102 protein-coding genes and 1 tRNA gene (1 of these 103 only partly in view) are annotated in these 112,098 nt (G+C 65.7%); 54 read left to right on the forward strand and 49 right to left on the reverse strand.

What is annotated here, in order from left to right; translation table 11 throughout:
- The first annotated feature begins 116 nt into the window (after positions 1-116).
- A tRNA-Asp gene (locus ACODRZ_RS10320) sits at positions 117-193 on the forward strand.
- Between the two features lie 77 nt (positions 194-270).
- Here the strand turns inward: ACODRZ_RS10320 and ACODRZ_RS10325 are convergent.
- From ACODRZ_RS10325 to ACODRZ_RS10340, 4 genes are all read right to left on the reverse strand, one after another.
- On the reverse strand, positions 271-501 hold the full coding sequence (locus ACODRZ_RS10325) for a DUF2842 domain-containing protein (protein WP_488970389.1): 231 nt from the start codon (positions 499-501) through the stop codon (positions 271-273).
- 12 nt (positions 502-513) lie between these two features.
- The gene (locus tag ACODRZ_RS10330; protein ID WP_488970390.1) at positions 514-1,113 is read right to left on the reverse strand and encodes a 5-formyltetrahydrofolate cyclo-ligase; all 600 of its coding nucleotides are present in this window, start codon (positions 1,111-1,113) and stop codon (positions 514-516) included.
- A gap of 153 nt (positions 1,114-1,266) precedes the next feature.
- A complete protein-coding gene (locus tag ACODRZ_RS10335) occupies positions 1,267-1,599 on the reverse strand; it encodes a cell division protein ZapA (protein WP_488970391.1) in 333 nt (110 codons plus the stop codon).
- On the reverse strand, positions 1,599-1,850 hold the full coding sequence (locus ACODRZ_RS10340) for a hypothetical protein (protein ID WP_488970392.1): 252 nt from the start codon (positions 1,848-1,850) through the stop codon (positions 1,599-1,601). Before ACODRZ_RS10340 ends, ACODRZ_RS10335 begins: the two co-directional genes overlap by 1 nt.
- A gap of 237 nt (positions 1,851-2,087) precedes the next feature.
- Between ACODRZ_RS10340 and tkt the strand changes: the two genes are divergently transcribed.
- From tkt to ACODRZ_RS10370, 6 genes are all read left to right on the forward strand, one after another.
- Positions 2,088-4,076, forward strand: a complete 1,989-nt coding sequence (tkt, locus tag ACODRZ_RS10345; RefSeq protein ID WP_488970393.1) for a transketolase — start codon at positions 2,088-2,090, stop codon at positions 4,074-4,076.
- Positions 4,077-4,104: 28 nt separating this feature from the next.
- Positions 4,105-5,112, forward strand: a complete 1,008-nt coding sequence (gap, locus tag ACODRZ_RS10350) for a type I glyceraldehyde-3-phosphate dehydrogenase (protein ID WP_488970394.1) — start codon at positions 4,105-4,107, stop codon at positions 5,110-5,112.
- 61 nt (positions 5,113-5,173) lie between these two features.
- Positions 5,174-5,599, forward strand: a complete 426-nt coding sequence (locus tag ACODRZ_RS10355) for an MOSC domain-containing protein (RefSeq protein WP_488970395.1) — start codon at positions 5,174-5,176, stop codon at positions 5,597-5,599.
- Complete coding sequence (locus ACODRZ_RS10360) at positions 5,596-6,795, forward strand: phosphoglycerate kinase (RefSeq protein WP_488970396.1); 1,200 nt, start codon at positions 5,596-5,598, stop codon at positions 6,793-6,795. The genes ACODRZ_RS10355 and ACODRZ_RS10360 overlap by 4 nt, the downstream gene beginning before the upstream one ends.
- Positions 6,796-6,955: 160 nt before the next feature.
- Positions 6,956-8,035, forward strand: coding sequence for an acyltransferase family protein (locus ACODRZ_RS10365; protein ID WP_488970397.1), 1,080 nt, complete (start codon positions 6,956-6,958; stop codon positions 8,033-8,035).
- 89 nt (positions 8,036-8,124) lie between these two features.
- On the forward strand, positions 8,125-9,036 hold the full coding sequence (locus tag ACODRZ_RS10370) for a fructose bisphosphate aldolase (protein ID WP_488970398.1): 912 nt from the start codon (positions 8,125-8,127) through the stop codon (positions 9,034-9,036).
- 59 nt (positions 9,037-9,095) lie between these two features.
- Here ACODRZ_RS10370 and ACODRZ_RS10375 read toward each other — a convergent pair whose 3' ends face one another.
- The gene (locus tag ACODRZ_RS10375; RefSeq protein ID WP_488970399.1) at positions 9,096-9,653 is read right to left on the reverse strand and encodes a hypothetical protein; all 558 of its coding nucleotides are present in this window, start codon (positions 9,651-9,653) and stop codon (positions 9,096-9,098) included.
- Positions 9,654-9,747: 94 nt separating this feature from the next.
- On the opposite strand from ACODRZ_RS10375, the gene thiE reads away from it, so the two are divergent.
- Positions 9,748-10,395, forward strand: coding sequence for a thiamine phosphate synthase (thiE, locus tag ACODRZ_RS10380; protein ID WP_488970400.1), 648 nt, complete (start codon positions 9,748-9,750; stop codon positions 10,393-10,395).
- 102 nt (positions 10,396-10,497) lie between these two features.
- On the opposite strand, the gene ACODRZ_RS10385 is transcribed toward thiE, so the two are convergent.
- From ACODRZ_RS10385 to npdG, 4 genes are read right to left on the reverse strand one after another with little or no spacing between them, the layout of a single operon-like run.
- Entirely contained in the window at positions 10,498-11,418 is a 921-nt protein-coding gene (locus tag ACODRZ_RS10385; RefSeq protein ID WP_488970401.1) for a TIGR03619 family F420-dependent LLM class oxidoreductase, read from the reverse strand.
- Positions 11,419-11,437: 19 nt separating this feature from the next.
- Entirely contained in the window at positions 11,438-12,295 is an 858-nt protein-coding gene (locus ACODRZ_RS10390) for an SDR family NAD(P)-dependent oxidoreductase (protein WP_488970402.1), read from the reverse strand.
- A gap of 39 nt (positions 12,296-12,334) precedes the next feature.
- A complete protein-coding gene (cofC, locus tag ACODRZ_RS10395) occupies positions 12,335-12,913 on the reverse strand; it encodes a 2-phospho-L-lactate guanylyltransferase (RefSeq protein WP_488970403.1) in 579 nt (192 codons plus the stop codon).
- Positions 12,910-13,560, reverse strand: a complete 651-nt coding sequence (gene npdG / locus ACODRZ_RS10400) for an NADPH-dependent F420 reductase (RefSeq protein ID WP_488970404.1) — start codon at positions 13,558-13,560, stop codon at positions 12,910-12,912. The genes cofC and npdG overlap by 4 nt, the downstream gene beginning before the upstream one ends.
- A gap of 83 nt (positions 13,561-13,643) precedes the next feature.
- Here npdG and cofE point away from each other — a divergent pair, with 83 nt between their 5' ends.
- Genes cofE through cofH form a run of 3 tightly spaced genes read left to right on the forward strand, consistent with a single transcriptional unit; the run spans position 13,644 to position 17,709 of the window.
- On the forward strand, positions 13,644-14,426 hold the full coding sequence (gene cofE, locus ACODRZ_RS10405) for a coenzyme F420-0:L-glutamate ligase (RefSeq protein ID WP_488970405.1): 783 nt from the start codon (positions 13,644-13,646) through the stop codon (positions 14,424-14,426).
- Complete coding sequence (cofD, locus tag ACODRZ_RS10410) at positions 14,423-15,388, forward strand: 2-phospho-L-lactate transferase (protein ID WP_488970406.1); 966 nt, start codon at positions 14,423-14,425, stop codon at positions 15,386-15,388. The genes cofE and cofD overlap by 4 nt, the downstream gene beginning before the upstream one ends.
- A 2-nt stretch (positions 15,389-15,390) precedes the next feature.
- Entirely contained in the window at positions 15,391-17,709 is a 2,319-nt protein-coding gene (gene cofH, locus ACODRZ_RS10415; protein ID WP_488970407.1) for a 5-amino-6-(D-ribitylamino)uracil--L-tyrosine 4-hydroxyphenyl transferase CofH, read from the forward strand.
- 100 nt (positions 17,710-17,809) lie between these two features.
- Here cofH and ACODRZ_RS10420 read toward each other — a convergent pair whose 3' ends face one another.
- From ACODRZ_RS10420 to ACODRZ_RS10430, 3 genes are all read right to left on the reverse strand, one after another.
- On the reverse strand, positions 17,810-18,286 hold the full coding sequence (locus ACODRZ_RS10420) for a VOC family protein (RefSeq protein ID WP_488970408.1): 477 nt from the start codon (positions 18,284-18,286) through the stop codon (positions 17,810-17,812).
- Position 18,287: 1 nt separating this feature from the next.
- Positions 18,288-19,472 carry a sulfotransferase family protein gene (locus ACODRZ_RS10425; RefSeq protein WP_488970409.1) on the reverse strand — a complete coding sequence of 395 codons (1,185 nt, stop codon included), beginning with the start codon at positions 19,470-19,472 and terminating at the stop codon, positions 18,288-18,290.
- A 124-nt stretch (positions 19,473-19,596) separates the two neighbouring features.
- Positions 19,597-20,478: a helix-turn-helix transcriptional regulator gene (locus tag ACODRZ_RS10430; RefSeq protein WP_488970410.1), complete on the reverse strand. Its 882-nt coding sequence runs from the start codon at positions 20,476-20,478 to the stop codon at positions 19,597-19,599.
- A 172-nt stretch (positions 20,479-20,650) separates the two neighbouring features.
- Here ACODRZ_RS10430 and ACODRZ_RS10435 point away from each other — a divergent pair, with 172 nt between their 5' ends.
- The 3 genes from ACODRZ_RS10435 to ACODRZ_RS10445 are packed head-to-tail and all read left to right on the forward strand — an operon-like array spanning position 20,651 to position 23,704.
- On the forward strand, positions 20,651-21,442 hold the full coding sequence (locus ACODRZ_RS10435; protein ID WP_488970411.1) for an SDR family NAD(P)-dependent oxidoreductase: 792 nt from the start codon (positions 20,651-20,653) through the stop codon (positions 21,440-21,442).
- 11 nt (positions 21,443-21,453) lie between these two features.
- Positions 21,454-22,461, forward strand: coding sequence for a zinc-dependent alcohol dehydrogenase (locus ACODRZ_RS10440; RefSeq protein ID WP_488970412.1), 1,008 nt, complete (start codon positions 21,454-21,456; stop codon positions 22,459-22,461).
- Between the two features lies 1 nt (position 22,462).
- The gene (locus ACODRZ_RS10445; RefSeq protein WP_488970413.1) at positions 22,463-23,704 is read left to right on the forward strand and encodes an MBL fold metallo-hydrolase; all 1,242 of its coding nucleotides are present in this window, start codon (positions 22,463-22,465) and stop codon (positions 23,702-23,704) included.
- A 134-nt stretch (positions 23,705-23,838) separates the two neighbouring features.
- On the opposite strand, the gene ACODRZ_RS10450 is transcribed toward ACODRZ_RS10445, so the two are convergent.
- Complete coding sequence (locus ACODRZ_RS10450) at positions 23,839-24,624, reverse strand: SDR family NAD(P)-dependent oxidoreductase (protein ID WP_488970414.1); 786 nt, start codon at positions 24,622-24,624, stop codon at positions 23,839-23,841.
- A gap of 220 nt (positions 24,625-24,844) precedes the next feature.
- Here ACODRZ_RS10450 and ACODRZ_RS10455 point away from each other — a divergent pair, with 220 nt between their 5' ends.
- Entirely contained in the window at positions 24,845-25,648 is an 804-nt protein-coding gene (locus ACODRZ_RS10455; protein WP_488970415.1) for an SDR family NAD(P)-dependent oxidoreductase, read from the forward strand.
- Positions 25,649-25,687: 39 nt separating this feature from the next.
- Here ACODRZ_RS10455 and glmS read toward each other — a convergent pair whose 3' ends face one another.
- From glmS to ACODRZ_RS10475, 4 genes are all read right to left on the reverse strand, one after another.
- A complete protein-coding gene (glmS, locus tag ACODRZ_RS10460) occupies positions 25,688-27,511 on the reverse strand; it encodes a glutamine--fructose-6-phosphate transaminase (isomerizing) (RefSeq protein WP_488970416.1) in 1,824 nt (607 codons plus the stop codon).
- Positions 27,512-27,529: 18 nt separating this feature from the next.
- Positions 27,530-27,910 (reverse strand): type II toxin-antitoxin system VapC family toxin, encoded by a 381-nt coding sequence (locus ACODRZ_RS10465; RefSeq protein WP_488970417.1) that lies wholly within the window; start codon positions 27,908-27,910, stop codon positions 27,530-27,532.
- On the reverse strand, positions 27,907-28,284 hold the full coding sequence (locus tag ACODRZ_RS10470; RefSeq protein ID WP_488970418.1) for a ribbon-helix-helix protein, CopG family: 378 nt from the start codon (positions 28,282-28,284) through the stop codon (positions 27,907-27,909). Before ACODRZ_RS10470 ends, ACODRZ_RS10465 begins: the two co-directional genes overlap by 4 nt.
- Positions 28,285-28,400: 116 nt before the next feature.
- Positions 28,401-29,231 (reverse strand): AIM24 family protein, encoded by an 831-nt coding sequence (locus ACODRZ_RS10475; RefSeq protein ID WP_488970419.1) that lies wholly within the window; start codon positions 29,229-29,231, stop codon positions 28,401-28,403.
- A gap of 196 nt (positions 29,232-29,427) precedes the next feature.
- Here ACODRZ_RS10475 and ACODRZ_RS10480 point away from each other — a divergent pair, with 196 nt between their 5' ends.
- Positions 29,428-30,141: a tetratricopeptide repeat protein gene (locus ACODRZ_RS10480; RefSeq protein WP_488970420.1), complete on the forward strand. Its 714-nt coding sequence runs from the start codon at positions 29,428-29,430 to the stop codon at positions 30,139-30,141.
- Positions 30,142-30,310: 169 nt separating this feature from the next.
- On the opposite strand, the gene glmU is transcribed toward ACODRZ_RS10480, so the two are convergent.
- A complete protein-coding gene (glmU, locus tag ACODRZ_RS10485; protein WP_488970421.1) occupies positions 30,311-31,678 on the reverse strand; it encodes a bifunctional UDP-N-acetylglucosamine diphosphorylase/glucosamine-1-phosphate N-acetyltransferase GlmU in 1,368 nt (455 codons plus the stop codon).
- Positions 31,679-31,739: 61 nt separating this feature from the next.
- On the opposite strand from glmU, the gene ACODRZ_RS10490 reads away from it, so the two are divergent.
- A complete protein-coding gene (locus ACODRZ_RS10490) occupies positions 31,740-32,438 on the forward strand; it encodes an HAD-IA family hydrolase (protein ID WP_488970422.1) in 699 nt (232 codons plus the stop codon).
- Between the two features lie 60 nt (positions 32,439-32,498).
- A complete protein-coding gene (locus tag ACODRZ_RS10495; protein WP_488970423.1) occupies positions 32,499-33,377 on the forward strand; it encodes an isocitrate lyase/PEP mutase family protein in 879 nt (292 codons plus the stop codon).
- A 135-nt stretch (positions 33,378-33,512) separates the two neighbouring features.
- Here ACODRZ_RS10495 and ACODRZ_RS10500 read toward each other — a convergent pair whose 3' ends face one another.
- Positions 33,513-36,326, reverse strand: coding sequence for a M16 family metallopeptidase (locus ACODRZ_RS10500; RefSeq protein WP_488970424.1), 2,814 nt, complete (start codon positions 36,324-36,326; stop codon positions 33,513-33,515).
- Positions 36,327-36,605: 279 nt separating this feature from the next.
- Positions 36,606-37,388 carry a phosphoribosylaminoimidazolesuccinocarboxamide synthase gene (gene purC / locus ACODRZ_RS10505; protein WP_488970425.1) on the reverse strand — a complete coding sequence of 261 codons (783 nt, stop codon included), beginning with the start codon at positions 37,386-37,388 and terminating at the stop codon, positions 36,606-36,608.
- 189 nt (positions 37,389-37,577) lie between these two features.
- Here purC and ACODRZ_RS10510 point away from each other — a divergent pair, with 189 nt between their 5' ends.
- Entirely contained in the window at positions 37,578-38,168 is a 591-nt protein-coding gene (locus ACODRZ_RS10510; protein WP_488970426.1) for a GNAT family N-acetyltransferase, read from the forward strand.
- Positions 38,169-38,202: 34 nt separating this feature from the next.
- Here the strand turns inward: ACODRZ_RS10510 and ACODRZ_RS10515 are convergent, their stop codons facing one another.
- From ACODRZ_RS10515 to ACODRZ_RS10530, 4 genes are read right to left on the reverse strand one after another with little or no spacing between them, the layout of a single operon-like run.
- A complete protein-coding gene (locus ACODRZ_RS10515) occupies positions 38,203-38,673 on the reverse strand; it encodes a low molecular weight protein-tyrosine-phosphatase (protein ID WP_488970566.1) in 471 nt (156 codons plus the stop codon).
- 32 nt (positions 38,674-38,705) lie between these two features.
- Positions 38,706-40,598 carry a response regulator gene (locus ACODRZ_RS10520; RefSeq protein WP_488970427.1) on the reverse strand — a complete coding sequence of 631 codons (1,893 nt, stop codon included), beginning with the start codon at positions 40,596-40,598 and terminating at the stop codon, positions 38,706-38,708.
- Entirely contained in the window at positions 40,588-41,454 is an 867-nt protein-coding gene (locus tag ACODRZ_RS10525; RefSeq protein ID WP_488970428.1) for a CheR family methyltransferase, read from the reverse strand. The genes ACODRZ_RS10520 and ACODRZ_RS10525 overlap by 11 nt, the downstream gene beginning before the upstream one ends.
- Positions 41,455-41,467: 13 nt before the next feature.
- Entirely contained in the window at positions 41,468-44,572 is a 3,105-nt protein-coding gene (locus ACODRZ_RS10530; RefSeq protein ID WP_488970429.1) for a hybrid sensor histidine kinase/response regulator, read from the reverse strand.
- 257 nt (positions 44,573-44,829) lie between these two features.
- Between ACODRZ_RS10530 and ACODRZ_RS10535 the strand changes: the two genes are divergently transcribed.
- Genes ACODRZ_RS10535 through ACODRZ_RS10545 form a run of 3 tightly spaced genes read left to right on the forward strand, consistent with a single transcriptional unit; the run spans position 44,830 to position 47,854 of the window.
- The gene (locus ACODRZ_RS10535) at positions 44,830-46,617 is read left to right on the forward strand and encodes a Tad domain-containing protein (protein WP_488970430.1); all 1,788 of its coding nucleotides are present in this window, start codon (positions 44,830-44,832) and stop codon (positions 46,615-46,617) included.
- Positions 46,614-47,204 (forward strand): TadE/TadG family type IV pilus assembly protein, encoded by a 591-nt coding sequence (locus ACODRZ_RS10540; RefSeq protein WP_488970431.1) that lies wholly within the window; start codon positions 46,614-46,616, stop codon positions 47,202-47,204. Before ACODRZ_RS10535 ends, ACODRZ_RS10540 begins: the two co-directional genes overlap by 4 nt.
- On the forward strand, positions 47,195-47,854 hold the full coding sequence (locus ACODRZ_RS10545) for a TadE/TadG family type IV pilus assembly protein (protein ID WP_488970432.1): 660 nt from the start codon (positions 47,195-47,197) through the stop codon (positions 47,852-47,854). Before ACODRZ_RS10540 ends, ACODRZ_RS10545 begins: the two co-directional genes overlap by 10 nt.
- A gap of 164 nt (positions 47,855-48,018) precedes the next feature.
- Here ACODRZ_RS10545 and ACODRZ_RS10550 read toward each other — a convergent pair whose 3' ends face one another.
- The 4 genes from ACODRZ_RS10550 to ACODRZ_RS10565 all read right to left on the reverse strand — a co-directional run bounded on the left by ACODRZ_RS10550 (position 48,019) and on the right by ACODRZ_RS10565 (position 56,678).
- Positions 48,019-50,070, reverse strand: coding sequence for a glycoside hydrolase family 97 protein (locus ACODRZ_RS10550; RefSeq protein ID WP_488970433.1), 2,052 nt, complete (start codon positions 50,068-50,070; stop codon positions 48,019-48,021).
- A complete protein-coding gene (locus tag ACODRZ_RS10555) occupies positions 50,067-51,686 on the reverse strand; it encodes an alpha-amylase family glycosyl hydrolase (RefSeq protein ID WP_488970434.1) in 1,620 nt (539 codons plus the stop codon). The genes ACODRZ_RS10550 and ACODRZ_RS10555 overlap by 4 nt, the downstream gene beginning before the upstream one ends.
- 60 nt (positions 51,687-51,746) lie before the next feature.
- Positions 51,747-53,570, reverse strand: a complete 1,824-nt coding sequence (locus tag ACODRZ_RS10560) for an alpha-amylase family glycosyl hydrolase (RefSeq protein WP_488970435.1) — start codon at positions 53,568-53,570, stop codon at positions 51,747-51,749.
- 324 nt (positions 53,571-53,894) lie between these two features.
- Positions 53,895-56,678, reverse strand: a complete 2,784-nt coding sequence (locus ACODRZ_RS10565) for a TonB-dependent receptor (protein WP_488970436.1) — start codon at positions 56,676-56,678, stop codon at positions 53,895-53,897.
- Positions 56,679-56,954: 276 nt separating this feature from the next.
- Here ACODRZ_RS10565 and ACODRZ_RS10570 point away from each other — a divergent pair, with 276 nt between their 5' ends.
- The 3 genes from ACODRZ_RS10570 (at position 56,955) to ACODRZ_RS10580 (ending at position 60,847) form a co-directional block, all read left to right on the forward strand.
- Complete coding sequence (locus ACODRZ_RS10570; protein ID WP_488970437.1) at positions 56,955-57,989, forward strand: LacI family DNA-binding transcriptional regulator; 1,035 nt, start codon at positions 56,955-56,957, stop codon at positions 57,987-57,989.
- 111 nt (positions 57,990-58,100) lie between these two features.
- Positions 58,101-59,597 (forward strand): MFS transporter, encoded by a 1,497-nt coding sequence (locus tag ACODRZ_RS10575; RefSeq protein ID WP_488970567.1) that lies wholly within the window; start codon positions 58,101-58,103, stop codon positions 59,595-59,597.
- A gap of 92 nt (positions 59,598-59,689) precedes the next feature.
- Positions 59,690-60,847: an isovaleryl-CoA dehydrogenase gene (locus ACODRZ_RS10580; RefSeq protein ID WP_488970438.1), complete on the forward strand. Its 1,158-nt coding sequence runs from the start codon at positions 59,690-59,692 to the stop codon at positions 60,845-60,847.
- Between the two features lie 4 nt (positions 60,848-60,851).
- Here ACODRZ_RS10580 and ACODRZ_RS10585 read toward each other — a convergent pair whose 3' ends face one another.
- The 5 genes from ACODRZ_RS10585 to ACODRZ_RS10605 all read right to left on the reverse strand — a co-directional run bounded on the left by ACODRZ_RS10585 (position 60,852) and on the right by ACODRZ_RS10605 (position 64,688).
- On the reverse strand, positions 60,852-62,003 hold the full coding sequence (locus ACODRZ_RS10585; RefSeq protein WP_488970439.1) for an NmrA family NAD(P)-binding protein: 1,152 nt from the start codon (positions 62,001-62,003) through the stop codon (positions 60,852-60,854).
- Positions 62,004-62,102: 99 nt separating this feature from the next.
- Positions 62,103-62,726 (reverse strand): ATP-binding cassette domain-containing protein, encoded by a 624-nt coding sequence (locus tag ACODRZ_RS10590; protein ID WP_488970440.1) that lies wholly within the window; start codon positions 62,724-62,726, stop codon positions 62,103-62,105.
- Entirely contained in the window at positions 62,716-63,417 is a 702-nt protein-coding gene (gene modB, locus ACODRZ_RS10595) for a molybdate ABC transporter permease subunit (RefSeq protein ID WP_488970441.1), read from the reverse strand. The genes ACODRZ_RS10590 and modB overlap by 11 nt, the downstream gene beginning before the upstream one ends.
- Before the next feature lie 8 nt (positions 63,418-63,425).
- On the reverse strand, positions 63,426-64,202 hold the full coding sequence (modA, locus tag ACODRZ_RS10600) for a molybdate ABC transporter substrate-binding protein (protein ID WP_488970442.1): 777 nt from the start codon (positions 64,200-64,202) through the stop codon (positions 63,426-63,428).
- 105 nt (positions 64,203-64,307) lie between these two features.
- A complete protein-coding gene (locus ACODRZ_RS10605; RefSeq protein WP_488970443.1) occupies positions 64,308-64,688 on the reverse strand; it encodes a winged helix-turn-helix domain-containing protein in 381 nt (126 codons plus the stop codon).
- Between the two features lie 548 nt (positions 64,689-65,236).
- On the opposite strand from ACODRZ_RS10605, the gene ACODRZ_RS10610 reads away from it, so the two are divergent.
- Positions 65,237-65,440, forward strand: a complete 204-nt coding sequence (locus tag ACODRZ_RS10610; RefSeq protein ID WP_488970444.1) for a hypothetical protein — start codon at positions 65,237-65,239, stop codon at positions 65,438-65,440.
- Between the two features lie 153 nt (positions 65,441-65,593).
- Positions 65,594-66,361, forward strand: a complete 768-nt coding sequence (locus ACODRZ_RS10615; RefSeq protein ID WP_488970445.1) for a tyrosine-protein phosphatase — start codon at positions 65,594-65,596, stop codon at positions 66,359-66,361.
- 15 nt (positions 66,362-66,376) lie between these two features.
- Here the strand turns inward: ACODRZ_RS10615 and ACODRZ_RS10620 are convergent, their stop codons facing one another.
- The gene (locus ACODRZ_RS10620) at positions 66,377-67,252 is read right to left on the reverse strand and encodes an alpha/beta fold hydrolase (RefSeq protein WP_488970446.1); all 876 of its coding nucleotides are present in this window, start codon (positions 67,250-67,252) and stop codon (positions 66,377-66,379) included.
- A 147-nt stretch (positions 67,253-67,399) separates the two neighbouring features.
- Here ACODRZ_RS10620 and trxB point away from each other — a divergent pair, with 147 nt between their 5' ends.
- Positions 67,400-68,374, forward strand: coding sequence for a thioredoxin-disulfide reductase (trxB, locus tag ACODRZ_RS10625; RefSeq protein WP_488970447.1), 975 nt, complete (start codon positions 67,400-67,402; stop codon positions 68,372-68,374).
- A 193-nt stretch (positions 68,375-68,567) separates the two neighbouring features.
- Here trxB and ACODRZ_RS10630 read toward each other — a convergent pair whose 3' ends face one another.
- Both ACODRZ_RS10630 and ACODRZ_RS10635 read right to left on the reverse strand, forming a co-directional pair.
- On the reverse strand, positions 68,568-69,113 hold the full coding sequence (locus ACODRZ_RS10630; protein ID WP_488970448.1) for a SixA phosphatase family protein: 546 nt from the start codon (positions 69,111-69,113) through the stop codon (positions 68,568-68,570).
- A gap of 21 nt (positions 69,114-69,134) precedes the next feature.
- Complete coding sequence (locus ACODRZ_RS10635; protein WP_488970449.1) at positions 69,135-71,864, reverse strand: ATP-dependent DNA helicase; 2,730 nt, start codon at positions 71,862-71,864, stop codon at positions 69,135-69,137.
- A 222-nt stretch (positions 71,865-72,086) separates the two neighbouring features.
- Between ACODRZ_RS10635 and ACODRZ_RS10640 the strand changes: the two genes are divergently transcribed.
- The 4 genes from ACODRZ_RS10640 to ACODRZ_RS10655 all read left to right on the forward strand — a co-directional run bounded on the left by ACODRZ_RS10640 (position 72,087) and on the right by ACODRZ_RS10655 (position 75,437).
- The gene (locus tag ACODRZ_RS10640) at positions 72,087-72,752 is read left to right on the forward strand and encodes a PadR family transcriptional regulator (protein ID WP_488970568.1); all 666 of its coding nucleotides are present in this window, start codon (positions 72,087-72,089) and stop codon (positions 72,750-72,752) included.
- Complete coding sequence (locus ACODRZ_RS10645) at positions 72,749-73,051, forward strand: DUF2218 domain-containing protein (protein ID WP_488970450.1); 303 nt, start codon at positions 72,749-72,751, stop codon at positions 73,049-73,051. The genes ACODRZ_RS10640 and ACODRZ_RS10645 overlap by 4 nt, the downstream gene beginning before the upstream one ends.
- Positions 73,052-73,294: 243 nt before the next feature.
- Positions 73,295-74,890, forward strand: coding sequence for a lysine--tRNA ligase (locus ACODRZ_RS10650; protein ID WP_488970451.1), 1,596 nt, complete (start codon positions 73,295-73,297; stop codon positions 74,888-74,890).
- A gap of 16 nt (positions 74,891-74,906) precedes the next feature.
- Positions 74,907-75,437 carry a DUF1003 domain-containing protein gene (locus ACODRZ_RS10655; protein WP_488970452.1) on the forward strand — a complete coding sequence of 177 codons (531 nt, stop codon included), beginning with the start codon at positions 74,907-74,909 and terminating at the stop codon, positions 75,435-75,437.
- 659 nt (positions 75,438-76,096) lie between these two features.
- Here the strand turns inward: ACODRZ_RS10655 and ACODRZ_RS10660 are convergent.
- The 4 genes from ACODRZ_RS10660 to ACODRZ_RS10675 form a co-directional block, all read right to left on the reverse strand.
- Positions 76,097-76,777 (reverse strand): 2OG-Fe(II) oxygenase, encoded by a 681-nt coding sequence (locus ACODRZ_RS10660; RefSeq protein WP_488970453.1) that lies wholly within the window; start codon positions 76,775-76,777, stop codon positions 76,097-76,099.
- Between the two features lie 152 nt (positions 76,778-76,929).
- Positions 76,930-77,859 (reverse strand): RcnB family protein, encoded by a 930-nt coding sequence (locus tag ACODRZ_RS10665; RefSeq protein ID WP_488970454.1) that lies wholly within the window; start codon positions 77,857-77,859, stop codon positions 76,930-76,932.
- A 199-nt stretch (positions 77,860-78,058) separates the two neighbouring features.
- The gene (gene ettA / locus ACODRZ_RS10670) at positions 78,059-79,738 is read right to left on the reverse strand and encodes an energy-dependent translational throttle protein EttA (RefSeq protein WP_488970455.1); all 1,680 of its coding nucleotides are present in this window, start codon (positions 79,736-79,738) and stop codon (positions 78,059-78,061) included.
- A 108-nt stretch (positions 79,739-79,846) separates the two neighbouring features.
- Complete coding sequence (locus ACODRZ_RS10675; RefSeq protein ID WP_488970456.1) at positions 79,847-80,953, reverse strand: hypothetical protein; 1,107 nt, start codon at positions 80,951-80,953, stop codon at positions 79,847-79,849.
- A gap of 77 nt (positions 80,954-81,030) precedes the next feature.
- On the opposite strand from ACODRZ_RS10675, the gene ACODRZ_RS10680 reads away from it, so the two are divergent.
- A complete protein-coding gene (locus tag ACODRZ_RS10680) occupies positions 81,031-82,395 on the forward strand; it encodes a M20/M25/M40 family metallo-hydrolase (protein ID WP_488970457.1) in 1,365 nt (454 codons plus the stop codon).
- Positions 82,396-82,470: 75 nt separating this feature from the next.
- On the opposite strand, the gene ACODRZ_RS10685 is transcribed toward ACODRZ_RS10680, so the two are convergent.
- The 4 genes from ACODRZ_RS10685 to ACODRZ_RS10700 form a co-directional block, all read right to left on the reverse strand.
- Positions 82,471-83,355, reverse strand: coding sequence for an HpcH/HpaI aldolase/citrate lyase family protein (locus ACODRZ_RS10685; RefSeq protein ID WP_488970458.1), 885 nt, complete (start codon positions 83,353-83,355; stop codon positions 82,471-82,473).
- Between the two features lie 321 nt (positions 83,356-83,676).
- Entirely contained in the window at positions 83,677-84,567 is an 891-nt protein-coding gene (locus tag ACODRZ_RS10690; protein WP_488970459.1) for an SDR family NAD(P)-dependent oxidoreductase, read from the reverse strand.
- Positions 84,568-84,595: 28 nt separating this feature from the next.
- Entirely contained in the window at positions 84,596-85,834 is a 1,239-nt protein-coding gene (locus ACODRZ_RS10695; protein WP_488970460.1) for an MFS transporter, read from the reverse strand.
- Positions 85,835-85,890: 56 nt separating this feature from the next.
- Entirely contained in the window at positions 85,891-86,538 is a 648-nt protein-coding gene (locus ACODRZ_RS10700) for a TetR/AcrR family transcriptional regulator (protein ID WP_488986197.1), read from the reverse strand.
- 132 nt (positions 86,539-86,670) lie between these two features.
- Between ACODRZ_RS10700 and ACODRZ_RS10705 the strand changes: the two genes are divergently transcribed.
- The 7 genes from ACODRZ_RS10705 to ACODRZ_RS10735 all read left to right on the forward strand — a co-directional run bounded on the left by ACODRZ_RS10705 (position 86,671) and on the right by ACODRZ_RS10735 (position 94,010).
- Positions 86,671-88,020 carry a hypothetical protein gene (locus ACODRZ_RS10705; protein WP_488970462.1) on the forward strand — a complete coding sequence of 450 codons (1,350 nt, stop codon included), beginning with the start codon at positions 86,671-86,673 and terminating at the stop codon, positions 88,018-88,020.
- Positions 88,017-89,432, forward strand: a complete 1,416-nt coding sequence (locus ACODRZ_RS10710; RefSeq protein ID WP_488970463.1) for an acyl-CoA reductase — start codon at positions 88,017-88,019, stop codon at positions 89,430-89,432. Before ACODRZ_RS10705 ends, ACODRZ_RS10710 begins: the two co-directional genes overlap by 4 nt.
- A 208-nt stretch (positions 89,433-89,640) precedes the next feature.
- Complete coding sequence (locus ACODRZ_RS10715) at positions 89,641-89,871, forward strand: biotin/lipoyl-containing protein (RefSeq protein WP_008830979.1); 231 nt, start codon at positions 89,641-89,643, stop codon at positions 89,869-89,871.
- Positions 89,872-89,912: 41 nt separating this feature from the next.
- Positions 89,913-90,464 carry a peroxiredoxin gene (locus ACODRZ_RS10720; RefSeq protein WP_488970464.1) on the forward strand — a complete coding sequence of 184 codons (552 nt, stop codon included), beginning with the start codon at positions 89,913-89,915 and terminating at the stop codon, positions 90,462-90,464.
- A gap of 120 nt (positions 90,465-90,584) precedes the next feature.
- Positions 90,585-91,712 (forward strand): peptide chain release factor 2, encoded by a 1,128-nt coding sequence (gene prfB / locus ACODRZ_RS10725; protein WP_488970465.1) that lies wholly within the window; start codon positions 90,585-90,587, stop codon positions 91,710-91,712.
- 110 nt (positions 91,713-91,822) lie between these two features.
- The gene (locus ACODRZ_RS10730; RefSeq protein WP_488970466.1) at positions 91,823-92,572 is read left to right on the forward strand and encodes a class I SAM-dependent methyltransferase; all 750 of its coding nucleotides are present in this window, start codon (positions 91,823-91,825) and stop codon (positions 92,570-92,572) included.
- A gap of 31 nt (positions 92,573-92,603) precedes the next feature.
- A complete protein-coding gene (locus tag ACODRZ_RS10735) occupies positions 92,604-94,010 on the forward strand; it encodes an NAD(P)H-dependent flavin oxidoreductase (RefSeq protein WP_488970467.1) in 1,407 nt (468 codons plus the stop codon).
- A gap of 21 nt (positions 94,011-94,031) precedes the next feature.
- Here the strand turns inward: ACODRZ_RS10735 and ACODRZ_RS10740 are convergent, their stop codons facing one another.
- From ACODRZ_RS10740 to ACODRZ_RS10750, 3 genes are all read right to left on the reverse strand, one after another.
- Entirely contained in the window at positions 94,032-94,508 is a 477-nt protein-coding gene (locus tag ACODRZ_RS10740; RefSeq protein WP_488970468.1) for a DUF805 domain-containing protein, read from the reverse strand.
- 31 nt (positions 94,509-94,539) lie between these two features.
- Entirely contained in the window at positions 94,540-95,847 is a 1,308-nt protein-coding gene (locus tag ACODRZ_RS10745; RefSeq protein WP_488970469.1) for an ammonium transporter, read from the reverse strand.
- Between the two features lie 149 nt (positions 95,848-95,996).
- Positions 95,997-96,995: a 2-hydroxyacid dehydrogenase gene (locus ACODRZ_RS10750; RefSeq protein ID WP_488970470.1), complete on the reverse strand. Its 999-nt coding sequence runs from the start codon at positions 96,993-96,995 to the stop codon at positions 95,997-95,999.
- 83 nt (positions 96,996-97,078) lie between these two features.
- Here ACODRZ_RS10750 and ACODRZ_RS10755 point away from each other — a divergent pair, with 83 nt between their 5' ends.
- Positions 97,079-97,570, forward strand: a complete 492-nt coding sequence (locus ACODRZ_RS10755) for an SH3 domain-containing protein (RefSeq protein WP_488970471.1) — start codon at positions 97,079-97,081, stop codon at positions 97,568-97,570.
- A 19-nt stretch (positions 97,571-97,589) separates the two neighbouring features.
- Here the strand turns inward: ACODRZ_RS10755 and ACODRZ_RS10760 are convergent, their stop codons facing one another.
- Positions 97,590-100,382: a bifunctional diguanylate cyclase/phosphodiesterase gene (locus tag ACODRZ_RS10760; RefSeq protein WP_488970472.1), complete on the reverse strand. Its 2,793-nt coding sequence runs from the start codon at positions 100,380-100,382 to the stop codon at positions 97,590-97,592.
- A 151-nt stretch (positions 100,383-100,533) separates the two neighbouring features.
- A complete protein-coding gene (locus ACODRZ_RS10765) occupies positions 100,534-101,727 on the reverse strand; it encodes an acetyl-CoA C-acyltransferase (protein WP_488970473.1) in 1,194 nt (397 codons plus the stop codon).
- 420 nt (positions 101,728-102,147) lie between these two features.
- On the opposite strand from ACODRZ_RS10765, the gene ACODRZ_RS10770 reads away from it, so the two are divergent.
- The 13 genes in view from ACODRZ_RS10770 to nuoK are tightly spaced (at most 28 nt apart) and all read left to right on the forward strand, a layout consistent with a single transcriptional unit that may run on beyond the window.
- A complete protein-coding gene (locus tag ACODRZ_RS10770) occupies positions 102,148-102,522 on the forward strand; it encodes an NADH-quinone oxidoreductase subunit A (RefSeq protein WP_103094667.1) in 375 nt (124 codons plus the stop codon).
- Positions 102,519-103,088 carry a NuoB/complex I 20 kDa subunit family protein gene (locus ACODRZ_RS10775; protein ID WP_043975218.1) on the forward strand — a complete coding sequence of 190 codons (570 nt, stop codon included), beginning with the start codon at positions 102,519-102,521 and terminating at the stop codon, positions 103,086-103,088. The genes ACODRZ_RS10770 and ACODRZ_RS10775 overlap by 4 nt, the downstream gene beginning before the upstream one ends.
- A 7-nt stretch (positions 103,089-103,095) precedes the next feature.
- Positions 103,096-103,860, forward strand: a complete 765-nt coding sequence (locus ACODRZ_RS10780; RefSeq protein WP_488970474.1) for an NADH-quinone oxidoreductase subunit C — start codon at positions 103,096-103,098, stop codon at positions 103,858-103,860.
- 2 nt (positions 103,861-103,862) lie between these two features.
- Complete coding sequence (locus ACODRZ_RS10785; protein WP_036522905.1) at positions 103,863-105,068, forward strand: NADH-quinone oxidoreductase subunit D; 1,206 nt, start codon at positions 103,863-103,865, stop codon at positions 105,066-105,068.
- A complete protein-coding gene (locus ACODRZ_RS10790) occupies positions 105,065-105,415 on the forward strand; it encodes a nuclear transport factor 2 family protein (protein WP_488970475.1) in 351 nt (116 codons plus the stop codon). The genes ACODRZ_RS10785 and ACODRZ_RS10790 overlap by 4 nt, the downstream gene beginning before the upstream one ends.
- A 22-nt stretch (positions 105,416-105,437) precedes the next feature.
- A complete protein-coding gene (locus ACODRZ_RS10795; RefSeq protein WP_488970476.1) occupies positions 105,438-105,641 on the forward strand; it encodes a hypothetical protein in 204 nt (67 codons plus the stop codon).
- A complete protein-coding gene (locus ACODRZ_RS10800) occupies positions 105,634-106,302 on the forward strand; it encodes a complex I 24 kDa subunit family protein (protein WP_488970477.1) in 669 nt (222 codons plus the stop codon). Before ACODRZ_RS10795 ends, ACODRZ_RS10800 begins: the two co-directional genes overlap by 8 nt.
- Positions 106,302-107,612, forward strand: a complete 1,311-nt coding sequence (gene nuoF, locus ACODRZ_RS10805; RefSeq protein WP_488970478.1) for an NADH-quinone oxidoreductase subunit NuoF — start codon at positions 106,302-106,304, stop codon at positions 107,610-107,612. The genes ACODRZ_RS10800 and nuoF overlap by 1 nt, the downstream gene beginning before the upstream one ends.
- Positions 107,612-109,630, forward strand: coding sequence for an NADH-quinone oxidoreductase subunit NuoG (gene nuoG / locus ACODRZ_RS10810; RefSeq protein ID WP_488970479.1), 2,019 nt, complete (start codon positions 107,612-107,614; stop codon positions 109,628-109,630). Before nuoF ends, nuoG begins: the two co-directional genes overlap by 1 nt.
- Positions 109,627-110,673, forward strand: a complete 1,047-nt coding sequence (gene nuoH / locus ACODRZ_RS10815) for an NADH-quinone oxidoreductase subunit NuoH (RefSeq protein ID WP_036522919.1) — start codon at positions 109,627-109,629, stop codon at positions 110,671-110,673. The genes nuoG and nuoH overlap by 4 nt, the downstream gene beginning before the upstream one ends.
- Positions 110,670-111,155: an NADH-quinone oxidoreductase subunit NuoI gene (gene nuoI / locus ACODRZ_RS10820; protein ID WP_008833054.1), complete on the forward strand. Its 486-nt coding sequence runs from the start codon at positions 110,670-110,672 to the stop codon at positions 111,153-111,155. The genes nuoH and nuoI overlap by 4 nt, the downstream gene beginning before the upstream one ends.
- Before the next feature lie 28 nt (positions 111,156-111,183).
- Entirely contained in the window at positions 111,184-111,801 is a 618-nt protein-coding gene (locus ACODRZ_RS10825; RefSeq protein ID WP_488970480.1) for an NADH-quinone oxidoreductase subunit J, read from the forward strand.
- Positions 111,798-112,098, forward strand: partial view of an NADH-quinone oxidoreductase subunit NuoK gene (gene nuoK / locus ACODRZ_RS10830; RefSeq protein WP_008833052.1) — the 5' portion only. It continues 5 nt past the right edge of the window; only the first 301 of its 306 coding nucleotides appear in the window; it begins with the start codon at positions 111,798-111,800; its stop codon lies beyond the right edge, outside the window. The genes ACODRZ_RS10825 and nuoK overlap by 4 nt, the downstream gene beginning before the upstream one ends.

Raw genomic sequence — 112,098 nt, forward strand, 5'->3', positions numbered from 1 at the left:
TGCCGGCCTGTCACGCCGGAGGTCGCGGGTTCGAGCCCCGTCACTCGCGCCACTTGGGAAAAATGCTGGTAATCCAGCGACTTGAGGTAGTCTAAAAACCTCACATATATCGCTGCGCGGGTGTAGCTCAGTTGGTTAGAGTGCCGGCCTGTCACGCCGGAGGTCGCGGGTTCGAGCCCCGTCACTCGCGCCACTTCTTATGAAGTGGTTCCAGCAGCGATCGAACGAAGAGGCCGGGCTAACGCTCGGCCTTTTTCGTTTTCGGGGCGTTTATTTCCCGAGAGGCGCGCTCCAGCGACCGGTTTCCATCCAGATCAGGAATCGCTTGAGCGGGAGCAGCCAGACGACGCCCAGCGCGATGTAAACCGGTGTCTGCGCAAGCGCATTCCACCCTCCGATGAGCAGGGGCACGTAGCTGGCGATGAGCATGGCATAGAGGCCCAGTGCGACGACCAGCAGAAGCACCCCGAAAGGGATTCGCCAGGTCGGTGTCTCGCGCATGTCAGGTCCTCTCTATACGTTATATATCCGCGTCGGTGTGACCACGGCGGCGAGCGGCCGGTCGTGGGCTTCGACGGGCAGTTCCTCGGCCAACTGGCAGTCCCATGCAAGCCCGATCGCGGTGACGTCGGGGTGTGCCGCCAGCCAGCGGTCGTAATGGCCGCCGCCCTGGCCAAGACGATGGCCTTCAGCGGTGAACGCCACCAGCGGGACGATCACGACGTCTGGCGCGACGTTTTCGCTCTCATGCGAAGGCTGGAACGTCCGCCATGGTCCCGACACGAGGGCTTCGTCGTCCCACGGATTGTCCCAGATGCGGAACTCCATGGGCGCCTCGCGCGCGGGGAAGAAGGGCAGGGCGATGCGGCGCCCGTTCTCCGACAGCCAGCGCGCCCAGCCCAGCGACGGCGCTTCGGAAGGGCCCGGATGATAGAGGCCGACGGTCGCGCCCTCGGGGATCAGTGCAAGGGCGGGAGCGGGCGGGCGATTGAGAATAAGAGCGCGCAGGCCCTGAGGCAGGGCCTTGACGTGCTCGGCCCGAGCCTGACGAAAGCGCTTGCGCAGCGCAGCCTTTTCGTCGGCGAGAATAATGGGGGGTGACGGGTCCACCATGGGTCGTTTCCTAGAAATCCTCTGACGCCTCGACGTCAGGTGGGAACCATGTGTTCCGGACCAGGATCCGGGCAGGGACAGCCCCCAATGGATTGCTTATAGCCTCAGGGATGTTCGAACGGCACGTGCCGGGCAGATCCCGTCACGCCCTATCTAGGCGTTCGTTGCTTCAGTCTCAAGAAGGTCGGCAAGATTTTCGACGCGCGAGGCGATGCGCGCCAGTCTTTCCGCGAATTGCGCCGGAATTGCCGGAACCTCGATCGGCAGAACCGCCTGCGGTTCGGGGCGCGAGCGCAGTTCGTGCAGTTCGTCCGCCATCATCAGCGCGGCGAACAGCAGCATCCGCGTCTCGGTCTGCCCGACTGCGCCCGAGGCCGTGGCTTTCGAATCGATCAGCCGGGCAAGGCGCAGGATATGCGCTTCCTCGCCGTCCGCGCAGGCGAGCATAAATTCGCGCCCGCCAATCCCGAGAGTGACGTTGCCCATCAGGCGTCCTCCGCCTGAGCGCGCTGGGCGAGAAGTTCGTCGAGGCCGGACAGCGACTGGCTGATGCTCGCCTTCAGGTCCTCGTGACGGCGGCGCAAGTCTGCGCCCTTGGCGATGCAGGCGGGCGCGGCGTTCTCGATCCGCGTCAGCGCGGCCTCGATACGGTCGAGCGCTAGCAGGGAGACGGCGCGCGTGGATGCGCTTTCCTCGGTGGCCGCGCCGATCGCCCGGCCCTTAAGCGGGTTGTCCATGGCCAAGCGCTGCGCCGGTTGTGGCGGCGGGGCAAGCAGTTGGCGCGGGTTGTTCACAATCTTGTCACTTGCCTGCGCTTGAATAGTGCGGAAGATACGATGGGCTGCAGGACAATATCCGATCTGCGCGTGAAGAGGGTGAAATCGGGCGGTGAACTTGACGGGAGGCGACCTCTGCCTAAAGGGGGTCGCGAAATTCGAATCGTCCCGCATTCTGCGCGTACCCGGAGTAATCCCATGACCCTCGCTTCCGACCGTCTTGCGCCGATGGCCAACGCCATCCGGGCGCTTTCGATGGATGCGGTGCAGGCTGCGAATAGCGGCCACCCCGGCATGCCGATGGGCATGGCCGACGTCGCCACGGTTCTGTTCGCCAAGTTCCTGAAGTTCGATCCGGCCAACCCCAAGTGGGCCGACCGCGACCGCTTCGTGCTGTCGGCGGGCCATGGCTCGATGCTGATCTATTCGCTGCTGCACCTGACCGGCTACGCCAGCCCGACGCTGGACGACATCCGCAACTTCCGCCAGCTCGGTTCGGTCTGCGCCGGTCACCCCGAGAACTTCCTGATCGAAGGCATCGAATGCACCACCGGCCCGCTGGGTCAGGGCGTGGCGATGGCCGTCGGCATGGCGATGGCCGAACGTCACCTCGCCGCGACTTTTGGCGACGACCTCGTCGATCACAACACCTGGGTCATCGCCGGTGACGGCTGCCTCATGGAAGGCGTCAACCACGAGGCGATCGGTCTGGCCGGTACGCTGAAGCTGGGCCGCCTCAAGGTCCTGTGGGACGACAACAAGATCACCATCGACGGTGACGCCTCGCTCTCGACCTCGGAAGACATTCCGGCACGCTACCGCGCTTCGGGCTGGGACGTGTTCGAGTGCGACGGCCACGACTTCGCCGACATCGAGCGCGCGCTGGGCCTGGCTGCCGCTTCGGACAAGCCCACGCTGGTCGCTTGCCGCACGCTGATCGGCAAGGGTTCGCCCAACAAGCAGGGCGGCCACGACGTCCACGGCTCGCCGCTGGGCGACGCCGAGATCGCCGCGACGCGCGAGAACATCGGCTGGGCCCACGCTCCGTTCGAGATCCCGGCCGAGATTCTCGCCGACTGGCGCTCGCTGGGCGAAAAGGGCGCGAAGTTGCGCGCCGAGTGGGACGCCCGCCTTGCCGCTTCGGACAAGGGCGCGGAACTGACCCGCCGCATGAACGGCGAACTGCCCTCGGGCGACGAAGCCGCGAAGACTTTCGCCGGCTGGCTGGAGAGCGAAACCACCGTCGCGACCCGCAAGGCGTCCGAGAACGTGCTCAATGTCCTCGCGCCGCTGGTGCCCGAGATGGTTGGCGGTTCGGCCGACCTGACCGGTTCGAACAACACCAAGGCGAAGTGCCAGTCGGCGTTTTCGGCCAAGGACTACGCCGGTCGCTACGTCTACTACGGCATCCGCGAATTCGGCATGTCGGCGGCGATGAACGGCATGGCGCTGCATGGCGGCGTGATCCCCTACGGCGGCACCTTCCTGATCTTCTCGGACTACGCCCGCAACGCGATCCGCATGTCGGCGCTGCAGCAGACCCGCGTGATCTACGTGCTGACGCATGATTCCATCGGCCTCGGCGAGGACGGCCCGACTCACCAGCCGGTCGAGACGGTCATGTCGCTGCGCTTGATCCCGAACCTCTACGTGTTCCGCCCGGCCGACGTGATCGAGACCGCCGAGTGCTGGCAGATCGCGCTGGAAAGCGCCGAGACGCCGTCGGTCCTGGCGCTGACCCGCCAAAACCTGCCGCAGCTGCGCACTTCGGGCACGATGCTCTCGGCGCGCGGCGCCTACACGCTGCGCCGCGCAGAGGGTGACCGCAAGGTGATCCTGATCGCTACCGGTTCGGAAGTCGAACTGGCCGTCAAGGTGCGTGACGCGCTGCAGGGACAGGGCATTGGCGCGGACGTCGTCTCGATGCCGTGCATGGAACTGTTCGAGGCGCAGGACGCGGCCTACAAGCACGAAGTCCTGCCGAGCGACCCGTCGATCCTGCGCGTCTCGATCGAGGCGGGCGTGACGCATGGCTGGGAGCGCTTCACCGCATTCAGCCGCAATGGCGGCCTCAACATCGGTCTCGACCGCTTCGGCGCCTCGGCTCCGGCCAAGGTCCTGTTCGAGCGCTTCGGCTTCACCGTCGACGCGATCGTGCCGCAGGTTCTGGAAAAGCTCAGCAGCTAAGAATACCACCTAAGAGGAGATTAGGATTATGGCGACCAAGGTTGCGATCAACGGTTTCGGACGTATCGGGCGCAATGTCGCCCGCGCCATTCTCGAGCGTACCGACCATGACCTCGAGCTGGTGTCGATCAACGACCTCGCCAGCGCCAAGGCCAATGCCCTCCTCTTCAAGCGCGACAGCGTCCACGGTGCGTTTGCGGGCACCGTCGAAGTGGACGGTGATGACCTGATCATCAACGGCAAGCGCATCAAGGTGACCGCGGAGCGCGATCCCGCTAACCTGCCGCACGCCGCCAACGGCATCGACATCGCGCTGGAATGCACCGGCTTCTTCACCGACAAGGCCTCTGCCTCGAAGCACATCGAAGCCGGCGCCAAGCGCGTGCTGATCTCGGCGCCTGCCAAGAACGTCGATCTCACCGTCGTCTACGGCGTGAACCATGACGCGCTGACCGCCGAGCACACCGTCGTGTCGAACGCATCGTGCACCACCAACTGCCTGGCGCCCTTCGCCAAGGTGCTGCACGAGAAGATCGGTATCGAGCGCGGTCTGATGACCACGATCCACTCGTACACCAACGACCAGAAGATCCTCGACCAGATCCACTCCGACCCGCGCCGCGCCCGCGCCGCTGCGATGAACATGATCCCGACCAGCACCGGCGCCGCCGTTGCCGTCGGTCTCGTGCTCCCGGACCTCAAGGGCAAGCTCGACGGTTCGTCGATCCGCGTGCCGACCCCGAACGTCTCGGTCGTCGACCTGACCTTCGTGCCGAGCCGCGACACCACCACCGAGGAAGTCAACGCGCTGCTCAAGGCCGCTGCGGAAGGCGAACTCAAGGGCGTGCTCGGCTACACCGAGGAACCGCTGGTCTCGATCGACTTCAACCACGATTCGCACTCGTCCACCATCGACAGCCTCGAGACCTCGGTTCTCGAAGGCAAGCTGGTGCGCGTTCTGTCGTGGTACGACAACGAGTGGGGCTTCTCCAACCGCATGGTCGACACAGCCGGCGTGATGGGCGGCCTGCTCTGAGACCTTGATGGGGACGGGCCGCCTCCTGGGTATCGCGCGAAGGCAACGCCCTCGCGCGCGCATGGAGGAACTACGGTCCGTCGCCGTTACTGCCGCCGCGGGAGTCCAGGGGGACTTTCGCGGCGCGGTGCGTCCGGGCCGGAAGCCGCGTCGGCAGGTCTCCCTGATGGAGATCGAAAGCTGGCGCGCCGCCCTCGACGACCTGAACGCCTCGGACTTGTTCGGCGAGCGGCCTGTCTGGCATTCGCGCCGGGCGAACCTGCTGGTCGAAGGGCTGCGTTTCCCACGGGAAACCGGCTATGTCGTGGCGATCGGGCAGTCCTTGCGCATCGCGATTACCATGGAATGCGATCCGTGCAGCCGCATGGAGGAAGTGGTGCCGGGCCTCAAGGGCGCGCTCATGCCGGACTGGCGGGGCGGCGTACTGGGCATGGTGCTGGAGGACGGCGAGATTGCCGTCGGCGACGAGATAAGGATCGAGAGATGAGCGCCTTCAAGACCCTTGATGACCTTGGTGATGTGACCGGCAAGGTCGCGCTGGTGCGCGTGGACCTCAACCTGCCGATGCAGGACGGCGCCGTCACCGACGACACCCGCATCCGTGCCGCCGCGCCCACCGTGCTGGAACTCTCCGAGAAGGGCGCCAAGGTTCTCCTCCTCGCCCACTTCGGCCGCCCCAAGGGCGAGCGCGTGCCGAGCCAGTCGCTGTCGATGGTGGTCGGTGCGGTCGAGAAGACGCTGGGCAAGGAAGTGATGTTCGTACCCGAGATCGCGGGCGACATCGTGAAGCAGGCCGTCGGCATCCTGCGCGCCGGCGACATCGCCATCCTCGAGAACACCCGCTTCTGGAAGGGCGAGGAAAAGAACGACGCTGACCTGGCCGCCGCGATCGCCACGAACGCCGACTTCTACGTCAACGACGCCTTCTCCGCCGCGCACCGCGCCCACGCCACCACCGAGGGGCTGGCCAGAGTGCTGCCCGCCTACGCCGGTCGCTCGATGCAGGCCGAACTGGAAGCGCTGGAAAAGGCGCTCGGTACGCCGGAAAAGCCGGTCGCAGCCGTCGTTGGCGGGGCCAAGGTTTCGTCCAAGCTCGACGTGCTCAAGCACCTTGTCACCCAGGTCGATCACCTCATCATCGGCGGCGGCATGGCCAACACCTTCCTCGCCGCCAAGGGCGTGGACGTGGGCAAGTCGCTTTGCGAGCATGACCTGACCGATACCGCGAACGAAATCCTCGCCACGGCGGATGCCTCGGGCTGCACCGTTCACCTTCCTTACGACGTCGTCGTGTCGAAGGAATTCGCAGCCAACCCGCCCTCGCTGCGCACCGTCAACGTGCACGAAGTCGCGGCCGACGAGATGATCCTCGACGCCGGTCCTAACGCGGCGGAGACGCTGGGCGACGTGCTCAAGAACTGCCGCACGCTGGTGTGGAACGGCCCGCTCGGCGCGTTCGAGATGGAGCCCTTCGACGCCGCCACCGTGGCGCTGGCGAAGACCGCCGCCGCGCTGACGGCAGATGGCTCGCTGGTTTCGGTCGCGGGGGGCGGCGACACCGTCGCGGCGCTCAACCACGCGGGCGTAGCGAAGGACTTCTCGTACATCTCGACGGCGGGCGGCGCTTTCCTCGAGTGGATGGAAGGCAAGGTTCTGCCCGGCGTCGCGGCGTTGGAAGTCTGATTGGAAAAGAGGCGTCATCCCAGCGTAGGCTGGGACCGCTCTCGTCAGTGCGCCCGCCTATCGGTCGGGCGCACTGACGAGAGTTGACCGCCTCAAGATGCGATAGCGGTCCCAGCCTTCGCTGGGATGACGGGGATTGTTTGAGAGAGATGGCCTGCGCATGACCTCCCGTGACCGAACCGCACCGCCATGGCAGGGCCGGTACGTTACGCTGGACGGGATGCGCGGGGTCGCCGCGCTTGCCGTGGCGCTGTTCCACTACAACATCTCGCAGGCCCCGCACGGCTATGTCGCGGTGGACTTCTTCTTCGCGCTCTCCGGCTTCGTGCTGTGCCGAACCTATCTGCCGCGCTGGCAAAACGGGCTGACGACCTGGAGCTTCATGAAGCAGCGCGTGGTGCGGCTCTATCCGCTGTTCCTCGCGGGCCTTGTCGTGACCACGCTGTCGGCGATCTCGAACCACTGGACGGGCAAGGGCGACGTGTACAGCTACGCCAAGATCGCCAAGTCGCTGCCGCCCAACCTGCTGATGCTGCCGTCGCCTTTCACCAACACGCTGTTCCCGATGAACGTGCCCGCGTGGTCGCTGTTCTTCGAACTCGTCGCCAGCCTTGGCCTTGCGCTGGTGCTGTTCCGCCTGCCGCGTATCGGACAGATTGCCGTGGCGATCGTCGCTGCCTGTTTCTTCGTGCCGGAGGTGTTGTCGCGCAATGGCGGGAATCTCGGTCCGTTGTGGAGCCAGATGGGCACCACAACGCTGCGCACCACGATGTCGTTCACCGCAGGCGTTCTGATCGCCGGGCTGCCGGCCAAGGAAGTGCGCCATCCCGGCTGGCTGGGCGTTTTCTGCCTCGTCGCCATCGTCGCGATGCTGGTGGCGGACCCGGCGTTCATCCCGAAGGGCTGGTACGACGTGACCTGCGCCGTCCTCGTCTCGCCGCTGCTGGTCTGGCTGGGATCGCGTGGGGAGCCCTCGCGCGTACTGATGCCGATCGCATGGTTTCTCGGCGAAGTGTCCTACGCAGTTTACGCGGTGCACTGGGCTCTCATGGAGCCGCTGCGCTACTTCAAGGACGACCTCGGCTGGAACGAGGTGCTGATGGGCGCGGTCTACCTCGCAGCCTGCGTGACCCTCGGCTGGCTTTGCGTTCGCTTCGTGGACATTCCGCTGCGCCGCAGGCTCAATGTGATGATGCACGCTCGGGCGCGCCACATACCGCCGCGTGCTATACCAAATTGAACGCCAAAAGAATTATGCCGCAGTTGCGAACGGAGGGGGCGCAGCGTAGGCTTTGTTTCAAGTTGCCGAACAACTCAGGAGGAGAAACCATGCAGTATTCGGAAATGACGGCCAAGATGGCCGACGGTGACGGCTTTATCGCCGCACTCGACCAGAGCGGCGGTTCGACGCCGAAGGCTCTCAAGGGTTACGGTATCGAGGAAGGCACCTGGTCCAACGAGGAGGAGATGTTCGGCCTGATCCACGAAATGCGCGCGCGGATCATTTCGTCGGATGCCTTCACCGGTGAGAAGGTCATCGGCGCTATCCTGTTCGAGCGTACCATGGACGGCACCGTCGATGGCGTGCCGACCCCGCAGGCGCTGCTCGCCAAGGGCGTGGTGCCTTTCATCAAGATCGACAAGGGTCTTGAGGACGAGGTCAACGGCGTCCAGCTGATGAAGCCCAATCCCACGCTCGATACGCTGCTGGCGCGTTCCAAGAAGCTCGGCGTGTTCGGCACCAAGGAGCGCTCGGTGATCAACTCGGCGAATGCCGAGGGCATCGCCGCGGTGGTCAAGCAGCAGTTCGAGGTCGGCCTTCAGGTGCTCTCGCATGAGATGATGCCGATCATCGAGCCCGAGGTGAACATCAAGAGCGAGACGCGCGCCGAGTGCGACACGATCCTGCGCGATGAGATCCTCAAGAACCTCGACGCTCTGCCCGAAGGCAAGCAGGTCATGCTCAAGCTCTCGCTGCCGGTGGTGCCGGGCACGTTCGATGCGCTGGTCGATCACCCCAAGGTGCTGCGCGTCGTGGCGCTGTCGGGCGGCTATGCCCGTCCCGAAGCCTGCGTTGAACTGGCGAAGAACAAGGGCATCATCGCCAGCTTCAGCCGCGCGCTGCTCTCGGACCTGCGTTCGCAGATGAGCGATGCGGAATTCGACGCGGCTCTCGGCGAGGCCATCGACGCGATCTACGCAGGTTCGACCCAAAAGGCCGAGGCTGCCGCAGCAGCCTGATCCTTCGGGACTGGACGGGAACAGGCGGCGCTCGAAAGGGCGCCGCCTTTTTCGTGCGCTCAGTAACCGCCCATGAAGCGGAAGCCGAAGCGATAGGCCGACTGCGCGACAGTGCCGTGGTTGTCACCGCCCGCGACCTTGTCGGGCTGAACCTCGACGAGTTCGAGCGTGCCGTCGGCGACCGTCACCGGTTTGCCCGAGGTCACCTCGACTTCGCCGCCGCGTCCGCTGTCGATGCGCACGCGCAGGCGGACTTGCCCGGCCCAGACGCAGCGGGCATTCATCGGGCAACGGCTGTCCTCCAGCACCGCCAGCGGGGTGATGCGCGGACCGCCCACGGTCACCGTCTGGCCGAGCGCGGCGTAAGTCAGCGAGGGCTGCGGCGCTGCGGGCGGGAGTTCCGATGGCGGCGGATAGCTATGGGCGGGCGTATAGGGCGGCGTGACCGCCGGGCCGGGATAGCTCGTGGCCGGAGGTGCTGACGGCGGCGGCGCTGCGGGAGGCGGAGGAGCACTCGCCTGCGGATAGGATTGCATCCGGGCCGGATCGGCCGGGGGGATCACGGTGCAGCCGGCCAGGGCAGCTCCGGTCAGGGCGAGCGCTATCGGTATCCTCATGGCGCGCCATGCAACACGCGGGCGCCTGAACGGTTCCCGAACGTGCGTGCTCGGAATGCTTGGCGTGGACGCGCGGCGCGGCTAGAGAGCTGCCATGAACGATCAAGCCGACATTCCGCGCGAACCCACAAAGCTCTACCTGATTTCGCCGCTCGACGTCGGCGGGGCCTTCCCCGACCGTCTGGCGCGCGCGCTGGACGCAGGCGAGGTCGCGGCCTTCCAGTTCCGCGTCAAGGACGTGGACCAGCATGAGGCCGCGCGTCTGGCCGAGCCGCTGCAGAAGATTTGCGGGGACCGCGAAGTCGCGTTCATCATCAACGACTCGATCGGCCTTGCCAAGCGCCTCGGCGCGGACGGTGTGCATCTCGGGCAGGAGGACGGCACCGTCGAGGAAGCGCGTCAGGCGCTCGGCCGCGATGCCCAGATCGGCGTGACCTGCAACGCCAGCCGTCATCTCGCCATGGAAGCGGGCGAGAATGGCGCGGACTACGTGGCGTTCGGCGCGTTCTTCCCGACCACCACCAAGGTGACCAAGCATGTCGCCGGGCTGGACGTGCTGGAATGGTGGCAGTCGATCTTCGAGATTCCATGCGTCGCTATCGGCGGGATCACCCCGGAAAACTGCGGTGACCTCGTGCGGGCGGGCGCGGATTTCCTTGCGGTGTCAGGCGCAGTCTGGAACGGGGACGAGGAAGCGGCGGTCCGTGCGTTTCACGAAGCGTTGGCGGCAGTGCAGGGTTGAGGGGGCTTCGACAAGCTCAGCCTGAGCGGGGTTAATGGGCAGCTGCTGTCTCTCCGCTTATCCTGAGTCTGTCGAAGGGCGATTTTAGCGCGACGGCGGGGATCAGAAATCGATCTTCGCGATCACCTCTTCCCCGAACTTCTGCGCCTGTTCGAGATATTCTGCGCGCGTCTCGGTGTAGATCGTCGCGCCGGAACCATCGACGCCAAGCGACTTGAGGTTGGCGAAATGATCCAGCGCTTCCTGGGCGTTCCAGCCCGCCTTCACTGAATAGGTCGATGAGGCGATGACCTTCGGCGGAGTCTCACGGCCGATTTTCTCGCAATGCGCGGCCATGTAGGCGATGGCTTCCAGAATGTCTTCGTCGCCTTCGAGATTGGCGGTGCGGGCGGTGTCGGTGATGGCCTTGGGCACGAAGAACGGATGCCAGGCATCGCCCAGTTCCACCGCCCGGCGAAGCGCGCGCTTGGAGTTGCCACCGACCAGTAGCGGGGGATGCGGCGCCTGCGCAGGGGTCGGCAGCACGCGGTTGCCGAGCGCGGTGAAGCCGTTGCCCTCGAAGGTAAAATCCTCTCCCGTCCAGGCCAGCTTCATGGCTTTCATGTATTCGTCCATGATGTCGTTGCGGCTGTCGAAATCGACGCCCAGTGCCTTGTATTCGGCCTTCATATACCCTGCGCCCAGGCCGAGGATCATGCGCCCGCCGGTGAAATGGTCGAGACTCGATACGGCGCGCGCGGTGATGAACGGGTTGCGATAGGGCAGGACGAGGATGTTCGTCTGCAGCCGCAGCGTGGTCGTGGCCGCGCCCAGCATCGAAAGCATGACGAAAGGATCCTGCGCATAGTGCCCGCCATTGTCGAGCCAGCGCGAAGAGGGCACGGGATGATCGGTGACGGTGCCTGCGTAGAAGCCGGCTGCCTCGACCGCCTTCGCGATCTGGTGCAGCGTTTCCATGGTGCCCCATTCCTGCGGCTTGTCGATGTGGTCGAAGGGCAGGCTGGTGCTGAGGGTAAAGGTCATCGCTCTCTCGTTCTATCGGTTATTCGGAGACTTCGGGCGGCAGGACCCATGTGTCGTTGCGGTCGCGCACCCATCCACCCGAGGCCCACGAGCCCCCGTCCACCGGGATGATGGTGCCGGTGACGTAACTGGCCATCGGCGAGGCAAGGAACACCGCGACCCGTCCGCATTCCTCGTCGATCCCGGCGCGGCCTGCGGGGATGCGCTTGCGGATACCCTCGACCTGCGCGGGGCTGGGCTGGAACCACGCCGCCTCGTCCACGGGGCCGGTGAACTGGCCGCGCGTTCCCGGCGTCACCGTGTAGTCGGGCGCGATGGTATTCACGCGAATGCCATGCTCGGCGAATTCGAGCGCCAGGGTGCGGGTGAGATTGTTGATGCCCGCCTTGCACGCGGCATAGACGGCATAGCCCGGCGCCGCCCGGCTCGCCTCGATGCTGGTGACATTGACGATCGCGCCGCCGCGCCCGCCTGCGATCATGACCGGCACTGCCGCCTGTGTGGCGGCGAGATTACTGACCAGGTTGAGGTCGATGTGCCGTCGCCAGTTCTTCTCGGTGAGGTCGAGGAACCCGCGCCGGGTCACGCCGCCTGCGTTGTTCACCAGCACGTCGAGCCGCCCGAAGGTGTCCGCGGTGCGCGCGATCGCGCCTTGCAGGGCCTCGACATCCATAACGTTGCCGGGGATGCACAGCGCCTTGCGTCCGCGCGCCTCGATCATTGCGGTGACCTGAGCGCAGCGTTCCGGGATCGCCTCGATTATCGCCACGTCGGCGCCCATGTCGGCCATGCACAGCGCGATGGATCGCCCGATGCCGCCACCCCCGCCGGTCACAAAGGCCACTTGCCCGGTCAGGTCGATGTCGTTTGCCTGCACTCGCCTCTCCGCGTTACGGGGCCGTATGCGGCCTTACGGTCAGTTCGCCAAAGCGAACAAGTGTTCAGCATCGGCCAGGTCGACGGGCTCGTCTATATCTTTCGCGAGACCCGGCGTGGTGATCGTCACGGCGTTCAGGCCCAGCGTTTCCGCAGCCGCGCGGTGGAGTTTGGCGCTGCCGGTGCCGTACTGGAAGCGAAACCCTGCCGCCTTGGGCAAGGGTAGCGAAAGCGCATTGGTGCCGGTGCCGTGGCGATCGGTCGCAATGCCGAGGGTACAGGGGGGCAGGTCGGCAAGCTGAAGCAGGTCCTGTGCACCGAGGCACGGCAGGTCGCCGGCGACGACGATCAGCCGATCGGGCGGAGCACCCCGAGACAGGATTTCCAGCGCGTTTACCAGCGCCGCGTTGAGGCCGTCACGATCGTCGAAGATGAAGGGCAGCGCGCCGCGCGGTGGTCCCAGCAGGATCGTGCGGTCTACAGCGCCCGCTGCCGCGTCGATCACGCGGGAAAGCATCGCCTCGACCAGCCTGTCACGCTCATGAGGGGGCAGCGCTGGAGCCAGGCGGGTCTTGCCGCGTCCGCGTGCCTTGACCGGGATGAGCGCCCAGACAGTCATGGGATTGCGGGCGCTTCGGCCAGATTTGTGAAGCGGATGCCCGCGCCGTCGGCCTTGTAGGTCTTGTTCATGTAGATAAGGATCGAGGTCAACGCTTCCGCGGCCGCCGAGTTGGCAAGGGCACCGCCTGACAGCCCGCGCAGGCCCATGCCGGGGCACAAGTCCACCACCGTCTGCCGCGCGGCGACGTCATCGGAGAAGACCAGCACGTCGCAGTCGATCGCATGGTCGGAATCGAGGTGATGGGCGGAGACGTTGTGGAATGCCGTCACCAGCCGCGCATCGGGGCCGAGATGCGCGCGGGCCTGTGCAGCGGCGCTGCCCTCGACGGGTAGTTGCACGCGCATGACTTTGGGCGGCACGAGCGGCACAGTCGTATCCACGACCACGGCGTCGCCCACGCGGTCGCGGATCTGTGCAAGCGTATCGCCCTGCGAGGCATGGGGGACGGTCACGATCACTACGTCCTTGCCTTCCGCCGCATCGACGTTGGCGGCATGCCCTGCGGCGCCCAGTTCCTCGGCGGTTACTTGCGCCTTTTCGGCGGAGCGCGAGCCGATCGTTACGGCATGTCCGGACGCGACGAGCCTGCGTGCGATGCCTTTTCCGAGCGCTCCGGTGCCGCCGATGACTGCGATGCTTGCCATGCCTTTTATCTCTCCCACGAAGTTTCACGCCTGCGCATTGTCGTTGTCGGCAGCGGACCTAAGGTGTCGTTCGGGAGAACAGGATGAACGCTCTTCGGGAACTGACCGTGCGGCCGCTTGCCGGATTGCCCATGTTCGCCGCCGGCGGGTCGATTGCGCAAGCGATTTGCACTGCACTTGGCGCCGAGGGTGACGGCTTACGCGACGGCGATATATGCGTGATGGCGCAGAAGATCGTCTCCAAGGTGGAGGGACGCACGATCGACCTCGCCGGGGTGAAGCCGGGAGAGGAGGCGCGCGCGCTGGCGGTTCGGACGGGCCGCGATCCCGCCATGGCACAGGCGATCCTCGACGAAAGCGCCGAGATCATGCGCCCGCACCCCGCCGCCATTATCGCCCGGCATCGCACCGGCCACGTTCTTGCCAACGCGGGCATCGATGCCAGCAATGTTGCGGGAGGAGATGCGGGTACGGTGCTGCTCTGGCCGCGCGATCCTGACGGCTCGGCGCGGCGCCTGCGTGCGGAACTGGCCGAGGCGAGCGGCGTGCGAGTGGCGGTGGTGATCGCAGACTCCATGGGCCGAGCATGGCGCATCGGAACGGTCGGCACTGCGATCGGCTGTGCGGGGCTTGCGGTGCTGGAGGATCGCCGAGGGCTCGGCGTCGATCTCTATGGACGCACGCTGCAGGCAACGGTGATCGCCGTTGCGGACGCGGTCGCGGCAATGGCGACGCTGGCCATGGGCGAGGGAGACGAAGGCACGCCCGTGGCCATCGTGCGCGGCGCGGCACACTGGACTTGCGAGGAGGATGGGCCGGGCGCGGCAAGCGGGTTGCGGCCGGTGGAACAGGACATGTTTCGATGACGGGAAAGCATGTACTCGCTCTCAGCGGCGGCGTCGGCGGGGCGAAGCTGGCGGCAGGGCTTGCCGCCGTGCTCGCGCCCGATGACCTGACCATCGTGGTCAACACCGGGGACGACTTCGAGCATCTTGGCCTGACGATCTGCCCCGACATCGATTCGGTGACCTATGCCCTCGCCGGGCTCAACGACACGGCGCGGGGCTGGGGAGTAAAGGACGAGACATGGCAGGCGATGGCCATGCTGCGCGCGTTGGGAGAGGCGGATTGGTTCAACCTCGGCGATCGTGACATGGGGATGCACATCGCGCGTTCGTGGCGGCTGCGTGCGGGCGATACCTTGTCGCAAGTGACGGCGCGGCTGACGCGCGAGCTCTGTATCGCGCATGCGATAGTTCCCATGAGCGACGCGCCCATACGCACCCAGGTGGGCACCGCCGCGGGATGGCTGGACTTCCAGCGCTACTTCGTCGCCGAGCAGTGCCGGCCGGTAGCGACGGGCATCCGCTTCGAGGGCGTCCCCGGAGCTGCACCGTCGCCTGCTTTCGCCGCCGCCCTGACGCGCGAGGACCTTGCCGCGATCGTGGTTTGTCCATCGAATCCGTACCTCAGCGTCGACCCCATCCTCAGCATCGATGGTGTGCGCGATGCGCTTGCCCGGCGGCGTGTTCCGGTCGTGGCGGTTTCGCCGCTGGTGGGCGGCGCTTCGCTCAAGGGGCCGCTCGGCAAGCTGCTGGGGGAACTGGGCAGGCCGGTTGCCAACGCTTCGATCGCCGATCACTACTCCGATCACCGGGGCGATCTTATCGACCATCTGATCATCGACGAGGCCGATGCCGCCGATGCCGGGGACTTGCGGGCGCGGGGGCTTTCGGTCACCGTTTGCCCAACAGTCATGTGCCACGCCGGTGACCGGGAGAGGCTTGCGCGCGAAGCACTGATCGCAGCCGGTATCGAGACAGGATGACCATGGCACGCGATGACGACGCACTGATAACCCGACTCCTTTCGGCGCCTCTGGACGCGCTGCTGGCGGAGGCGCGCGCGTTGCGCGATGCGCGGTGCGGGCCGCTCACTCCGGCTCGGATGACGTACTCGCGCAAGGTCTTCATCCCCCTCACGCGGCTCTGCGCCGACGTGTGCCACTACTGCACCTTCGCGACGACGCCCTCCCGGCTGCATGCGCCCTATCTTACCGAAGACGAAGTGCTGGAGATCGCGCGCGCCGGAGCGGCTGCAGGCTGCAAGGAGGCGCTGTTCACGCTCGGCGACGCGCCCGAGCGGCGCTATGCGGCGGCTCGCGAATGGCTGGCGGAACGCGGTTTCACACGCACGATCGACTACGTGCGTCACTGCGCGGGGCGTGTGCTCAAGGAGACGGGCCTGCTGCCCCACGTCAACGCTGGCGTGCTGGACGAGGAAGACTGGCGGACGCTGCGGCCGGTCGCGGCGTCGGTCGGCCTGATGTTGGAGAGCACGTCGGAACGGCTGCTCGACAAGGGCATGTGCCATCATGGATCGCCGGACAAGGCGCCGGGCGTGCGCCTCGCCTCGCTGGCGGCGGCGGGGCGGGCGCAAGTGCCCACCACCAGCGGCGTGCTCATCGGCATCGGCGAGACGTCGGTGGAGCGTATGGAGGCGCTCGTTGCCCTGCGCGACCTGCACCGTTCGCACGGCCACCTGCAGGAAGTCATCGTCCAGAACTTCTGCCCCAAGCCCGGCACCCGGATGTCCGGCGCGATCGAGGCGAGCGAGGCGGACTTCCTGCGGACCGTGGCGGCCGCGCGGATCGTCCTGCCGTCCGAAGTATCGGTGCAGGCGCCGCCGAACCTCAATGACGAGCGCCTGGTCGAACTGATCGATGCGGGGATCGACGACTGGGGCGGCATCTCGCCGGTGACGCTGGACCATGTGAACCCCGAAGCGCCGTGGCCGGAAATCGCTCGGTTGGAGGGGATATGCGCCCGCGCCGGATTGCCGCTGGTCGAACGGCTGACGATCTATCCACGCTTCGTCGAGGCGCAAGGATGGCTCGATCCGGCGATTCGTCCGGCAGTTCTCCGGCTTGCCGACGCGGAAGGGCTGGGGCGCGACAGTCGCTGGAGCCCGGGCGTTGCGGACCGTGCGCCGGGAAGCGTCCACACACCGTTGGGCGCAAGGCACGATGGCCCCGTGGCATCGCGCCTGCACCGGATACTCGACCGCGCCGCGGGCGGCTTTGCGCTTGGCGAGGAAGAGATCGCAGCGCTGTTCGCGACACGCGGAGCGGCTGCGCAGGCGGTGGTTGAAGCCGCCGATGCGCTGCGGGCCGAGGTGCGCGGCGACGTCGTCACTTACGTCGTCAACCGCAACATCAATTATACCAACATCTGCACGCATTCCTGTTCGTTCTGCGCCTTTTCCAAGACCAGCAGCAAGGCGGGCCATCGCGACAAGCCCTATGACCTTGACCTCGACGAGATCGCCACCCGCGCCCGCGAGGCGGTGGCGCGCGGGGCCACGGAAGTATGCCTGCAGGGCGGTATCCATCCGCGCTACACCGGCGAGACCTACCTTTCGATCCTGCGTGCGGTGAAGGATGCGTGTCCCGACCTGCACGTACATGCCTTCTCGCCGCTGGAAGTGAGCCAGGGCGCGCGGACGCTGGGAATGCCGGTGTCGGACTACCTCTCGATGCTGCGCGATGCCGGGCTCGGCTCGCTTCCCGGCACGGCGGCGGAGATCCTGTGCGACGATGTGCGTGCGAAGATCTGTCCGGACAAGCTGACGACGGCAGAATGGCTCGACGTGGTCGGTTCGGCGCATCGGGTGGGGCTGCCGACGACCTCGACGATCATGTTCGGCCATCTGGAAAGTCCGCTCCATTGGGCGCGGCACTTGTTGGCGCTGCGCAACCTGCAACTCGATACCGGCGGGATCACCGAGTTCGTGCCGCTGCCGCTGGTCCACATGGAGGCGCCGTTCTATCGCAAGGGCCAATGCCGCAAGGGACCGACCTGGCGCGAGGCGGTGATGATGCATGCGGTCGCCCGGCTGGCGCTGCACGGGGCGATCGCTTCGATCCAGGTCTCATGGGTGAAGCTGGGCATGGACGGCGCGGCGGCGGTTCTGGCGGCTGGCGCCAACGATCTGGGCGGCGTGCTCATGGACGAGAGCATCAGCCGCGCGGCCGGCGCCTCGCACGGGCAACTGGCCGAAGTCGCCGACATGCGCGCGGCGGCCGAGAGCGTCGGGCGCAGGTTGCGGCAGCGGACGACGCTTTACGGCGAGGTGGGAGTGATGGCCTGACCCTTCGACAAGCTCAGGGTGAGCGGGTTTTGGATAAATCTCCAGTCCCGCTCAGGCTGAGCCTGTCGAAGCCCCCGCGTGACAACGCACGGCGGCTTCCTCACATCGCCCGGATATGCTGCCACATCGGTTCGGGCATCCAGGTATATTCGATGTAATGCCCGAAGACCTTGCGGGCATCGAGATAGAGGAACTTCAGTCCGCCCTCCGGCTCGCCGGTCAAGTCGCGCTCCATGGCGATCGGGAACTCCTGCGCGTCCACCCGCGAACGAAAGTCCGACCAGTCCGGCACCCGGAAACAGATATGGTGGAAGCGCAGCGGGCCGCCATTCGACAGGCAGTTGGCATAGATTCCCACCTCGTCGATCTCGTTCTCGATGAGTTCGTACTGCAAATCGCCGATCCAGATGAAGCAGATGCGCCCCTTCTGCCGCTTCGGGCCGGAGGGCGTCAGCACCGTCTGGTCGACCGGGATCACCGTGGGCTCCTTTACAAGCCCACGGCCCCGGAACAGGTCGATGCCCGCGTCCAGATCGTCACAGATGTAGGCGTTCTGGTAGTGCAGCCCTTCGAGCATCTCAGCCCTCCCGCGCAACGTCGTAGCGGGAGAGGTAGCGCTCGAAGAGGGGCTCCAGTGCGTCTTTGGTGAGGCCGTACTGCGCCAGCTTGTATTCGTGACGGCCGAACTTGTCCTGCGGGTTGTCGTCCACCCACTTTTGAACGCCTGCTTCGGCCTCAGCGGTCCATTCGTCACCCAGCGCCGCGTAGACCTTCCTCGTCGCGGCGACCGGGTCCTCGACGATGTCGGCGTAGTGCACGTCGATGATCTTGTCCTCGCCGTACTTGTCGCGAAAATCCATGATGCGGTTGGCGTGCTCGGCCGCCTGCCAGGGATAGTCCTCGGCCAGCCACTCGGCATCGATCCGGCCCATGTGCGCCTGGTGGCTGAGCGAGATCACCGAGCACAGCGAACCCGTCGCGGTGAAGGGATCGCGGTGGGTCCAGATCACGCGGGCATCGGGATAGACCTTGAAGATCGTCTCCAGCCACAGCGAGTGGCTGGGCTTCTTGACGTTCCAGACCCCGCTGGTGTGCTGCTGCAGGATCTGCAGGAACTTCTTGTGATACTCATAGGCGCTGGTCATATCGCACGAGAAGATGAAGTCCTTGTAGAGCGGCAGCTTGCCCTTGGACTCGATCATCAGCGTCTTGAAATCGTGCGCCATGAAGAACACGCACTCGTTGGGGTAGACCGCCGAGCCGCGATAGTACTTGCCCATGGCCGGATTGGCTTCCAGCGCGGCCTGCTCCTGCGCAAGCCGGGCTGTCGCGCGCGGGTCGGTCGTCAGCAGCGCGTTCGAGGCGACCGGCGGCACCGGATCGTCGATCTCCCAGGTCAGCGGCGAACGGCGCGACGGGTCAGCAGCGAGGAGGTTCGACATCAGCGTGGTGCCGGTGCGCGGCACGCCCATGACGAAGACCGGGCGTTCGACCGGGCGCTGCAGCAGTTCCGGATTCTCGCGCAGGTATTGCGAGACCTTGAGGCGACCACGCAGGTAATGCAGCGTGTCATTCCGGGCGCGGGCGATGCCGTTCTCGCTCATCCAGCCCTTGTCGATGCCTTCGTTGAACGACTTGGTGAAGACGTCGAAGCCCTCGCGCCAGCTGTCGTTGTCGAAGCTGTCGATCCCGGTCTCCTTCATCGCCTGCTCGACGAGGGCATAGCCCAGATGGTGCCCAGTGGTGGTGGCGGTGGTAGCCATGGTGCGGTTGTCCTCTTCCCGGCGGCCGATCGGTCGGCCTTTCATGGGCACGAGATAGCCTGCCGAGGCCCCGCCGTGGCAACGCGGATGACCTGTTAAAACCAGACCTTCTGTCGAATTCAGGTCAAGACCCGACGGGCTCGGTGAGAACGCGCCCCTGCCTCTGGCGGAAGGTACTGGGGCTGGCTCCCACGGCGCGGCGGAAGGCGAAGGTGAAGCTGGAGGGAGAGGAAAACCCCATGGTGAAAGCGATGATCTTGACGCTCTCGCCCTCCATCAGCAGCCGCTTGGCGGCCTCCATGCGGCGCTGCTCGATGTAGTCGCCGATCGAGCAGGCGCGGCTGACCCGGAACCCCCGCGTGAGTTGCCGCACCGAAAGCGCGCACAGCTTCGCCAGTTCCTCCAGCGATGGCGCAGCGAGGTCGTCGGCAAGGCGCTCGTCGATCAGCCGCAGTCGCCAGCCGGAAAGCCCGCCGGTCATCGGGCGCTCGGCCACTTCAAGGCAGTGACGGCCCAGTTCGATCGCCAGTTCGCCGCCGAGAAAGCCCAGCATCCTTTGCGCGGCAAGGCCGGGATGGCGCACCTCAGCGGTGATGCGGAACAGCAGTGCGCGTATTTGCGCACTCCCGATGTCGAGCGCGGCGGCAAGATGCGGGTCGTCCCAGGTCAGGCGATGGCCGACGAGGTCGTGCACCAGTCCCGCGTCGATGGTGCAGGTCAGCGATGCCTGCCGCCCCGTACCGCCCTTGATGTGGAGTTCCTCGCCCGGCGGCAGCACGAATATGTCGCCCAGCCGTTCCAGTCGGTGCGGTCCCCATCGCTTGCGATAGCCGCCGCGCGATTGCAGCGGACGGGGGGTGAGGCACATGTTGACGTGGTAGTCCCGGCCGACCGCATGGACGGTGTCGGTCGGGTCGGGAATATCGAAGCGCACGATCTGCGCGGTCACGCCGCGCGTTTCCAGTTGCGCGTCGATGCACATCTTCGAACGGTGCGTCTCGGGCATCCTTATCTCCATCAGCGTCATCTTCGGCAGGTCGGCCGCAATGTGTCCCGGACGCCACGTTAGGGCTCGAATTCTATGCCTGCCGTGCTTGCCCGGCAATCCTCCCGCGAGGAACATCGCGCCGGTGAACATGCCGCGATGACGGCTCGGTTTGGGACAGAGGAAGACAAGGATGGCGAAAAGCCTGTTCGACTGCGCGGGCAAGGTGACGGTGGTGACCGGCGGCAACGGCGGCATCGGCTTCGGCTTCGCGATGGGCGTGGCGAAGATGGGCGGCGACCTCGCGATCTGGGCGCGCAACGCCGAGAAGAGCGCGAAGGCGAAGGCCGAACTCGAAGCTGCCGGGGCGGGGAAAGTCGTCGCCTATCAGGTCGATGTTTCGGAAGAGGCGAACATCGCCCAGGGCTATGAGGCGGTCATGGCCGACTTCGGGCGCGTGGACTGCGTCTTCGCGAATTCCGGGGCTTCGCCGCGCTACAACTCGGTCTTCGAGATGCCGACCGATCACTGGTACGACTTCCAGAAGACCGCGCTGCACGGCGCCTTCTTCACTCTGCGCGAAGGCGCGAGGCTGATGAAGGAGCGGGTCGAGGCGGGGGACGAGTCGGGCGGCAGCCTGGTCGCCTGCGGTTCGCTCTCGCTGTTCCAGGGACTGCCGGGGAAGATGGAGTACGCCTCGTCCAAGGCGGCGGTGGCGGCGGCGATCCGCTGCCTTGCCATCGAACTGGCCCCGCTGGGCATTCGCGCCAACGTGGTCGCGCCGGGCCTCGTCATCACGCCGATGATGGGCGAGGGCGCCCGCGCCGACGCGGTGGCACAGCACTTCGCCCCGACGATACCGATGAAGCGCACCGGCTTTCCCGCCGACTTCGAGGGCATCGGCGCCTACCTGTGCTCGGACGCCAGCAGCTTCATGACCGGTGAGACGATCACCATCGACGGCGGATACATGGTCCGGCCGTGAGGAGACAGCCAATGGAACTGCTCAAGATTCACGGTGTCGGCGACGTCCGCGTCGATCCCTACGAGCGCCCGCAGGCCGGGCCGCTGGATGTGGTCGTGCGGATGAAGTCGGTGGGCATTTGCGGCTCCGACCTCTCCTACATCAAGATGGGCGGCATCCCGCCCGGCGTCGAGACGGCGCTCGGCCATGAAGGCGCGGGGGACGTGCTGGAAGTCGGCTCGGGCGTCGAAGGTATCGCGGTCGGGGATGCGGTGATCGTCAACCCGATGATGACGCCGAGCAATATCGGCTCCGGCGGCCCCGAAGGCGCTTTTACGCAGGAACTGCTGGTGCGCGAGGCGCGGCTGGGCGAATCGATCCTGCCGATCCCGGAGGGCATCGACTACGACGTCGCCGCCATGTGCGAGCCGCTCGCCGTCGCCATGCACGGAGTCAATCGGGCCGAGGTGAAGCCCGGCGACAAGGTCGTGGTGTTCGGCTGCGGGCCGATCGGGCTCGGCATGCTGCTGTGGCTGATCGATCGCGGGGTGACCGACGTGGTGGCGCTGGACCTCTCGGAAGAGCGGCTGGAACGCGCCCGGGCGCTCGGCGTGCGGGCCGCGCTCAACCCGGCCGAGGTGGACTTGCGCGCGGAACTGGCGCGCCTTCATGGCGAAGTACCGAGCTACGGGCGCGTGGGCGTCGGCACCGATGCTTACATAGACGCGGCCGGGGCGCCGAACATCCTGACGCAAGTGATCATGATGGCGAAGTTCCACGCGCGTCTCGTCATCACCGCTGCCTACATGAAGCCGCTGGAGTTCCCGGTCGGTCGCATGCTGACCAGCGAGATGACCATAACCACCGCCGTCGGTTACCCCACCGAAATGCCCGAGGTGATCGCAGCCATGCCGCGCCTCAAGGACAAGATCGCCGCGATGATCAGCCACAAGCTGCCGTTCCGCGACGTCATGAAGGGCCTGGAGATCGCGGCGAGCCCGCAGTCCGCCAAGGTCATGATCAGCTTCGAGGAGGTCTGAAATGAGCGACGTAAAGGATGCAGGACCCAAGCTGGCCGGGCTGGTGCGCGCAGGCGACGAGCAGGCCGAGGCGATCCGGGTGACCGACTTTATCTTCCAGGCGAACGACATCTCCAACGCCTACCTCGTCACCACCGCCGAGGGTGACGTGATGGTCAACACCGGCTTCATGGACAATGCCGAGCGCACCAAGCGCCTGCTGGCGCCGCATCGGACCGGGCCGCTCGCCTTCGTGATCCTCACGCAGAGCCATGCCGACCACTACGGCGGCTTGCCGGAATTCCTCGAAGAGGGCACGCAAGTGATCGGCGGCCCCGGCTTCAACGAGGCTTTGGCCGATATGAACGGCCTGCAGGCCTTCTTCGGGCCGAGAAGCCGCAAGCTCTGGGGCTCGACGCTCAAGCGTGGTTCCACGCCCAAGCCGCCGCCGCACGTCGTGCCGGACATTCTCGTCGATCGCCGCCTGACGCTGGAACTCGGCGGGCGCACCTTCGAGCTGATCTCCACGCCTGAGGGCGAGACAGTGGACAGCCTCACCGTCTGGCTGCCGAAGGAGAAGATCGCCTTCACCGGCAATGTCTTCGGTCCGGTGTGGCTGTCGATGCCGTTTCTCAACACCCTGCGCGGCGACAAGCCGCGGTTGGTGCGCAATTACCTCAAGTCGCTTGAGGCCATTCGCGATCTTGGCGCGGAGATCGTTGTCACCGGCCACGGCGAGGCGATCGTCGGCAAGGATCGCATCCGCGCCGACCTCGACAAGCTGCACGCAGCGGTGTCCTTCGTGCGCGACTACACGCTCGATGGCATGAAGGCGGGCAAGGACGTCCATACCCTGATGCGCGAATTCGCCTGGCCCGAGGGGCTGGAGATTGGCGAATTTCACGGCAAGGCGAGCTGGGCGGTCAAGTCGATCTGGCGCGAGTATTCGGGCTGGCTGCACTATGAGGACGGTACCACCGCGCTCTACGGCGTGCCGCGCAGCAGCATCGATGCGGACCTTGTCGAACTGGCGGGCGGGGCGGCAAACCTTGCCCGGCGGGCGCAGGAGAAGCTGGATGGCGGCGCGGCGCTGGAAGCCGTGCACCTCACCGACATAGCCCTCGGCGCGGAACCGACCAACGCCGAGGCCATTGCCGTCCGCAAGGCCGCGCATGAAGTCCTGCTGGCCGAGAGCGGCGGACGCAATCTGTCGGAAACGATGTGGCTGCGCTCCGAACTCGCCGAGATGGAAGCGAAGCTCTAGGAATATTCCACTCTCATCTCGTCATTGCGAGCGAAGCGAAGCAATCCAGGGCGGTGTCAGACTGCTCTGGATTGCTTCGCTTCGCTCGCAATGACGAATTATGAGCGGGTGCTAATGGTCAGTGCCCGGACTTCTCAATCGTCGATCCTGACCATTCCGCCCAGAACCGGTCCGCCCGCGACGGCAATGGCCTCGCCCGTGATGTAGCTCGCCGCATCGCTGACCAGGAAGCCGACGAGCTGTGCCACGTCCTCGGGCTGGCCATAGCGGCGCAGCGGAAATACATGCGCGGCGCTGTCCGCGTCGAAGCCGGTCTTCTCCCACCCGGCGCGGGCCTTCTCGGTCGCGGTCATGCCGGGGGCGACGGCGTTGACGCGCACACCTGTTGGCCCCCATTCGGCAGCCGCGACGCGCGTGAACATCTGGGCGCCCGCCTTGGCCGCCGAATAGGCCGCCACGCCCTGCGTTCCGTGCATCCCGGCGACCGAGGACACGTTGACGATGCAGCCCTTCACCTTGCGCAAATGCGGAAACGCCGCCTGCGAGGCATACATCGCCGAATTGAGATTGAGCGCGATGTCGCGGTCCCATTTGGCCGGGTCCATCTTCGCAATGCCGACGTGCCCATGGGCTCCGCCCGCGTTGTTGACGAGGATGTCGAGCCGCCCGAAATGCACCGCTGCCGTCTCGACCATGGCCTGTACGGGCGACAGTTCGCGCACGTCGGCCTCCACCGCCAGACCCTTGCGGCCGAGCGCTTCGATCTCCGCCACCACCGCGTCGAGCGGCGTGCGCTTGCGACCCGCCACTGCAATGTCCGCGCCGCGGCGGGCCAGCAGCAGCGCGATGGCCCGACCAATGCCGGTGCCGCCGCCGGTCACCAGAGCCACGCGGCCGGTCAGGTCGAATTCCTCGAACATCTCTTCTCCTCTCCCTCCGGCAGTGTCACCAGCGTCGCCGCGATATTCGGGACGCTTCGGCCTTCCGGCTCTTGGCAAGCACCGTCGCAACTTATTCACTCGGGTCGGATGGCATGTGGGCATCGCCGGGATGATCGGCGGATGCGGGCAGTGCCAAGGGACTCGCAGATTAAGATAGTAAATACTATCTAATGCGCATGCAACATGGGAGCGGGATGAAATGAGCGAACACGATCTACTCGACCTTGGTGGACAAGTGGCGGTGGTCACCGGCGCCGGGCAGAACGCGGGACGCGGGATCGCGCTGGAACTGGCGCGCCACAATGCGGGTGGCATCGCGGTGAACGATTTCGTGCCCGAACGCGCGGAAGCCGTAGCCGAGGAAATCCGCGCGATGGGCGTGCCCGCGCTGGCGGTGCCGTTCGATGTCGGCGATCTCGATGCGATCCGCGCTGCCGATGCCGCGATCAGGGACAAGCTCGGCGCCGCGACGATCCTGGTCAACAATGCCGGGATGGCCGGGCCGGGAGGCTCGCTGCGTCCGACCCTCAACTTCTGGGAGGAGGAGCCCTCGGCCTGGGACCGCTATCTGCGCACCAACCTCTATGGCGTCTACAATGCCTGCTTTGCGTTCATTCCGAACATGGTGGCGGCGAAGAAGGGCCGCATTGTCACCATAGTTTCGGATTCGGGCCGCGTGGGGGAGCCCAAGCTGGCGGTCTATGCTTCGGCCAAGGCGGGGGCGCAGGGTTTCGTGCGCTCGATCGCCAAGGAACTCGGGCGCTACAACGTGACCAGCAACGCCGTCTCGCTGTCCTCGCTGATGCCGGACATGCCTGCGGAAAAGCTCGCCGAAGTCATGCAGGGCGATCACGCCAAGGCGCAGATGGCCCGCTACACGATCCGCCGCTACGGCAAGTCCGACGATGTCGCCGCGCTCGTGACGTTCCTGTGCTCCGACGCGGCGGAGTGGATCACGGGGCAGACCTATCCGCTCAACGGCGGTTACGCGCCTTCGATGTGAGGCAAGGGCGCGCGGTTCGCCAACCGCGCGCCTTCGCGTTCACTCGACCGTGACACTCTTGGCGAGATTGCGCGGCTGGTCGACGTCGGTGCCCTTCACGCAGGCGACGTGATAGGCGAGAAGCTGGACCGGCACCGCATAGACCAGCGGCGCGATCAACGGGTGGACACGCGGCATCTCGATGGTCGCGATGCAGCCTTCGCCCGCCTCGGCGATGCCTTCCGCGTCGGAGATCAGCACGACCTTGCCGCCGCGTGCGCGCACCTCCTGCATGTTGCTGACGGTTTTCTCGAACAGCGGGCCGGAAGGGGCGAGGACGATCACCGGCACCGCCTCGTCGATGAGCGCAATGGGGCCGTGCTTCATTTCACCCGAAGCATAACCTTCGGCGTGGATATAGCTGATTTCCTTGAGTTTCAGTGCACCTTCGAGAGCCAACGGGTAGTCCGGCCCGCGCCCCAGATAGAGCACGTCGCGCGCCGGGGCGATGAGGTGCGCCATGGCCGCGATTTCCTCGTCGTGGTCGAGCGCGGCGTTGAGGCTCGCGGGTGTGGCGAGCAGGTGCTGGACGACTTCCGCTTCCTCAGCGCGGTCCATGCGCCCGCGCTTGACGGCCAGATGCGCGGCGAGGGCGGCGAGAACGGCAAGCTGGCAGGTGAAGGCCTTGGTCGAGGCGACGCCGATCTCCGGACCGGCGTGGGTCGGCAGTAGCAGGTCCGCCTCGCGCGCCATCGTGCTGGTGGGCACGTTGACGACCACGGCGATAGTCTGCCCGGCCGCCTTGCAGTGCTTGAGCGCGGCGAGGGTGTCGGCCGTCTCGCCCGACTGCGAAATGAACAGGGCGAGGCCGCCGTCTTCCAGAACCGGGTCGCGGTAACGGAACTCGCTGGCCACATCGATATCGACGGGCACTCGGGCGAAAGTCTCGATCCAGTACTTCGCGACCATGCCCGCGTAGAAGCTGGTGCCGCAGGCGACGATGGTGATGCGCTTGACCGAACCGAGGTCGAAATCGATCTGCGGCAGCGCCACCGACTGGTCGACCTGGCGCAGATAGCTGCGCAGGGTCTGGGCGACGACGGTGGGCTGCTCGAAGATTTCCTTCTGCATGAAGTGGCGGAAATTGCCCTTCTCGATCGCCACGGCCGATGCGCCGGAGGTGACGACTTCGCGCTCCACCCGGTTGTTGTCGGCGTCGTAGATCGTCGCGCCCTCGCGAGTGATGACGACCCAGTCACCTTCCTCCAGATACGTGATCTTCTGGGTTAGCGGGGCGAGGGCCAGCGCGTCGGAGCCGAGGTAGGTCTCGCCGTCCCCGTAGCCGACGACCAGCGGCGAGCCGAGGCGGGCGCCGATCAGCATATCGGGGAAGCGGCGGAAGGCGATGGCGAGGGCGAAGGCGCCGCGCAGCTGGGGCAGCACCGCCTTGACGGCGTCTTGCGGGGACGCGCCTGCCTCGACCTGCTCGGACACCAGATGCGCGACGACTTCGGTGTCGGTCTGGCTCTCGAAGGTGCGGCCGCGCGATTCCAGTGCCTCGCGCAGCGGCTTGAAGTTCTCGATGATGCCGTTGTGGACGAGCGCCAGCTCGGCCGTCGCGTGCGGGTGGGCATTGGCGGCGGTCGGCGCACCGTGGGTGGCCCAGCGGGTATGGGCGATGCCGGTCAGGCTCGGCGCCGGATCGCGCGCCAGTTCCTTGACGAGGTTCATCAGCTTGCCCTCGGCGCGGCGGCGCACGAGCTGGCCGCCATGCAGCGTGCAGACGCCCGCGCTGTCGTAACCGCGATATTCCATCCGGCGCAGGCCGTCGACCAGCCGGTCCGCCACGTCTTCCTTGCCGACGATGCCGATGATGCCACACATGAGGAGAAAGCCTTAGATCTAGAGAGAGTAGGGGACGCGGATGCCCGGCATGCTTGCCGGGAAATCCTTGGTATTTCGTGTAACCAGAATGCGCCCGCGCACGATGGCGCTGGCGAGGATGATGGCGTCGGGTGAGCGCAGGCGCGCCCGCTCCCGGCGCAGGGATGCTGCGCGATCGGCGATCTCCGCGTCGATTTCGTCGATCGCGAAGTGCGAGAGATACTCTCGCGCCTTGCGCAGTTCGCGGCCTTCGCCTTTGGACAGCACTTCCAGCCATGCCATCCGGCTGATCCAGACCTGACCGCCCGCTGCGGCGGCGCGCTCCAGTTCGACCAGCGCGGCTTCCCGGCCGATCAGCGCATCGATCACGATATTGGCGTCGAACGCGAAGGAACTCATGGGGTCTTCGGCCTGCGCGGGGCAAAAGCGTCGGAACCCATCATCTTGCGATAGTATTCATGCTCGCGATCATGGTCCTCGTCGAAGAGATCCGGAAATTCTGCACGTACTTCCTCGTAGTCGTAGTCCCACGGACGGGCCGTCGAGGCCCGTTCGCGGCGCTGCCATTCGACCGAGTCGCCGATGTCGGTGCGATCTTTCCAGATGCCGGCGCCGCGCCGGATCCAGTCGTGGCCGCTGACCGGCTCGCTCTGCGCCTTGTAGGTGGCCACAGCCTCGCGCAGGACTGAAGCGCGCGACTTGCCGAGTTCGGCCGCGCGGGCGTCGAGCCAGCGGATGTCCTCGTCGGGGAGGTCTGCGAGAATGCGCGTCATGATATCGCGATATCATATCGTGATATCATCAGCAAGGCGGATGTATCGTGAGCCATGGCAGGACAGTGCCAGATCGGCGATGACCGGGCGCTGTCCTGAACATTACATTCGCGTCATCAATCGCCGTCGATGAGATTGCCGAATGAGCCAAGCAGCGATCCCTCGCCGCGGCTCTGGCCGCCTGTCGATCCAGCGGCCGCCAGCATCCGCCCGGCGAGCCGCGAGAACGGTAGCGACTGGATCCAGACTTTGCCGGGGCCGCGCAGGCGGGCGAAGAACACGCCTTCTCCGCCGAAAATCATGGACTTGACGGAACCTGCTCGCACCACGTCGAACTCCACGCTGGGCTGGAGTGCGGCGACGCAGCCGGTATCGACGTGGAGTTCTTCGCCGGGGCGAAGCTCGCGCTCGATCACGGTGCCGCCCATCTGGACGAAGACCCAGCCGTCGCCTTCCAGCTTCTGCATAATGAAGCCTTCGCCGCCGAACAGGCCGGTCATGATGCGCTGCTGGAAGTGGATGCCGATCGACACGCCGCGCGCGGCGCACAGGAAGGCGTCCTTCTGGCAGATCAGCCGTCCGCCGACTTCGTCCAGCTTGATCGGCAGGATCGCGCCGGGGATGGGTGCGGCGAAGGACACGCGCGCCTTGCCCGAGCCGCGATGGGTGAAGACGGTGGTGAACAGGCTTTCGCCCGTCACGAGGCGCTTGCCTGCGCCCAGCAGCTTGCCCATGAAGCCGCCGCCCTGATCCGCCGAGCCGTCGCCGAACACGGTGGTCATGTCGATGGAGGCGTCCTTCCAGACCATCGCTCCGGCCTCGGCCACCGCGCTTTCGCCGGGATCGAGTTCGATCTCGACGAACTGGAGTTCCTGGCCCTTGATCTCGAAATCGACGTCGTCGGAAAGCGATGAACTGCGCGTATGGCTCCAGGGGCTGTTTGCCATCGAAAATCTCCGTCGTCGGCCCACCAGCGGGCCATGTGCGATGAGACGAGGGTTTGGTTTCGGCAAGATGACTTGTCAAACCGCGCCGGTCGGATATTCTTAGCAGTTCAACGAACACTGTCTGACGATTGGCCCACGTAGAAGGGCTCGGCACAGACCGGCGCGGTATCGGTGTTTTGGGGAGAGGAAAACACCGATGAACGCTCGAATTGCGTCTTCCGTTCTTGTTTCGCTTTTCATTGCGGGAACGGCTCATGCCGAATCTGCGCAGCAACAGCCGCACCTTGTGGCGGCCAATTTCGCACCCGCCGCGCGGGTGACGGATACCCGCTTCGACGCCGCCGCCCATGTTCAGCAGGGCTACGATCTGATCCGCCAGGGCAAGCAGGCGCAGGCGGTCAAGCTGTTCGACAAGGTAATCGCCGATGCCGACCAGCGGCTTTCCGGCGATTTGCGCCCACGCCTCTGCCGTGATGGCGGGGCGGGCGCCGCCGGCAGCGTCGATGTCGATCCCGCGCTGTGCGAGGCGCATTTCGGCAAGGGCTTCGCGCTCATCGATCTCGGTCGCGGAGACCTTGCCGAGGCTGAATTGCGGCAGGCCTCGCAGATGGCGCCGGGCAACGCCCATTTCGCCAACGAGTACGCCGAACTCTTCAAGTCGCGCCGTGACTGGCAGGGAAGCTACGATCTGTTCGCCAAGGCGTGGGGCGTGGTCGACAAGTCCACTACCGGTAAGGACGCCCGGATCGCGGCGCGCGCGCTGCGGGGGATGGGCTTCACCAAGGCGGCGATGGGGCAGTATGACGAGGCGGAGAAGTTCTACGACCAGTCGCTGCAGTATGACCCCAAGAGCGAGATTGCCAAAGTGGAGTTGAGCAATATCGCGCGCAGGAAGGTGATTGGATCGTAAGATAGCAAGGCATTTGAAGATAAAGCCCGTCATCCCAGCGAAAGCTGGGACCGCTGGCAAATCTTTAGGCGCTACGTTGCGTTAGCACTTTCCAGCCGAGGGTTGGGCTCTACGCGGCCAGCGGTCCCAGCCTTCGCTGGGATGACGGGCGCTGTCCTTTGACGTCAGCTCAGCCCTTCAACTCGGCCTTTTTCTTCTTCATCGCATCATGGAAACGGTCGGCCCAGCCGGGCTTGACCAGTTGTTCCCCGCGAACGAGGCGCAGTTCGCCGTCCGCCACGTCGCGGGTGACCGCGCTGCCCGCCGCCACGATCGCATCGGCGCCGATCTTCACAGGCGCCACCAGCGCGCTGTTGGAGCCGATGAAGGCGCGCTCGCCGATCACGGTCTTGTGCTTGAAGTAGCCGTCGTAGTTGCAGGTGATCGTGCCCGCGCCGATGTTGGCGCCCGCACCGACCACCGCGTCGCCGAGGTAGGTGAGGTGGTTGGCCTTGGCGCCTTCGCCCAGCACGGCGTTCTTCATCTCGACGAAGTTGCCGATCTTGGACCCGGCCTTGAGCACCGCGCCGGGCCGCAGGCGAGCGTAAGGTCCGATGGCGACGCCGCTTTCCAGCGTTGCGCCCTCGAGGTGCGAGAAGGCGTGGATGACGACGTTGTCGGCGACGGTCACACCGGGGCCGAACACCACGTTGGGCTCGACGGTGACGTCGCGGCCGAGCTTCGTGTCCCATGCGAAGAACACGGTTTCCGGCGCGATCAGGGTCACGCCGTCGGCCATGGCCTCAACCCGGCGCTTCTTCTGCCAGCGCCCTTCCGCCTCGGCGAGTTCGCCGCGGCTGTTGATGCCGCCGACTTCGTCCGGGTCGTCAGTGACGATCACCGCGCAGGCGCGCCCTTCGAGCGTGGCGATATTGACGATGTCGACGAGGTAGTATTCGCCCTGCGCGTTCTCGTTGCCGACTTTGGCGAGCAGGTCGAACAGGTCGGCCGACTTAACCGCCATCAGGCCCGAGTTGCACAAGCGGCAGGCGCGCTGTTCCTCGGTGGCGTCCTTGTATTCGACCATCATCGCGATGCGCCCGTCGTCATGGGCGAGCACGCGGCCGTACTGCAGCGGGTCTTCGGGCTGGAAGCCGAGCACGACCACCGCCGGGGCATCCTCGGCATGGAGGCGGGCGATCATCGCGCGCATCGTCTCTTCGCGCACGAAAGGCACGTCGCCGTAGAGGATCAGCACGTCGCCGTCGAAGCCCGCCAGTGCGCCCTCGGCCTGCTGGACGGCGTGGCCGGTGCCGAGCTGCGGTTCCTGCACCGCGATCGTCGCGCGGCTTCCCAGCGCCTTTTCCAGCTGCTCGCGCCCATGCCCGGCGACCACGACCTGCCGCTGCGGTTCGAGCTGCGCGGCGCTCGCCAGCAGATGCTCCAGCATCGGTCGACCGGCGATCGGATGGAGCACCTTGTGCAGGTCGCTCTTCATGCGGGTGCCCTTGCCGGCGGCGAGGACGACGATTGCGAGGGGGTTACTGGCCAAAGTCATGGGTGCTCTCCTGCCAGCAAATTGTTGCGGTTTCCATCCCGAGCCTGCACTGCTTGGTGCAATGACCAGCTTTCCTTTTCAGATCGTCGGTTTCGACCTCGACGGAACCCTCCTCGACAGCCTCGGCGACCTTGGCCACGCGGTGAATCACGCGCTCTCGCTGGAGGGCCGCCGCGCCGTCCCGCGCGAGGAAGTGCGCGGGTTCGTGGGCGGCGGCGCGCGCAAGATGCTAGCCAATGCGCTCGTGGCGACGGGCGGCGCGGTGGACGACGTGCGCTTCGAGGAACTGCACGATGCGCTGCTCGCCTTCTACGAGGCCAACATCGCGGTGGAGACCTGCCTGTTCCCCGGCGGCGCGGCGATGCTGGACGAACTGGCAGCGCGCGGCGTGAAGATCGCCGTCGTCACCAACAAGCTGGAGCGGTTCGCGAAGAAGATCTTCGGCGAACTCGGGCTGTCGGAGCGGTTCTACACGGTGATCGGCGGCGACACCCTCGGCCCCGGCCGGGCCAAGCCGCGCCCCGACCTGCTGCAACTGATGCTGGAGCGGGGCGGTGAAGGGCGTGCGGCTTATGTCGGTGACACCACGTATGACACGCGCGCGGCTGCGGCTGCGGGGCTGCCCTGCATCGCCGTCAGTTTCGGCTTCAACGACCTGCCGCCCGGTGAACTCGGCGCGTCGGTGGTGATCGACCATTTCGACCAACTCGTCCCCGCGCTCGAGCGGATCGGCAACAACGCGGGGCCGATACCCGCCTGACCCGCTTGCCCGCCCAGCGGCTTCGTGCGAGCCCTCCGTTCGAGAGAGGGAGAGCCGACGATGCCGACACCGGGTGAAAAGCTGCGCGCGTTGATCGAGAACGGCGAGCATTTCGTCGCCGCCGAGGCCTACAGCGCGCTCACCGGGCGGATCGTCCAGCAGGTCGGGTTCAAGGCGGCGTATCTGGGCGGTCATGCCTGCTCGGCGTTTCACTATGCGGTGCCCGACAACGGCATCTTCAGCCAGATCGAGCAGATCGACCAGGCAGGCCGCATCGCGCAGGCCATGGATATTCCGCTGATCGCCGACGCCGATACGCTGGGCGAGACGGTGGCCGATGTATACCGCTTCACGAAGATGTACGTCGCGGCGGGGATCGCCGGGTATCACGTCGAGGACGAGGTGAATCCCAAGCATTCCAAGCACGTCAACGGGCTCTGCTCGATCGAGGAGATGCAGTGCCGCATCGAGGCGGGCGTGAAGGCGCGGGGCGACTCGGGACTGGTCATCATCGCGCGCTGCGATGAACTCTACACCAGCGTCAACGGTGGCGGCGGTTCGGGCTCGGTGGAAGAGGCGATCCGGCGAGGGCAGGCCTATGCCGAGGCGGGGGCCGACGCGATCGTCTTCGCCAGCGCTCCTCCTGAGCAGCAGGCCGAAGTCATCCCGCATATGCCGATCCCGGTCTGCACGCTCGGGTTCAATCTGCCCGATACGCGGTTCACGCTCTCGACCGGGTGGGGCTGGGTCTCGGCGGCGGTGAACCACCTGAAGATGGCGCGCGAGCTGATGGAGACCGGTTCGGTCGCCAGCGCGATGGATGCGTTCCGGAATTTTCCGGAGAAGTACGACCTGATCGATCAGAACCTGTACGACGATCTCATCGTCGACTGGGCGGAGCGGACCGGTAAGCCGACGCGGGCCAATCACGCGCGGTAATGAAATCCGGGACTGAGGACAGTTTGCATTGCGGGGGCTTCGACAAGCTCAGCCTGAGCGGGATTTAAAGATCCGCTCTCAAACCCGCTCAGACTGAGCTTGTCGAAGCCCCGGCCCATAGCGGGGGGCGACGAGTTACTTCGGCTCCGCCACATCCTTCGGCAATGCCAGCACCTCCAGCCCAGCCTCGGGCGTGAGGTAGCGCTGCGCCATGGCCTGCACGTCCGCAGGGGTGAGCGCCAGCAGCCGCTCGCGGGCCTTCTGGAAACGCTCGATCCGGTCGGGCTGGGTCTGCGCATGGTCCACCAGCTGCATCCACCCGGCATTGCTCTTGAGCGCGTTGGCTAGCCCTTCGACCATCGGTTGACGGGCGCGCAGCAGGATGTCGGCGCTGATCGGGGCGGCGCGCAGTTCGTCGACGACCTGCCGGATCGCCGCGCGCGTAGCGGGCACTTCGGCGACGTCCACAGAGGCGTTGACCGAGAACGTGCCGTAGCCGGTCCACTCATGCGAAAGCTGGCTCGATGCCGAGGGCGAGTAGGCCTTGCCGAGTGCCTCGCGCAGCTGGTCGGTCAGTTCCACGCGCATGACCCGCTCGAGCAGTTCGAGTTCGAGCGTTTCGACCGGATCGGCATCGTCGCGCGTGGGCCATGTGATCCTCAAGAGGGCCTGGTCGGCGGGGCCGGTGTGGCGGACCACCCGGGCCGAACGATCGCCGGTGAAGAGGCGCGGGGGCTGGCCGCTCTCGCCATGGAAGACCGTCTCGCGCGCGGGAAGGGCGCCGAAGGTGCGTGCGACCAGAGCGATTGCGGCGTCCTCGTCGATGTCGCCCACCAGCCCGATCTCGATCGCGCCCCGCGCCAGCCGGTCGCTGACGTCACCCTTGAGCCGGGCGTAGGAAAGATGGCGATAGTCCTCTACGTTGCCGAGGCTGAACCGCGGGTCGTCGTCGCTCAGGATCCCGCCAAGCCGAGCCGCCAGCGCCGAGGCCGGGGTCGCGTCGAGCTGCGCGAAGTAGTTGTTGATCGCCTGCCGGTAGCGCACTTCGCCCTCGGGCCGGTAGCCGGGATCGGTGACCAGCGCGGCGAGCAGCTGCAACTGGATTTCCAGGTCTCGCGGCGTTGTCGTTACCCGCGAATCGAAGCTCGCCGCGCCGCTCGACAGGCCCAGGCCGACGCTGCGCCCGGCGAGAATCGTGTCGAGCGCATCGCGGCTGTGCCTGCCGAGGCCGCCGTCGTCGAGGTTGGGCACCAGCTGGGTCGCGTGCGGGTTCTCGCGCGTGTTCAGCCGGTCGCCGCCGTCGATGGAAAGGCTGACGCGCACGCGATCCTTCTCCAGATCAGTCTTGAGCAAGTTGAGCATGACGCCGTTGGCGAAGCGCACCTCCCGGATGCCGAGGTCTTCGCGCCGGGTGTCCGAGACGACCTGCCCGGCCGGGCCGAAGTCGGTGTAGGCGAACTGCGCGGTGTCGCCGCCCGTTTCCTGCTCGATTTTCGCGCGCATGACGTCGCGCCAGGCATCGCGCAGCGCCGCATCGCCGCCTTCCGGCGCCTTGCGGCCCTGGAAGCGGATGAGCGGTGCATCAAGTGCCAGCGCCTCGCGCTTGAGGGCGGCCAGTACGGCGTCGGGGGTGATCAGCGGGGCGAAGCGCTCGAAGCGTTCCAGCCCCGACTGCGGCGTGGACGGCACCATCTCGTCATCGACGAGCGAGAGCGCCAGCGCGGTCAGCACCGTGTTGCTGCGGGTGGAAGCGGCCCCGGCGGCATTGACGATGCCGGTCCGGACTTGCGCCACCTGCTCGGCGACCTCGGCGCCCGAGAACCCGAAGGCGAGGGCGCGGCGGTATTCTATCCCGGCAGCCTGCAGCCCCTCACGCCACTTGCCGTCCACGCTATCGATGATGATGCGGGTGGAACGTGCCGCCTTGAACACGTCGCCGGTGCCGAACCCGGCACCCCGGAATGGCGGCGCGGCACTGCGTGCGAGACGCTGGAGGCGGCGGTTGACGATGTCGTAGCCGATCGAGCGCAGCAGCGTCTCGCGGCGCTCGGCGATCGAGTCGGGCTCGTCCTGATAGGCGCCGTTTCGCTGCACGGTGACACGCTCGGACAGCGCCGGGTCGAGGTAGACGGTGCTCCGGGCCTTGTCCTTCGCCTTGATCGGGCCGGGAGAAGGCTGTGGCTGCGCGGGTCTAGCCGTCCAGTCGTTGAAATGGCGCACGATGGCGGCCTCGACCGCGTCCACGTCGAAGTCGCCGACCACTACCAGGGTGACATGGGAGGGGACGTATTCGCGCTCGTAGAAGGCGCGCAGGGACGCGGCGTCGGCGGCGTTCAGCGTCTCGACGGTGCCGATGGGAAAACGCTGCGCATAGAGCGACCTGGGGTAGAAGAACCGCGTCGTGTCGATGGCGTTGCGCAAGGCCCAGGAATTGCGGTCGCGCATTTCCGCCAGGACGACGCCGCGCTCGCGATTCACGGCCTCCTGCGAGATCGTGAGGTTGCTCGCGGTTTCGCGCATCAGCATCAGCGCGGTGTCGATCAGCGCCGGGTCATTGCGGGGCAGGTCGAGCTTGTAGAGCGTGCGGTCGAAGCTGGTCGAAGCATTGGTGTCGGCTCCGAAGGCCAGTCCCTCGCGCTCCAGCAGCGGCACCATCTGGCCTTCGGGCACGCGCTGCGAGCCGTTGAAGGCCATGTGTTCGAGGAAATGCGCGAAGCCCTGCTCGGATGGCGATTCGTCGAGCGATCCGGCGTCAACGTCCATGCGCACGATCGCGGTTCCGGCAGGCGTCGCGTTGTGGCGGACGATGTAGCGCATGCCGTTGCGCAGGCGGCCGAAGCGGAAATCGGGATCGACCGGGATGTCGCTGCGGTCGAAGGCCCATACGGTGTCTTGGGCGGGGCTGGGGGCGGGGCTGGGGGCGGGTTTGTCCTTGGCGACCAGTGGCATGGGCGCCAAGGCGAAAAGGAGCGCGATCAGGGAAACTCTCATCGCCTTGAGGAGTGCCAAGGCAAGGGAAGGAAGGCAAGCACGTTCCTCCCTGTCGCGAAGCGATGGGGAGGAGGACCGCCGCCGCAGGCGGTGGTGGAGGGGGTTGGAAGGCCCCCTCCGTCAGTCGCTGGCGCGACTGCCACCTCCCCATCGCTGCGCGACAGGGAGGATTGCAGAATAGAAAAAGGCGGCGCTCCGATCGGAACGCCGCCTTTTCGATTCAGTAGCTTGCGAGGCTTACTTGCCGCGCAGCTTGCGATGCTTCGACAGATCGAGCACTTCGCTGGGGCCGGTGTCGTCCTGCAGCAGGCCGAGGCGGCGGGCGACTTCCTGGTACGCCTCTTCCTCGCCGCCGAGGTCGCGGCGGAAGCGGTCCTTGTCGAGCTTCTCGCCGGTGGTCATGTCCCACAGGCGGCAGCCGTCGGGGCTGATCTCGTCGGCCAGGATCACGCGGCTGTAGTCGCCGTCCCAGATGCGGCCGAATTCGAGCTTGAAGTCGACGAGGCGGATGTTGATCGCGGCGAACATGCCCGCCATGAAGTCGTTCACGCGGATCGCCATGGCGGCGATGTCCTGCATCTCGTCATGGTTGGCCCAGCCGAAGCAGGCGATGTGCTCTTCGGCGACCAGCGGGTCACCCAGCGCGTCGTCCTTGTAGTAGTATTCGATCAGCGTGTGCGGCAGCATCTCGCCCTCGGGGATGCCGAGGCGCTTGGAGATCGAACCGGCGGCCACGTTGCGCACCACGACCTCGATCGGGATGATCTCGACCTGGCGAACCAGCTGCTCGCGCATGTTGAGGCGGCGGATGAAGTGGTTGGGCACGCCGATGTGGTTCAGGCGCGTGAAAACATACTCGCTGATGCGGTTGTTGATGACGCCCTTGCCCTGGATGGTGCCCTTCTTCTGGGCATTGAAGGCGGTCGCATCGTCCTTGAAGTACTGGATCAGCGTGCCCGGCTCGGGGCCTTCGTAGAGGATCTTGGCCTTGCCTTCGTAGATCTGGCGGCGACGGGACATGCGCTTGGTCCTTGGAAAACGTGCGAAAGAGCGAGCCCCGGCCCTTCGGGAAAATCCACTTTGGGGAAGGGGCATTCGAGCGCGCATATAATGAAAGCCGGTGTAAAAGCAAACTGCCCGCGCGGCGGGGGCTTCCAGACCGGGGAAGGGCGAGATGACCGGCAGGGCGACAGGCGAGGGATCGGGCGGATGAACGTGACTGTCGAAGTGCTGACCGGGGCGCAGGTGCCGGGCGCGGTGAGCGATCTCGCCCGGCTGCGGATGGCGGTCTTCGCCGAGTGGCCGTACCTCTACGATGGAGAGGCGGGCTACGAGGAAGGCTACTTGCGCGAATTTGCCGCCGCGCCCGAAGCCACGCTGGTGGTGGCGCGCGACGCAGGGCGTATCGTCGGCGTGGCGACGGCCTCGCCCATGGCCGCGCAGAAGGCGGAGTTCCAATCGCCCTTCGAGGCGCGCGGACTGGACGTGGCGGAGCTGTTCTACTTCGGCGAATCCGTGCTGCTGCCCGCGTATCGGGGGCGGGGGATCGGCCATGCCTTCTTCGACCACCGCGAGGCGCAGGCACGGCGGTGCGGGGCGAGAGCTGCGACGTTTGCCGCAGTGGTGCGACCTGCCGATCATCCGGACCGGCCTGCCGATTATGTGCCGCTCGACGGATTCTGGCGCAAGCGGGGCTATGCGCCGGTGGAGGGTATGGTCACCGAACTGGCGTGGAAGGACCACCGGGATGCGGAGGATCGTCCGAAGCCGATGCAGTACTGGATGCGGGGGCTGGGGTAGCCGGTACGCTTTTTCCCCGTGCCGGAGAGGAACTTCAGCCAGCCTTCAATCGAGCGACCAGTTGCCGGGCTGCTTCGCTGACTTGCTGCCACGTCGCCTCGAACCCTTCCGGACCGCCGTAATAGGGATCGGCCACGTCCTGCCCTTCGAGTCCGGGCACGAGGTCTAGCAACAGAGAGAGGTGCGCGGTGCCGTCGGAAGGGGCGATGCGGCGCAGGTCGGCGAGGTTGGAGGCGTCCAGCGCCACGATGCGGTCGAAGCGGTGGAAGTCCTGCGGCTTGACCTGCCGCGCGCGGTAGGAGCGGATGTCGATTCCCTCGCTTGCGGCCTGGGCGCAGGAGCGCGGATCCGGCTCCTTGCCGACGTGCCACGATCCGGTCCCGGCCGAATCGACGATGAGTTCAAGCCCGGCACGTGCCGCCTCGTGGCGCAGTGCCGCTTCGGCGAGGGGCGAGCGGCAGATGTTGCCAAGGCAGACGAACAGGACAGATGGGACATGCGACATGCCGTCTGCGATAGCGTCCTCGCGCGCCTGCGTCACTCGGCGACGGGAGCCTTCGCGCTCTCGACCACAGTTTCGGCGAGGCGCAGCAGCATAGCCCGTACATCCGAGACGACGAACGGCTTGTTGAGCATCGGGCGGTCGGTGTGGCCTTGCGGCAGATGCTCGCGGTCGTAGCCGCTGACGAAGGCGAAGGGCGTCTCGCGCGCGGCGAGGGCGTCGGCCACGCGGTCGATTTTCTCACCGTTGAGATTGCCGTCGAGGAGTGCGATGTCCGGCGCGGTATCGCGGATCATCGCCAGAGCCTGATCGCATGACGTCGCCGGCCCGATGCCGACGCAGCCGCCTTCCTCGATCTCCATCATCAGTTCCATGGCGACCAGTGGTTCGTCCTCGACCACGAGGATGCGCATCGGCGGCATGGGGGACGGTGTCGGTTCCGGTTCTGGCACCGAAACCGGCGGAGCCGCTGCAGCGGGTTCAGGTTCTGTCTTCGCCACGCCTGCACCGGCCACCAGCGGGAGCACCATCGACCAGCGCACGCCTTCGGGCGCAAAGTCGGAAACGATGCGCGCGCCGTCGGCGGCCATGCTGTGCTCGATCAGGGTAGAGCCGAAACCGCGCCGCTCCGGTGGGGAGACGGGCGGGCCGCCATGCTCGCTCCATTCCATCGCCAGGACGTTCTGCTCGATGGTCCAGAGCAGGCGCACGGTGCCGATCGCGTTGGAGAATGCGCCGTACTTGTGCGCGTTGGTGGCGAGTTCGTGGAAGACCAGCGAGAAGCGCAGCGCCAGTTCGGGCGGCAGATCAATGTCGGGGCCATCCAGATGCAGGCGATCCTCGCTGAGCGCGCCGATGGCGACATGGTCGGCGATCAGCCGGGTGAGGCTCGCGCTCTCCCACGTGGTCGCGCTGAGCATCGAATGGGCGCGCGACAGGGCCTGAAGGCGGCCGGTGAAGGCATCCTGGAAGTCCCGGTGCGAGCGGGCGTGGCGGAATCCCTGCGAGGCGATCGCCTGCACCGTCGCCAGCGTGTTCTTCACCCGATGGTTGAGTTCGCCGATGAGCAGGCGCTGGGTATCCTCGGCGCGGCGACGCTCGGTAATGTCCAGCATCTCGATCATCACGCTGCCGGGGCGCGCGCCATTACTTATGCCCCCGGTATTGACGACCCCTGTCTTTGTCGGCCCCGTCCCCGCGAGCGAGGAACAGTACCATTCGCCCTCGCGCAAGGACCCGTCGGCGCGGCGGTAGCGATGCTTCTGCACGGCGCGGCGGTCGCCGCCTTCGAGCAGTTCACCCATGCCCTTCAGGAACGCTTCGCGCCCGCCGTTCGGCGGCAGGAACGGCGCTTCCGAAAGGGGCACGCCGAGCATGTCGGCGGCGGTGTAGCCCATCGTGCGTTCGGCGCCCTTGTACCAGCCGACGATGCGCAGGCTGGAGTCGATCTCCAGCACCGCCATCGGCGAGTTGTCGCCATGCGCGCGCAGACGGCCCAGCGCGGCGCCGAGTTCGTCGCGCTGGAACGCGATCTCGCGGCGCTGGCGGGCCAGCTCGACGAAGACGGCGACCTTGGAATTGAGCACCGTGATATCGATGGGCTTGAGCAGATAGTCGACCGCGCCGGTCTCGAAACCGCGGAACTTGCGCCGCTCGTCCGTGGCGACGGCGGTGAGGAAGATGATCGGCACGCCGCGCGTGCGCTCGGTCCCGCGCATCAGTTCGGCCAGTTCGAAGCCGTCCATCTCGGGCATCTGCACGTCGAGCAGGGCCAGCGCGAAGTCCTGCTTGAGCAGCAGTTCGAGCGCCTCGAAGCCGGACGACGCGGTGACGAGTTCTACGCCGGGCTGGTCCAGCGCGGCTTCGAGCGCGATCAGGTTCTCGCGGATGTCGTCCACCGCGAGGATGCGCAGGGGCTCATTCGGCAAAGGCGGCCTCCTGTACGTCGTGCGTGGTGCGGCGCCAGATCTTCTCGCCGGGCGCGAAGTCGGCGAAGCATTCGGTCTCGGCCGAGAAGGCGACCGTCTCCTTGGAGCCGAGGCCGAGGAACCCGCCGGGCGGCAGCGACTGCGCGAAGAGGCCCAGCGCGCGGTCCTGCAGGGTGCGGTCGAAGTAGATCAGCACGTTGCGGCTGGACACCAGCTGCACCTCGGAGAACACCGCGTCGCTGGCGAGATTGTGGTCGGCGAAGACGGCGCGGCGGCGCAGCGTCGGGTCGAAGCGGGCGACGTCGTAGTTGGCGGTATAGTAGTCCGACAGCGAACCCTTGCCGCCCGCTTCATGGTAATTGCGCGAGAAGCCGGCGATGCGCTCGATATCGAAGATGCCCGCCTCGGCCTTGGCCAGCGCGGGGCGGCTGATGTCGGTGCAGTAGAACATCGTGCGATCCTCCAGCCCCGCCTCGCGGAACAGGATGGCGAGCGAGTAGAACTCCTCCCCGTTGGCGCAGCCCGCGATCCACACCTTGATGCTGGGCCAGGTGGCGAGGTGGGGGATGACCTGTTCGCGGATCGCGCGGAAGTATTCGGGATCGCGGAACATGTCGCTGACCTGGATGGTCAGGAAGCCGATCAGCACCGGCAGGCTGGCGGGATCGTGGAGGATCACGTCGAGCAGGCCGGAGAGGTGCGCCACGCCGAAATGCGCCTGCGCGCGTTCGAGGCGGCGCAGCAGCGAGGCGCGCGAATAATCGCGGAAATCGTACTGGTAGCGCCGCCAGATGGCCTCGACGATGAGGTCCAGCTCGATGTCGTTCAGGCTGTCGCCGGAGCGGATGACCATCATATCTCTCGTCCGATCATCGCGGCATCCACACGCGCACGAGGCTGAGCAGCTTATCGATGTCGAGCGGCTTGGAGAGGTAGTCGTTGGCGCCCGCATCGATGCATTCGCGGTGGTCGCGCTCCATGGCCTTGGCGGTAAGCGCGATGATCGGCAGGCGCGACCACTGCGGGTCCTTGCGGATCTCCTTCATGCAGGTGAGGCCGTCCATTTCCGGCATCATCACGTCCATCAGCACGAGATCGACCGGCGCGCCGTCGCTGTCGGCGCTGCGGGCCAGTTCGTTCAGCGCCTCGATGCCGTTGCGGGCGATCCGCACCCCGACGCCGTGCGGCTCCAGTACCGAAGTGAGGGCGTAGACGTTGCGGATGTCGTCCTCGACCACGAGGATCTGGCGGCCTTCCAGCGCCTGATCGCGGCCCAGCGAGCGGGCGAGAAGTTGCTGCTTTTCCTGCGGCAGTTCGGAGACGACCTGGTGGAGGAACAGCGTCACTTCGTCGAGCAGGCGCTCGGGGCTCTTGGCGCCCTTGACGATGATCGACTTGGAATAGCGTCGCAGCCGCATCTCCTCCTCGGGCGAGAGGTCGCGGCCGGTGTAGACGATCACCGGCGGGAAGCCGACGCTCTCGTCGTGCGAGAGGCGTTCGAGCAGGTCCAGCCCCGACATGTCGGGCAGGTTGAGGTCGAGCACCATGCAGTCGAACGTCTCGGCGCCGAGGCTGTTCAGGCATTCGGCGGCGGAGTGGACCTCCACCGTCTCGACATCGCGCGAGGCGAGGAGGTGGTGGATCGCATTGGCCTGCTGGGCGTCGTCCTCGACCACCAGCACGCGGCGCAGGCGCTGTGCCATGCGGGCTTCCAGCCCCTCGAGCATGTCGACGAGGGTGTCGCGGGTGACCGGCTTGAACAGATAGCCGACAGCGCCGCTGGCGAGCGCTGCGTGGTCGTCATGGTCGGCCGAGACGATATGGACCGGGATATGGCGGGTGCGCGCGTCGCGCTTGATGCGGTCGAGCACCGAGAGGCCGGTGTGGTCGGGCAGGTGCATGTCGAGGATCACCGCTTGCGGCAGATACTGGCGCGCGAGCAAGGCGCCTTCGTCGGCGGTCCCGGCGATCAGGCATGAGAAGCCGACTTCGTGCGCGAGGTCGGCGAGGATGCGGGCGAAGGCCGGATCGTCCTCGACGATGAGGATCACGCGCGAATCGCCGCTCAGCGTCTCGCGGTCGTCGGCGATGGCGGCGAGGCGGCGGGCCGGGCCGGTGGCTGATTTGGGCGCTGGCGTCGGCGATGTGGCAAGCGGCGTGGGCGAGGGGCGGCGGACCTGCTCGGGCGCGGCTTCGGCGTCGAAGTGCTCGGGCAGGGTGATGGTGAAGGCGCTGCCCTTGCCGGGTTCGCTCTCCAGCGAGATCGTGCCGCCGAGCAGCTGCGACAACTCGCGCGAGATCGAGAGGCCGAGGCCGGTGCCGCCGTACTTGCGGGCGATGCCGCCGTCGGCCTGCCGGAACGCCTCGAAGATCGCGCTCTGCTTGTCGGTCGGGATGCCGGTGCCGGTGTCGCGCACGGTGAAGGCGACGCTGCCGGCGGCGCGGCCGACCTCGATGGCGACGTGGCCGCGCTCGGTGAACTTGAGCGCGTTCGACAGGAAGTTCTTGAGCACCTGCTCCAGCCGCAGCGGGTCGGTCTCGATCTCTCCGGCGACTTCGGGCACGCGCAGTTCGAGCCCGCGCTTGGCGGCGGCGGGGGCGAACGTATCGCGCAGCTTGGCGAGGATCGCCGCGACCGGGACGGTGCGCGGTTCCAGCTCCAGCTTGCCTGCCTCGATCTTGGAAATGTCGAGCACGTCGTTGATCAGCGCCAGCAGATCGTTGCCCGAAGTCTCGATCGTCTCGGCGAAGCGGACCTGCTCGGACGAGAGGTTGCCGCCGCGATTGTCGGCCAGCAGGCGGGCCATGATCAGCAGCGAATTGAGCGGCGTGCGCAGCTCATGGCTCATGTTGGCGAGGAATTCGCTCTTGTAGCGGCTCGCCTGTTCCAGATCCTCGGCCTGGCCGCGCAGCATCGTCTGGGCGCGGGTCAGCTCGTCGCGCTGGGCTTCGAGCGAGGTCGCCTGTTCCTCAAGCTGGGCGTTGGAGCGCTCCAGCTCGGCCTGCTGGGCTTCGAGTTCGGTCTGGGAATTCTGCAGGGCCTTGGCCTGGGCTTCGAGTTCGTCGTTGGTGGCGCGCAGTTCCTCGCTCTGGTTGGCGAGTTCCTCGGCCTGCTGCTGGGTCTCGGAGAGCAGGTGTTCGAGGCGCGCACGGTACTTGGCGGCGCGCAGCGAGAGGCCGACGGCGCTGGAAATCGTCTCGATGAAGCGCGGCGCATCCTCGGGCGAGGCCTCCGGCGTGTCGAGGAAGCCAAGTTCGATCACGGCGTTGACCTTGCCGTCGATCGCGGTGGCGCCCAGCACCAGCCGGTCGAGCGGCGACCGTCCCAGTGCGCTGCCGAACGAGAGGTATCCGGCTGGAGCCCCGGCGATGGTGCGGGTGCGGCCGTCGCGGATCACTTCGGCGAGCAGGCCGTCGTCGGGGGCGAGAAGATCGGGCACGTCCGCGCCCTTGGGCACGCCGTAGCTGGCGATCCGCCGGAAGTTGCCGTCGTCGTTGACGTAGACGATGCCCGCAGTCGCACCGAAACGCTCGACCAGGAAGCTGACCAGTCGATGCGACAGATCGTCGAGGGAAAGGTTCCCCGCCGTCTCGCGCGCCAGTTTCGCCTCGCCTTCGCGCAGGCCCTGCAGGGCGCGGGCCGAGTTGCGATAGCTGATGAAAGCGGCGCCGATGCCGGCCAGCGTGAGGTTGGTGATCGTGCCGAGCGTGCGGTTGATCAGCGCGATCTCCTTCGCAACGCCTTCGGGGGCCAGCTGGTAGCCGATAACGACAAGCACGGTCGCGGCGGCCGCCACCGCCAGCGGCACCAGGCGATGCGGCGCGAGGTAGGAAAGCACCGTCGGCAGCAGGTAGATCACCCATATCGAGGTGCCGAGCGGGAACGACGTATCGGCGATGAAGGTCAGGCCGATAACGATGGGCAGCAGGATGTAGAGAAACTTGGTCGAATCCAGTCCGCGGGCGGTCGCCATTCATTCGTCTCGCGGGGGTGCACACCGTTGTAGGCAGACCGCTCCCCCATCGCGCGCAGTCCTCGGATCGAGGCGCAGAACGTCCGGGAATATCCGGTGGTTCCCGGTGGATCGAATTATTTCTGCGTCCAACCGCATGATCGCATGAGGGCTCATGCTCGAAGACAGACGCCGCCGCGACGCGAAAACTTCCTTAAGACATTGCTGGTATCCGCAGGAGATTATCGGGGCAAATCCAAGAGCGAGCCTGGTTTACGATGCGTCAAGCATGTCATTTTCCTGCCAAGGTCGTTCGCGACGTGCTGCGCGACCGCGCGGGCAATATCCTGCCGATCGCGGCGATCGGAATGCTCGTGGCGGCCATCGTGGTCGGATCGGCCGTCGATCTCAGCCGCGACTACCTCGTGCGTGAGCAGATCCAGTCGGCGTGCGACGCGGCAGTGCTGGCGGGGCGGCGCACGGTGACGACGGCAGGCTTCGATGCCGCGTCGAAGAAGGTGGCGACCGACTACTTCAACACCAACTTCAGCGACGCGCAGCAGGGCACCCGCTTGACCGCGTTCGACGCGACTTCGACCGACGGCGGGCAGACCATAACCGGCACGGCGACGACCGTGCTCGATACCCTGCTGATGCGCATCTTCGGCAAGGACGCCTTCAATATCAGCGTGTCCTGCGCCAGTTCGATGGGCGTGGGCAACTCCGACATCATGATGGTGCTCGATACCACGGGCTCGATGGATTACACGCTGTCGGGCTCCTCGCAGAAGCGCATCGATGCGCTGCGGGCGGCGATGAAGAACTTCTACACGACGATCTACAACGCCACCGCCAACAGCAACGCGCGCGTGCGCTACGGCTTCGTGCCGTTCAGCTCGACCGTGAACGTGGGCAAGCTGGTGACCGCGGTCAGCAGCAACTACATCGTCGACAGCTATTCGTACCAGTCGCGCTGGTATGAACCCGACGATTCAGGGGATAGTGATACCGGTGACAGCTGGAATGCCGTCACCCCGGCGACGAGCTACAACGCCCTGAACGATTGCAACAACGCCAAACCGGCGGATACGGCATTCACCGAACAGGGTTCGGGGCAGTCGAAGTCGCAAATAAAAAAGGAATATTCGTGCCTTCGTGACGATCGCCGCTCACCCTACTACGTCTATTGGCGCTGGCTGACACGTCCTTACAAGATGCGTTACCATCCGGTGACTTACGACACGAGCAGCTTCAAGAAGTTCAATTCCGTGAGCACTCCCACCGGCAATAACGGCGCCGCCGTGTCATCGAACTGGGGAGGCTGCATCCAGGAGCGCGATACGGTCGCGCAATCGACCTTCAGCTATTCTTCGGCCAACGGCATTGTGCCCAAGGCCGCGCTGGACCTCGACCTCGATTCCGCGCCGACTTCGGATGACAAGACCAAGTGGCGTCCGCTCTGGCCGGAGGTGTCTTATCGCCGCTGGACCAGCGGCGGGTCCTACACAACCGCAACCACCAGTTACGGCGGCGATGCCGGCACGTATTGCCCCGTTCAGGCGCGCCTCCTCTCGACGATGACGCAGACCGCGTTCAATTCCTACGCGGACTCGCTGACGGCGGTGGGCGGCACCTACCTCGACATCGGCATGATCTGGGGCGGGCGTCTGATGTCGCAGCAGGGCATGTGGTCGACGCTGAACAGCGATGAGCCCACCAACGGCGGCAAGGTCTCACGCCACCTCATCTTCATGACCGACGGCCAGATGGAGCCCAACCAGTACATCGCGCAGGCGTGGGGCATGGAATACTGGGACCGCCGCGTCACCACCGACGGCTCCACCAACGATACCGCCCGCCACACCCAGCGCTTCCTCGCGACGTGCGAGGCGATCAAGGCCAAGGGCATCCGCGTCTGGGTCGTGGCATTCACCTCCACGCTCAGCACTGACCTGACGACGTGCGCGTCCGACGACAGTTCGTTCACCGCGAACAGTTCGGCCGATCTCAACACCGCGTTCCAGGAGATCGCCAAGCAGGTCGGCGAACTGAGGGTCGTGCAGTGACGGCAGTGTCGCTGGTCCGACGCCTGCGGGCGAGCGAGCGCGGCTCGGCGGTGATCGAGTTCGCCGTCGCCGCGCCGGTGCTCCTGCTGCTCATCGGCATCTACGACATGGCGCACCGGGCCTATCTCACCGCGATTCTCCACGGCGCGGTCGAGGAGGCGTCGCGCCGGGACGGGCTGGAGATCGCCGATACCACCAAGGCCGATGCCTACGTCACCGCGATGGTCCAGCGCGTAGCGCCGGGCGCCGAGGTGAAGTTCAAGCGGTCCAGCTACTACGACTTCGCCGACCTCAAGCGTGCCGAGGCATGGAACGACAAGAACGCCAACGGCAAGTGCGACAACGGCGAAACCTACACCGACGAGAACCGCAACGGCCAGTGGGACGCGGACGTGGGCACCAGCGACAACGGCGGCGGCAACGACGTGGTGCTCTACACCGCGACGGTGACGTATACGCCGGTGTTCATCGTGCCGTTCATGCCGGGCTCGACCAGTCAGCGCACGTTGACCGCCAGCACGGTGCGCAAGAACCAGCCCTACGCACTTCAGGAGAAGTACGGCTCGGACGCGGGTACATGCTCATGATCGCGCGCTTTGCGAAGCGGTTGCGCCGGGATCAGCGCGGCGTTTCCTTCATGGAGTTCGCGCTGATCCTGCCGATCATCGTCACCATGGGATTCTACGGGACCGAACTGGCGTGGATGGCGATGATCAACATGCAGATCGCCCAGATCGCCACCTCGGTGGCCGACAACGCCTCGCGCCTCGGCCAGACCGACAACAGTGCGGTGACGCCCACCGTCACCGAGACGATGGTGGATTCCGTGATGTCCGGTGCACTGGTGCAGGGGTCCTACTTCAACTTCGAGGCGAACGGGCGGATCATTCTGTCGAGCCTCGAACGCGATTCCGCGACCGGGCGCCAGTTCATCCACTGGCAGCGCTGCCGGGGCAACCTGAAGATCAGCTCGCAGTACGGCGCGGCAGGCAAGGGGCTGACCGGATCGACGATCGCGGGAATGGGCAATCCTACGATCGCTGCCGTGGCGGGGTCCGCGGTGATGTATGTCGAGGTGAATTATACCTACCAGCCGCTGTTCGGCACCTGGTTCGTCGGCCAGCCGAACTTCCGCCGGGAAGCGGCCTACATCGTTCGCGACGACCGCAATCTGGGCGCCAGCACCGGCACCGGCGTCACGCCGGGGACGAGCAGCGCGAAGTCGCTTTGCAGTTGAGCAAGACGCCGAGGGCTTCGACCAGCTCAGCCTGACCCTTCGACAAGCTCAGGGTGAGCGGAGGTAGAGTAAACTTCAAAATCCCGCTCAGGCTGAGCTTGTCGAAGCCCCCGGCCGCACAGGACAGCCTGCGGTCCCGAATCAAATCCGGGACCGCGAACGGCTTACTTCGGCTCCAGCCGGATCGCGGTGCCGCCGCCCGGCGCCAGCCACACGTCCAGCGTATCGCCCTTCTTCACGGTGCGCGTGTCGTAGGCGATCCTGTGGCGCGCTTCGGTCTCGTAGGTCGCGCCTTCGCCGTCCTTCCAGACGCTGGCCTTGTAGACCTTGCCCGCGTCGAGGAAGTCGAACTTCAGCGTCACGGTGCGGGCCGTGGCATCGTTCACGCCGCCGACGAACCAGCGCGGCGAAGCGCGGTCCTTGCGCGCGAAGATCGCATAGTCGCCCACTTCGCCCGCGATCAGGCGGCTTTCGGCCCAGTCAGTCGGGACGGATTCGATAAAATTCATCTCGCGCGGGTACTTGTCGAGCTGCTCGATGAAGTCCGCCGCCATCTGGATCGGCGAATAGATCGCGAGGTACAGCCCCAGCTGCTTCGCCAGCGTCGAGGCCAGCGGCCCCTTTGCGCCTTCGAGGCTCAGCACGCCCGGCGTGAAGTCCATCGGGCCGGACAGCATGCGGGTATAGACCAGCGTGGGCTCATGATCCGGGCCGTTCGCGAACGTGCCCCAGGCGTTGTACTCCATGCCGCGCGCACCTTCGCGCGAGACCCAGTTGGGATAGGTACGGCGAAGGCCGGTGTCCTTGACCGGTTCGTGCGCGTCGATGGCGATGTGGTGCTTCGCCGCATCCTCGACGACGGCGAGGTGGTGCTCGACCATGCGCTGTCCGTCATGCCACTCCATCCGCACCGGGCCGACCGGAGCGCCGGGGTGGTCGGTGTTCGCGATCACGCCGCCGTGGTCGGCGACGTAGCCGGTCTTCACCGTATCGACGCCAAGCTTCTGGTAGAGCGCGAAACCGGCGTCCATGTTCGCTTCGTAATTGGCGATGTTGCCGCCGGTCTCGTGGTGACCGATCAGCTTGACGCCCTTCTTCGCGGCGTATTTCGTCACCGCGTCGATGTCGAAATCGGGTGTCGCCTGCGTAAAGCTGAACTCGTCGCCGTGGCCGAACCAGTCGCCGTTCCAGCCCTTGTTCCAGCCCTCGACCAGCACGCCGCGGAACTTGTGCTTCGCGGCATAGTCGATGTACTGCTTGGTTCGCTCGGTGGTGGCGCCGTGCTTCGGGCCTTCCGCCCAGGTCCAGTCGTTGCGGATCATGCCCCACCAGATGCCGATGTAGCGGCCCGGCTTCACCCAGCTGACGTCGCCCAGCTTGTTCGGCTCGTTGAGGTTCAGCTCCAGATCGTTGTCGACCAGACCTTCGGCGTCATCCGCGATGCGCACCGTGCGCCACGGCGTCGCGAAGGGCAGGTCGCGCACGACGCGCGGGCCGCGCGAGGAGGGCGAAAGGGTCGTGCGAAAGGTCTGCCCGGTCGCGCGCTTGAACCAGTAGCCCGCATAGTCGACCAGCGCCGCTTCGTGGAACGACAGGTGCGTGCCGTCCTCCAGCTTCATCGTGATCGGCGTGTGCGCGGTGGAGACGGCGTCGATCGGGGTCTTCTGGTAGACCTGCTCGTAACGGTTCCATTCGCCGCCGGGGATCCACCATGCGGTGCCCTTGGGGACGATGTCGAACTCGGTCGTCTCGTCGGCGATCTTCATCGTCTTGAGACCCGGCTGCTCGGGGATCTCGTAACGGAAGCCCACGCCATTGTCGAAGAGGCGGAAGGTGACGTTCATCATCCGCTCGCCGTAGGTCTTGCCCTGCTTGAAGCGGACGGTGACCTGATTGTACTTGTCCTTGACGAAGCGGCGCTCGCCCCAGGGCTGTTCCCAGGTATCGTTGCCCTTTGCCGTGGCGCTGCTCTCGATGGCGAAGCCGCGCGTCATGTTGAGGCCGTCCGTCAGGATGAAGCCCAGCTTGCTCGGCGCGATCAGCAGCTTGCCCTTGCGGGTGAGCGACCACATCGGGCGGCTGTCGTTGTCGGTGGTGACCGTCAGCACGATCGAGCCGTCGGGCGACTGCGCGGTGACTTGCGGCTTGGTTTCCTGCGCGAATGCAGGTGCGGCGATGACGATGCCGGCACTAGCCAGCAGGGCGAGCGGCTTCATGCCGTTTCTCCTTCGATGATCCAAAGTCCGCCCCATGCGGGCAGCGTACCGGGTTCGGCATTGTTGACGGCGGCGAGAACGCGGCCGCCGGTCGGAATTGCTGCAGGCCATGCTGCAGGCGCATCGCTCATGTTGACGACCACCAGAACACGGTGCCCTCCAAGCTCGCGGCGCAGTACGAGGCGCGTTTCGTCGGCGAGCAGCACTTCGCCGGAGCCCCGGCGCAGCGCCGGATCGGCGGCGCGAAGCTGCAGCAGATGGCGCGTCAGGTTGAGCAGCGAGGCCGGGTCTGCCTCCTGCCGATCGACCGCGCGCGACAGGTTCTGTTCGCTCAGCGGCAGCCATGGTGCGGAGGAGGTAAAGCCGCCGTGCTCGCTCTGCGCCATCCACGGCAGCGGCGTGCGCACGCCATCGCGCGAGAGGGTGAGCGGCCAGTTGGCGATCGCCTCGGGGTCTTGCAGCATTTCGAACGGGATCTCGTCCTGCAGCAGCCCGAGTTCCTCGCCCTGGAACAGGATCGGATTGCCCCGGATCGAGAGCAGCGTGAGCATCTTCATCCGCGCGAAGGCGTCGATCTGGTCGGGCGCGCACCAGCGGGAGAGTGCGCGCGGGGCGTCGTGGTTCTCGAAGGCCCAGCTCGGCCATCCGACGTCAGGCTCGTCTGGCCAGAACTTCAGCACCTCGGCGATGTGCGCAGGACGCAGCGCGTCGGCATAGAGCAGGTCGAAGCCGTAGGCGCTGTCGAGGCGGGCGGGGCCTTGGGTGAAGGTGCGCTTCTCCTCGCTCGCCCGCGCGCCGCCGACTTCGGCGAGCGAATAGGTATCGGGATAGGAGGAGATCAGCGCCTGCAGCCGCTCGATGAACTTGAGGATGTCAGGGTGCGACTGGTTGTAGACCTGCAGCTGGAAATCGTAGGGCCGCGTGCGCACTTTTCCATCATCGGGCGCAGGCGGATTGTTGCGCAGCATCGGGTCGTGCATCGAGTGATTGAGCGCATCGATGCGGAAGCCCGCGACGCCCCGGTCCAGCCAGAACTTCGCCACCGCCAGCAGCGCGTCCTGCACCTCGGGGTTATGGCAGTTGAGCTGCGGCTGCTCGGCGAGGAAGTTGTGCATGTAATACTGCCCGCGCCGCGCATCCCAGCGCCACGCCGGGCCGCCGAACACCGACTGCCAGTTGTTGGGCGGGGTGCCGTCCGCATTCGCATCGGCCCAGACGTACCAGTCCGACCGCGAATTGCTGCGGCTGGACCGGCTCTCGGCAAACCACGGGTGCTTGTCCGAGGTATGGGCATAGACCTGATCGACGATGACCTTGAGGCCAAGCGTCTTGGCCTTCGCGATCAGCGCGTCGAAATCCTCCAGCGAGCCGAACATCGGATCGACCGCGCAGTAGTCGGAAATGTCGTAGCCGAAGTCCGCCATCGGTGACTGGTAAAACGGCGAGATCCAGATCGCCTCGACGCCGAGCCGGGCGACATGGTCCAACCGTGCAGTGATGCCGGGCAGGTCGCCGATGCCGTCGCCGTTGGAATCGGCGAAGCTGCGCGGATAGATCTGGTAGATCGCCGCGCCGCGCCACCATGGGGCCTTGGAGGAGGTTTCAGGGTTCGTCATGGCGCTCTCTGGTACGTCTAGGTGTCGTTTGGGTGCCGTTGGGTGCCGCCCGTGTGCCGGTCAGGGCCGGGCCGCGCAGACGGCGAAACCGAGTGGCGGCAGGGCTATCAAAACCGATCCCGGAGCGGCCGCCTTCATAGGGCATGCGGAACCCGCAAGCGTCTGGAATTGCGCCGATTTCGGCTCTACCGCGAGGTTGCCTTCGACCGCCTCGGTGGAGGTGTTGAAGGCCAGCACGACCTCATTCCCGGTAGCCGGATCGAAGCGGGAGACCGCGAACAGCCCCGGCTTGTCGGATGCGGCGCGAACTTTGGTCATCCCGCCCGTCAGCGCCGGGGTCTGGCGGCGCAAGGTCGCCAGCTGTGCGATCAGCTTGTAGAGCGGGTGCGTCGGGTCGAAATGCTCCGCGTTCGGCGCGCGGGTCGTGCCCAGCAAGGGCTCATCCGTCAGGCGCAAGTCCTTGGAAGCAAACATATCCTGCCGCGACCACTGGTCGCCGCCATGGCCGACGAAGCCCTGTTCGTCGCCGTAGTAGATCGTCGGCACACCGCGCAGTGTCAGCAGCATGGCATGGGCAAGCATCGAGCGCTTCAGCAGCTCGTCATTGCTGGCAAGCGGTTGACCCAGCTTGAGAAACATCGGCAGGCGCCCGGCGTCGTGGTTGCCTAGGAAGGTCGGCAGTTGCAGCGCTCCGGCCTTGCCGCCCGCATAGAGCGCATCGTCGTCGAACAGCCGCGCCAGCGTCTCGGTCCCGCCGTCCTTTGCGCCGCCCGCCGCATCGTCGACCGCGCGCATAAACGCGAAGTCGAGCACGCCCGGCAGGCCCGCATTGCGCGTCCACGAGGCGAGCAGGGCAGGGTCGTAATCGCCCGTCGCGACTTCGCCGAAGATGTGGAAGTTGTTGATTCCCTTTGCCTTCGCGCGCTCCAGCATGGCTGGCACGAACTTCTGCCACAGCTCCGCGTTGACGTGGCGGGCGGTGTCGATGCGGAAGCCGTCGATGCCAAAACGGTCGATCCAGCTGCCGTAGATGTCGATCATCCCATCGACCACGCGCGGGTTCTCGGTGGCGAGGTCGTCGAGGCCGACGAAGTCGCCGTACTGCGCGCTCTCGCCTTTCCAGTCGGTGTTGCCGCGGTTGTGGTAGTAGATCGGATCGTTGAGCCAGGCGGGGACTTTGACGTCCTTTTCCGCCCTGGGCACGACAGGGGTGTAGGCGAACGAGGGATCGGTGAGTTTCGCCCAGTTCTCAGCCGTTTGCACCGTTTCCCCGAGGAAACCGGGGTTGATCGCCGGACCCTTCACGCCGCCCCGGGTCGAGAACGGATAGTCCGCCTTGGAGCGATAGGGATACCCCTCCGCGACCCCTTCCTTGTACTGGATCACGTCCGCCGTGTGGTTGACGATGATGTCCATGTAGACCTTCATGCCCCGGGCATGCGCGGCCTCGACGAGCGCCTTGAAGTCGTCGTTAGTGCCTAGGTGCGGATCGACCTGAGTGAAATCGGTGATCCAGTAGCCGTGGTATCCCGCGCTTTCGTTCCCCTTGGGGCCTTGCACCGGCTTGTTCTTGAAGATCGGCCCGACCCACAGCGCGCTGGCGCCGAGGCCCTGGATATAGTCCAGCCGCGCGGTCAGGCCCTTGAGGTCGCCGCCGTGGTAGAACGCCTTGTCTGTGGGATCGAAGCCGGTCTGCAGCTTGCCGCCCTTGAGGCCGCCGGTATCGTTTGAGGTGTCACCGTTCTCGAAACGGTCGGGCAGTACGAAGTAGATGACTTCCTGCTCGGGCGTGCGGGCGCGCATGTCCTCGACCGTCCCGGCGAAGGCGGCGCCGCTGGAGAGGGCCAGCGCAATTGCCGAGAGGGAAGGTATCAGGCGGTTCATCACAGGCATTCTCCACGCGGGATGGCAGCAGCATTCCGTTCCTGCACATCGTCACCCTGAACTTGTTTCAGGGTCCATCGGGCCGCTTTGACCGGACAGTTCGGTCCACCAGCGGCATGGGTGGCTTGCGCCATCATGTCGCGGGGCTGGCGGCATGATGGACCCTGAAACAAGTTCAGGGTCACGTCGATTTTTACGCGGTTTTCGAGACCTCTTGCTGGCAGGGTAGGCGGAACCGTCGAAGGGAGGGATAACTTCGACGGTTCCGCCAGTGTGGCGCCGTTCAGGAGGAGGAGGGTTCCATCCCGGCGCCGGGGGGGTGAGTTAGAACTTATACGTGAAACCGGCCAGGAAACGGCGGCCGTAAGTCTGGTAGTCGATGACCTCGCGGCTATCGCCCGGGTTGGTCGTGATGAACGGCGCGTTGGTCAGGTTCTGGCCCTGCACGTAGAGCGACAGGCCCTCCAGCGCGCTACCGGCCTGGAAGTCGTAGCCGATCTGCGCGTCGACGATGGTTTCCGCAGCCGCGCGGCGACGCACGCGGTTGGCGGCGAAGCCGGAGACTTCACCCAGGAACGTCGAACGGTAGCGTACCGAACCACGCGCGTTGAAGCCCCACTTCTCGAAGTAGGCGGTGCCGTTGGCGACCCACTTCGAATAGCCCGGGAGGTCACCCGAAGGCGAGTCCGGCGTCGCCTGGATCTTGCTCTTGGTATAGGCGACCGAGCCGGTGATCCCGAAGCCGTCCAGTGCGGGCAGGAACGTCTCGAAGGGCAGGGTGGTGGCGATCTCGACGCCGTAGAGCTTGCCGCCCTTGCCGTTGATCGGGACGTTGAGCTGCGCGGTATCCGACACCGGGATGCCCTGGCCCGGGTCCTGCAGCGCGAGGCCGTCGGTGGGTACGGTGAGGTCGGTGTTGTAGATATAGCTCTTCAGGTCCTTCCAGAAGAACTGCGCCGCGATCACGCCCTTGCCGCCGAAGTACTGCTCGATCGTGAAGTCGAGCGCATTGGCGCGCCACGGGCGCAGGTTCGGATTGCCCGAAGAACCGGTGGCCTGCGCCACGCCGTCCGCGATCGTGTAGCTCCAGCTGAGCGAGGCGCGCATGTCGTCGAGGCGCGGACGGATGATCTCGCGCGCGGCGGCGAAGCGGATGACCGTGTCGCTCGGGAAGCGCAGCGAGAGGTTGAGGCTGGGCAGCACGTCGAGGTAGTCGGTGCTGGCCTTGCGCACTTCGCCGCCGATGATCGGCGACCCGTTGGCGGCGGTGCCCAGGTTCACGGCGGTGGCGCCGACCGAGTTCTGGTCCGTCCACTGCGCCTGTACGCCGAAGTTGCCGGTCAGGTGCGCCGAGCCGACTTCGCTGTCGATGTTGCCCTGGAAATAGGCCGTCATCAGGCGTTCGCGGATGGCATAGCTCTTGACGACGACATCGCCGTAGGGGTTGGCGACCTTGTTGTAGATGCCGTCACGCACCAGCGCGGCGGGATCGTAGCTAATCACCGAACCGAGGCCGTACATGCTCAGGTCCGTGCGACCCAACTGGTACTGGCTGGGAACCGGGACACTGACGGTGCCGTCGGTGTTGGCGGCCAGACCCAGGAAGTATTCCTCGGGCACCAGCGACTTGGAGCGGTTGGTGTAGTTCAGGCCGACCTGGAACGAGTGGAGCGGCCCGCTTTCGAACTCGTGCTCGACCTCGGTGCGGAACTGCCAGAGTTCGTCCTTGATCTTGCGGTTGTTGTAGTAGCCGTCCTGACCGTTGATGATCGAGGTGCCATCGGGCGCGATCTGGGTGCCGCCCCAGCCCTGCGGGCTGGTGAGGAGGATCGTGTTATAGTCGCCGTAGTCGAGGCCCGAAGAGAAAATCGAGCCCTTGGTGCCGGTGGTGAAACCGATCGTGTCGTAGGTGCCGATCGTGTTGCGGCCGGTGCCGGCGGTGGTCTCGATGCTCAACTCGCTGCGGTCGGTCTTCGAGTAGCTGGCGTCGAAGAAGGCGTTCCAGCCGTCGTCGCCTTCCCACTTGGTGTTCCAGCCGAACGAATAGAGCTTGGCGTGACGCTGGTAGAGGTCGTTGCGCGCCAGAGCCTTGACGCTGTCGAACTGGCCCGCGGTGACGAGGCCATTCTCTACGGTGGTTGCGGTGAGGACCGGTGCGAAGCCGACCGGGTCCGCGTCCATCGCCAGCGGCATCTCGATGCCGCGCTTGATCTGGTCGTCCTTGAAGTTCGAGTAGAATGCGTCGAGCGTGGTCGTCAGGTTCGGCGCCGGCTGCCACTGCAGGGTGCCGTTGAGGCCCATGCGCTTGAGCTTGGTCGAGGTGACCATCGCCTTGGCACCGCCGATCACGCGATCGCCATTGGCGAGGTCGCTATAGCCCCAGGCGTTGTATTCTTTGATCTGGTAGGGCTCGTTGTTGTAGCTGGCGCCAAGGGCAATGCCGATGGTGTCGTCGGCGAACTGATCGACGTACATCGCGTTGGCACGGTAGCCCATGTCGTCCGACTTGGCGTTCAGCTTACCCAGATCGGCATAAGAGCCGCGTGCGCCGACCGAGATAATGCGCTTGCCCGCTTCGAGTGGACGGATCGTGCGCATGTCCACGGTGCCCGACAGCCCCTGGCCGACGAGGCTGGCCATCGGCGTCTTGTAGACGTTGACGGCGCTGACGACTTCAGACGGATACTGGTCGTACTCGACGGCGCGGTTGTCGCCGGTCGAGGTCTGCTCGCGGCCGTTCAGCAGCGTGGTCGAGAAGTCCGGCGCGAAGCCGCGGATGGCGATCGAGTTCGAGCGGCCGTTGACGCGCTGCGAGGTCAGGCCCGGCAGGCGGGCGATCGATTCCGCGATCGAGGCGTCAGGCAGCTTGCCGATATCCTCGGCCGAGACGCTTTCGACGATCTGTTCGGCATTGCGCTTCTGGTTGATCGCGTTGAGCAGCGATGCGCGGTAGCCGGTGACGACGATGGTGTCGGCGCTGGCATTATCTTCTGCCGGTGCGGCGTCCTGCGCCCACGCTGCAGCGGGCAAGGTAGCTGCAATCATTGCAGCAGCGATGGCCATGCGGGACGAAGTGCCCACGGCCGAAAACTCGTTACGAAGCGACATTGGGTGTCCTCCCCTGTATCAGCCGGGACAGCACACCTGGCGCCCGGCATCTCCTCCTGATGAGCCCGTGCATTTCTGCCGCGACTCCATTCGACCCCCCTTGCTTAAGGCGGTCCTACGTTGCGCATAATATGGCATACGTATACGTAGGTGCCGGAGGGGGACGCGGCGTGGCTTCCATGCAACGCCTGATATCCCGCATAACTACGTGATTACGTGCAGATAGCTATCCGGTGTCATGGCATTGTTGCGGCGCAGCATCGGGTGGAGGAGACCATGGGACGCAAGCCGACCAACCGCCCGACCAGCTTCGACATCGCTTATCGCGCGGGTGTATCGCAGCCCACGGTCAGTCGCGCGCTGCGCGGGAGCAAGTCGGTCAGCGCCGCCACGCGCGAGCGGATCGAGGCGATCGCACGCGAACTGAACTACTCGGTGGACAAGAATGCCTCGTCGCTGCGGTCCCAGCGTTCGAACACGATCGCGCTGTTGTTCTTCGAGGAGCAGTCACCCGATGATTCCAAGATCAATCCGTTCTTCCTCGCCATGCTCGGCGCGATCACGCGCGAGTGTGCCAATCGGGGGCTGGACCTGCTGATCTCGTTTCAGAAGCTGGAGGACGACTGGCACGTGCGCTATCAGGACAGCCACCGCGCCGACGGCCTGATCCTGCTCGGCTACGGGGATTACAAGATTTACGAGAGCCGCCTGAGGCAGCTTGTCGGTCAGGGCACGCACTTCGTGCGCTGGGGGAGCGTGGACGAGGTCAATATCGGCGCCACGGTGGGCTCCGATAACCTCGGCGCCGGGCGTCTGGCGGGGGAGCATCTGCTTGGTCTGGGACGCCGGCGCATCGTCTTTCTCGGGCAGGCGGATGAGCACTATCCCGAGTTCGCCGACCGCTACCGGGGCCTGTGCGATGCGCTGACGGCGGCGGGTGTCGATATCGATCCGCACCTGCAGCGCGACGTGGTGAATCTTGAGGATATGGGCCATGCCGTCATGCATGAGGTGATCGCCGAAGGGCTGGCCTTCGACGCGGTCTTCGCCGCCAGCGATCTCATCGCCATCGGAGCGATGCGCGCGCTGGCGGAAGCGGGGCTTTCGATCCCCGGCGACGTGGCGGTGATGGGCTTCGACGACCTCCCCGCCGCCAGCATGACCAACCCGCCGCTGACCACTGTAATGCAGGATATCAAGCGCGCGGGCGTCGTTCTGGTGGAAACGCTGGTGGCGCAGATCGAGGCGGACGAGGCGGAATCACGGACCTTGCCGACGCGGCTGGTAGCCCGGCGCAGTACGAAGGGCTGATTGCCGCGCATTCGTATGCATGTTGTCGCACCCGGCACATCATGCGAGGCGGACGGACTGCGCGGCGTCAATCCGCGAGTTTAGGGAAGGGACGCGATGACGGCTGCTACCATGGACAAGCCCCGGCAGGGCTGGGCGGGGCTGTGGAACATCAGCTTCGGCTTCTTCGGCATCCAGATCGGCTTCGCTTTGCAGAACGCCAACATGAGCCGCGTCTTCCAGTCGCTCGGATCGGGGATCGACGATCTCCCAGCACTTTGGGTCGCCGCGCCGCTGACGGGCCTGCTGGTCCAGCCCATCGTCGGCCACATGTCCGACCGGACGTGGCTCGGGCGCCTTGGGCGCCGCCGTCCGTACTTCCTCGCCGGTGCCGTGCTGGCGACGATCGCGCTGCTGGCGATGCCGGAGAGCGCCGGGTCCTCGTCCGGCCTGCTGATGGCGGCGTTGCTGCTGTGGATGCTCGACGCCAGCCTTAACGTCTCGATGGAACCCTTCCGCGCTTTCGTCGGCGATATGCTGCGCAAGGACCAGCATACGGCGGGTTATGCGGTGCAGACCGCCTTCATCGGCGCGGGCGCGGTGGTTGGTTCGCTGTTTCCTTATGCGCTGGAGCACTTCGGCGTCTCCAATGCGGCGGCGCTCGGGGAAATTCCCGATACGGTGCGCTACAGCTTCTGGGCCGGAGGACTGGCGCTGCTGGCCGCCGTGCTCTGGACGGTGCTGACGACGCGCGAATATTCGCCCGAGGAGCAGGCGGCGTTCGGGGACGCGCAGGAAGCCGAAAGCGCCAGTGCCGCAGCACTCGCCGGACGCCCGATCTGGGGCGGGTTGCCGTGGATCGTGGCAGGCGCTGTCGTCGCCGCAGTCGTCAAGGCATGGGCTCTGGAGAAGGAAGTCTATCTTCTTGCCGCGCTCCTTGCGGGCTATGGCATCGCCATCATCGCCGCCATCGGCCTCGCCCGCTCGGGTCGCAGCGCCTCGATGCTGGCGGGGATCGTCGGTGACTTCGCGGGAATGCCGCCGCTCATGAAGAAGCTCGCCTTCGTGCAGTTCTTCAGCTGGTCGGCGCTGTTCATCATGTGGATCAACACCACGCCGGTAGTGGCGCAGTACTACTTCGGATCAGCCGACCCCGCCAGCGCGGCCTATCAGGAAGCGGGCAACTGGGTCGGCGTGCTGTTTTCTGTCTACAATGGCGTCGCGGCCATCGCCGCGCTGGCGTTGCTGCCGATGCTTTCGGCGCGGCTGGGCAAGGCGCGGACGCATGCGCTGTGCCTCGTGGCTGGGGCGCTGGGCTTTGCCGGGTTTCTGATGCTGCGTGACCCGAAGGCGCTCATCGTCTGCGAGATCGGTATTGGTATTGCCTGGGCCTCGATCCTCGCGATGCCTTACGCCATCCTCGCGAGCAGCCTGCCGCAGTCCAAGCTCGGCATCTACATGGGCCTGTTCAACGTCTTCGTGGTGCTGCCGCAGCTGCTGGTCGCGACGGTGATGGGCTCGATCATGAAGGCCTTCTTCCCTGGCCAGCCGGTCTGGACGATGGCCTTTGCGGCGGGCACTCTGCTGGTCGCGGCGCTCGCCTCGCTACGGATCGGTGCGGAGACATAATTGCGCGACCGCTCGTAATATTCCATCTTCGCGCTGCATCGATATTGCTCTAGGAGCGTTGCAAAGATCAGGCAGCCAGAGGAGAGGAACCCATGCGCGCCACCCCCGATTTCGACTTCGCCCTTGGCGAAAGCGCGCAGATGATCCGCGAAAGCGTCTCCCGCTTCGCCGACGAGCGCATTGCCCCCATCGCTGCGAAAGTGGATGCCGAGGACTGGTTCCCGCGCGATCTCTGGCCGGAAATGGGCACACTGGGGCTCCACGGCCTGACGGTCGAGGAAGAGTGGGGCGGCATCGGCCTCGGCTACCTCGAACACGTCATCGCGGTGGAGGAGGTCAGCCGCGCATCGGCCTCGGTCGGGCTGTCCTACGGCGCGCATTCGAACTTGTGCGTCAACCAGATCCGCCGCTGGGGCACCGAGGAACAGAAGGCGAAGTACCTGCCGAAGCTGATCTCGGGCGAGCATGTCGGCAGTCTCGCGATGTCCGAGGTGGGCGCCGGTTCCGATGTTGTGGGCATGAAGCTTCGCGCCGATGCGGTCGCAGGCGGCTTCCGCCTCAACGGCACCAAGTTCTGGATCACCAACGGCACTTATGCCGATACCTTGGTCGTCTACGCCAAGACCGGCGAGGGATCGAAAGGCATCACCGCCTTCCTGATCGAGAAGGGCATGGCTGGCTTCTCCATCGGCCAGAAGATCGACAAGATGGGGATGCGCGGCTCGCCCACGTGCGAACTCGTGTTCGACGACTGCTTCGTGCCCGAGGAGAACGTGATGGGGCCGCTGCACGGCGGCGTCGGCGTACTGATGAGCGGCCTCGATTACGAGCGCGTCGTGCTGGCGGGCCTGCAACTGGGCATCATGCAGGCGTGCCTCGACACCGTCATTCCCTACCTTCGCGAGCGCAAGCAGTTCGGCAAGCCGATCGGCGCGTTCCAGCTCATGCAGGCCAAGGTCGCGGACATGTACGTCGCGTTGCAGTCCGCCCGCGCCTATGTCTATGCCGTGGCGCGCGCCTGTGATGCCGGGCAGACCACGCGCTTCGACGCGGCTGGTGCGATCCTGCTGGCGAGCGAGAATGCCTTCCGCGTCTCGGGCGAGGCTGTGCAGGCGCTTGGCGGCGCCGGCTACACGAAGGACTGGCCGGTCGAACGTTACCTGCGCGATGCCAAGTTGCTCGACATCGGCGCAGGCACGAATGAAATCCGACGCATGCTCATCGGCCGCGAACTGATCGGCGCGGCCTGAGCCTTCAAGCGCCGAGGCTGCGGCGCACGTAGTCCTCGAAGCTGGTGGGCTCGCGGCCCAGCAGCCAGCGCAGCGCGGCCGGGTTGCCCCGACCGCCGCTGCGAGCCTGCCAGGCATTGAGGCTGCTCACCGCGTCGGCGACGTAGGCGAAGGCAGGTCCTGCCGTCTCGAGCCCTGCGACGAGCTCCGCCACGGGCAGTTCCCCGGCGATTACCGGATGGCCACTTACCGTGGTGACGAGTGCCGCAATCTCCGCTGTGCTGAGGGTCTCGTCGCTCGCCAGATCATAGGTGGCGAGGGCATGCCCGTCCTCGCTGGCGACCTTGGCCACGACTTCGGCCAGATCGGCCATGTCGAGATAGCCTTGCCGTGTCGCCAGCGGGAAGGGCAGGTCCAGCGCACCTGCTGCCAGTACGGCGGCAATGTCGATATTCTGCATATAGGTTTGCGGGCGCAGCACGGTCCACTCGAGCCGGGATTCTGCGAGATAGGCTTCGACCGCCAGCTTTGCGGCATGGCCGGGCACGCTGGTGACCTGTGCATGCAGAGCCGAGACGTAGATGAAGCGCGAGACGCCTGCGGCGACCGCGGCATCGATCATGCCGGTGCCCATTGCCGCTTCTCGCGGGTGGAAGGCGGGCGCGTAATGGATGACGAGGTCGACGCCCTCCACCGCTCGGGCGCGGTCTGCCGGGTTTTCAAGATCGCCGGTCAGGCAGATGATGGAATGCGCTTCACGTGTGCCGGTGTCCAGGTGACCTGGCACCGTCTCGATCGCGCGCGAAACCGCGAAGCTGCCTTCGAGAGGGTCGACGACCACTTCCATCGCGCGTTTCTTGGCGCTGCCGGTATCCAGATGGCCAGGCACGGTTTCGATGGCACGGGCCTTGGCGCCGCCGGTATCGAGATGGCCAGGCACGGCTTCTATGGCACGTACCCTGGCGCCGCCGGTGTCGAGATGGCCGGGCACGGTTTCGATGGCGCGTGCCTTGGCGCTGCCGATGTCGAGGTGACCGGGCACGGTCTCGATGGCGCGTGCCGGCTCCTGCGGATAGCGGCACAAGCCCCTGATGTCGGCATCGGGATCGCGGCCGCGCAGGGTGTCGATAACATGCCGGCCTGTCCGGCCCGTCGGTCCCACCACCAGAATGCGCATTGATTCCCTCCATTTTTCCGCGCGACGCGCATACGCGCACGCCTCGCGCGCGAGAACTGACAAGTCCCGTTACCAGCCTTGCCGCACTGTCGGTTCTCGTCAATCGGCCCGCAGAGAAACCTCAACGATCGTCTGTGCGAGGCGCTCGACTTCGGCGCGGTCGTGGCTGACGTAGAGGATCGGCAGGCGCAGTTCGTCTCGAATGCGTTCGATAAGTCGCAGGATTTCTTCGCGCCGCGCTCCGTCAACAGAGGCCAGCGGTTCGTCCATCAGCAGGAATTCGGGTGCGGACAGCAACGCACGGCCGATCGCGACCCGCTGGGCTTCGCCGCCGGACAGGGTCGCAGGCATACGCTCCAGCAGCCCGGCAATTCCAAGGAGGTCGAGCGTATGAGCCCAGTCGAGGGTGGCTCCTTGCCTGCGGCCGAACTCCAGATTACGGCGGACCGAGCGGTGCGGGAACAGGCGCAAGTCCTGGAAGACATAGCCGCAGCGGCGCTGCTCGGGCTTGAGATCGATGCGGGCGGCGCTGTCGAAGAGGGGGGCTCCAGCCACGACGATACGGCCCTCGGTGGGTCGCAACAGGCCTGCGACAGCATCGAGCAGGCTCGTCTTGCCCGCGCCAGAGGGGCCGAAGAGGGCGGTCAGTCCTGTTCCGGCAGCAAAGGCATACCGCAGAGGCCGACCGCCGCGTGACAGGGTGAAGGCAATGTCAAATGACATGGCGGCCTTTCTCCTGACCGCTGCGGCGGGCAAGCCATTCGGACAGCACGAGTGCAGCAACCGACAGCAGTACGGACAGGCCGGCCAGGCGCGCCACCTGCAGGTCCGAGCCCGGCACCTGCAATGCGCTGTAGATGGCAAGGGGGAGTGTCTGCGTCTCGCCCGGAATGTTCGAGGCGAAAGTGATGGTGGCTCCGAATTCACCCACCGATCGCGCGAAGCCGAGCACCAGCGCTGCCAGTACGCCGTTCAGGCTGAGGGGCAGCGTCACCGTCACGAACGTGCGCCATGGTCCCGCACCCAGGGTGCGCGCGGCATTCTCCAGTCGGCGATCGACGCCTTCCAGCGAGAGTCGCATCGCGCGGACCATCAGCGGCAGCGCCATGACGGCAGCGGCAAGCGCCGCGCCGGTCCAGCGGAACAGGAACGTCAGTCCGAAGGCACGTTCAAGGAAACCGCCGAGCGGTGCGTTCGGACTAAAGGCGAGCAGCAGCAGCCAGCCGGTCACCACCGGGGGCAGTACCAGCGGCAGATGAACCAACGCATCGACCAGTACCTTGCCCGGAAAGCGCAAGCGCGCCAGCACCCAGGCGAGCGCGAAAGCGACCGGCAGCGCCGCTGCCATGGCGACGGCGCCAACCTTGAGAGAGAGGATCAGAACCTCCCATTCGGCCGGTGAAAGAGGACTCACGTGGAGGCTTACTTGGTCCCGAAGCCGAAGCGGCGGAAAACCGCCTTGCCTTCAGCGGAAACCAGAAAGCGCCGGAAAGCTTCGCCCTCGGGATTGCGAGATGAGGAGAGCGTGGCGACAGGGTAACTGATCGGATCGTGGCTCGATGGCGGAAAAATGCCTACCACGCGCACGCCCTGGTCGGCGCGGGCATCAGTCGCATAGACGATACCGAGCGGCGCGGCGCCCCTGCTCACCAGAGCGAGCGCACCGCGCACGCTGTCGCCCGGGGCGAGCCGGTCCTGCACTGAAGCCCAGACACCTAGTCGGGTGAGCGCCTGCTTGCCGTAGATACCTGCCGGAACTGCGGCTGGATCGGCGATTGCCAGTCTTCCGTTGCCGAGCGTCCGCGCCAGATGCATGCCGCGCCCGACCTTCAGGCGGACGTTGCTCGCACGCGGGGCGATCAGGACGAGTTCGTTGCGCAGGAACGACACGCGGGTGCCCTTGCGCACCAGCCCCTTGCCCTGGACGTCATCCATCCACGGCTCGTCAGCGGACACGAACAGATCGGCCGGGGCGCCCGAGGCGATCTGCCGTGCGAGCGCCGAAGATGCCGCGAAGGAAATGCGCGGGCGCGGATGGCCCTTTCGTGCCCAGGCATCGGCGGCGGCATTCATCGATTCCTGCAGGCTCGCTGCAGCCAGGACCAGAGGTGGCTGGCCACCCGAGGCGGCGCTCAGGGGAGCGGCGGCTCCGGACAGGACGGCCAATGCCGCCAGCAGCAGCGCCACGAACTTGCGCATCAGAAATCTCCGGGAGAACATACTGTATCCGACAGTATATCGGGGGTAGTCGAATGCAAGCCGCAGCCTGTCCAAACCTTCCGGCCGTTCAGGCGTTGCGGACCATCAAACCTTTTGCGACGCTCGCGGTTCGGGCATCAGCCAGGATGCAAGCGCGTCATAGTCGGGACCGTGCGCTGCCTGGGCAATGCCGTCCTGAAGAGCCCGGTAATGGGTTAATACCGCATCTCCAAGTTCGGTCAGGCGCGCGCCGCTGGTAGCTGCGCGGCCGGGCGCCGTCTGGACCAGCGGAGCATCCCAGCACCGATTCATGACGTCTACAAGCAACCATGCCCTGCGGTAACTCATCGCCATCGCACGAGCGGCAGCGGAGATGGATCCGTGCTCCCGGATGGCGTCGAGAAGGTCGGCCTTGCCCGGGCCCATCGCGATCTCCGCGCCGGAGTGGATCTGGATCTTGATCTTCAGGCGCGGTGGGACGGTCATGCTCTGGTACGTAGAACCAAGGTACGCCGGCAGCAAGATGGCGCGAAGCTGAACGAATCGAAGCTATCTGCGTCGCGCGAATCACCTGAGCCTTGCCGAACCACGGTTCAGCGGAAATTGCGCCTCGTTCTGCTTTTTGGTCCTGAGCTGTCCGGCTACCCCGTCTGCCCTGTGGCGCCGCCGTGCATTGGTGTTGCCATGCCGCAAAACCTGCCCTGCGCTGCCGGGCAACGATTGCACTTAAGTCGCTTTTCCGGGGCTTGGGCATGTTTTGCACCGCAATAATACCCTCTACCTTACTGGTGCGGATATTTCGCCATATGGCACGAAAATTACCTTCTGAATGAGTATAATATCGCCGCCGCATCGGGGATTAAAATGATGTGATGTGTTCGGGATATTCTGGAACAAAGCGACGGATTCTGGTAGTGCTTATCCCAGGAAACAAATGGGAGTGACGTCAAGAGGCGCACCCTTTCGGAATTGATCTGGGCGAACACGGCGCATCAACCACGCCGGAGAACCGCCTCGGCAATTGAGGATGCGTTATGAAGGTCGCTGACGACAATATTATCCGTTTCGAACCTATGTCCGATGGTGGACGGGATTTTCCCGCACGACTGTCTGCAGGAATGGTCTACGCCGCGCAGCGGATGGATCGGGGCGAAGAGCATGACGGGCGCGGGCTGACGATCGCGATCCTGCTCTGCATGGCCTGCTGGGCGGCCCTGGGATATTTCCTGCTCGCCTGAACCGATCTGGCTTGCGGCCTTCCTCTCATCCCTTCCGCGATCATCGTCCTCTCCGGACGCTTGCGGCCCTGTTCCGAATCATCTCTGGGAGGTAGGGGTCGGCCGGTAGCCGGCAGTATGCGAGATGACGTGGGCCATTCGAACGACCGTGTCATGACCCTAAAGGGCGTGCACAATTTCCGCGATGCAGGGGGCTATTCCCTGCCTTCGGGTGGACGGATCAGGCGCCGGACGATCTGGCGCTCCGGCCAGCATCATGGCGCCAGCGACGCGGATCTGGAGCGTATCGCAACCCTGAAGCTGGCAAGTGTGTTCGATTTACGCACCTCGAAGGAACGCACGGTGCACCCTTGTCGCCGACCGCCCGGCTTTGCGGCCAGGATCGTCGTCGCGGCCGACCCCGAATTGCGCCATGCCCCGCATCTGGCAGCTGCCCAGACGACCCGGCAGCGGACGGTTGAGTCGACACATGAAAGTCTGAAGCGCAATTACGAGGGCATCTGCTTCCGACCGGAATTGCAGGCCATGATCCGCAGCTGGCTTGACGAACTGGCACGCGCCGAAGGCCCCAGTCTCGTAAACTGCATGGCGGGCAAGGATCGCACGGGGATCGCAGTCGCCATGCTCCATGCCGCGCTGGGCGTGCATCGCGACGACATCATGGCAGACTACCTGCTGACCAACAGCGCCGGCGATGTCGAGGCGCGGATCGCTTCCGGAGCGGAAACGATCAGGGCCATCACCGGTCATCTCGACGATGCCGTCCTGCGCGTCCTGATGGGCGTCGAGGCGGAGTACCTGCAAGCGGCCTGGGCGGCGATCGAGGAGCGCTGCGGCAGCCTCGACGCCTATCTGGAAGAGGTACTGACCCTCACGCCTGCCAAACGCGACAGGCTTCGGGAGGTGCTGGGCGAGGATTGAGCCCGGCGGTCCCGGTCAGCCCAGGAATGCCTTCACGTCGGCCATGAACCGGTCGAACTGGTCGTGGTGCAGCCAGTGTCCGGCATTCTCGTACTCCACCAGCTTTGCCGACGGGAAATACTCCATCCGTCCGTCGCCTGCCGGACTGCTGGCGAAGCTGTTCCTGCCCCACAGCATCAGCATGGGGCAGGTAATCGCTTCCCACAGCTCGATGATGTGGTCGGTCGGCAGGTCCGAGGCCGTCCAGACGTTCAGGTAGTTGTCGAACTTCCAGCTCCAGGTGCCGTCCTCGTTGCGGGTGGCGCCGTGGATGGTGAGGTGGCGCGCCTGCTCGTCCGTCAGGAAGCCGTTCTCCTCCTTCATGCGCTGGTAGGCGTCGCGCAGGGAGGCGTACTTGCGCACCGTGCGGCCCGAGGCCTTGCGCTTGTCCTCCACCCATTTGCGTAAGCGTGGTCCGGCGCCTTCGCTCTCCTGCTCGCGCCGCATCGCGGGCGGCGGGCCGAGGCCTTCGATGTTGACGAACTTCGACACTTTCTCGGGGAACAGCCCGGTAAAGCGCGTGGCGATGTTGCCGCCCAGCGAATGCGCCACGATGGTCACCTGATCGTGGCCGAGCGTGTGGATCAACTGCGCGAAGTCGTAGACGAAGGCGTCCATGCCGTAGTGCCCTTCCGGGCTCCATTCGCTGTCGCCGTGACCGCGCAGGTCCGGGCAGATGACGTGCCAGTCGCGGCGCAGTTCCTCGGCCACCCAGTCCCAGCTGCGGCAATGGTCGCGCCCGCCGTGCTGCAGGATCAACGGCGGGGCATCCGGGTTGCCCCAGTCGACATAGTGCAGGCGCAGGCGCTGTGAGACGAAACGGTTCGAGGTGGGGCCAAGCTGGTTCTTCATCCTCGTTGGATGGGGACGGCGCGCGCCGAGGTCAATCCGCTGCCGAAATTGCGGGGATGAAAGTAAAGCTTGCGCGCCGTACAGCTTGGCGATCCGGGCGCGAGCCCCTATCTCCGCCGCCAAGGATTTCACGCGAGAGTTCAAGACATGGCGACCACGCACAAGACCCGCATGCTGATTATCGGTTCCGGCCCGGCCGGACTTTCCGCCGCCATCTATGGCGCGCGTGCGGGTATGGAGCCGATCGTGGTGCAGGGCCTGCAGCCTGGCGGCCAGCTGACCATCACCACCGATGTCGAGAACTATCCCGGCTTTCGCGAGGTCATCCAGGGCCCCTGGCTGATGCAGGAAATGGAAGCGCAGGCGGTCCACGTCGGCACCCGCATGATGTGGGACACGATTACCAGCGTCGACCTTTCCGGCGATACCTTCGTCGCGACCGGCGACGGCGGCGACATTTACGAGGGCGACACCCTCGTCATCGCCACCGGCGCACAGGCCAAGTGGCTGGGCGTCCCCGGCGAGCAGGAGCTTTCGGGCAAGGGCGTCTCGGCCTGCGCTACGTGCGACGGGTTCTTCTATCGCGGCAAGAAGGTGGTCGTGATCGGCGGCGGCAACACCGCGGTCGAGGAAGCGCTCTACCTCACCAACCATGCGACCGAGGTGGTGCTGGTCCACCGCCGCGATTCGCTGCGTTCGGAGAAGATCCTGCAGGACCGCCTCTTCGCGCACCCCAAGATCACGACGGTCTGGAACAAGAAGGTCGACCGCTTCCTCGCCGGTGAGAACGGCGCCTTGCGCGCTCTAGCGCTGACCGACACGGTGACCGGCGAGCAGAGCGAGCTGCTGGCCGACGGCGCCTTCGTCGCGATCGGCCACGCGCCCGCGACCGAGCTGTTCAAGGGCAAGCTGGCGATGGACGACACCGGCTACCTGATCGTCGAGGCCGGTACGCCGCGCACCGAGATACCTGGCGTCTATGCAGCGGGCGACGTTTCGGATCACGTCTACCGTCAGGCGATCACGGCGGCGGGCGCAGGCTGCATGGCCGCGCTCGATGCCGAGCGCTATCTGGCGGAAAAGCTGCACCTCGCGGGGATCACCGAGACGGTGCAGGGCTGATCCGGCGCGGGGAGGGCGATGCTCTTCCCGTTCGCAGCAAAACACCCGTCATCCCAGCGAAGGCTGGGACCGCTGGCAGTGCTTGAGGCGAAACCTCTCGTCGAGGTGCCCTGACGCTGGCTCACGCCTAACGATTGGCCAGCGGTCCCAGCCTTCGCTGGGATGACGGGTGCTTGTACGCCTTGGTGCGCGCTTACTCGGTCAGGCTCGGCCCGAGCGAAGGATCGAGATCGCGCGGCCGCACCAGATGCGTCAGCCGCCCGCAGCCCTCGCGAAGCTGCGACCAGTGCTCGATGTCCAGTTCCACCACGGCATAGGCGGCAGTGGGGAACTTGTCCTCGACCACATCGCGCAACGGACTGGAGCCGTCATCGGGCACGAGATCGAAGATCAGATCCTCAAGCCCCGGATTATGCCCGACCAGCAGGATCGAGCGCGGGTCCGAATCCTGATCCTTCAGCACATCGATCAGCGCCGCCGAACTGGCGAGGTAGATGCGCCGGTCCCAGGTGACGGGCGGCGTCTCGCCCGCCGCTTCCCCGGCGAGCTCGATCGTTTGCGTCACGCGCACGGCGGGCGAGGCGAGGATGTATCTCCAGCCGACGCCGTGTTCGAGGATGTGCTTGCCCATCACCCCCGCACCCACCCGGCCGCGCTTGTTGAGCGGCCGGTCGAAGTCGCGAAGGCGCGCGTCGGTCCAGTCCGATTTGGCGTGGCGGAAGATGCCGAGGATTTTCATGGGGCAAACTCTTTCAGCGGATCAGGATAGCGACTGCGAGTCTTCCGCCCGGTCCGCTGCGGCTCCTTGAGCATGACCGGCCACGCGCTGTAAAGCCTCCTCCAGCGTAACGCGCCGGATCGGTGTGCCTGCCGGGAAGGCGGAGAGCAGGCGCGAGGGGAACGCGGGCGAGAGCACGACGAAGTGCCCCCGGTCTTCGCGGCTGCGGATGAGGCGGCCGAACGCCTGCGCCAGCTTGGCCCGGATCAGCGTATCGTCATACGCGCTGCCGCCGTTCGCGAGGCGCCGCGCGCGGTGCAGGATCGTCGGGCGGGGCCAGGGCACCTGTTCCATGACGACGAGGCGCAGGGAGTCGCCCTGAACGTCCACTCCGTCACGTAGGGCATCGGTGCCGAGCAGCGAGGCGGCGGGATCGTCGCGGAAGATATCGACCAGTGTGCCGGTGTCGATCGGATCGACGTGCTGCGCATAAAGCGGCAGTCCTCCGCGCGCGAGCCGGTCGGCGATGCGGCCATAGACCGCGCGCAGCCGCCGGATCGCGGTGAACAGGCCCAGCACGCCGCCGCGCGACGTCTCGATAAGGCGACCGAACGCGGCGGAGAGGGCGGGGATGTCGCCCTTGGGCACGTCGGTGACGATCAGCACTTCGGCCTGTGTCGCGTAGTCGAACGGGCTCTGGTGGATCGAGAGGCGCGGCATCACCTCGATGTTCGGCGCGCCGGAGCGGGCGATGGCCTTGGCCCAGTCCTCGCCGTCGCGCAGCGTGGCCGAAGTCATGACGACGCCGTGCGCCGGTTCGAGCACGACTTGCGCGAAGGGCTTCATCGGATCGAGCCAGCGGCGATGGATGCCGATGTCGAACTCGCGCGCCTCCGATCGATCGACGGCGAGCCAGTCGACGTATTCGGGATCGGCCGGGCCGCCCATGCGGTCGAGCAGCGATTCCCACGCGCCCAGCGTATCGACCCGCCATGTCAGGGAATGGCGTGCTCCTTCGATGCGGGCGCGGCCCGGTCCATCGAGCCAGTCGGGCGGCTCCTCCAGCAGCGCTTCGAGGCGCATGCCGAGGCGGATCAGTGGTTGCCGCAGTTCCGCCAGCGCCATGCGGGCGGCCTGCGCCACTTCTACGAACGAGCCTTCGAGGCTGGCAGCTTCGGTTTCGAGGCCGTAACCGGCTTCCTGTCCGCCGCTTTCGTCGCGGGCGTAGACGGTGGCGCGCACGGCCGCGAGCAGTTCCTCCAGCGGCCCGGAGGCGGCGTTCTCGGCGATGCGTCCCATCCAGCCGTCGCCGGGGAGCGCCTCGGCGGCTTCGCGCGCGGCGGCGATCGCCTTGGCGCCAGCCTCATCATAGCTGGCGACGTCGGCAAGGCGGGCGGAGAGGCCACGGCGGCGGCCCTTGGAGGCTTTCTCCGGGCCGATCACCCAGCGGCGCAGTTCGATCGCCTCGGCCCCGGTGAGTGCGGCGGCGAAAGTGGAGTCGGCGGCGTCGAAGACGTGGTGGCCTTCGTCGAACACCACGCGGGTCGGACGGGACGCCTGATCGCGTCCTCGCGCGGCGTTGACCATGACGAGCGCATGATTGCCGATCACGAGGTCGGCGCCGACGCTGGCGCGGGTGGCGCGCTCGATGAAGCACTTCCGGTAATGCGGGCACCCGGCATAGACGCATTCGCCGCGCCGGTCGGTCAGCGCCGCGATGCCGCGCTGGCGGAACAGGGTGCCGAGCCAGCCGGGCAGGTCGCCGCCAATCATGTCGCCGTCCTGCGAATAGGCCGCCCAGCGCGCCACCAGCTGCGCAAGGATCGCGGCGCGGCCGTTGAAGCCGCCCTGCAGCGCATCTTCGAGGTTCAGGAGGCACAAGTAGTTCTCGCGCCCCTTGCGCACTACGACCGGACGGGTGCCGTCGGCGCGTCGCTCGGGCCAGGCGCGGCGGCTTTCGGCCCGGAGCTGGCGTTGCAGCGCCTTGGTGTAGGTGGAGACCCAGACGGTGCCGCCCGCCTTCTCTGTCCACAGCGAGGTGGGGGCGAGGTAGCCCAGCGTCTTGCCGATCCCGGTGCCTGCCTGCGCCAGCAGCACGTGCGGACGGCCCGAACGCTCGCGCGGGGCGAAGGCGTGGGCGGTTTCCACCGCATAGGCGCGCTGGCCGGGGCGCTGCTCGGCGGTGCTGCCGGTGAGGCTGGCGAGCCGCTGCAGGACTTCCTCGTCCTCCAGCACGACCTGCCGGGGCTGGGGGACTTCGGGGGTTTCCTCCCATTCGGGCAGGCGGGTGAACAGCCAGCGTTCGGCGCGTTCGGGCTTGCGGATGCGGCCCGTCAGCAGCGTGGCCCAGGGCCAGCGCATCCTCACCAGCGACTGCAGCGAGGTCCATGCGCCCTCGCGTTCGGACCAGGCGCCGTTCTCGCACATGTCGAGCAGGGCGCCGGCCGCTTCCTGCAGCAGGCGCGGTACATCGGAATCGCCCTCCGGCTCGGCGAGGCCGAGAGCATGGGCAAGGCCCTTGGGGGTCGGTACCACAAAGCGCGCCGGATGGACGAAGGCGTAGAGTTCCAGAAGGTCCAGCCCCGACAGGTCCGGATAGCCCAGCCGTGTCGCCAGCAGGGGCGCGTTGAGGATCAGCAGCGGGGTGTCGGCGGCGGCCATCACCGCCTCGCCCTTGGAAAGAGGGCGGGTGCCGAGGCCCGTCAGATCCTTCTCGCGCAGCCAGCAGCCGCCATGACTGGCGTGGAGGGCAGGGAGGGGCAGGGCGGCCATGGCCTCTCATTAGGCACGGGGGGAGGAATTGGAAACGCCGGGCTCTCGCGCTCCACGGAAAAAATTACGGCTCGATACAAATTTCCCTCTTGTTGGATTTCACTCAAGATATATCTTAAAGCCATCATGAAGCATATGGAATGAATGATGAGAAACTCAGATTGCAACCATGGTCGCGGACGCGGCCGTCACGGTGGAGAGCGCCGCTTCGGGCGCGAGGACATGATGGCAGCGATGTCGGAAGGCGCTGAAGACTTGCGCGCCATGCTTGGTCGCCACGGCGGCAGGCGCGGCCTGCACGGGCTGGCGCGTGGTCCGCTCGGCGGCGGCTTCGGGAAGGGTATCCCGGGCGGCTTCGGGGGCGGCATGGGCGGGCGCGGCGGCCCTGACGGTCCGCGCGGCGAAGGTCGCGGCGGTCGTCGCAAGCGGCTATTCGACCAGGCCGAACTGCAGACCTTGCTGCTCGCCCTGATAGTCGAGGCACCGCGCCACGGCTACGAGCTGATCCGCGAGATCGAGGCGCTTTCCGGCGGCGACTATGCGCCGAGCCCGGGGGTGGTCTACCCCGCGCTGATCTACATGGAAGAAACCGGCCTGATCGCCCCCGTCGCCGGGGACGGCGCCCGCAAGGCCTTCGAAGCCACCGACGAAGGCCGCGCCAAGGCTGAGGCGGACGCGGAGAAGTTCGCCGAACTCAAGGGCCGCCTCCGGGCTCTGGCCGCGCAGCGCGACCGGGTTGATCCCGCACCGGTGCGCCGGGCCTTCCACGCGCTCAAGACTGCGGTGTTCGACCGGCTCTCGACCGAAGGCGCCGACCGTGACTTCATCCTGCAGATCGCGGATGTCATCGACGAGGCTACCCGCAAGATCGAAAGGATCGAGAAGTGAGCACCATCGCCGCAACCGTAAAGACGCCTAACGGCGGCAAGTACGTCCGCCAGCTCTGCAAGCACTGGAGTCACAAGCTGGAAACCGAGGTCGAGGGCGGCGATGAGCATTGCAGGGGCACGGTGAGGTTCCCCAATGCCGTCACCGTGATGGACGCCGATGCCGAGGGTATCGCCATCACCATCACCGGTGAGGACCGCGACGCGGTGCAGGGCCTGACCGACGTGGTCGCCCGTCACATCGACCGCTTCGCTTTCCGCGAGGACGCGCTGGTCTACGACTGGGCGTGGCGGGACTGAACGGGGGGCGCTTTGGGCTCCTCCTACCCACCGTCATCCTGAACTTGTTTCAGGATCCATCGGGCGGTTGGTGCAGGGAGGTTGCTGGCCGAGTTGCCTTCTCGGCTTACTGATCGACGCACAGGGCCATCGGCCTGATGGACCCTGAAACAAGTTCAGGGTGACGGGGGTGTGGGGTGAAGTAGCTTGCGATCCCGACTCCACCCTTGCGAAAATCGCGCATTTCGCCTTAGAGCGCGGGCCATGACCGAAAATGCCCTGATCGAAGCCGCACGTGTGTCCAAGGCCTGGCCCTTCCAGGAGGCCCAGAAGTTGCTCAAGCGGTTCCCGCAGGGCAAACCCGACGGCGCGCCGGTGCTGTTCGAGACGGGCTATGGTCCCTCGGGCCTGCCGCACATCGGCACCTTCCAGGAAGTCCTGCGCACTACGCTGGTCCGCCGCGCCTATGAAGCGCTGACCGGCGGAGCGCCTACGCGCCTCGTCGCGTTTTCGGACGACATGGACGGGCTGCGCAAGGTTCCGGACAACATTCCGAACGCCGACGTGCTCGCCGCCAACCTCGGCAAGCCGCTGAGCCGCATCCCCGATCCGTTCGGCACGCATGAGAGCTTCGCGCATCACAACAATGCGATGCTGCGCGAATTCCTCGACCGCTTCGGGTTCGATTACGAGTTCGTCTCGGCCAGCGACCGCTACAATTCGGGCGCGTTCGACGCCGCGCTGGCGCGGGTGCTCGAATGCAACCAGGCGATCCTCGACGTCATGCTGCCGACGCTGCGCGAGGAGCGCCGCCGGACGTATTCGCCGGTGTTGCCCGTCTCGCCCACCACGGGCGTTGTGCTGCAGGTGCCGGTCGAGGTCGTCGACGCCAAGACCGGCATGATCCGCTTCACCGACGAGGACGGCACGCAAGTCGAGCAGTCGGCGTTCGGCGGCAATGCCAAGCTGCAGTGGAAGGTCGACTGGGCGATGCGCTGGTTTGCGCTGGGCGTCGATTACGAGATGTGCGGCAAGGATCTGACCGACTCGGTTATCCAGTCGGGCAAGATCGTGCAGGTGCTGGGCGGTCGCAAGCCCGAGGGGCTGATCTACGAACTGTTCCTCGACGAGAACGGCGAGAAGATCTCCAAGTCCAAGGGCAACGGCCTGACCATCGACCAGTGGCTGACTTACGGCACCGAGGAGTCGCTTGGCTTCTACCTGTTCCGTGAGCCCAAGAGCGCCAAGCAGCTCCACGTCGGCGTAATTCCCAAGGCGGTGGACGAGTACTGGCAGTTCCGTGGCAATCTGGCCGGACAGGCGCTCGACAAGCAGCTGGGCAATCCGGTGTGGCACCTGCTGCGCGCCAATGGCGGCACCGAAGGCGCGGGCGATACCGTGCCGGTGACCTTCGCGCTGCTGCTAAACCTCGTCGGCGTGCTCGGCGCGGATGCCACGGCGGAGCAGGTGTGGTCCTACCTCGGCAACTACGTGGTCGATGCCAGCCCCGAGGCGCATCCCGACCTTGCGGAGATGGTCCGCGCCGCGCTTGCCACCAATCGCGACTTCATCGCGCCCACGCTCCAGCGTCGGGCGCCGACGGCCAGCGAGGCCGCGGCGTTGAAGGACCTCGACGGGCAGCTTGCCGCTTTGGGTGAAGCCAGCGCCGAAGACCTGCAGAACATCGTCTACGAGATCGGCAAGAACGAAGCCTATGGCTTCGAGAACCTGCGCGACTGGTTCAAGGCGCTTTATGAAACTCTGCTCGGTTCGCCGCAGGGGCCGCGCATGGGGAGCTTCATTGCCCTTTACGGCGTTCCCGAGACGCGCAAGCTGATCGCCGAGGCGCTTGCAGCCTGATTTGAACGGAGAGGCGATGCGCCGGACCGACCTGACGCCTGAAGAACTCTGCGAGGAACTGCTCGGTCGCAAGCTGAGCGACGTCGATGCAGAGGAGCGGCGCGTTCTCGCGCGTATCGCCTCGGGAACCGTCATGGGGCCGGACGCCCAGGAGGAAGCCGCGCTGCATGCCAGTTTCGGGGACCGGCTGGCCGACCGTGTCGCGGCCATCGGTGGCTCCTGGGGCTTCATCATCGCTTTCGGCGTGGTGTTGTTCGGGTGGATGCTGGTCAACAGCCGCATCCTGGAAGTGTTTGGGCTGCATCCCTTCGATGCTTATCCCTACATCTTCCTGAACCTGATGCTCTCGATGCTGGCGGCGATCCAGGCGCCGGTGATCATGATGAGCCAGAACCGGCAGTCCGACAAGGACCGCATCGCGGCGCGGCATGACTACGAGGTCAACTTGCGCACGCAGCTGGAGATCATCCGACTGCACAAGCGGATGGACCATCTGTTCGAGTTCCTCGAGGCCCGTGCCAGCGCCGAAGCCGGCGACGACACCTGAGTTCTCCCCGAGCTTGCTCGGGCGGTGCAGGGGAGGTCGGGAAATCCGCCCGGCGAAGCTGCGGCCGCCGGCCGTGAAGCGCCTATCTTTCGGCGCGCAGCTGGGGCTTCGACAAGCTCAGCCTGAGCGGGATCTAAAGGCCTGCTCTCAAAGCCGCTCACCCTGAGCTTGTCGAAGCCCCAGCTCGATGACTGGCATATGCACATACGCCAATACCCGCTGGCGAGTGCGGGCCATTACGCCGGGGAAGTCAACGCATCCGAGAGAACATCGGGTCGGCGTCGGGAGCGTCCACGCTGGGACGCGGGGGTTTGTTTTCCGCTCACTCTGGCGAACGGCCGGGTAGCTGCGGGCAGCCCGGCTCGACCTGCATTCCATCGGAGCCGTCCCGTATGACCGACGTTAGGGTTCGCGTCGTTGGCGGTCATGGGTCATCCGGGATAGCCTTCGCGTTGTCTGTCCATGAGGACAAAGCGGTTCGAAGGACGTTTCCAGAGCCGAGAGGACGGTCCGGGTCTTCGTTGGGCGCGTGGTTTGCGTGATCACGGCTTGAAACCGCATCCCGGCCCACGACGCCGACCCGATACACCGAGGCGACGTGATCTGCGTCGCTCCGGATGTTGTGGCATATAACCTATTTGGCGATAAATGTCAAGAATTCATTGCCAGGTCCTTGTGCGGAACCATTTGGTGACGACGTATTTGACCCCGCGCACTACGGGGCGCGCCGCATGCATGGTCCAGGGATTGGGGGTGCCGTCGGGCAGGGCGTTGTTCCAGAGCAGCAGCGTTCCGGCACAGGGCGGGATGCTGAGCGCCATGCGGGTGAAATCGGTCATACCGCCTTCGTCGACGCTGTTGAGGTAGACCATGGCGGTCCAGCTTCGCTGTCCTCCGCAGCGTCGCTCGGTTCGCCAATAGCCGGCGGCGGTGTCGAACCAGTCGCAGTGTTCGTTGAAGTACTGCCCGCAAAGATAGCGCTGGCCCTGCGCGGCCTCTCCGCACGTAGGCGCTATGCCGGTTATCGCCGAGAGGCGCGCCTCAAGCGTGCGAACGCATTCGTCGGCTTCGTCGATGTCGCCGGAGTAGCTGGTGCGATAGTCCGGCCAGAGTGCGCCGTCGACTAGGCTTGACGGGCAGGCGACAGCATCGATCAGCGTCATTAGGCGGGCACATGCCGGATCCGTCAGGAAGCCGTCTATGGCGTAGATTTCCGCTCGGTTGTCGGGAAAACGGCGCACGGAAGGTTCCGCCGCCAGCCGTTCCCGCACAGCCGCGCCGATGCGGGCCAGGGCCTTTCGATCGGGGGCATTTCGATCGGGAGTGGCGGTTGCGGTCATGGCGGGCAGAGTATCTGCATTCGTCGAGAGTTCAATTGCCCCCGCGAATTATCCTGGTGTGTACAGTACAGTCCGGAAGTGTTTCTCGCGGACATAAGAAAACTCCCGGAGTTTTACCTCCGGGAGCCTTTCGTGTCTTGTGGCTTGGCGTTTTACCAGAAGAAGTCGTAGATCACGTCCACCACTTCGCCGCTGTACACATCGACCAGCAGGACATCGTCATAGTAACGCACCCAGCGGTAAGGGCCGTAGACCGGGGGCAGGCGATAGGCCCAGGGGTCATTGATCCAGTAGCGGTTGCCGTAGAACATCGAACCCAGCGAAAAGCCGATGCTCAGACGACGGTACGAATAGCCGTTGTAAGGCGCGTAATAGCGGCCGATGCGGTAGGTGTTGCGATTGCGGTCGCGATAGCGCTGCCAGTCGTAGCGGTTGTCGCGGCGCCAGTCGTTGCGGTTCCAGGACTGGTAGCGATCACCCCGGCCGTTGTCGCGCCAGCCGTTGTTGTCGCCTCGCCGGTCATTGTTGCGCCAGCGGTCGTTGTCACCGCGGCGATCGTTGTCGCGCCAGCGGTCATTGTCGCCGCGACGGTCGTTGTCGCCGCGCCATGAGGGGTTGCGGTCGTTGTCCGGGCGACGTCCGTCATCCGGGCGCCCGTTACCGGCTCGCCATGCGTTGTCGCGGCCGCGATTGTCGTCGCGGCGGATCGCCTGGCCGGCACCGCGATCGTTATCCGGCCGCTGGTTGCCCTGCCACGATGGGCGGCCCTGCTGCTGTCCGGCCGAGGGGCGCGAGCCTTGCCAGTTGGCCCGGTCGTCACCGCGATTTTGCTGAGGAGCGGGCCGGGCCTGGGGCTGGCGCTGCTGCTCGCGCATCTGGCGAAGCTGCGGCCCGATCTCGCTGCGGCCGTTCAGGCGCTGTTGCTGGGGCTGAGGGCGCGGCTGCGAGCGTTCGGCGCGGCCGTTGTTGCCGCGATCGCGCCCCTGGTCCTGGGCGAAGCTGGGGCTCGACATGCCCGTGATTGCGATCGCCATGGTGGCGACGGCGATCAGTACACCTGCTTTTCTGTTTTTCGTTGCCATTGTTCCGGTCTCCAAACCGAAGTGCCGGACGGCGAAGCGCGGCTCATCGTTGAACAGGGTGTACCGGATCAGCGCTGTCGCAATGGTGAATGGCGGGGTTGCTCACCGTTAAGTTTCGTAATGTTGCAGCGACAAACGAAAAGGGCCGCCGTCCGATCACTCGGACGACGGCTCCTGTCTCATCGCGATCCTATGAGGATCAGCGCGTCAGCTTCTTGTACGCCAGCGCGGTCGGACGGTCGGCGGCATCGCCCAGACGGCGGCGCTTGTCCTCTTCGTAGGCGGCGAAGTTGCCTTCGAACCATTCGACGTGGCTGTTGCCCTCGAACGCGAGGATGTGCGTGGCGAGACGGTCGAGGAAGAAGCGGTCGTGGCTGATGACCACGGCGCAGCCCGCGAAGTTCTCGATCGCCTCTTCCAGCGCGCCCAGCGTTTCCACGTCGAGGTCGTTGGTCGGTTCGTCGAGCAGGAGGACGTTGCCACCCTCCTTGAGCATCTTGGCCATGTGGACGCGGTTGCGCTCACCGCCCGACAGCTTGCCGACGTTCTTCTGCTGGTCGGCGCCCTTGAAGTTGAACGCACCCACGTAGGCGCGGGTCGAGGTGTCGTGACCGTTGACCTTCATGTAGTCGAGCCCGTCGGAGATTTCCTCCCAGACGTTCTTCTTGGGGTCGAGGTGGTCGCGGCTCTGGTCGACGAAGCCGAGGTGGACGGTCGAGCCCATCTCGATGGTGCCCTCGTCAGGCGTTTCCTTGCCGGTGATCAGCTTGAACAGCGTGGACTTGCCCGCGCCGTTCGGGCCAATGACGCCGACGATGCCGCCCGGCGGCAGGATGAACGAGAGGTTCTCGAACAGCAGCTTGTCGCCGTAAGCCTTCGAGATGTTGTTGACCTCGATGACCTTGCCGCCGAGGCGCTCGGGCACCTGGATGACGATCTGGGCCTTGCCGGGACGGCGGCCCGACTGGGCTTCCTGAAGCTGCTCGAACTTGCGGATACGGGCCTTGGACTTGGTCTGGCGCGCGGCCGGGGTCTGGCGGATCCACTCGAGTTCTTCCTTGAGCGCCTTGGCGCGGCCGGATTCCTCGCGGTCCTCCTGCTCCATGCGCTTGGCCTTCTTCTCGAGGTAGGTCGAGTAGTTGCCCTCATAGGGGAAGTACTTCCCGCGATCGAGTTCGAGGATCCAGTTCACCACGTTGTCGAGGAAGTAGCGATCGTGGGTGATCATCAGGACCGCGCCCGCGTATTCCTTGAGGTGGTTTTCCAGCCATTCGACGGATTCGGCATCGAGGTGGTTGGTCGGTTCGTCGAGCAGCAGGATCGAGGGCTTCTGGATCAGCAGGCGGGTCAGCGCGACGCGGCGCTTTTCACCGCCCGACAGGCTGCCCACGGGCCAGTCGCTCGGCGGGCAGCGCAGCGCTTCCATGGCGATTTCGAGCTGGTTGTCGAGCGTCCAGCCGTCGACCGCGTCGATCTTGCCCTGCAGATCGCCCATTTCCTCCATGAGCGCGTCGAAATCGACGTCCTCCGGCGGATCGCCCATGATGTTGGAGATCTCGTTGAAACGATCGACGAGGTCTGCGGTCTCGCGCGCGCCGTCCTTGACGTTTTCGAGGACGGTCTTGGTCGGATCGAGTTCCGGCTCCTGCTCGAGATAGCCGACGGTGATGTTCTCACCGGGCCAGGCTTCGCCGGTGAAGTCGGTGTCGATACCGGCCATGATCTTGATGAGGGTGGACTTACCGGCGCCGTTCGGGCCGACGATGCCGATCTTGGCGCCCTGGTAGAACTGCAGCGAGATATCGCTGAGCACCGGCTTCTGGGCGCCGGGGAAGGTCTTGGTCATGCTCTTCATGACATAGGCGTATTGGGCGGCCATGCGGTTCCTCTGGATGGAATATCGGGTCTGGATAGAGTTGCGGCCGCTACTACAGGGGCGAGGGCGGATTGCCAAGGGGAGCCGCCGGAGGCCGGGGCCTTGCCGCGTTCAGCGGCGCAGGGCGCTCGCCAGATCGCGGGTCGTGCGGGGGAGAAAGGCCAGTCCGGCCATGACCATCGGCACGCTCAGGATCGCCCAGTAGAAGTTCACCGGCCTTGCGAAGACCGCCAGCAGCAGCGCGATCGTGGCCAGCCACGGCAGCGCGAGGCGCGCCAGCGGCATGGGCGCGCCGAGAAAGCCGATCAGGCACAGCAAAACCGCGAGGTAGCTGAAGGGCGCGGGCAGGAGGTGCAGCACGGTCACGTCGGCGATGTCCTGCAGTACCGCTCCGGGGCCACGCAGGCCGCCCCAGCCTTGCGACGGCGCGTCGCCGGGGAGCGACAGCGGCATGACCGCATGACGATGCAGGAGCAGCACGACCGCATAGGCGAGGAGCAGCGCGGCCCATGCTGCAAGCTGCTTGCGTCTGCCTCCCCGCCAGGCCTCGAATGCCGCGAGGAGTACGAAGGGCAGTGCCAGTTCGCGGATCGCCAGCGCCAGCGCGGCGGTGAGAAAGGCGGCGGTGGGCAGCCCGTTGACCCGCAGCGCCATGGCCAGGGTGATGAGCACCCCGGCCCATAACTCGTGCGATATCGCCAGGCCGGGGCTGGCGGCCATCGCCCCGCCTGCCAGCACCAGCAGCATCGCGGCCACGCGCTCGCCCGTACCGACGAGTGGACGCAGCATGGCGAACCATGCGACGGCAGCAGCGGCGAGCAGGACGCAAAGGACGGCGTGCGTCGCGCGCCAGCCCAGCGCTGCCTCGATCCAGGCCAGCGTCGGGAGACGCACGGTCACGAACGGGCTGGTCGGAAAGCCATGCGCCCGCTGCAGGCGCGTGGCGGCGTGATAATAGTCCTCGCCCCCATTACCCGCTGCCCCGACTGCATTGCCGATGTCGTGATAGAGCTGCACGTCGGAATAGCGCCCGTCGCCGCTGATCGCCTCGCCGGTCTGGGCCGCGCCGATCGTCAGCGTGCCCAGCGCCAGCGCCACGATGAGGGCGATCACGGCCATGGCCTGAATGCGGGTGAGGGCGGCGAGCATCGCGCGGTTGTGTTCGCAGCCTTGCCTGGCGGCAAGGCCGCGACGGGGTGCCGTCCTGTTTATCCACATGGCGGCACCGTTCGTCGCGCCCTGCCGGTGATCTTCGAACCTTGGCAGGGGGGCAGGGCTCGGTTAGCACTTGCCGCATGAGCACCCTCCCAGCCATTCGCGCAGCACTTTTGGCCGCCGCGCTTTCCGCCGCCGTTCCGGCTTCCGCAACTCCCCAGGAAGGTTCCGGTGTCGCCTGGGACATCGTCGAGGGCCTGACGACCGAGATCGGTCCGCGCATGGCCGGTTCGGACGCGGAAGCGCGTGCGCGTGACTGGGGTTCGGCCAAGCTGAAGGCGCTCGGCTTCCAGAACGTGCGGGTCGAAGAGTTCAAGACCCTCGCCTGGACCCGTGGCCCGGAGAGCGCGAAGCTGACGGCGCCTTACGCGCAGCCGCTGGCGATCACTGCGCTCGGTTTCTCGGTGCCGACGCCCAAGGGCGGGCTGAAGGCGGAACTGGTCTACTTCCCTACACTGGCTGCGCTGGAAGCCGCGCCGGACGGTTCGCTCAAGGGCAAGGTCGCTTTCATAGACCATGCGATGCGCGCGGCGCAGGACGGTTCGGGCTATGGTCCCTACGGAAACGTGCGCCGGCAGGGGCCGTCCATCGCCTCGCGCAAGGGCGCGGCGGGGGTGGTGATCCGCTCGGCCGGGACCGATAGCCACCGCAATCCGCATACCGGCGTCACGGTCTTCGCCAAGGACGTCCAGCCGATCCCGGCGGGCGCGGTCTCCAATCCCGACGCCGATCTGGTCGCCCGGACCGCGGCACGGGGCAAGCCGATGGCGATAGATCTGAAGCTGGAGGGCAAACCTTTTCCCGACGCACCTTCCGGCAACGTAATCGCGGACCTGCCGGGGCGCGATCCCTCGCTGCCGATCATCGTCATCGCCTGCCACCTCGACAGCTGGGACCTCGGCACCGGCGCCATCGACGACGCCTCGGGCTGCGCGATCGTGACGGCGGCGGCGCTGGCGGCGCAGCAAGGCGGGCAGGCGCTGCGCACGATCCGCGTGCTGTGGTCGGGCAATGAGGAGATGGGTGTCGGTGGCGGAGGCGGTGCTGCCTACGCGCGGATGCATGCCGCAGAGCCGCATGCAGTCGCGATGGAAAGCGATTTCGGTGCCGACACGGTGTGGGCGGCGAAGTTCAACACCGCCGCGGACAACAAGCCGATGGTGGACAAGGTGAAGGCGGCGCTCTGGCCGATGGGTATCGTCCCGCACGAAGGCGAGACCGAGGGCGGCGCCGACGTTGCCGCGATCATCAAGGCGCAGGAACTGGCGGTGATCGACCTCGGGCAGGACGGGATGCACTATTTCGACCTCCACCACACGCCGGACGACACGTTCGACAAGGTCGATCCGGCAGCGTTGCAGCAGAATGTCGATGCCTGGACGGCAGTGCTCAAGGTGATTGCCAACGAGCACGGCGTGATCGGCAAGGGTGCGGCGGCAAAGTAGGCGTTTGCTGGAAGGAGCTTCGACAGGCTCAGACTGAGGGGACTATGAGCGGGGGTGACATTCCCGCTCATCGATTTACCCCCGCTCATCCTGAGCTTGAAGTATCCGTTCCGACACGGCGACCAGCCGCCGGGCCTGCTGCAGATGCAGCAGTTCGGTCATCTTGCCATCGACCTTGATTGCGCCTTTTCCCTGGTTCTCGGGCTGCTCGAACGCGGAAATCACCGAAGCCGCCCAGGCAAGGTCCGTCTCGCTGGGAAAGAACACCGCGTTGCAGGGTTCGATCTGCGCGGGATGGATCAGGCTCTTGCCGTCGAAGCCGAACAGCAGGCCCTGACGCGCCTCGGCCTCGAACACGCCGAGGTCGCGGAATTCGTTGCAGACGCCGTCGAGCACGGTGACGCCATGCGCGCGCGCGGCTGCCACGGCCATCGACAGGAACGGCAGGAACGGCGTGCGTTCGAGCGTCGACTGCGCGCGCATTTCCTTGGCGAGATCGTTGAGCCCCATGATCCACAGCGACAGCCGCGTCGAACGCGCCCGGGCGGCGATAGGTTCGAGCGCGAACACGCTCGCGCAGGTTTCAATCATCGCCCACAGCTGCATTGCCGCAGGTGCTCCGGTAAGCGCGGCCTCCAGCCGGTCGATGTCCTGCGGGCCGTTGACCTTGGGCACCAGCACTGCGTCGGCGCCCGACCCTGCGACGGCAGCGAGGTCGGCGGCGCCCCATTCGGTGTCGAGCCCGTTGACCCGGATCGCGACTTCGCGGTGGCCGAAGCCGCCTTCCGCGATCGCCGCGACGGCGGCGGCGCGGGCTTCGTCCTTGGCCTCGGGAGCGACCGCATCCTCGAGGTCGAGAATCACCACGTCGCAGGGCAGGGTGCGCGCCTTGGCGATCGCCTTCGCGTTAGAGGCCGGAAGATAGAGCGCGCTGCGGCGTGGACGGTCGATCGGTGTCATCAGGCAAGGTCCCGTGCAAGGATTATCGCCGCATCCTTGCGTCGTCGGTGGCGACGGGGTCAAGCACGCGTTCTGCCTTGCTGCGATGGTTGGTGCGGCATCAATTGCGCGATAGGCAAAAGCCTCTAGGACCAAAGAACAATTTGCAATCGTTTGTGATATATATACCAGAATCACAGCCGCAGATGGTCGCTCGCGCATCGCGACCGGGGGCGCGGAGACGCTCTCTCCTCCACCCGCGCCCCAGGCGGCAGCCCTTCAGGGTCGCACAACGTCGCCCCGTGACCCGCTCTATGAAAGAGCAGGCACGGGGCGATGCGTTCAGGTGCCTGCCAGGATCCGCTCGCTTTCCTGCCACAGCCGCATCGCCGCTGCATCGTCGAGCGCCTGCGGGGCGGCGGCGATCTCGGCGAGGTCGTGGAAGTAGCGCCCGCCGTTCTCTCCGGCCTCCGGGGCGGTCGCCAGCCAGACTATAGTGCGCGCTGGCTGCTCGGGCGGAATCAGGTCCTGGCTCGCCATGTAGGTCTGGAGCGAGACCTCGCCATGACTGGAGAAGTTGGAGCCGACCTTGCCCGGATGCATCGCCTGAGCGGTGATACCCTTGTCGGCAAGGCGGCGGTCCAGTTCCCGCGTGAAGAGGAGATTGGCGAGCTTGGCCTGGCAATAGGCAGGACCGGCCGCGAAGTCGTCCAGCATCATCAGGTCGTCCCAGCGCATCGCCTCGCTCTGCTCGTGCGCGAGCGATGACACCGCGATGACCCTCACCGTCCCGGCAGGGCTTTCCGCGGCCGCGCACTCGAGCAACGGCAGCAGTTCGCGCGTCAGCAGGAAAGGCGCGAGATGATTTGCCGCGAACGTCGATTCCAGCCCCTCGGACGAGACGTAGAGGCCGTCACGGATGCCGCCGGCGTTGTTGACGAGGACGTGGACCCGGTCGGTCAACCCGGCGATCTCCCTTGCCACGCGCCGGACGTCCGCCATTTCCGCGAAGTCGCCGCGGAGGAAATCGACCTTGCCGAAGGCGCGAAGCTCGGTCTCGGCGGCATCGCAGCGTGCAGGGTCACGGCCGGTGGCGATGACGTGCCAGCCCATGCCCGCGAAAGCGGCGGCGCTGGCCTTGCCGATGCCGGAACTGGCACCGGTCACGACGACAACTCTGTCCGCATCGCGGTTTGGGCCGCTTTTTGGACTGTGTGCAGGGGATGATGTCATGGCGATGTCCTTGTGCGTGTAGAAAGCATCAGATGGATGGCGCGGGTTCGGGCGAAGCCTCGTTACCGGGAGGGTGACCGCCGCGCCCGGTCATGAAGAAGCAGAGCGCACCGACGATGGTGATGGCGGCGCAGAACAGCAGGAACAGGTCGAAGCTCTCTGTCCTCCCCAGCGTCACGCTCAGCACCAGTGAGCCGACCGCGCTGGCAAGCCCCATCGAGGCGATCAGGAAGCTGTAGACGAGGCTGAAGTTCGCGACGTCGAAGGTGCGCGATGTCAGATAGGCGCCGATGTCGCCCTCCGCGCCCTGCGCCAGTCCGACGAGCAGCACCGCCGCCGCCAGCACCCAGGGCTGCTCGGCCGGAGACGCGAGGATCAGGAAGCCGATCGCGGGAAGCCCCAGCGCGGTCAGCGCGACCGTCTGCGCCGGGACCTTGTCGAGCGCGATGCCGCTGATGAAGCGCCCGACGATGACGCCCACCGCGTAGAGCGAGATGATCCAGGTGGCGAACTGGCTCGTCGCGCCGCTTTCGACCAGCACCAGCTTGAGTTGCGAGGATACGATCACTGTCGGCACGTTGCAGAAGAACATGCCCGCCACGATCAGGATGAAGGCGGGGTGGCGCACCAAGGCCAGGAACTGCGCAAGGCTTATCGACGCGGCGGTGCGTTCGGGCGCCGCTTCTCCCTTGCGTCGTCCCCCGACCAGCGTGATCGCCATTATCCCGCCCAGCGCCGAGATCGCCGCGAGCAGGCGATAGCCCGCGCGCCAGCCCTCTGCATCGATCACTTCGCCGACCAGCGGCACGACTGCAGCGCCCACCAGCGGAGGCCCGCTCATCAGCACCGACAGCGCCATGCCGCGCGCAAGGTCGAAGCGCTGGATCACGACGCGCGTGAACACCAGCGTCGTCGTCAGCACGCCGAACAGATGCTGGATCAGGGTTATGGCGAAGAACTCGTAGATGTTCCCCCGCATGAAGCTGAAGGCGAGGAAAGTGAGCGGGACCGCCGTGAAGCCGATCGTCGCGGAAATCCGCGCGCCATGCCTGTCGGTGAAGCGGCCCCAGAACGGCACGACGAACATGCTCGCAAGGCCGAGCGTGCCGACGAGGGCGAACTGCGCCTTGTCCCATCCGAATTCGGCGATCAGTTCGGGCGCGAAGAGGTTGGTCATGTAGTGGTTCAGCGCCGACCCCAGCGCCACGCCAAGTGCGGCGCCGAGCAGCACCGTCCAGTTGACCCGAAACTCGCGGAAATAGGTCACTTCGGCTCTCTCCCATGACGCGCGCGGCTTTTGCCGCGTCGCGATGTGTCGTCAGATCATCGAGGCAACGCCCCCTTCAGGAACAGGTCGATCGCGAAGCGCACGCGCCTGTCGACGTCTTCGCTCGCCAGCGTGTTGCCCGACAGAATGAAGCGCACCGGGCCGCTGACGACCATGCTCATGAAGACGTTGGCCGCAAGCATCGCGTCGCCGATGGCGAGTCGTCCCGCACGGGTCTCCTCCCCGAGGATATCCGCAAGGAAACGCACGGTCGGCAGGGCGGCGATGCCATAGTAGGTCTGCATGATGTCCGGGAAGCGGTAGCTCTCGGTATTGATGAGGCGCTGCAGCTTGGCGCCCGCAGGCTCGGCCACCAGCCCGATGCGCAGCATCGCGATGGCGACCAGCGTATCCTCCAGCGTGTCCTTGCGGGTGGCGGCGATCGTCTCGGCACTGACGGCGCGGGTTTGCGTGCCATGGCGCAGGGCGGCCCGGAACAGCGCCGCCTTGTCCGGATGCTTCGCGTAGACCGTGCGCTTGGTCATGTTCACATCGGCGGCGATCCCCTCGATCGTGGCGCTTTCGTATCCCTTGTCGAGAAAATGTTCGAGCGCGGCGTCGAGCAGGGCGACGTGCCGGGCCTGAGCCTGTTCGCGTGTGGGCCGACCGGCCTTGGCAACGGATAGGGGCGTATCGTCGAGCATGGTCTCCATGGACCCGATTTGGCTTGCGTCGCCAAGAGGCTCGTGAATAATGAAACTCATAAGGTGCTATTAATCGAGTCGCGGCCTGCTGTCCAGCAAGTCGCGATGACGAGGGAGAGGAGAGACGAGATCATGGGTGTCGCAGTAGACAAGCTCACGGCCCTGGTGGCCGATCCGGAGCGCTTTGCGTTCTCGGCGGACGAATTGAAGGAAACCCAGGTTGCCGCGCTGGACGAGCGTTTCCAGGAGCGGCGCGACCGGATCAAGCTGCTTGGCCTGCGTGCCCGCGATGCCGGAATCGACGGCATCGGCCGGATCGAGGACATGGTGCCGGTGCTGTTCCCCCACACCGCCTACAAGTCCTACCCGGAAAGCTACCTGATGGATGAACGCTGGGACCGGCTGACCAAGTGGCTCGGCACGGTTTCCGCGCATTCTATCGAGGGCATTGCGCTGGACGGGATCGACGGCATCGACGACTGGATCGCGCGGCTGGCCGAGCAGGGGCACTTCATCTCCTGTTCCAGCGGGACCACCGGCAAGTCGGCGATGCTGATCGCCTCGCAGAAGGACATGGACTGGTCGCGGATAGACACGGTCAACGTCTTCGCATGGGGCTCGGGCGTGGTTCCGGCGCAGGACCGGCTGATCATCGGTTGCGCCCCGGTGGCGACGGTGCCCAAGAACGCCACGATCGCGCAGGCGCAGTACGAAGCCTTCGCCAATCCGGAGTGGCCGCGCTGGAACTACCCGGTGCCGCCGATCACGGTTGGTTCGCTGACGGCGATGGTGGTCATGCGCAAGAAGATCGCCGAAGGCACTGCCCGTCCGGACGAGATCGCCGCCTTCGAGGAAACCTCGGCCGAGCGCGCGCGGCTGGTCGCCGATGCGGTGCCCGCGACGGCGCAGTTCATCATCGAGAACCGACACCGCAAGCTCCAGCTTTCGGGGCTGTGGAACGGACTGTGGCAGGTCGCCAAGGCGGTGCGCGACGCGGGATACGGGCGCGAGGACTTCGATCCCGACAACTCGATCTATGTCGGCGGCGGCCTCAAGCGCGCGCAGCTTCCGGCGGACTATCAGGACTACGTGTTCGAGACCTTCAACATCCCGGCCGACCGGCATTTCCAGAACTATTCGATGCAGGAACTGAACTCCGGCATGCCCAAGTGTCGCGAGGGTGGGCGCTATCACGTGCCGCCGTGGATCGTGCCGGTGCTGCTCGACAAGTCGGGTGACGAGGCGCTTCCCCATGCGAGAGGCGAACAGGAAGGGCGCGCGGCGTTCTTCGACCTCTCCCTCGACGGTCGCTGGGGCGGGGTCATCACCGGCGACAGGATTTCGCTGGACTATTCCCCCTGCGCCTGCGGCAACCATGGCCCGTCGATCCGCGACGATATCGCGCGCTACGCGGACCTCGAAGGTGACGACAAGATCGGCTGCGCGGGCACCGTCGATGCCTACGTGCGAGGTGTGGCATGAACGAGATCGCACAGCCCGAGGTCAGCGAAGACCTCGTTTCCGCCCCGTTCTTCCTGCGCGGCGAGGTGCTGCACGGGACCGACGTGATCCAGAAGTCGCGCGATCTCGGCGTCACGTTCGCCACCCCGCGCATCCCGTTCGACCGGGCGGTGCCGCCGCGTACCGAAGTGCCGCCGCTCCTCAATGTGCCGTTGGCCGAGATCATCGACTTCCTCGTCGAGACCGGCCAGCGCCTGCTCGCGACCGACAACGACCACATGCAGGAATGCATCGAGCGCATGTGCCGCACGCATATCCTGCCGCGCGCCGTCGTCGAGAACACCGCGCGCCACGCGGCGGCCTATCTCGACAAGCGGGTGCTGATGGCGGAAGTCGAACAGAACTTCCCCGATCCGCGCGCACTCGACGAATGGGTGCCCAAGCAGGACTTCACCGGCCGCAGGAGCTTCGTGCGCGCCTTCGCACCGCGCCTGATCCATGTGCTGCCGGGCAATTCTCCCGGCGTCGCGGTCAAGTCGGTGGCGCAGGGCGCGATGGTCAAGGGCATCAACCTGTTCAAGATGAGCAGCGCCGATCCCTTCACCATGGTCGCGATCCTGCGCACGATGGCAGACCTTGATCCCACCCATCCGATCGTGCGCTCAATGTCGGCGGTCTACTGGCGCGGCGGCGACGATGCGACCGAGCGGGTGCTCTATCGTCCGCAGTACTTCGACAAGATCGTCGCCTGGGGCGGCGGTGACGCTATCAACAACGTCATCAAGTACCTCGGCCCGGGCTTCCAACTGGTGTCCTTCGATCCCAAGACCTCGATCTCGATGGTCGGGCGCGAGGCGCTGGCGGACGAGGAGACCATCGACCGGGTGGCGGACTTGTGCTCGGTGGATGTGATGACACTCAACCAGGAGGCCTGCGTCGCCAGCCGCTTCCAGTTCGTCGAGGGAGACGAGGCGGCAGTGGACCGCTTCTGTGCACGCTTGCATCACCACATCGCCCGGCGAGCGGCCGAGAGCGGCGACGTCCGCCCGCTCGACATGGACATGCGCGAGGCGGTCGAATCGATGACGCTCATGGACGACGAATACGGCGTCTGGGGGCGCACCGACGGGCGAGGGCTGGTGATCCGCTCGGACGAACCGGTGGACTTCCACCCGATCAACAAGACCGCCAACGTCGTGCGGGTCGACAGTCTCGACGATGCGGTGAAGTGGATCAACGTGGCGACGCAGACGGTCGGCTTCTACCCGTTCGACCGCATGGCCACCTACCGCGACCGCCTCGCCGCCGGAGGCGCACAGCGGATCGTCCATCTGGGCGAGGCGGGGCCTGCAACCATCGGTAACCCGCACGATGCGATGTATCCGCTCCACCGCTTCGTGCACTGGATGGCGCACGAGGATGGGCGGGGGTAGGGCAGGCACCTTTCGGCAAGCTCAGGGTGAGCGGGGGGTATCGAGGCCTCTCACATCCGCTCAGGTTGAGCTTGTCGAAGCCCTCTCGGCCACGCGCAACATCGCCGAGACGGATATGTCCGCCCCTCGCTTGCCTGCTGCCGCGAGTGCGCTACCCATCGATCAAACAGCCCGCCGTGCCGGGCACGCGAAGGGGATCACAATCACCATGGCCGTCGAAATCCTGCTCCCGAAGATCGGTTTCTCCATGCAGGAGGGCCAGGTTGCCGAATGGCTCGCTGCCGATGGGGCGCAAGTGACCGAAGGCCAGCCCCTGTTCTCGCTGGAGGCGGACAAATCGACCAACGAGGTCGAGTCCCCCGCCACCGGCACGCTCAAGATCGTTACGCAGACGGGCGAGACTTACGAAGTCGGCACCGTTCTCGGCTGGATCGAGTAACATGCTGGACAGGCGCGGATAGTCGGGTCACTATCCGCGTCATGAACCGCCTTCTCCCCGCTGTCGCCGCCTTCGGGCTCCTTGCCGTCTCGGGCACCGCGCATGCCAGCTTGGCGGTCGGCGCGAAGGCGCCGCAGTTCGCGGCAAAAGGTGCCAAGGCGGGCAAGGAAGTCGATTTCGATCTTGCCAAGGCACTGAAGAAGGAGCCGGTCGTGCTCTACTTCTACCCCAAGGCGTTCACGCAGGGCTGCACGCTTGAGGCTCACGCCTTTGCCGAAGCCACGCCCGAGTTCGCGCAGCTTGGCGCGACTGTGGTGGGTATGTCGGCGGATGATCTGCCGACGCTCAAGAAATTCTCGACCGAGGAATGCCGCGACAAGTTCGCGGTGGCGACGGCGAGCCCCAAGGTGACGAAGGAATACGACGTCGCACTCACCCGCCCGGGTGTCCCGGCGGGCATGACCCAGCGGGTAAGCTACGTGATCGACCAGAGTGGCCACGTCGTCTTCGTCCATTCCGACATGGACTATCGCGAACATGTCACGATGACGCTGGCGGCGGTCAAGGCGATGAAGGCAAAGCGTCCGGGGTGATTTCGCGCCCCCTGCGCCGAACGGCCTGAGCGCCACTTTACAAACAGCCGTACTGCGCTAAGCGGTGCGGCTCGTTTGTTTTAGGCCGGTCGCAATTCCGGCTCATCGGAGTTTTTCGTCATGCGTGCCGAGGGGCAGGCCCACATTGTCCGCATCGAGAAGGCCCTCGCGCTGGTCCGCAAGTTCCTCGACTGGGACCGCGCCCTGCGCCGGTTCGACGAGCTGAACGCGCGCGTCGAGGACCCGACCCTTTGGGAAAAGCCCAAGGAGGCCGAGGCGGTCATGAAGGAACGCCGCCGTCTTGAGGCCGCAATCGGGGCGGTGAACACCATCAGCGCCGAGATGGCCGACGCTGTCGAGTTCGTCGAACTGGGCGAGATGGAAGGCGACGAGGATACCGTCAACGAAGGTCTTTCCGCGCTTGCCGCGCTGGCCGAACGCGCCGACCAGGACAAGGTCACTGCGCTGCTCTCGGGCGAGGCGGACGGCAACGACACCTACCTCGAAGTCCACGCCGGCGCGGGCGGCACCGAGAGCCAGGACTGGGCCGAGATGCTCCAGCGCATGTACACGCGCTGGGCCGAGCGTCACGGCTACAAGGTCGAGCTGGTGGACTACCACGCGGGCGAAGCCGCGGGCATCAAGAGCTGTACCCTGCTGATCAAGGGCGAGAACGCCTACGGCTATGCCAAGACCGAGAGCGGCGTCCACCGCCTCGTCCGCATCAGCCCCTATGACAGCTCGGCACGTCGCCACACCAGCTTCTCGTCGGTCTGGGTCTACCCGGTTATCGACGACAGCTTCGAGATCGACATCAACCCGGCCGACCTGAAGATCGACACCTACCGCGCTTCGGGCGCCGGTGGTCAGCACGTCAACACCACCGATTCGGCCGTTCGCATCACGCACGGGCCGTCCGGCATCGTCGTCGCCAGCCAGATCGACCGCTCGCAGCACAAGAACCGCGAAATCGCGATGGGCATGCTCAAGGCGCGCCTGTTCGAGGAAGAGATGCGCAAGCGTGAAGAGGCCGCCAGCGCCGAGCATGCCAGCAAGAGCGACATCGGCTGGGGCCACCAGATCCGTTCCTACGTGTTACAGCCCTATCAGCAGGTAAAGGACTTGCGCACCGGGGTCGTCTCGACGGCCCCCGGCGACGTGCTCGACGGCGCGCTCGATCCCTTCATGGCCGCGGCCCTGTCGCAGCGCGTGACCGGCGAGAAGGTCGAAGTCGAAGACGCCGACTGAGGCAGAGCGGTCGTCTCGTCTCGGGACACTGGCCGGGGCGTGGGGGCATGAATGCGACGGATCTCTTTCAACCGTTTTGCCAATCGGGCGCACAGGCGCTAAGGGGCCGCATGTTCCGCGCGTTTTCCCTCATTCCTGCCGTGCTGGCGCTGGCTGCGTGCCAGCAGCCTGCCGTCGATGACGGGCGGGAGAAGGGCGCGCCGAAGTTTCCCAAGCCCGATCGCCCGATCGCGCAAAGCACTTCCAGCACGTTCTCGACCGAAGCCCAGCGCGACAGTTCGGGCGAGGCGAACACGGTGATGGACCTTGCGGGCGTGGCGCCCGGCATGAGCGTTGCCGATCTCGGCGCGGGCGAGGGGTACTATACCGTGCGCCTCTCTCACCGCGTCGGCAAGAAGGGCCGGGTGCTGGGCGAGGACATCGATCGCGGGGCGAACGAACGCCTCGCCACGCGCGTCATGCGCGAGGAACTGGAGAACGTCTCGATCAAGCTGGGCCGCCCGAGCGACCCGAGTCTGCCAGAGAAGAGCTTCGACCGCATCTTCCTCGTGCACATGTATCACGAGGTCGGCGACCCTTACGGTTTCCTCTGGAGGCTGCGCCCGGCGCTGCGCCCCGGCGGCAAGATCGTGGTTGTCGACGTCGATCGTCCGGCCGGAACCCATGGCCTGCCGCCGTCGCTGCTTTTCTGCGAATTTGCGTCGGTGGGCTATCGGTTGACGGAATTTGTTCGCAAGCCCGAATTACAGGGCTATTATGCGCAGTTTGAAGTCGCAGGGGCAAGGCCTGCGCCGGCAGATATAAAGCCGTGCCGAATTTCGGGGGTAGCGCCGCCGAAAACCAATGGATCGCAGGGCTGAGCCGCGAAAGCCTGGGGAAAGACGAGAGAAAATGAGTTTCAAGGGTCTCAAGCCGATCATCTATGGTGGCCGTGAAGTCTGGCCGCTGGTCGAAGGCGGCAAGGGCGTCGCCGCGACGAACCACATGAGTTCGGGCGCGTGGGCGGCTGCGGGCGGTATCGGCACGGTCAGCGCGGTGAATGCCGACAGCTACGACGCCGAAGGCAAGATCATCCCGCAGATCTACAATGCGCTGACCCGCAAGGAACGCCACCAGGAACTGATCGACTACGCTATCGACGGCGCGGTCGAGCAGGTCCGCCGGGCCTTCGACATCTCGGGCGGCAAGGGCGCGATCAACATCAACGTCCTGTGGGAAATGGGCGGCGCGCAGCAGATCCTCGAAGGCGTTCTGGAAAAGACCCGCGGCATGGTCACCGGCGTCACCTGCGGCGCGGGCATGCCCTACAAACTGTCCGAGATCGCGGCGCGCTTCAACGTCAACTACCTGCCGATCGTCAGCTCCGCCCGCGCCTTCCGCGCCCTGTGGAAGCGTGCCTATCACAAGGTTGCCGACCTGATGGGCGCGGTCGTCTACGAGGATCCGTGGCTGGCCGGTGGTCATAACGGCCTGTCCAACGCTGAAGACCCGCTCAAGCCCGAGGATCCGTACCCCCGCGTCAAGGCCCTGCGCGACACCATGCGCGCCGAAGGCGTGCCGGACAGCGTGCCGATCGTCATGGCGGGCGGCGTGTGGTTCCTGCGCGACTGGAACGACTGGATCGACAACCCGGAACTCGGCTCGATCGCCTTCCAGTACGGCACCCGTCCGCTGCTGACGCACGAGAGCCCGATCCCGCAGGCGTGGAAGGATCACCTGCGCACGCTGGAGCCCGGCGACGTCTTGCTGCACCGCTTCTCGCCGACGGGTTTCTATTCCTCGGCGGTGCGCAATCCGTTTCTGCGCAATCTGGAAGCGCGTTCGGAGCGCCAGATCCCCTACTCGAAGGTCGAAGCGGGCGTGCACACCGTGCGTCTCGACGTCGGCGTGAAGGGCAAGAACTTCTGGGTCGCCCCCAAGGATCTGGAGCGCGCACGCACCTGGTCGGCGCAGGGCTTCACCGATGGCCTGCGCACGCCGGATGACACGATCATCTTCGTGAACCCGGCCGAGCGCGACGAAATCCGCAAGGATCAGGCCGACTGCATGGGCTGCCTGTCGCACTGCGGTTTCTCGTCGTGGAAAGACCACGACGACTACACCACCGGCCGTCTGGCGGACCCGCGCAGCTTCTGCATCCAGAAGACCCTGCAGGATATCGCTCACGGCGGTCCGATCGACGAGAACCTGATGTTCGCCGGTCACGCGGCCTACAAGTTCAAGCAGGATCCGTTCTATTCCAACGGCTTCACGCCCACTGTGAAGGAACTGGTCGATCGCATCCTTACCGGCGACTGACCGGTCAGGACAACGAGGCTTTCAGATGGCCGGCACGGAGCGATCCGTGCCGGCCGTTGCCGTTTCGGAGCGGGAGGGCCAGGCCACCATCGCAACGAAGCTGCCGACGGCGGGCAGCGTCAGCAGCCAGTCGATATAGCTGAAAACTGCCTCGATGGCGCTGCGCATGCTCCATCCGGCAAGGATGCCGATGAGTTCGAGCAGCAGGGCGCGGGCGACAAGGATCAGCAGCGGGGCGCTCCACCAACCGCTGCGGCCTAGATCGTGAAAGCGGCGGATCGACAGGGCGAACACGGGCAGGGCGACCTTCACCTGTACGCCCAGCATGACGGCGCGCAGGATAGGGCTGGGATCGAGCCAGCTCGTCGCCAGTGCCAGCACTGCGACTGGAATCTGCGAAATCAGGATATAGGTGATGAACTCGCGGCGGTCGGCCTTGCCGCGAAAGTCCAGGGAGCGGGCGACACTGCGGCCAGCCTGCCGGAAATAGGTGATCATCGTCCCATTTCCGGTTTTCCGGGGGTGAGTGTCAATCGAAATTCCATGCCCGTTCGCCATGTGAGGCGCTGTCGAGCCCTTCGCGCTCGGCGTCCTCCGACACCCGCATGGGAAACGCGAGCGAGGCCATGAGAGCGAGGATCACCGTGCCGACGAGCGACCAGACCCCGACTACCAGCACGCCGATGCCCTGAGCCGCCAACTGCGCGACCGGATTCATCCCTTCTCCATAACCGACGCCGCCCAGACTTTCGGACAGCAACAGCGCGAGCAGCAGCGAACCGACAATGCCGCCTACGCCCTGTACGGCGAAGACGCCTAGCGCATCGTCGATCAGCAGCTTGCGGCGCACCAGCAGCCCCGCGAAATGGCAGGTCACGCTGCCCATCGATCCGAGAAGGAGGGCCGAGCCCGGCGATATGAAGCCTGCGGCCGGAGCCAGCGTCGCGAGACCGGCCATGGCGCCGCTGGCGAAGCCGATCGCGGTCGGCTTCCCGGTGGTCAGCCGCTCTACCAGCAGCCATGCCGTTGCGGCGGCGGCGGTGCCCACATGCAGGGCGATGATCCCAGCTGCCGCATCGTCGTTGGCAGCGATGGCCGAGCCGCCGCTCAGCGCGAGCCAGCCGATCCACAACAGCGCCACGCCCGCAATGGACAGGGCCGGACCCTGCGGTGTGACCGCCCCCTGGGTGACGCCCTTGCGCCGTCCGAGCATTACCGCGATGACCAGCGCCGATATCCCCGTCGTCACGTTGACGACGATGCCGCCGGCCCAGTCGAGCGTGCCCACGCCTTCGGCCAGCCAGCCTCCGCCCCAGATCCAGTGCGCGACAGGCGCATAGACGACGAGGCTCCACAATGCCGCGAAGGTGACGATCCATCCGAACCGCGCGCGTTCGGCCCCGGCACCGACCAGCAGGGCAGGGGCGAGGGCGGCGAAGACCATCTGAAACAGGGCATAGGCGCTTTCCGGAACGGTGGTTCCCGCACGCACGTTGCCCAGCGTGATCAGCATCCAGGCATTACCCTTGCCCAGCCAGCCACCCGCGACGTCGCCGAAGGCGAGCGTATAGCCGACGATAATCCAGAGCGTCGAAGCCGCCGCGAAAATCGCGCCGCACTGGAGCAGCACGGAAAGGGCGTTCTTCGCGCGCACCCGTCCAGCATAGACCAATGCAAGGCCTGGCAACGTCATCAATCCAAGCACCGACGCGGCGAGCAGCCATGCGGTGTCTCCCCCATCCGCGACGTCGAGCCGCCCATCCTGCGCGAAGGCAGCCGTCGGCACCAGCGCACCCAGCACGACTAAGGCCGTCGATAGTGGAAGGCTGGCAGCCATTGTCGAACGCCTGATCATCGCGCGGTCATTCCCCATGAGATTCGCCGCCGCGATAGCGGACGAACTCTTTACGCCGGGTTAGATCAGGAAACTAATTCGGGACAAGTGATTGCAATCCCGAAGTGGACTGGTGGGCGAAAACCGCCGTCTCAGGGCAGGTCGGGAAGCACCATGTCCGGCGGGCGGTGGCCGTCGACCCATGAGCGGATATTGGTGACGATTTTGTGCCCCGCGGCCCCTCGTCCCTCGTAAGTGGCGCTGCCGAGGTGCGGCAGGGCGACGAGGTTGGGCATCGCGAGCAGTCGCGGATTCACTTGCGGCTCGCGTTCGAAAACATCCAGAGCCGCCGCGATACGCTCCTGAGACAGCACCGCGATCAACGCATCCTCGTCGACGAGGCGCCCCCTGCTTGTGTTGACGAGACACGCGCCCGGCTTCATCAGGCCAAGGCGGCGGGCATCGACCAAGTGCTCGGTTTCAGGTCCGGCGGGGCAATGCAGGGTCAGGATGTCGGCTTCAGCGACGAGCCGGTCCAGATCGGGCTCGTAGCGGGCAGAAACCATGTTCTCGACCGCAGGGGGCAGGCGATGCCGGTTATGGTAGCGGATATGCAGCCCGAACGCCCGTGCACGGTGCGCCACGGCCTGCCCGATCCGTCCCATGCCGACCACGCCGAGCGTCTTGCCGCTGAGCGAATGGCCCAGCATCGAGGAGGGTGCCCATCCTTCCCATCGCCCTTCGCGCAGTGTCCGCGCATTCTCGCTGAAACGCCGCGAGACGAGTATGATCAACGCAAGAGCGAGGTCGGCGGTATCATCGGTGAAGACGCCCGGCGTATTGGTCACCAGAATGCGGTGGGCGCGGGCGGCGGCGACGTCGATGTGCTCGGTGCCGGCTCCGAAACTGGCGAGCATCGCGATGCGATCTCCGGCGCCGGCGATCATCGCCGCGTCGATGATATCGGTGACGGTCGGCACCAGCACGTCGCAGTCGCGCATGGCGGCCTCGATCTCGGGTCGCGTCATCGGCCGGTCGTCGCGGTTGGGAACAAGGTCGAAAAGTTCGGCCATGCGTGCTTCCACCTCCGGCAGCAGCCGTCGCGTGAGGATCACGCGGGGACGGGGCGGGAGCGGGCGCGCGGTATCCATTTCGGGACATGGGCTAGGCCGTCCACAGGGGCGTGGTCAAGCGCCCTTGATGGGCCTCCTCGCCGCGCGGTAAGATCGCCGCGATGAACCGTCCCGCATTCCTTTCGTCGCCCTTGTTGCTTGCGACAGCCGTGCTCGGCCTTCTTGCCGCGCAGCCGGCGCGCGCCGCCAATGACGACAAGGTGCCCTATTGGGCGTCGATCGACGCTGAAATCGCCAACTTGCGTGTCGGACCGGGCGATTCGTATCGTATCGACTGGGTCTATCGACGCCCGCACCTGCCGGTGAAGGTCCTGCGCCGTGAAGGGCCGTGGCGACTGGTTGAGGACCCGGACGGCTCGAAAGGCTGGATGCGCGACCTGCTGCTGTCCCGCCAGCGCGCCGCAATGGTTAAGGATGGCGGCCTGATCGAGATGCGCGCCGAAGGAAAGAGCGGCGCCGCGATGCTGTGGCGTGTCGCGCCGGGCGTGGTCGGTCTGCTCGGCGAATGCAAGGAGGGCTGGTGCCCATTCGATACCGACGGGCACAAGGGCTTCGTGCGCGAGGATCAGCTTTGGGGCACCGGAGCGCCCTGAGCGTCCGGACTTTCCGTGCTCAACTGACCTGCAGGAGGGTAACGCCGGCGGCAAGGCTGCTCGGCGAGAGGCCCGGCCTGCCGAAATAGAATCCCTGCGCTTCGTCGCAGCCCTGCTCACGAAGCAGGTCCAGTTGCTCGACCGTCTCGACGCCTTCGGCCAGGACCGGCACGTTCAGGCTGTGGCCGAGCGCCAGCACCGCCTTGATGATCGCGCAGGCCTCGACGCTCTGCTGCGAGCGGAGCACGAACGACTTGTCGATCTTGATCTTGTCGAACGGGAACGAGTGCAGGGTATCCAGCGAGGAATATCCCGTCCCGAAATCGTCGATCGCGATACTGACACCCAGGGTCTTGATTTGGCGCAGGAAATGCAGGGCGCGCAGCTTGTCGGTGATGATCGCGGTCTCGGTGATTTCCAGTTCGAGGCGCTGCGGCGACAGGCCGGTCTCAAGGAGAATGTTCTGTACGATCGCGACGAAGTCGTTCTGGAGTAGCTGAATCGCCGAGAGATTGACGGCGACCTTCAGATGCTCGGGCCAGGACCGCGCCTCACGGCAGGCTTCGCGCATGACCCATTCGCCGATGCGGAAGATCTCGCCGGTTTCCTCGGCGATAGGAATGAATTCGATCGGCGAGACGTAGCCGCGCGTTGGGTGCCGCCAGCGCAGCAGCGCTTCGTAACCCGTCAGGCTGCCGGTCGCCAGCCCATGCTGCGGTTGATAGAGCAGCATCAGTTCGTCGCGCTCGACCGCATGGCGCAGGTCGTTGGCGATCTGGCGGCGAGCGCGCGCGGTCTCGTCCATTTCCGGCTCGTAGAAGGCAATTCTTTCGGTAACGCTGCCCTTGGCGCGGTACATGGCGAGGTCGGCGTTGTTGAGCAATTGCTCGCGCCGGTCGCCATCTTCCGGGAATATGGCCACGCCGATACTGCCGCCCAGGTGGAAGGCATTGCCGTCCGGCCCGAACGGCGTCTCGAAGCACTGCTCGACGCGGCGGAGGAAGGAATCCAGGCTGTCGCGATCGCGAAAGCGCTTGGCCGCAGCAAATTCGTCGCCGCCCAGACGCGCCACGATCTCGCCGTCCTCGAGTACGTCGATCATGCGCTGCGCGAGGTGCTGCAGCGCGGCATCACCGGCGGAATGTCCCCGCGTGTCGTTGATTTCCTTGAAGCGGTCGAGGTCGATCATGACGGCAGCAAGCTGGTGCCCGAAGTGCCGGGCCTCATCCAGTTCGGAGTCGATCCAATGGGCGAAGCTGTTGCGGTTGGGCAGGCCGGTGAGGTTGTCGTGCATCGCCATGTGCGCGATCTTCGCCTCGGAGCGACGGCGTTCGGTAATGTCGTCGAAGGTGACGACGCGGCCGCCGCCGGGCATGGCGCGGCTCGTCATCGAGACGACGAGGGTTTCTCCCAGGTCGATGATGACCGGCGCGGCGATGTCGGCGGCGGGGCGCATCAACCGTTGCCGCAGGTCGCTGCGGCGTTCGGGTGAGGCGGCGCGGCCGGCGGGCGCGGCGAGGACGATGTCGGCCACTGATCCGGCTTCGAGGCCTGCGATCGAAGTGCCTGGGGCAATACCCCAGATTGCGCCGAACCTTGGATTGGCCACCCTCAGGCGGTTGTCGGCGTCGAACAGGCACAGGCCCTGGTGCATGTTGGCAAGCGCCGCATCGAGGTGGCCGGCCATTTCCCGAACGCGGTCCTCGTCCTCCTTGAACCGTGTCATGTCTCGCGTGATCTTGGCGAACCCGATGTGCTCGCCCAGTTCATTAGCGACCTTCTCGATGGTGACGTGTGCCCAGAAGCGAGTGCCGTCGCGGCGCATGCGCCAGCCTTCGCCGCTGAATTTCCCGGTCTTCGCAGCGTGAGCGACGGCACGGCGAGGAAGGTCGTCGGCCTGGTCCTCGGGCGTGTAGAAGGCGGCGAGGGGAAGCCCCACGGCCTCGTCGGCGGCATAGCCCTTGAGGCGCTGCGCCCCGGCATTCCAGTTGACCACCTGGCCGTTGCGGTCGAGCATGTAGATGGCGCAGTCGGTGATGCCCTTGACGAGGATGCTCATGTCGCGTTCGGTCGCATGAAGCACCAGGCGGGCGCTGCGCGCGATGCTCAGGACCGCGATGCTGATGGCGAGAAGGGCGAGCGACCCGGCGCTGATCGCGGCTGCCATGCTCTCCGGCGAGAGCAGGACGCCGCCGTGCAGATCGATCTGTGCGGGCATCAGTTGCATGGCGGCCATACCGGTGAAATGAAGGCAGATGATCGAGAGCGCAATCAGCCCGGCGGCTGCCAGTGCGCTGGCGATCGAGCGACCCGTTACCGAAAGGGCGAGGGCGGGACACGCCGGCAGGACGGCGAACGCCAGCGAGGCCGCGACATAACCGGGGCGCCAGTGGATCTCCGCCGGAAACTCGATAGCGGACATGCCGATGTAATGCATCGCGACGATGCCTGAACCTGCGAGAAGCCCGGCCAGCGCGAAGCCCTTGCGGTCTGGCAGCGCAAGTGAGACGACGAAGGACAGCGAGGTCATCGCCACGGCCGTGAACAGCGAGATCAGGGTGGCGGGCACATGATAGCCGACGACCAGCCCCGGGCCGTAGCCGAGCATCGCAACGAAGTGGGTAGCCCAGATGCCGAAGCCGATGGCGCTGCCCGCTCCCAGAATCCACCGAACTGCGGCCGATCCCGACAAGTGGCGTGCATGGCGCAGGAGTTGTACCGCGCAGAGGGCCGAGACGATGCAGATCGCGGCCGCCAGCAGGACAAACCATTTGTCATGCTGATCGTGAATGCACAGCAGAACGTCGAACATCGGCAACCCTAGTCATCAGAAACCTGACGGCTGTTAGGGTTGACTGGTTAATATGCACCTAAGGCTAGTTGCGGCAGCGCTGTCACGCGCCGACAGTCATACCTGGGAAATGGCCCCCGCCCATGTGGCGGGGCAGGGGCCTTGTTTCGGGTCAGGCGAGTTCCACCGCGATCGCAGTGGCTTCACCGCCGCCGATGCAGAGGCTCGCGACGCCCTTCTTGAGGCCCTTTTCCTTCAGCGCGTTGATCAGCGTCACGATGATGCGCGTGCCCGAGGCGCCGATCGGATGGCCCAGCGCAGTGGCGCCGCCGTTGACGTTGACCTTCTCGTGGGGAATCCCGAGGTCATGCATCGCAAACATCGCGACGCAGGCGAAGGCTTCGTTCACTTCGAACAGATCGACGTCCGACAGTTCCCAGCCGACCTTCTTGACCAGCTTGGTGATCGCGCCGACGGGAGCAGTCGTGAACTTCGCGGGCTCCTGCGCGTGCGCTTCAACACCGACGACGGTGGCGACGGGGGCAAGACCCTTCGCATCGGCGACGCTCTTGCGGGTGAGGACCACGGCGGCGGCACCGTCCGAGATGGAACTCGAGCTGGCGGCGGTAATGGTGCCGTCCTTGGCGAAAGCGGCGCGCAGGGTGCGGATCTTGTCCGGGTTGCCCTTGGGCGGCTGCTCGTCGGTGTCGACGACGACTTCGCCCTTGCGGGTCTTCACCGTCACGGGGACGATCTCTCCGGCGAAGGCTCCGGTGCTGATCGCCTCCTGCGCACGGCGCAGCGATTCGATCGAGTAGTCGTCCTGGTTCTCGCGCGTCAGTTGGTATTCGTCTGCGGTAACTTGTGCGAACGAGCCCATCGAGCCGCCCTCGTAAGCGTCTTCCAGACCGTCGAGAAACATGTGGTCGTAGATCGTGTCATGACCGGCGCGGGCGCCCGAGCGGTGCTTCTTCGACAGGTAGGGCGCGTTGGTCATCGATTCCATGCCGCCCGCGATCACCACGTCGAGCGAACCGGCGGCAAGCGCCTCTGCGCCCATGATGACGGTCTGCATGCCCGAGCCGCAGACCTTGTTCACGGTCGTCGCCTGCACCGACTTGGGCAGACCGGCCTTGATAGCGGCCTGACGAGCGGGGGCCTGTCCGAGACCGGCGGGCAGCACGCAGCCCATGTAGATGCGTTCGATGTCATCGCCCGAAACACCCGCGCGCTCTACAGCGGCCTTCACCGCAGTCGCGCCGAGGTCAGTCGCAGAGACGTCCGCCAGCGCGCCCTGCAGGCCGCCCATCGGCGTGCGAGCGTAGGAGAGGACAACAATTGGGTCGGAAGCCGAAATCTGGGCCATTGGCATACCTTTCACACTGGTGACTGTTCTAGTTGACGAACGGAATAATGTTGCGCTGCGTCAATTGCAATGATGCGACAGAACGAGCCGTCTCGACACCGTCCGGTCGGTTTCGTTCGAAACATGGGAAGACAGAGTTCATTGCCAAGATATGTCGATCGAGTTTCGCGAATAATTCGCAACAAAGCGGTTGCATCCCGCGCCTTGACGATTGCGTCAGGCGCCGACCGCGCCCGGATCGCCTAGAAACTGCGGGATTGGACAGTTTGTCGTGTTGCAATGCAATGTGAATGGCGGATTATTGTACCGGGATACCCTTGCGAGGCGCGGTGGGCTGGCCTAAGGACGCGCCAACTTGACGGGCTCACCATGACCAATCCGAGTCCGCCGACGTCGCATTCGCGGTAAGAGGCAAGAACATTGACCGATCTGTCGCAATACCTGCCGATCCTCATCTTCCTGGTGATCGCGCTTGGGCTTTCGTCCGTGATCGTGTTCCTTCCGCTGGGCGTTGCCCGGCTGACCGGCACGCACCAGCCCAACGCCGACAAGAACAGCGAATATGAGTGCGGCTTCCCCGCCTTCGAAGATCCGCGCAGCCAGTTCGACGTGCGTTTCTACCTGGTGGCGATCCTCTTCATCATCTTCGACCTCGAAGCTGCCTTCCTGTTCCCCTGGGCCGTGTCGCTCAAGCTGACGGGCTGGGCTGGCTGGACCACGATGATGGTATTCCTGGGCGAACTGGCCATCGGCCTCGCCTATGCCTGGAAAAAGGGAGCTCTGGACTGGGAATGAGCACGCTCGTTAACTCGGCGGGCCAGCCTCTGGCCCCCACGTCGCCGGTCGGCGGCGCGATCACCGCGCCCGACCAGTCGTTCTTCAAGGATCTGAACCAGGAAGTGTCCGACAAGGGCTTCCTCGTCACCTCCACCGAGGAGCTGTTCCAGTGGGCTCGTACCGGCTCGCTGTGGTGGATGACCTTCGGCCTCGCGTGCTGCGCGGTCGAGATGATCCACGTCAACATGCCCCGCTATGACATGGAGCGCTTCGGCGCCGCGCCGCGCGCTTCCCCGCGCCAGTCGGACGTGATGATCGTGGCCGGCACGCTGTGCAACAAGATGGCTCCGGCGCTCCGCAAGGTCTACGACCAGATGTCGGAGCCCAAGTACGTCATCTCGATGGGCTCGTGCGCCAATGGCGGCGGCTATTATCACTACAGCTACTCGGTGGTGCGCGGCTGCGATCGCATCGTGCCCGTCGACATCTACGTGCCGGGTTGCCCGCCGACTGCCGAAGCGCTGCTCTATGGCGTGATGCAGCTGCAGCGCAAGATCCGCCGCGTGGGCACCGTCGAGAGGTAAGGACCAGATGCCCGTTCTGCATTCCGCTCCGAAGATCGCCTCGAACGAGGGTGTCCTTGACGCCCTCGTTGCCGCGCTCGGCTCGAAGGTCGTCTCCGCGAAGGAGGAGCATGGCGAGATCGTGCTCACCATCGCGCGCGACGAGATCGAGAACGCTCTGCGCATCTTGCGCGACGATCACGAATACCAGCAGATGATGGAAATGGCCGGCGTCGACTATCCGTCGCGGCCTGAGCGTTTCGAAGTCGTCTACATGCTGCTGTCGGTCACGAAGAACCATCGCATCATGGCGAAGGTGACGGCGGCCGAGCATACGCCGGTCCCGACGATCACGACCCTGTGGCCCAACGCCGGCTGGCTGGAACGCGAAGTGTTCGACATGTACGGCGTGATCTTCGCCGGCAACAAGGACCTGCGCCGCATCCTCACCGACTACGGTTTCGAGGGCCACCCGTTCCGCAAGGACTTCCCGCTCACCGGCTACCAGGAACTGCGCTACTCCGAAGAGGACAAGCGCGTCGTGTACGAACCGGTCAATCTGGCCCAGGATCTGCGCCAGTTCGACTTCATGAGCCCGTGGGAAGGCGCCGACTACATCCTTCCGGGTGACGAGAAGGCTCCGGCTGTCCCGGCTGCGGCTCCCACGCCTCCGCCAGTTGCCACGCCCAAGGCGACCGAGAAGCCCGCCGACACCGGCGCCGGTGACAAGGCGAACGAAAAGGCCGCCGAAAAGTCGGACGATGCGAAGTCGGACAAGGGAGACGCCAAGTGAGCATGCTGCTTGAACAGTCGCCCACCACCGGCGACGAGGTCATCACCAACTACACCATCAACTTCGGTCCCCAGCATCCGGCAGCCCACGGCGTTCTGCGCATGGTCATGGAGCTGGACGGCGAGATCATCGAGCGGATCGATCCGCACGTCGGCCTGCTGCATCGCGGCACCGAGAAGCTGATCGAGCACAAGACCTACCTCCAGGCGCTGCCGTACTTCGACCGCCTGGACTACTGCTCGCCGCTCGGCATGGAGCACTCCTATGTGCTCGCGATCGAGAAGCTGCTGAACCTTGAGGTTCCGCTGCGCGCCCAGTACCTTCGCGTGCTGTTCGCCGAGCTGACCCGCATCTGCAACCACATGATGAACATGGGTTCGCACATCATGGACATCGGCGCGATGACGCCGAACCTGTGGCTGTTCGAAATCCGCGAGGATTGCCTCAACTTCTTCGAGCGCGCCTCGGGCGCCCGCATGCATTCGGCCTGGTTCCGTCCCGGCGGCGTGCATCAGGACGTGCCGCTCAAGCTGCTGACCGACATCGCCGACTGGCTCGACACGCGCCTGCCGGAACTGTTCGAGGACGCGCTGAGCCTCGTCGCCGACAACCGCATCTTCAAGCAGCGCAACGTGGATATCGCCACGGTGTCGAAGGAAGACGCGCTGGCATGGGGCTTCTCCGGCCCGATGATCCGCGGTTCGGGCATCGCCTGGGATATCCGCAAGGCGCAGCCCTACGACGTCTATGACCGCATGGACTTCGAGGTTCCCGTGGGCACCAGCGGCGACTGCTACGACCGCTTCATGTGCCGCGCCGAGGAAGTGCGCCAGTCTGCCCGCATCATGAAGCAGTGCCTGCGCGAAATGCCCGAAGGTCCGGTGGCTTCCACCGACCGCAAGGTCGTTCCGCCCAAGCGCGCCGAGATGAAGTCCTCGATGGAATCGCTGATCCATCACTTCAAGCTCTACACCGAAGGCTTCCACGTCCCGGCGGGCGAAGTCTACGTCGCGACCGAAAGCCCCAAGGGCGAATTTGGCGTCTATCTGGTCTCGGACGGCTCGAACAAGCCTTACCGCTGCAAGATCCGCCCGACCGCGTTTTCGCACCTGCAGGCGATGGACTTCATGTCCAAGGGCCACATGCTGCCTGACGCCACGGCGATCCTGGGCGCCATGGACATCGTGTTCGGGGAGTGCGACCGTTGAGCCTTCTGGATACTGCCAAGGCCATGATCGCGGCCTACAATGCGCAGGACGTCGACACTTACGTCTCGTACATGACCGATGAGGCATGCGAGGCGAATTATCGCGGCGCCGTCGTGCGCGAAGGCAAGGAGGGCACCCGCTCGGGCCTCGCCGCCGCTTTCGTCAAGTGGCCGCAGAACAAGGCCGAGATAGTCGAGGCTTCGCAGATCGGCGCTTACGTGCTGATGCGCGAGCATGTGACGCGCGGCCCTGCGAGCGATGGTTCGGAACTCGTGGACCCGTTCGACGTGATCGCGGTCTACAGCTTCGAAGGCGACAAGTGTTCGCGCGTCGAATTCATTCGTTGATGATCGCAAAGGGGTGGGACCTGTGACGAAGTTCAACACTGTAGACATGATCCGCATCTGGGCGACTCTCACGGGTCTGTTCCTCGTCGGCCTCTACTTCGTGGTTCTTTGGCTCGGGATCGCACCCTCGCCGATGATCGCCATGCTGGCGACTGCCATCGGCGGCTTCGAGATTTTCTTTTTCGGCCAGGATCAGTGGCTGAAGCGCAGAGGTAAGCATGGCTGACCGCTATATCGAACCCGATACGCCCGAACTGCGGGCCCGTTGGGGTAATTTTGCCTGGACCGAGGCGAACGCCGCCAAGGCGAAGGAAGTCGTTGCGCGCTATCCCGAAGGGCGCCAGCGCTCTGCGGTGATGCCGCTGCTCGACCTTGCCCAGCGCCAGGTCGGTGCCGAAGAGAACACGCAGGGCTGGCTGCCGATCCCGGTGATGGAATACATCGCCGAATACCTCGCGATGCCGGTCATCCGCGTGGTCGAGGTCGCCTCCTTCTACACGATGTACAACATCGCGCCGATCGGCCGCTTCCACGTGCAGGTCTGCGGCACCACCCCGTGCATGCTGCGCGGCTCGGACGATCTGCTGGCGACCTGCAAGTCGCGCGGCATGAAGAAGGGCCACATCTCGGCAGACGGCCTCTGGTCGTTCACCGAAGTCGAGTGCATGGGCAACTGCGCCTCGGCCCCGATGGTCCAGATCAACGACGACAACTACGAGGACCTGACCTCGGACCGCCTGAACGCCGTGCTCGACGCACTGGCGCGCGGCGAGACGCCGAAGGCAGGCACGCAGGACCCGGCCCGTCACACCGTGGAACCGGTGGGCGAGCCGACCAATCTCGTCGCCATGATGACCGAAAACCATGACTATCGGAGCGAGTGGTAATGGCTCTCCTCGATAAGGATCGCATCTTCACCAACCTCTACGGCTTCCAGCCGTGGAACCTGAAGGAAGCGCAGGCGCGCGGCGCCTGGGACGGCACCAGGGATCTGATCGCGCGCGGCCGTGATGCCATCATCGACGAGATGAAGGCTTCGGGTCTGCGCGGGCGCGGCGGTGCGGGCTTCCCCACCGGCATGAAGTGGTCCTTCATGCCAAAGCAGCCGCCGCTCGACCAGAACGGCAACCCCAAGCCCAGCTTCCTCGTGATCAACGCGGACGAATCCGAACCGGGTTCGTGCAAGGACCGCGAGATCATGCGCCACGATCCGCACCTTCTGTTCGAAGGCGCGCTGGTGGCAGGGTTCGCGATGGGCGCGCGCGCGGCCTACATCTACATCCGCGGCGAATACATCCGCGAGGCCGAAGTGCTCTTCGCCGCGCGTGAGGAAGCCTACGCTGCGGGCCTGCTGGGCAAGAACGCGGCGGGTTCGGGCTACGACTTCGACGTCTTCGTCCATCGCGGCGCCGGCGCCTACATCTGCGGCGAAGAAACCGCGATGATCGAGAGCCTCGAAGGCAAGAAGGGCCAGCCCCGCCTGAAGCCGCCGTTCCCGGCCGGCGCGGGCCTCTATGGCTGCCCGACCACGGTGAACAACGTGGAATCGATCGCGGTGGCGCCCACCATCCTGCGTCGCGGTGCCTCGTGGTTCTCCTCCTTCGGGCGCGAGAACAACAAGGGCACCAAGCTCTTCCAGATCAGCGGGCACGTGAACCGTCCCTGCGTGGTCGAGGAAGAGATGTCGATCCCGTTCAGCGAGCTGATCGAGCGGCACTGCGGCGGCATTCGCGGCGGCCGCGACAACCTGCTGGCGGTGATCCCCGGCGGTTCGTCGGTGCCGCTGGTGCCCTCGGCCGACATCTGGGACGCGCCGATGGACTTCGACGGCCTCAAGGCGGTCGGCTCGGGCCTCGGCACCGCCGCCGTCATCGTCATGGACAAGTCCACCGACATCGTCCGCGCCATCAGCCGCCTCTCGTACTTCTACAAGCATGAGAGCTGCGGCCAGTGCACCCCGTGCCGTGAAGGCACCGGCTGGATGTGGCGCGTGATGGAACGCCTGCGCACCGGCGACGCCCATGTCGAGGAAATCGACATGCTGCAGCAGGTCACCAAGCAGGTCGAAGGCCACACCATCTGCGCTCTTGGCGACGCAGCTGCGTGGCCGATCCAGGGCCTCATCAAGCACTTCCGTCCCGAGATCGAGCGCCGCATCGAAGCGCGCCACGGCTCGCTGCAAGAGGCTGCAGAATAATGCCTAAGGTAAAAGTAGACGGCGTCGAGATCGAGGTCCCCGCAGGCGCCACCGTGCTGCAGGCCGCTGAACTCGCCGGCAAGGAAATCCCGCGCTTCTGCTATCACGAGCGCCTGAGCATCGCGGGCAACTGCCGCATGTGCCTGGTCGAAGTGAAGCCCGGACCGCCCAAGCCGCAGGCATCTTGCGCGCTTCCCGCCACCGAAGGCCAGGAAATCCGCACGGACTCCGAAATGGTCAAGAAGGCGCGGGAAGGGGTCATGGAATTCCTTCTCATCAACCACCCGCTCGACTGCCCGATCTGCGATCAGGGCGGCGAGTGCGACCTGCAGGACCAGTCGGTCGCCTATGGTCGCGGTGGTTCGCGGTATCACGAGCACAAGCGTGCGGTGACCGAAAAGTACATGGGCCCGCTCATCAAGACCACGATGACGCGCTGCATCCACTGCACCCGCTGCGTGCGCTTCTCGGAAGAGATCGCCGGCGTGGACGAGATCGGCGCGCTCTATCGCGGCGAGACCATGCAGATCACGACCTATCTGGAAAAGGCCGCGCATCACGAGATGTCGGCCAACGTGATCGACCTGTGCCCGGTCGGCGCGCTCACCAGCCGTCCCTACGCCTTCGAAGCGCGTCCGTGGGAGCTGAAGAAGACGCTCTCGATCGACGTTTCGGACGCAACCGGCGCCAACATCCGCATCGACGCGCGCGGTCGCGAAGTGCTCCGCGCACTTCCGCGCAACAACGACGACGTCAACGAGGAATGGCTGAGCGACAAGGCGCGCTTCCAGGTCGATGGCCTGACCCGCCGCCGTCTCGACAAGCCGTTCCTGCGCCGTGACGGCAAGCTGGTCCAGGCCACCTGGAACGAGGCGTTCGCCGTTCTGTCCACCCTGAACCCCGGCGCCTCGATCGCTGCGGTTGCAGGCGACATGCTGGACTGCGAGACGATGTTCGCCGCCAAGGCGCTCGTCGGCGCGCTCGGTTCGACCCTGCTCGAAGGCCGCCAGACCGGCATGGACTACGACACGTCGAGCCTGGCCGCAGTCAACTTCAACACCACCTTCAACGACATCGAGACGGCTGATGCCATCCTGATCGTCGGTTCGATGGTTCGTTGGGAAGCGCCGACGGTCAACGTCCGTCTGCGCAAGGCCGTGAAGCGCGGTGCCAAGGTGTTCCTCATCGGTCCCGAGTGGGAAACCACCTTCGGCGGCGAGTTCCTCGGCGAAGACCTTTCGCTGATCGGCAACCTGCCGGGTCACGTTTCGGACGCGCTTTCGGGCGCCAAGCGTCCGGCGGTGATCCTGGGCGGCGCGGCTCTGGGCCGTGGCGGTCTGGAAGCCGGTCTCGCTCTGGCGGGCCAGTTCAACCTCGTCCGCACGCTGGAAGACGGCACTGCCTGGAACGGCTTCAACGTCCTGCACATGGCGGCTTCGCGCATGGGCGGCCTGATGCTGGGCTACGCGCAGAAGGGCGGCATCGCCGACCTGGCCGCCGCCAAGCCCAAGGTGCTGATCTCGCTTGGCGCCGACGAAGTGGACTATACGAAGTTCGCGGACTCGATGATCGTCTACATCGGCCACCACGGTGACAAGGCGGCCCACGCTGCCGATGTGATCCTGCCTGCTTCGGCCTACACCGAGAAGGCCGGCACTTACGTCAACACCGAAGGCCGCGTGCAGTTCGCCGACAAGGCCGTCTTCGCGCCCGGCGACGCGCGCGAGGACTGGACGATCCTGCGCGCACTGGCCGACGCCTTCGGCGTCTCGGTCGGCTTCGACAGCTTCGACCAGCTTCGCGCCGCCATGGTTTCGGCAGTCCCGGCGCTTGGCGTCGAGGGTCTGGCCGACTACGGTGCTGCGCTCCCGGCGGGCGGCGGTTCGGCTTCGGGCGCGATCGCCTATCCGATCAAGGACTTCTACATGACCAACCCGATCGCGCGCGCCAGCGCGACGATGCAGCGTTGCTCGGCCGAGCTGCTGCACGGTGAAGAGTTCGCGGAGGCCGCGGAATGACTTCGTTCTTCCAATCCCTCGGCATGCCCTTCGAAGGGGCATGGCTGCTCTCCACCATCTGCGGCATCCTGCTGATCGCGCTGCCGCTGATGCTGGCCGTTGCGATGATCATCTACGTCGACCGCAAGATCTGGGCCGCCATGGCGCTGCGCCGTGGTCCCAACGTGGTCGGCCCGTTCGGTCTGCTGCAGTCCTTCGCGGACGGCCTGAAGGTTTTCCTGCAGGAAACCATCATCCCCTCGGCCGCGAACAAGGGCATCTTCCTGATCGCGCCGGTCGTCACCTTCACCGTGGCGCTGATGGCCTGGGCGGTGATCCCGTTCAACTCGAACGCGATCCTGGCCAACATCAACATCGGCCTGCTCTACGTTCTCGCGATCAGCTCGCTCGGCGTCTACGGCACGATCATGGCGGGCTGGGCTTCGAACTCGAAGTACCCGTTCTTCTCGGCGATGCGCGCTTCGGCGCAGATGATCTCCTACGAAGTCTCGATCGGTTTCATCCTGATCTGCGTCGTCCTGTGGGCGGGTACGTTCAACATGAACGGCATCGTCCTGGCGCAGAAGGGCCACGTCTTCGGCATCATCAATGGTTTCGTCGCGAACCCGCTGCTGTTCCCGATGTGGGTGATGTTCCTGGTGTCGAGCCTTGCGGAAACGCAGCGCGCGCCGTTCGATCTTACCGAAGCGGAATCGGAACTCGTTGCGGGTTATCAGACCGAATATTCGTCGATGGCCTTCGCCGCCTACTGGCTGGGTGAATATGCCAACGTGCTCCTGATGTGCGCGCTCAACGCGACGCTGTTCTGGGGTGGCTGGCTGCCGCCGCTCGATATTCCGGTGCTCTACCTGATCCCGGGCTTCGTGTGGTTCCTGCTCAAGATCTTCTTCTTCTTCTTCGTGTTCAGCTGGGTCAAGGCGACGGTGCCCCGTTACCGTTACGACCAGCTGATGCGCCTGGGCTGGAAGGTCTTCCTCCCCGTTTCGCTCGCTTTCGTCGTGATCGTCAGCGGCTACCTCATGGCTACCGGACACTTCGCATGACCGTCGCATACCTCATCAAGAGCTTCACGCTCTGGGAGTTCGTGAAGGCGCACTGGCTGACCTTGAAGTATTTCTTCAAGCCCAAGGCGACGATCAACTACCCGTTCGAGAAGAACCCGCTTTCGCCCCGCTTCCGCGGCGAGCACGCCCTGCGCCGTTATCCCAACGGCGAGGAACGCTGCATCGCCTGCAAGCTGTGCGAAGCGATCTGTCCGGCGCAGGCGATCACCATCGAGGCGGCGCCCCGCGTCGACGGTTCGCGCCGCACCACGCGCTACGACATCGACATGACCAAGTGCATCTACTGCGGCTTCTGCCAGGAAGCCTGCCCGGTCGATGCCATCGTCGAAGGGCCGAACTTCGAATACGCGACCGAAACGCGCGAAGAACTGCTTTACGACAAGGCCAAGCTGCTGGCGAACGGGGACAAGTGGGAGCGTGCTATCGCCGCGAACCTTGAAGCCGACGCGCCGTACCGTTAACCGGCGCGCGCAAGGAAACGGGCTTCCCATGATCCATATTATCGCCTTCTACCTCTTCGCGGTGATGACGGTGGCCTCCGGCGCCATCACCATCCTCTCGCGCAACCCGGTGCATTCGGTGCTCTGGCTGATCCTGGCGTTCTTCAACGCCGCCGGCCTGATGGTGCTGACCGGCGCCGAGTTCATCGCGGCGCTGCTGGTCATCGTCTACGTCGGTGCGGTCGCGGTGCTGTTCCTCTTCGTCGTCATGATGCTCGACATCGATTTCGCGTCGCTGCGCGCAGGCTTCGTGCGGTACTTCCCGTTCGGCGCCCTGGTCGCGATCGTGCTGCTGGCCGAGATGGTCCTTGGCGTCGGCGCCTACCGCGCTGGCAACCTGGAACTGGGCACGCCGGACGGCACCGCCGCAACCGCAGCCGGCCTGTCGAACATCGAAGCGATCGGCGGGCTGCTCTACAGCCGCTACCTGTTCCTTTTCGAAGCTGCCGGCGTGATCCTGCTCGTCGCCATGATCGGTGCCATCGTGCTGACCCACCGTCAGCGTAACGACACCCGCGGCCAGAAGATCAGCAAGCAGAACCAGCGTCGTCCGCAGGACGCCACGTTCAACGTCAAGCCAGAAGTCGGCAAGGGGGTCTCGCTGTGATCGGCGTCGAACATTACGTGGTCGTGAGCTCGATCCTCTTCGTGCTCGGCGTCCTCGGCATCTTCATCAACCGCAAGAACATCATCGTCATCCTGATGTCGATCGAACTGATCCTGCTTGCGGTGAACATCAACCTCGTCGCGTTCAGCGCCTTCCTGCACGACCTGACTGGCCAGATCTTCGCCATGTTCGTGTTGACGGTGGCTGCGGGCGAGGCCGCAGTGGGGCTTGCTATCCTCGTGATCTACTTCCGTGGCCGCGGCACCATCGCCGTCGACGACGTCAACCGGATGAAGG

It is taken from the genome of Novosphingobium sp. FG90 (assembly GCF_057808725.1).

What these genes read in the sequence shown, in the direction of transcription:
- ACODRZ_RS10705 (WP_488970462.1), top strand. Translation starts at nt 86,671, where the DNA reads ATGGGTGTCGCAGTAGACAAGCTCACGGCCCTGGTGGCCGATCCGGAG.
- ACODRZ_RS10590 (WP_488970440.1), bottom strand. Translation starts at nt 62,726, where the DNA reads ATGTCATTTGACATTGCCTTCACCCTGTCACGCGGCGGTCGGCCTCTG.
- ACODRZ_RS10480 (WP_488970420.1), top strand. Translation starts at nt 29,428, where the DNA reads ATGAACGCTCGAATTGCGTCTTCCGTTCTTGTTTCGCTTTTCATTGCG.
- ACODRZ_RS10545 (WP_488970432.1), top strand. Translation starts at nt 47,195, where the DNA reads ATGCTCATGATCGCGCGCTTTGCGAAGCGGTTGCGCCGGGATCAGCGC.
- ACODRZ_RS10800 (WP_488970477.1), top strand. Translation starts at nt 105,634, where the DNA reads ATGGCTGACCGCTATATCGAACCCGATACGCCCGAACTGCGGGCCCGT.
- ACODRZ_RS10825 (WP_488970480.1), top strand. Translation starts at nt 111,184, where the DNA reads ATGATCCATATTATCGCCTTCTACCTCTTCGCGGTGATGACGGTGGCC.
- ACODRZ_RS10435 (WP_488970411.1), top strand. Translation starts at nt 20,651, where the DNA reads ATGGCGAAAAGCCTGTTCGACTGCGCGGGCAAGGTGACGGTGGTGACC.
- ACODRZ_RS10325 (WP_488970389.1), bottom strand. Translation starts at nt 501, where the DNA reads ATGCGCGAGACACCGACCTGGCGAATCCCTTTCGGGGTGCTTCTGCTG.
- ACODRZ_RS10740 (WP_488970468.1), bottom strand. Translation starts at nt 94,508, where the DNA reads ATGATCACCTATTTCCGGCAGGCTGGCCGCAGTGTCGCCCGCTCCCTG.
- ACODRZ_RS10665 (WP_488970454.1), bottom strand. Translation starts at nt 77,859, where the DNA reads ATGGCAACGAAAAACAGAAAAGCAGGTGTACTGATCGCCGTCGCCACC.
- ACODRZ_RS10375 (WP_488970399.1), bottom strand. Translation starts at nt 9,653, where the DNA reads ATGAGGATACCGATAGCGCTCGCCCTGACCGGAGCTGCCCTGGCCGGC.
- ACODRZ_RS10550 (WP_488970433.1), bottom strand. Translation starts at nt 50,070, where the DNA reads ATGAAGCCGCTCGCCCTGCTGGCTAGTGCCGGCATCGTCATCGCCGCA.
- ACODRZ_RS10765 (WP_488970473.1), bottom strand. Translation starts at nt 101,727, where the DNA reads ATGGCCCAGATTTCGGCTTCCGACCCAATTGTTGTCCTCTCCTACGCT.
- ACODRZ_RS10615 (WP_488970445.1), top strand. Translation starts at nt 65,594, where the DNA reads ATGACCCTAAAGGGCGTGCACAATTTCCGCGATGCAGGGGGCTATTCC.
- ettA (WP_488970455.1), bottom strand. Translation starts at nt 79,738, where the DNA reads ATGGCCGCCCAATACGCCTATGTCATGAAGAGCATGACCAAGACCTTC.
- ACODRZ_RS10495 (WP_488970423.1), top strand. Translation starts at nt 32,499, where the DNA reads ATGCCGACACCGGGTGAAAAGCTGCGCGCGTTGATCGAGAACGGCGAG.
- ACODRZ_RS10565 (WP_488970436.1), bottom strand. Translation starts at nt 56,678, where the DNA reads ATGTCGCTTCGTAACGAGTTTTCGGCCGTGGGCACTTCGTCCCGCATG.
- cofD (WP_488970406.1), top strand. Translation starts at nt 14,423, where the DNA reads ATGACGGGAAAGCATGTACTCGCTCTCAGCGGCGGCGTCGGCGGGGCG.
- ACODRZ_RS10455 (WP_488970415.1), top strand. Translation starts at nt 24,845, where the DNA reads ATGAGCGAACACGATCTACTCGACCTTGGTGGACAAGTGGCGGTGGTC.
- ACODRZ_RS10780 (WP_488970474.1), top strand. Translation starts at nt 103,096, where the DNA reads ATGCCCGTTCTGCATTCCGCTCCGAAGATCGCCTCGAACGAGGGTGTC.
- ACODRZ_RS10370 (WP_488970398.1), top strand. Translation starts at nt 8,125, where the DNA reads ATGCAGTATTCGGAAATGACGGCCAAGATGGCCGACGGTGACGGCTTT.
- ACODRZ_RS10525 (WP_488970428.1), bottom strand. Translation starts at nt 41,454, where the DNA reads ATGATGGTCATCCGCTCCGGCGACAGCCTGAACGACATCGAGCTGGAC.
- ACODRZ_RS10605 (WP_488970443.1), bottom strand. Translation starts at nt 64,688, where the DNA reads ATGACCGTCCCACCGCGCCTGAAGATCAAGATCCAGATCCACTCCGGC.
- ACODRZ_RS10355 (WP_488970395.1), top strand. Translation starts at nt 5,174, where the DNA reads ATGGAGGAACTACGGTCCGTCGCCGTTACTGCCGCCGCGGGAGTCCAG.
- ACODRZ_RS10500 (WP_488970424.1), bottom strand. Translation starts at nt 36,326, where the DNA reads ATGCCACTGGTCGCCAAGGACAAACCCGCCCCCAGCCCCGCCCCCAGC.
- ACODRZ_RS10750 (WP_488970470.1), bottom strand. Translation starts at nt 96,995, where the DNA reads ATGGATACCGCGCGCCCGCTCCCGCCCCGTCCCCGCGTGATCCTCACG.
- ACODRZ_RS10715 (WP_008830979.1), top strand. Translation starts at nt 89,641, where the DNA reads ATGGCCGTCGAAATCCTGCTCCCGAAGATCGGTTTCTCCATGCAGGAG.
- glmU (WP_488970421.1), bottom strand. Translation starts at nt 31,678, where the DNA reads ATGACTTTGGCCAGTAACCCCCTCGCAATCGTCGTCCTCGCCGCCGGC.
- ACODRZ_RS10585 (WP_488970439.1), bottom strand. Translation starts at nt 62,003, where the DNA reads ATGCGCATTCTGGTGGTGGGACCGACGGGCCGGACAGGCCGGCATGTT.
- ACODRZ_RS10575 (WP_488970567.1), top strand. Translation starts at nt 58,101, where the DNA reads ATGGACAAGCCCCGGCAGGGCTGGGCGGGGCTGTGGAACATCAGCTTC.
- trxB (WP_488970447.1), top strand. Translation starts at nt 67,400, where the DNA reads ATGGCGACCACGCACAAGACCCGCATGCTGATTATCGGTTCCGGCCCG.
- ACODRZ_RS10365 (WP_488970397.1), top strand. Translation starts at nt 6,956, where the DNA reads ATGACCTCCCGTGACCGAACCGCACCGCCATGGCAGGGCCGGTACGTT.
- ACODRZ_RS10570 (WP_488970437.1), top strand. Translation starts at nt 56,955, where the DNA reads ATGGGACGCAAGCCGACCAACCGCCCGACCAGCTTCGACATCGCTTAT.
- ACODRZ_RS10475 (WP_488970419.1), bottom strand. Translation starts at nt 29,231, where the DNA reads ATGGCAAACAGCCCCTGGAGCCATACGCGCAGTTCATCGCTTTCCGAC.
- nuoG (WP_488970479.1), top strand. Translation starts at nt 107,612, where the DNA reads ATGCCTAAGGTAAAAGTAGACGGCGTCGAGATCGAGGTCCCCGCAGGC.
- ACODRZ_RS10560 (WP_488970435.1), bottom strand. Translation starts at nt 53,570, where the DNA reads ATGAACCGCCTGATACCTTCCCTCTCGGCAATTGCGCTGGCCCTCTCC.
- ACODRZ_RS10640 (WP_488970568.1), top strand. Translation starts at nt 72,087, where the DNA reads ATGATGGCAGCGATGTCGGAAGGCGCTGAAGACTTGCGCGCCATGCTT.
- ACODRZ_RS10425 (WP_488970409.1), bottom strand. Translation starts at nt 19,472, where the DNA reads ATGGCTACCACCGCCACCACCACTGGGCACCATCTGGGCTATGCCCTC.
- ACODRZ_RS10330 (WP_488970390.1), bottom strand. Translation starts at nt 1,113, where the DNA reads ATGGTGGACCCGTCACCCCCCATTATTCTCGCCGACGAAAAGGCTGCG.
- tkt (WP_488970393.1), top strand. Translation starts at nt 2,088, where the DNA reads ATGACCCTCGCTTCCGACCGTCTTGCGCCGATGGCCAACGCCATCCGG.
- modA (WP_488970442.1), bottom strand. Translation starts at nt 64,202, where the DNA reads ATGCGCAAGTTCGTGGCGCTGCTGCTGGCGGCATTGGCCGTCCTGTCC.
- ACODRZ_RS10530 (WP_488970429.1), bottom strand. Translation starts at nt 44,572, where the DNA reads ATGGCGACCGCCCGCGGACTGGATTCGACCAAGTTTCTCTACATCCTG.
- ACODRZ_RS10465 (WP_488970417.1), bottom strand. Translation starts at nt 27,910, where the DNA reads ATGAGTTCCTTCGCGTTCGACGCCAATATCGTGATCGATGCGCTGATC.
- ACODRZ_RS10710 (WP_488970463.1), top strand. Translation starts at nt 88,017, where the DNA reads ATGAACGAGATCGCACAGCCCGAGGTCAGCGAAGACCTCGTTTCCGCC.
- gap (WP_488970394.1), top strand. Translation starts at nt 4,105, where the DNA reads ATGGCGACCAAGGTTGCGATCAACGGTTTCGGACGTATCGGGCGCAAT.
- ACODRZ_RS10340 (WP_488970392.1), bottom strand. Translation starts at nt 1,850, where the DNA reads ATGGACAACCCGCTTAAGGGCCGGGCGATCGGCGCGGCCACCGAGGAA.
- ACODRZ_RS10700 (WP_488986197.1), bottom strand. Translation starts at nt 86,538, where the DNA reads ATGCTCGACGATACGCCCCTATCCGTTGCCAAGGCCGGTCGGCCCACA.
- ACODRZ_RS10655 (WP_488970452.1), top strand. Translation starts at nt 74,907, where the DNA reads ATGCGCCGGACCGACCTGACGCCTGAAGAACTCTGCGAGGAACTGCTC.
- ACODRZ_RS10745 (WP_488970469.1), bottom strand. Translation starts at nt 95,847, where the DNA reads ATGGCTGCCAGCCTTCCACTATCGACGGCCTTAGTCGTGCTGGGTGCG.
- cofC (WP_488970403.1), bottom strand. Translation starts at nt 12,913, where the DNA reads ATGACTGTCTGGGCGCTCATCCCGGTCAAGGCACGCGGACGCGGCAAG.
- ACODRZ_RS10685 (WP_488970458.1), bottom strand. Translation starts at nt 83,355, where the DNA reads ATGACACCGATCGACCGTCCACGCCGCAGCGCGCTCTATCTTCCGGCC.
- ACODRZ_RS10440 (WP_488970412.1), top strand. Translation starts at nt 21,454, where the DNA reads ATGGAACTGCTCAAGATTCACGGTGTCGGCGACGTCCGCGTCGATCCC.
- ACODRZ_RS10430 (WP_488970410.1), bottom strand. Translation starts at nt 20,478, where the DNA reads ATGCCCGAGACGCACCGTTCGAAGATGTGCATCGACGCGCAACTGGAA.
- ACODRZ_RS10660 (WP_488970453.1), bottom strand. Translation starts at nt 76,777, where the DNA reads ATGACCGCAACCGCCACTCCCGATCGAAATGCCCCCGATCGAAAGGCC.
- ACODRZ_RS10490 (WP_488970422.1), top strand. Translation starts at nt 31,740, where the DNA reads ATGACCAGCTTTCCTTTTCAGATCGTCGGTTTCGACCTCGACGGAACC.
- ACODRZ_RS10760 (WP_488970472.1), bottom strand. Translation starts at nt 100,382, where the DNA reads ATGTTCGACGTTCTGCTGTGCATTCACGATCAGCATGACAAATGGTTT.
- ACODRZ_RS10675 (WP_488970456.1), bottom strand. Translation starts at nt 80,953, where the DNA reads ATGTGGATAAACAGGACGGCACCCCGTCGCGGCCTTGCCGCCAGGCAA.
- ACODRZ_RS10555 (WP_488970434.1), bottom strand. Translation starts at nt 51,686, where the DNA reads ATGACGAACCCTGAAACCTCCTCCAAGGCCCCATGGTGGCGCGGCGCG.
- ACODRZ_RS10680 (WP_488970457.1), top strand. Translation starts at nt 81,031, where the DNA reads ATGAGCACCCTCCCAGCCATTCGCGCAGCACTTTTGGCCGCCGCGCTT.
- ACODRZ_RS10620 (WP_488970446.1), bottom strand. Translation starts at nt 67,252, where the DNA reads ATGAAGAACCAGCTTGGCCCCACCTCGAACCGTTTCGTCTCACAGCGC.
- ACODRZ_RS10385 (WP_488970401.1), bottom strand. Translation starts at nt 11,418, where the DNA reads ATGACCTTTACCCTCAGCACCAGCCTGCCCTTCGACCACATCGACAAG.
- ACODRZ_RS10580 (WP_488970438.1), top strand. Translation starts at nt 59,690, where the DNA reads ATGCGCGCCACCCCCGATTTCGACTTCGCCCTTGGCGAAAGCGCGCAG.
- ACODRZ_RS10730 (WP_488970466.1), top strand. Translation starts at nt 91,823, where the DNA reads ATGTTCCGCGCGTTTTCCCTCATTCCTGCCGTGCTGGCGCTGGCTGCG.
- ACODRZ_RS10610 (WP_488970444.1), top strand. Translation starts at nt 65,237, where the DNA reads ATGAAGGTCGCTGACGACAATATTATCCGTTTCGAACCTATGTCCGAT.
- ACODRZ_RS10690 (WP_488970459.1), bottom strand. Translation starts at nt 84,567, where the DNA reads ATGACATCATCCCCTGCACACAGTCCAAAAAGCGGCCCAAACCGCGAT.
- ACODRZ_RS10360 (WP_488970396.1), top strand. Translation starts at nt 5,596, where the DNA reads ATGAGCGCCTTCAAGACCCTTGATGACCTTGGTGATGTGACCGGCAAG.
- ACODRZ_RS10515 (WP_488970566.1), bottom strand. Translation starts at nt 38,673, where the DNA reads ATGTCGCATGTCCCATCTGTCCTGTTCGTCTGCCTTGGCAACATCTGC.
- nuoH (WP_036522919.1), top strand. Translation starts at nt 109,627, where the DNA reads ATGACTTCGTTCTTCCAATCCCTCGGCATGCCCTTCGAAGGGGCATGG.
- ACODRZ_RS10630 (WP_488970448.1), bottom strand. Translation starts at nt 69,113, where the DNA reads ATGAAAATCCTCGGCATCTTCCGCCACGCCAAATCGGACTGGACCGAC.
- nuoF (WP_488970478.1), top strand. Translation starts at nt 106,302, where the DNA reads ATGGCTCTCCTCGATAAGGATCGCATCTTCACCAACCTCTACGGCTTC.
- thiE (WP_488970400.1), top strand. Translation starts at nt 9,748, where the DNA reads ATGAACGATCAAGCCGACATTCCGCGCGAACCCACAAAGCTCTACCTG.
- ACODRZ_RS10470 (WP_488970418.1), bottom strand. Translation starts at nt 28,284, where the DNA reads ATGACGCGCATTCTCGCAGACCTCCCCGACGAGGACATCCGCTGGCTC.
- npdG (WP_488970404.1), bottom strand. Translation starts at nt 13,560, where the DNA reads ATGGCAAGCATCGCAGTCATCGGCGGCACCGGAGCGCTCGGAAAAGGC.
- ACODRZ_RS10635 (WP_488970449.1), bottom strand. Translation starts at nt 71,864, where the DNA reads ATGGCCGCCCTGCCCCTCCCTGCCCTCCACGCCAGTCATGGCGGCTGC.
- prfB (WP_488970465.1), top strand. Translation starts at nt 90,585, where the DNA reads ATGCGTGCCGAGGGGCAGGCCCACATTGTCCGCATCGAGAAGGCCCTC.
- ACODRZ_RS10510 (WP_488970426.1), top strand. Translation starts at nt 37,578, where the DNA reads ATGAACGTGACTGTCGAAGTGCTGACCGGGGCGCAGGTGCCGGGCGCG.
- ACODRZ_RS10775 (WP_043975218.1), top strand. Translation starts at nt 102,519, where the DNA reads ATGAGCACGCTCGTTAACTCGGCGGGCCAGCCTCTGGCCCCCACGTCG.
- purC (WP_488970425.1), bottom strand. Translation starts at nt 37,388, where the DNA reads ATGTCCCGTCGCCGCCAGATCTACGAAGGCAAGGCCAAGATCCTCTAC.
- ACODRZ_RS10445 (WP_488970413.1), top strand. Translation starts at nt 22,463, where the DNA reads ATGAGCGACGTAAAGGATGCAGGACCCAAGCTGGCCGGGCTGGTGCGC.
- ACODRZ_RS10535 (WP_488970430.1), top strand. Translation starts at nt 44,830, where the DNA reads ATGCGTCAAGCATGTCATTTTCCTGCCAAGGTCGTTCGCGACGTGCTG.
- ACODRZ_RS10735 (WP_488970467.1), top strand. Translation starts at nt 92,604, where the DNA reads ATGAGTTTCAAGGGTCTCAAGCCGATCATCTATGGTGGCCGTGAAGTC.
- ACODRZ_RS10420 (WP_488970408.1), bottom strand. Translation starts at nt 18,286, where the DNA reads ATGCTCGAAGGGCTGCACTACCAGAACGCCTACATCTGTGACGATCTG.
- ACODRZ_RS10335 (WP_488970391.1), bottom strand. Translation starts at nt 1,599, where the DNA reads ATGGGCAACGTCACTCTCGGGATTGGCGGGCGCGAATTTATGCTCGCC.
- ACODRZ_RS10755 (WP_488970471.1), top strand. Translation starts at nt 97,079, where the DNA reads ATGAACCGTCCCGCATTCCTTTCGTCGCCCTTGTTGCTTGCGACAGCC.
- cofE (WP_488970405.1), top strand. Translation starts at nt 13,644, where the DNA reads ATGAACGCTCTTCGGGAACTGACCGTGCGGCCGCTTGCCGGATTGCCC.
- cofH (WP_488970407.1), top strand. Translation starts at nt 15,391, where the DNA reads ATGGCACGCGATGACGACGCACTGATAACCCGACTCCTTTCGGCGCCT.
- nuoI (WP_008833054.1), top strand. Translation starts at nt 110,670, where the DNA reads ATGACCGTCGCATACCTCATCAAGAGCTTCACGCTCTGGGAGTTCGTG.
- ACODRZ_RS10720 (WP_488970464.1), top strand. Translation starts at nt 89,913, where the DNA reads ATGAACCGCCTTCTCCCCGCTGTCGCCGCCTTCGGGCTCCTTGCCGTC.
- ACODRZ_RS10650 (WP_488970451.1), top strand. Translation starts at nt 73,295, where the DNA reads ATGACCGAAAATGCCCTGATCGAAGCCGCACGTGTGTCCAAGGCCTGG.
- glmS (WP_488970416.1), bottom strand. Translation starts at nt 27,511, where the DNA reads ATGTGTGGCATCATCGGCATCGTCGGCAAGGAAGACGTGGCGGACCGG.
- ACODRZ_RS10785 (WP_036522905.1), top strand. Translation starts at nt 103,863, where the DNA reads ATGCTGCTTGAACAGTCGCCCACCACCGGCGACGAGGTCATCACCAAC.
- ACODRZ_RS10450 (WP_488970414.1), bottom strand. Translation starts at nt 24,624, where the DNA reads ATGTTCGAGGAATTCGACCTGACCGGCCGCGTGGCTCTGGTGACCGGC.